General features: G+C 71.4%; 108 protein-coding genes and 2 tRNA genes (1 of these 110 only partly in view). 42 read left to right on the forward strand and 68 right to left on the reverse strand.

Going from position 1 to position 114,747, the window contains the following annotated elements:
• Positions 1–580 (reverse strand): cob(I)yrinic acid a,c-diamide adenosyltransferase (locus tag VFO26_RS08355; RefSeq protein WP_325114483.1); only part of this gene is annotated, 580 nt, incomplete at its 3' end.
• Between the two features lie 189 nt (positions 581–769).
• On the opposite strand from VFO26_RS08355, the gene VFO26_RS08360 reads away from it, so the two are divergent.
• Entirely contained in the window at positions 770–1,336 is a 567-nt protein-coding gene (locus VFO26_RS08360) for a hypothetical protein (RefSeq protein ID WP_325114484.1), read from the forward strand.
• A gap of 130 nt (positions 1,337–1,466) precedes the next feature.
• Here VFO26_RS08360 and VFO26_RS08365 read toward each other — a convergent pair whose 3' ends face one another.
• The 5 genes from VFO26_RS08365 to VFO26_RS08385 all read right to left on the reverse strand — a co-directional run bounded on the left by VFO26_RS08365 (position 1,467) and on the right by VFO26_RS08385 (position 6,173).
• A complete protein-coding gene (locus VFO26_RS08365; RefSeq protein ID WP_325114485.1) occupies positions 1,467–2,636 on the reverse strand; it encodes an acyl-CoA dehydrogenase family protein in 1,170 nt (389 codons plus the stop codon).
• An 80-nt stretch (positions 2,637–2,716) separates the two neighbouring features.
• Entirely contained in the window at positions 2,717–3,679 is a 963-nt protein-coding gene (locus VFO26_RS08370) for a class I SAM-dependent methyltransferase (protein ID WP_325114486.1), read from the reverse strand.
• Positions 3,679–4,512 carry a 3-hydroxyacyl-CoA dehydrogenase family protein gene (locus VFO26_RS08375; protein ID WP_325114487.1) on the reverse strand — a complete coding sequence of 278 codons (834 nt, stop codon included), beginning with the start codon at positions 4,510–4,512 and terminating at the stop codon, positions 3,679–3,681. The genes VFO26_RS08370 and VFO26_RS08375 overlap by 1 nt, the downstream gene beginning before the upstream one ends.
• Complete coding sequence (locus VFO26_RS08380; protein ID WP_325114488.1) at positions 4,509–4,988, reverse strand: hypothetical protein; 480 nt, start codon at positions 4,986–4,988, stop codon at positions 4,509–4,511. The genes VFO26_RS08375 and VFO26_RS08380 overlap by 4 nt, the downstream gene beginning before the upstream one ends.
• Positions 4,989–5,021: 33 nt before the next feature.
• Positions 5,022–6,173 carry an acetyl-CoA C-acetyltransferase gene (locus VFO26_RS08385; RefSeq protein ID WP_325114489.1) on the reverse strand — a complete coding sequence of 384 codons (1,152 nt, stop codon included), beginning with the start codon at positions 6,171–6,173 and terminating at the stop codon, positions 5,022–5,024.
• Positions 6,174–6,488: 315 nt separating this feature from the next.
• On the opposite strand from VFO26_RS08385, the gene VFO26_RS08390 reads away from it, so the two are divergent.
• From VFO26_RS08390 to trpA, 6 genes are read left to right on the forward strand one after another with little or no spacing between them, the layout of a single operon-like run.
• Positions 6,489–7,766 (forward strand): anthranilate synthase component I family protein, encoded by a 1,278-nt coding sequence (locus VFO26_RS08390; protein ID WP_325114491.1) that lies wholly within the window; start codon positions 6,489–6,491, stop codon positions 7,764–7,766.
• Between the two features lie 8 nt (positions 7,767–7,774).
• Positions 7,775–8,320: an aminodeoxychorismate/anthranilate synthase component II gene (locus VFO26_RS08395; RefSeq protein ID WP_349259064.1), complete on the forward strand. Its 546-nt coding sequence runs from the start codon at positions 7,775–7,777 to the stop codon at positions 8,318–8,320.
• A complete protein-coding gene (gene trpD, locus VFO26_RS08400) occupies positions 8,317–9,336 on the forward strand; it encodes an anthranilate phosphoribosyltransferase (RefSeq protein ID WP_325114494.1) in 1,020 nt (339 codons plus the stop codon). Before VFO26_RS08395 ends, trpD begins: the two co-directional genes overlap by 4 nt.
• The gene (locus VFO26_RS08405) at positions 9,333–10,496 is read left to right on the forward strand and encodes a hypothetical protein (protein ID WP_325114496.1); all 1,164 of its coding nucleotides are present in this window, start codon (positions 9,333–9,335) and stop codon (positions 10,494–10,496) included. Before trpD ends, VFO26_RS08405 begins: the two co-directional genes overlap by 4 nt.
• Complete coding sequence (gene trpB, locus VFO26_RS08410; RefSeq protein ID WP_325114497.1) at positions 10,493–11,629, forward strand: tryptophan synthase subunit beta; 1,137 nt, start codon at positions 10,493–10,495, stop codon at positions 11,627–11,629. Before VFO26_RS08405 ends, trpB begins: the two co-directional genes overlap by 4 nt.
• A gap of 5 nt (positions 11,630–11,634) precedes the next feature.
• Entirely contained in the window at positions 11,635–12,348 is a 714-nt protein-coding gene (trpA, locus tag VFO26_RS08415; RefSeq protein ID WP_325114498.1) for a tryptophan synthase subunit alpha, read from the forward strand.
• Positions 12,349–12,572: 224 nt separating this feature from the next.
• On the opposite strand, the gene VFO26_RS08420 is transcribed toward trpA, so the two are convergent.
• Positions 12,573–13,583 carry an NADP-dependent oxidoreductase gene (locus tag VFO26_RS08420; RefSeq protein WP_325114499.1) on the reverse strand — a complete coding sequence of 337 codons (1,011 nt, stop codon included), beginning with the start codon at positions 13,581–13,583 and terminating at the stop codon, positions 12,573–12,575.
• 338 nt (positions 13,584–13,921) lie between these two features.
• On the opposite strand from VFO26_RS08420, the gene VFO26_RS08425 reads away from it, so the two are divergent.
• The 7 genes from VFO26_RS08425 to mgrA all read left to right on the forward strand — a co-directional run bounded on the left by VFO26_RS08425 (position 13,922) and on the right by mgrA (position 20,689).
• A complete protein-coding gene (locus VFO26_RS08425; RefSeq protein ID WP_325114500.1) occupies positions 13,922–15,019 on the forward strand; it encodes an Ig domain-containing protein in 1,098 nt (365 codons plus the stop codon).
• A 52-nt stretch (positions 15,020–15,071) separates the two neighbouring features.
• Positions 15,072–15,617, forward strand: a complete 546-nt coding sequence (locus VFO26_RS08430; protein ID WP_325114501.1) for a YqgE/AlgH family protein — start codon at positions 15,072–15,074, stop codon at positions 15,615–15,617.
• A gap of 209 nt (positions 15,618–15,826) precedes the next feature.
• Positions 15,827–16,903 (forward strand): sigma-70 family RNA polymerase sigma factor, encoded by a 1,077-nt coding sequence (locus VFO26_RS08435; protein ID WP_325114502.1) that lies wholly within the window; start codon positions 15,827–15,829, stop codon positions 16,901–16,903.
• 260 nt (positions 16,904–17,163) lie between these two features.
• Positions 17,164–17,370, forward strand: coding sequence for a cold-shock protein (locus VFO26_RS08440; RefSeq protein WP_325114503.1), 207 nt, complete (start codon positions 17,164–17,166; stop codon positions 17,368–17,370).
• 57 nt (positions 17,371–17,427) lie between these two features.
• Positions 17,428–17,649: a translation initiation factor IF-1 gene (infA, locus tag VFO26_RS08445; protein ID WP_325114504.1), complete on the forward strand. Its 222-nt coding sequence runs from the start codon at positions 17,428–17,430 to the stop codon at positions 17,647–17,649.
• A gap of 32 nt (positions 17,650–17,681) precedes the next feature.
• Complete coding sequence (locus tag VFO26_RS08450) at positions 17,682–19,661, forward strand: acetoacetate--CoA ligase (RefSeq protein WP_325114505.1); 1,980 nt, start codon at positions 17,682–17,684, stop codon at positions 19,659–19,661.
• The gene (gene mgrA / locus VFO26_RS08455; protein WP_325114506.1) at positions 19,658–20,689 is read left to right on the forward strand and encodes an L-glyceraldehyde 3-phosphate reductase; all 1,032 of its coding nucleotides are present in this window, start codon (positions 19,658–19,660) and stop codon (positions 20,687–20,689) included. The genes VFO26_RS08450 and mgrA overlap by 4 nt, the downstream gene beginning before the upstream one ends.
• Before the next feature lie 54 nt (positions 20,690–20,743).
• Here the strand turns inward: mgrA and VFO26_RS08460 are convergent, their stop codons facing one another.
• Positions 20,744–21,592: a sulfotransferase gene (locus VFO26_RS08460; RefSeq protein WP_325114507.1), complete on the reverse strand. Its 849-nt coding sequence runs from the start codon at positions 21,590–21,592 to the stop codon at positions 20,744–20,746.
• A 243-nt stretch (positions 21,593–21,835) separates the two neighbouring features.
• On the opposite strand from VFO26_RS08460, the gene VFO26_RS08465 reads away from it, so the two are divergent.
• A complete protein-coding gene (locus VFO26_RS08465; RefSeq protein WP_325114508.1) occupies positions 21,836–23,122 on the forward strand; it encodes a citrate synthase in 1,287 nt (428 codons plus the stop codon).
• 45 nt (positions 23,123–23,167) lie between these two features.
• Here the strand turns inward: VFO26_RS08465 and VFO26_RS08470 are convergent, their stop codons facing one another.
• On the reverse strand, positions 23,168–23,518 hold the full coding sequence (locus VFO26_RS08470; RefSeq protein ID WP_325114509.1) for a YciI family protein: 351 nt from the start codon (positions 23,516–23,518) through the stop codon (positions 23,168–23,170).
• 106 nt (positions 23,519–23,624) lie between these two features.
• Between VFO26_RS08470 and VFO26_RS08475 the strand changes: the two genes are divergently transcribed.
• The 5 genes from VFO26_RS08475 (at position 23,625) to VFO26_RS08495 (ending at position 29,539) form a co-directional block, all read left to right on the forward strand.
• Positions 23,625–24,347: an ABC transporter ATP-binding protein gene (locus VFO26_RS08475; protein WP_325114510.1), complete on the forward strand. Its 723-nt coding sequence runs from the start codon at positions 23,625–23,627 to the stop codon at positions 24,345–24,347.
• Positions 24,322–24,636, forward strand: a complete 315-nt coding sequence (locus VFO26_RS08480) for a hypothetical protein (protein WP_325114511.1) — start codon at positions 24,322–24,324, stop codon at positions 24,634–24,636. Before VFO26_RS08475 ends, VFO26_RS08480 begins: the two co-directional genes overlap by 26 nt.
• Entirely contained in the window at positions 24,633–27,635 is a 3,003-nt protein-coding gene (locus VFO26_RS08485; protein ID WP_325114512.1) for an FtsX-like permease family protein, read from the forward strand. Before VFO26_RS08480 ends, VFO26_RS08485 begins: the two co-directional genes overlap by 4 nt.
• 228 nt (positions 27,636–27,863) lie before the next feature.
• Positions 27,864–28,262 (forward strand): RNA-binding S4 domain-containing protein, encoded by a 399-nt coding sequence (locus VFO26_RS08490; protein ID WP_349259063.1) that lies wholly within the window; start codon positions 27,864–27,866, stop codon positions 28,260–28,262.
• 83 nt (positions 28,263–28,345) lie between these two features.
• Positions 28,346–29,539 carry a sn-glycerol-3-phosphate ABC transporter ATP-binding protein UgpC gene (locus tag VFO26_RS08495; RefSeq protein ID WP_325114513.1) on the forward strand — a complete coding sequence of 398 codons (1,194 nt, stop codon included), beginning with the start codon at positions 28,346–28,348 and terminating at the stop codon, positions 29,537–29,539.
• A 2-nt stretch (positions 29,540–29,541) separates the two neighbouring features.
• Here VFO26_RS08495 and VFO26_RS08500 read toward each other — a convergent pair whose 3' ends face one another.
• The 4 genes from VFO26_RS08500 to VFO26_RS08515 all read right to left on the reverse strand — a co-directional run bounded on the left by VFO26_RS08500 (position 29,542) and on the right by VFO26_RS08515 (position 33,783).
• Positions 29,542–30,462 carry a carbohydrate ABC transporter permease gene (locus VFO26_RS08500; RefSeq protein WP_325114515.1) on the reverse strand — a complete coding sequence of 307 codons (921 nt, stop codon included), beginning with the start codon at positions 30,460–30,462 and terminating at the stop codon, positions 29,542–29,544.
• Entirely contained in the window at positions 30,459–31,298 is an 840-nt protein-coding gene (locus VFO26_RS08505; protein ID WP_349259065.1) for a sugar ABC transporter permease, read from the reverse strand. The genes VFO26_RS08500 and VFO26_RS08505 overlap by 4 nt, the downstream gene beginning before the upstream one ends.
• A 154-nt stretch (positions 31,299–31,452) precedes the next feature.
• On the reverse strand, positions 31,453–32,763 hold the full coding sequence (locus VFO26_RS08510) for an ABC transporter substrate-binding protein (protein WP_325114517.1): 1,311 nt from the start codon (positions 32,761–32,763) through the stop codon (positions 31,453–31,455).
• Between the two features lie 237 nt (positions 32,764–33,000).
• Positions 33,001–33,783: a nucleotidyltransferase domain-containing protein gene (locus VFO26_RS08515; protein WP_325114518.1), complete on the reverse strand. Its 783-nt coding sequence runs from the start codon at positions 33,781–33,783 to the stop codon at positions 33,001–33,003.
• A 110-nt stretch (positions 33,784–33,893) separates the two neighbouring features.
• Here VFO26_RS08515 and VFO26_RS08520 point away from each other — a divergent pair, with 110 nt between their 5' ends.
• The 5 genes from VFO26_RS08520 (at position 33,894) to arsB (ending at position 37,187) form a co-directional block, all read left to right on the forward strand.
• Positions 33,894–34,262: a VOC family protein gene (locus VFO26_RS08520; RefSeq protein WP_325114519.1), complete on the forward strand. Its 369-nt coding sequence runs from the start codon at positions 33,894–33,896 to the stop codon at positions 34,260–34,262.
• A 99-nt stretch (positions 34,263–34,361) separates the two neighbouring features.
• Positions 34,362–34,721 carry a metalloregulator ArsR/SmtB family transcription factor gene (locus tag VFO26_RS08525; protein ID WP_325114520.1) on the forward strand — a complete coding sequence of 120 codons (360 nt, stop codon included), beginning with the start codon at positions 34,362–34,364 and terminating at the stop codon, positions 34,719–34,721.
• Positions 34,721–35,545 (forward strand): arsenite methyltransferase, encoded by an 825-nt coding sequence (gene arsM, locus VFO26_RS08530; protein ID WP_325114521.1) that lies wholly within the window; start codon positions 34,721–34,723, stop codon positions 35,543–35,545. Before VFO26_RS08525 ends, arsM begins: the two co-directional genes overlap by 1 nt.
• 83 nt (positions 35,546–35,628) lie before the next feature.
• The gene (locus tag VFO26_RS08535) at positions 35,629–36,048 is read left to right on the forward strand and encodes an arsenate reductase ArsC (protein WP_349259066.1); all 420 of its coding nucleotides are present in this window, start codon (positions 35,629–35,631) and stop codon (positions 36,046–36,048) included.
• Complete coding sequence (gene arsB / locus VFO26_RS08540) at positions 36,048–37,187, forward strand: ACR3 family arsenite efflux transporter (RefSeq protein ID WP_325114523.1); 1,140 nt, start codon at positions 36,048–36,050, stop codon at positions 37,185–37,187. The genes VFO26_RS08535 and arsB overlap by 1 nt, the downstream gene beginning before the upstream one ends.
• Before the next feature lie 66 nt (positions 37,188–37,253).
• Here the strand turns inward: arsB and VFO26_RS08545 are convergent, their stop codons facing one another.
• Positions 37,254–39,551: a DUF6351 family protein gene (locus VFO26_RS08545; protein ID WP_325114524.1), complete on the reverse strand. Its 2,298-nt coding sequence runs from the start codon at positions 39,549–39,551 to the stop codon at positions 37,254–37,256.
• Between the two features lie 417 nt (positions 39,552–39,968).
• On the opposite strand from VFO26_RS08545, the gene VFO26_RS08550 reads away from it, so the two are divergent.
• A complete protein-coding gene (locus tag VFO26_RS08550; protein ID WP_325114525.1) occupies positions 39,969–42,059 on the forward strand; it encodes a multicopper oxidase in 2,091 nt (696 codons plus the stop codon).
• A gap of 62 nt (positions 42,060–42,121) precedes the next feature.
• On the opposite strand, the gene VFO26_RS08555 is transcribed toward VFO26_RS08550, so the two are convergent.
• A tRNA-Met gene (locus tag VFO26_RS08555) sits at positions 42,122–42,195 on the reverse strand.
• A 25-nt stretch (positions 42,196–42,220) separates the two neighbouring features.
• Here VFO26_RS08555 and VFO26_RS08560 point away from each other — a divergent pair.
• Positions 42,221–42,538, forward strand: a complete 318-nt coding sequence (locus VFO26_RS08560; RefSeq protein WP_325114526.1) for a hypothetical protein — start codon at positions 42,221–42,223, stop codon at positions 42,536–42,538.
• A 72-nt stretch (positions 42,539–42,610) separates the two neighbouring features.
• Positions 42,611–43,540, forward strand: coding sequence for a hypothetical protein (locus tag VFO26_RS08565; protein ID WP_325114527.1), 930 nt, complete (start codon positions 42,611–42,613; stop codon positions 43,538–43,540).
• Here the strand turns inward: VFO26_RS08565 and VFO26_RS08570 are convergent.
• The 3 genes from VFO26_RS08570 to VFO26_RS08580 form a co-directional block, all read right to left on the reverse strand.
• Entirely contained in the window at positions 43,527–44,513 is a 987-nt protein-coding gene (locus VFO26_RS08570) for a mannonate dehydratase (protein ID WP_325114528.1), read from the reverse strand. The two genes, VFO26_RS08565 and VFO26_RS08570, sit on opposite strands and share 14 nt — an antisense overlap.
• Positions 44,514–44,517: 4 nt before the next feature.
• Positions 44,518–45,294 carry an SDR family NAD(P)-dependent oxidoreductase gene (locus VFO26_RS08575; protein ID WP_325114529.1) on the reverse strand — a complete coding sequence of 259 codons (777 nt, stop codon included), beginning with the start codon at positions 45,292–45,294 and terminating at the stop codon, positions 44,518–44,520.
• Positions 45,295–45,437: 143 nt separating this feature from the next.
• Entirely contained in the window at positions 45,438–46,292 is an 855-nt protein-coding gene (locus VFO26_RS08580; protein ID WP_325114530.1) for a phosphatase PAP2 family protein, read from the reverse strand.
• 584 nt (positions 46,293–46,876) lie between these two features.
• Here VFO26_RS08580 and VFO26_RS08585 point away from each other — a divergent pair.
• The 3 genes from VFO26_RS08585 (at position 46,877) to VFO26_RS08595 (ending at position 50,808) form a co-directional block, all read left to right on the forward strand.
• On the forward strand, positions 46,877–47,167 hold the full coding sequence (locus VFO26_RS08585) for a hypothetical protein (RefSeq protein ID WP_325114531.1): 291 nt from the start codon (positions 46,877–46,879) through the stop codon (positions 47,165–47,167).
• 19 nt (positions 47,168–47,186) lie between these two features.
• Positions 47,187–49,418, forward strand: coding sequence for an MMPL family transporter (locus VFO26_RS08590; RefSeq protein WP_325114532.1), 2,232 nt, complete (start codon positions 47,187–47,189; stop codon positions 49,416–49,418).
• Between the two features lie 70 nt (positions 49,419–49,488).
• A complete protein-coding gene (locus VFO26_RS08595) occupies positions 49,489–50,808 on the forward strand; it encodes an alpha/beta hydrolase (protein WP_325114533.1) in 1,320 nt (439 codons plus the stop codon).
• A gap of 55 nt (positions 50,809–50,863) precedes the next feature.
• On the opposite strand, the gene narI is transcribed toward VFO26_RS08595, so the two are convergent.
• Genes narI through VFO26_RS08630 form a run of 7 tightly spaced genes read right to left on the reverse strand, consistent with a single transcriptional unit; the run spans position 50,864 to position 59,700 of the window.
• On the reverse strand, positions 50,864–51,565 hold the full coding sequence (narI, locus tag VFO26_RS08600) for a respiratory nitrate reductase subunit gamma (RefSeq protein WP_325114534.1): 702 nt from the start codon (positions 51,563–51,565) through the stop codon (positions 50,864–50,866).
• On the reverse strand, positions 51,562–52,161 hold the full coding sequence (gene narJ, locus VFO26_RS08605) for a nitrate reductase molybdenum cofactor assembly chaperone (RefSeq protein WP_325114535.1): 600 nt from the start codon (positions 52,159–52,161) through the stop codon (positions 51,562–51,564). The genes narI and narJ overlap by 4 nt, the downstream gene beginning before the upstream one ends.
• The gene (narH, locus tag VFO26_RS08610; protein ID WP_325114536.1) at positions 52,158–53,732 is read right to left on the reverse strand and encodes a nitrate reductase subunit beta; all 1,575 of its coding nucleotides are present in this window, start codon (positions 53,730–53,732) and stop codon (positions 52,158–52,160) included. Before narH ends, narJ begins: the two co-directional genes overlap by 4 nt.
• Entirely contained in the window at positions 53,732–57,367 is a 3,636-nt protein-coding gene (locus VFO26_RS08615; protein ID WP_325114537.1) for a nitrate reductase subunit alpha, read from the reverse strand. The genes narH and VFO26_RS08615 overlap by 1 nt, the downstream gene beginning before the upstream one ends.
• Entirely contained in the window at positions 57,364–58,539 is a 1,176-nt protein-coding gene (locus VFO26_RS08620) for an MFS transporter (protein ID WP_325114538.1), read from the reverse strand. The genes VFO26_RS08615 and VFO26_RS08620 overlap by 4 nt, the downstream gene beginning before the upstream one ends.
• Positions 58,540–58,552: 13 nt before the next feature.
• Complete coding sequence (gene ric / locus VFO26_RS08625; protein ID WP_325114539.1) at positions 58,553–59,254, reverse strand: iron-sulfur cluster repair di-iron protein; 702 nt, start codon at positions 59,252–59,254, stop codon at positions 58,553–58,555.
• Positions 59,251–59,700 (reverse strand): hypothetical protein, encoded by a 450-nt coding sequence (locus VFO26_RS08630; protein WP_325114540.1) that lies wholly within the window; start codon positions 59,698–59,700, stop codon positions 59,251–59,253. The genes ric and VFO26_RS08630 overlap by 4 nt, the downstream gene beginning before the upstream one ends.
• A gap of 70 nt (positions 59,701–59,770) precedes the next feature.
• Here VFO26_RS08630 and VFO26_RS08635 point away from each other — a divergent pair, with 70 nt between their 5' ends.
• Positions 59,771–60,193, forward strand: coding sequence for an Rrf2 family transcriptional regulator (locus VFO26_RS08635; protein WP_325114541.1), 423 nt, complete (start codon positions 59,771–59,773; stop codon positions 60,191–60,193).
• A 33-nt stretch (positions 60,194–60,226) separates the two neighbouring features.
• Here VFO26_RS08635 and VFO26_RS08640 read toward each other — a convergent pair whose 3' ends face one another.
• The 4 genes from VFO26_RS08640 to VFO26_RS08655 form a co-directional block, all read right to left on the reverse strand.
• Positions 60,227–60,652: a CBS domain-containing protein gene (locus VFO26_RS08640; protein ID WP_325114542.1), complete on the reverse strand. Its 426-nt coding sequence runs from the start codon at positions 60,650–60,652 to the stop codon at positions 60,227–60,229.
• A gap of 25 nt (positions 60,653–60,677) precedes the next feature.
• A complete protein-coding gene (locus tag VFO26_RS08645; protein ID WP_325114543.1) occupies positions 60,678–61,961 on the reverse strand; it encodes a Glu/Leu/Phe/Val dehydrogenase in 1,284 nt (427 codons plus the stop codon).
• 294 nt (positions 61,962–62,255) lie between these two features.
• Positions 62,256–62,342, reverse strand: a tRNA-Leu gene (locus VFO26_RS08650).
• Between the two features lie 129 nt (positions 62,343–62,471).
• Positions 62,472–63,128, reverse strand: a complete 657-nt coding sequence (locus VFO26_RS08655) for a DUF3105 domain-containing protein (RefSeq protein ID WP_325114544.1) — start codon at positions 63,126–63,128, stop codon at positions 62,472–62,474.
• 67 nt (positions 63,129–63,195) lie between these two features.
• Between VFO26_RS08655 and VFO26_RS08660 the strand changes: the two genes are divergently transcribed.
• The 3 genes from VFO26_RS08660 to VFO26_RS08670 all read left to right on the forward strand — a co-directional run bounded on the left by VFO26_RS08660 (position 63,196) and on the right by VFO26_RS08670 (position 66,890).
• Complete coding sequence (locus VFO26_RS08660; protein WP_325114545.1) at positions 63,196–64,407, forward strand: DNA recombination protein RmuC; 1,212 nt, start codon at positions 63,196–63,198, stop codon at positions 64,405–64,407.
• An 88-nt stretch (positions 64,408–64,495) separates the two neighbouring features.
• Entirely contained in the window at positions 64,496–65,461 is a 966-nt protein-coding gene (gene trxB / locus VFO26_RS08665; RefSeq protein ID WP_325114546.1) for a thioredoxin-disulfide reductase, read from the forward strand.
• A gap of 43 nt (positions 65,462–65,504) precedes the next feature.
• The gene (locus tag VFO26_RS08670) at positions 65,505–66,890 is read left to right on the forward strand and encodes an ArnT family glycosyltransferase (protein WP_325114547.1); all 1,386 of its coding nucleotides are present in this window, start codon (positions 65,505–65,507) and stop codon (positions 66,888–66,890) included.
• 12 nt (positions 66,891–66,902) lie between these two features.
• Here VFO26_RS08670 and nth read toward each other — a convergent pair whose 3' ends face one another.
• From nth to VFO26_RS08690, 4 genes are read right to left on the reverse strand one after another with little or no spacing between them, the layout of a single operon-like run.
• The gene (gene nth, locus VFO26_RS08675; protein WP_325114548.1) at positions 66,903–67,628 is read right to left on the reverse strand and encodes an endonuclease III; all 726 of its coding nucleotides are present in this window, start codon (positions 67,626–67,628) and stop codon (positions 66,903–66,905) included.
• On the reverse strand, positions 67,618–68,349 hold the full coding sequence (locus VFO26_RS08680; RefSeq protein ID WP_325114549.1) for a metallophosphoesterase family protein: 732 nt from the start codon (positions 68,347–68,349) through the stop codon (positions 67,618–67,620). The genes nth and VFO26_RS08680 overlap by 11 nt, the downstream gene beginning before the upstream one ends.
• A 10-nt stretch (positions 68,350–68,359) precedes the next feature.
• Positions 68,360–71,746, reverse strand: coding sequence for a UvrD-helicase domain-containing protein (locus VFO26_RS08685; RefSeq protein ID WP_325114550.1), 3,387 nt, complete (start codon positions 71,744–71,746; stop codon positions 68,360–68,362).
• Positions 71,743–74,628, reverse strand: coding sequence for a PD-(D/E)XK nuclease family protein (locus VFO26_RS08690; RefSeq protein WP_325114551.1), 2,886 nt, complete (start codon positions 74,626–74,628; stop codon positions 71,743–71,745). Before VFO26_RS08690 ends, VFO26_RS08685 begins: the two co-directional genes overlap by 4 nt.
• A gap of 507 nt (positions 74,629–75,135) precedes the next feature.
• On the opposite strand from VFO26_RS08690, the gene VFO26_RS08695 reads away from it, so the two are divergent.
• The gene (locus tag VFO26_RS08695) at positions 75,136–76,215 is read left to right on the forward strand and encodes an isocitrate/isopropylmalate family dehydrogenase (protein ID WP_325114552.1); all 1,080 of its coding nucleotides are present in this window, start codon (positions 75,136–75,138) and stop codon (positions 76,213–76,215) included.
• 8 nt (positions 76,216–76,223) lie between these two features.
• Here the strand turns inward: VFO26_RS08695 and VFO26_RS08700 are convergent, their stop codons facing one another.
• The gene (locus VFO26_RS08700) at positions 76,224–76,805 is read right to left on the reverse strand and encodes an HD-GYP domain-containing protein (protein ID WP_325114553.1); all 582 of its coding nucleotides are present in this window, start codon (positions 76,803–76,805) and stop codon (positions 76,224–76,226) included.
• A 54-nt stretch (positions 76,806–76,859) separates the two neighbouring features.
• Here VFO26_RS08700 and VFO26_RS08705 point away from each other — a divergent pair, with 54 nt between their 5' ends.
• From VFO26_RS08705 to VFO26_RS08725, 5 genes are all read left to right on the forward strand, one after another.
• Positions 76,860–77,984 (forward strand): Re/Si-specific NAD(P)(+) transhydrogenase subunit alpha, encoded by a 1,125-nt coding sequence (locus VFO26_RS08705; protein ID WP_325114554.1) that lies wholly within the window; start codon positions 76,860–76,862, stop codon positions 77,982–77,984.
• Positions 77,981–78,286 (forward strand): NAD(P) transhydrogenase subunit alpha, encoded by a 306-nt coding sequence (locus VFO26_RS08710; RefSeq protein WP_325114555.1) that lies wholly within the window; start codon positions 77,981–77,983, stop codon positions 78,284–78,286. Before VFO26_RS08705 ends, VFO26_RS08710 begins: the two co-directional genes overlap by 4 nt.
• 163 nt (positions 78,287–78,449) lie before the next feature.
• Positions 78,450–79,841 carry an NAD(P)(+) transhydrogenase (Re/Si-specific) subunit beta gene (locus tag VFO26_RS08715; protein ID WP_325114556.1) on the forward strand — a complete coding sequence of 464 codons (1,392 nt, stop codon included), beginning with the start codon at positions 78,450–78,452 and terminating at the stop codon, positions 79,839–79,841.
• A 168-nt stretch (positions 79,842–80,009) separates the two neighbouring features.
• Positions 80,010–80,627 (forward strand): pyridoxamine 5'-phosphate oxidase family protein, encoded by a 618-nt coding sequence (locus tag VFO26_RS08720; RefSeq protein WP_325114557.1) that lies wholly within the window; start codon positions 80,010–80,012, stop codon positions 80,625–80,627.
• Positions 80,627–81,562, forward strand: a complete 936-nt coding sequence (locus VFO26_RS08725; protein ID WP_325114558.1) for an ornithine cyclodeaminase family protein — start codon at positions 80,627–80,629, stop codon at positions 81,560–81,562. Before VFO26_RS08720 ends, VFO26_RS08725 begins: the two co-directional genes overlap by 1 nt.
• A 17-nt stretch (positions 81,563–81,579) precedes the next feature.
• On the opposite strand, the gene VFO26_RS08730 is transcribed toward VFO26_RS08725, so the two are convergent.
• From VFO26_RS08730 to VFO26_RS08870, 29 genes are all read right to left on the reverse strand, one after another.
• Positions 81,580–82,704 carry an FAD-dependent oxidoreductase gene (locus tag VFO26_RS08730; RefSeq protein WP_325114559.1) on the reverse strand — a complete coding sequence of 375 codons (1,125 nt, stop codon included), beginning with the start codon at positions 82,702–82,704 and terminating at the stop codon, positions 81,580–81,582.
• Positions 82,701–83,564, reverse strand: a complete 864-nt coding sequence (gene dprA / locus VFO26_RS08735; protein WP_325114560.1) for a DNA-processing protein DprA — start codon at positions 83,562–83,564, stop codon at positions 82,701–82,703. The genes VFO26_RS08730 and dprA overlap by 4 nt, the downstream gene beginning before the upstream one ends.
• Positions 83,561–85,024, reverse strand: coding sequence for a YifB family Mg chelatase-like AAA ATPase (locus VFO26_RS08740; protein WP_325114561.1), 1,464 nt, complete (start codon positions 85,022–85,024; stop codon positions 83,561–83,563). Before VFO26_RS08740 ends, dprA begins: the two co-directional genes overlap by 4 nt.
• A 116-nt stretch (positions 85,025–85,140) precedes the next feature.
• Complete coding sequence (locus VFO26_RS08745) at positions 85,141–85,752, reverse strand: hypothetical protein (protein WP_325114562.1); 612 nt, start codon at positions 85,750–85,752, stop codon at positions 85,141–85,143.
• A 74-nt stretch (positions 85,753–85,826) separates the two neighbouring features.
• On the reverse strand, positions 85,827–86,954 hold the full coding sequence (locus tag VFO26_RS08750; protein WP_325114563.1) for a DNA methyltransferase: 1,128 nt from the start codon (positions 86,952–86,954) through the stop codon (positions 85,827–85,829).
• Between the two features lie 57 nt (positions 86,955–87,011).
• Positions 87,012–87,851 carry a M48 family metalloprotease gene (locus VFO26_RS08755; protein ID WP_325114565.1) on the reverse strand — a complete coding sequence of 280 codons (840 nt, stop codon included), beginning with the start codon at positions 87,849–87,851 and terminating at the stop codon, positions 87,012–87,014.
• 205 nt (positions 87,852–88,056) lie between these two features.
• The gene (locus tag VFO26_RS08760; RefSeq protein WP_325114566.1) at positions 88,057–88,410 is read right to left on the reverse strand and encodes a YraN family protein; all 354 of its coding nucleotides are present in this window, start codon (positions 88,408–88,410) and stop codon (positions 88,057–88,059) included.
• Positions 88,407–89,051, reverse strand: a complete 645-nt coding sequence (locus VFO26_RS08765; protein WP_325114567.1) for a ribonuclease HII — start codon at positions 89,049–89,051, stop codon at positions 88,407–88,409. Before VFO26_RS08765 ends, VFO26_RS08760 begins: the two co-directional genes overlap by 4 nt.
• Positions 89,052–89,127: 76 nt before the next feature.
• Complete coding sequence (locus VFO26_RS08770) at positions 89,128–89,454, reverse strand: hypothetical protein (RefSeq protein WP_325114568.1); 327 nt, start codon at positions 89,452–89,454, stop codon at positions 89,128–89,130.
• 36 nt (positions 89,455–89,490) lie between these two features.
• Positions 89,491–89,838, reverse strand: coding sequence for a 50S ribosomal protein L19 (rplS, locus tag VFO26_RS08775; RefSeq protein WP_325114569.1), 348 nt, complete (start codon positions 89,836–89,838; stop codon positions 89,491–89,493).
• Positions 89,839–89,940: 102 nt separating this feature from the next.
• Positions 89,941–90,786 carry a signal peptidase I gene (gene lepB, locus VFO26_RS08780; RefSeq protein WP_325114570.1) on the reverse strand — a complete coding sequence of 282 codons (846 nt, stop codon included), beginning with the start codon at positions 90,784–90,786 and terminating at the stop codon, positions 89,941–89,943.
• Positions 90,783–91,439 (reverse strand): tRNA (guanosine(37)-N1)-methyltransferase TrmD, encoded by a 657-nt coding sequence (gene trmD / locus VFO26_RS08785; protein ID WP_325114571.1) that lies wholly within the window; start codon positions 91,437–91,439, stop codon positions 90,783–90,785. Before trmD ends, lepB begins: the two co-directional genes overlap by 4 nt.
• 66 nt (positions 91,440–91,505) lie before the next feature.
• Positions 91,506–91,982 carry a ribosome maturation factor RimM gene (gene rimM / locus VFO26_RS08790; RefSeq protein WP_325114572.1) on the reverse strand — a complete coding sequence of 159 codons (477 nt, stop codon included), beginning with the start codon at positions 91,980–91,982 and terminating at the stop codon, positions 91,506–91,508.
• 2 nt (positions 91,983–91,984) lie between these two features.
• Complete coding sequence (locus VFO26_RS08795) at positions 91,985–92,215, reverse strand: KH domain-containing protein (protein ID WP_325114573.1); 231 nt, start codon at positions 92,213–92,215, stop codon at positions 91,985–91,987.
• Between the two features lie 4 nt (positions 92,216–92,219).
• Positions 92,220–92,462, reverse strand: a complete 243-nt coding sequence (gene rpsP, locus VFO26_RS08800) for a 30S ribosomal protein S16 (protein ID WP_325114575.1) — start codon at positions 92,460–92,462, stop codon at positions 92,220–92,222.
• Positions 92,463–92,535: 73 nt separating this feature from the next.
• Complete coding sequence (gene ffh, locus VFO26_RS08805; RefSeq protein WP_325114576.1) at positions 92,536–93,885, reverse strand: signal recognition particle protein; 1,350 nt, start codon at positions 93,883–93,885, stop codon at positions 92,536–92,538.
• Between the two features lie 137 nt (positions 93,886–94,022).
• Entirely contained in the window at positions 94,023–96,620 is a 2,598-nt protein-coding gene (locus VFO26_RS08810; RefSeq protein ID WP_325114577.1) for an ATP-binding protein, read from the reverse strand.
• Between the two features lie 16 nt (positions 96,621–96,636).
• A complete protein-coding gene (locus tag VFO26_RS08815; protein WP_325114578.1) occupies positions 96,637–96,789 on the reverse strand; it encodes a hypothetical protein in 153 nt (50 codons plus the stop codon).
• A gap of 397 nt (positions 96,790–97,186) precedes the next feature.
• Entirely contained in the window at positions 97,187–97,531 is a 345-nt protein-coding gene (locus VFO26_RS08820) for a hypothetical protein (RefSeq protein WP_325114579.1), read from the reverse strand.
• A gap of 127 nt (positions 97,532–97,658) precedes the next feature.
• On the reverse strand, positions 97,659–98,609 hold the full coding sequence (gene ftsY, locus VFO26_RS08825; protein WP_325114580.1) for a signal recognition particle-docking protein FtsY: 951 nt from the start codon (positions 98,607–98,609) through the stop codon (positions 97,659–97,661).
• Positions 98,610–98,625: 16 nt separating this feature from the next.
• Positions 98,626–102,177: a chromosome segregation protein SMC gene (smc, locus tag VFO26_RS08830; protein ID WP_325114581.1), complete on the reverse strand. Its 3,552-nt coding sequence runs from the start codon at positions 102,175–102,177 to the stop codon at positions 98,626–98,628.
• A gap of 43 nt (positions 102,178–102,220) precedes the next feature.
• Positions 102,221–102,916: a ribonuclease III gene (gene rnc, locus VFO26_RS08835; RefSeq protein ID WP_325114582.1), complete on the reverse strand. Its 696-nt coding sequence runs from the start codon at positions 102,914–102,916 to the stop codon at positions 102,221–102,223.
• A 1-nt stretch (position 102,917) separates the two neighbouring features.
• A complete protein-coding gene (gene acpP / locus VFO26_RS08840; protein ID WP_325114584.1) occupies positions 102,918–103,142 on the reverse strand; it encodes an acyl carrier protein in 225 nt (74 codons plus the stop codon).
• Positions 103,143–103,407: 265 nt separating this feature from the next.
• Positions 103,408–104,424, reverse strand: a complete 1,017-nt coding sequence (gene plsX / locus VFO26_RS08845; protein WP_325114585.1) for a phosphate acyltransferase PlsX — start codon at positions 104,422–104,424, stop codon at positions 103,408–103,410.
• Positions 104,425–104,433: 9 nt separating this feature from the next.
• On the reverse strand, positions 104,434–104,622 hold the full coding sequence (gene rpmF / locus VFO26_RS08850) for a 50S ribosomal protein L32 (RefSeq protein ID WP_325114586.1): 189 nt from the start codon (positions 104,620–104,622) through the stop codon (positions 104,434–104,436).
• A gap of 137 nt (positions 104,623–104,759) precedes the next feature.
• The gene (locus VFO26_RS08855) at positions 104,760–106,367 is read right to left on the reverse strand and encodes an ABC-F family ATP-binding cassette domain-containing protein (protein WP_325114587.1); all 1,608 of its coding nucleotides are present in this window, start codon (positions 106,365–106,367) and stop codon (positions 104,760–104,762) included.
• Between the two features lie 125 nt (positions 106,368–106,492).
• Positions 106,493–107,458 (reverse strand): phosphotransferase, encoded by a 966-nt coding sequence (locus tag VFO26_RS08860; protein WP_325114588.1) that lies wholly within the window; start codon positions 107,456–107,458, stop codon positions 106,493–106,495.
• 67 nt (positions 107,459–107,525) lie between these two features.
• Positions 107,526–108,044 carry a DUF177 domain-containing protein gene (locus VFO26_RS08865; RefSeq protein ID WP_325114589.1) on the reverse strand — a complete coding sequence of 173 codons (519 nt, stop codon included), beginning with the start codon at positions 108,042–108,044 and terminating at the stop codon, positions 107,526–107,528.
• Between the two features lie 39 nt (positions 108,045–108,083).
• Entirely contained in the window at positions 108,084–109,157 is a 1,074-nt protein-coding gene (locus VFO26_RS08870) for a glycosyltransferase (protein WP_325114591.1), read from the reverse strand.
• 147 nt (positions 109,158–109,304) lie between these two features.
• Here VFO26_RS08870 and VFO26_RS08875 point away from each other — a divergent pair, with 147 nt between their 5' ends.
• Positions 109,305–110,429 (forward strand): hypothetical protein, encoded by a 1,125-nt coding sequence (locus VFO26_RS08875; protein ID WP_325114592.1) that lies wholly within the window; start codon positions 109,305–109,307, stop codon positions 110,427–110,429.
• Between the two features lie 76 nt (positions 110,430–110,505).
• Here VFO26_RS08875 and VFO26_RS08880 read toward each other — a convergent pair whose 3' ends face one another.
• The 5 genes from VFO26_RS08880 to VFO26_RS08900 all read right to left on the reverse strand — a co-directional run.
• Positions 110,506–111,024, reverse strand: a complete 519-nt coding sequence (locus tag VFO26_RS08880; RefSeq protein WP_325114593.1) for a hypothetical protein — start codon at positions 111,022–111,024, stop codon at positions 110,506–110,508.
• 206 nt (positions 111,025–111,230) lie between these two features.
• A complete protein-coding gene (coaD, locus tag VFO26_RS08885) occupies positions 111,231–111,761 on the reverse strand; it encodes a pantetheine-phosphate adenylyltransferase (protein WP_325114594.1) in 531 nt (176 codons plus the stop codon).
• Positions 111,762–111,768: 7 nt separating this feature from the next.
• Entirely contained in the window at positions 111,769–112,302 is a 534-nt protein-coding gene (rsmD, locus tag VFO26_RS08890; RefSeq protein WP_325114595.1) for a 16S rRNA (guanine(966)-N(2))-methyltransferase RsmD, read from the reverse strand.
• 20 nt (positions 112,303–112,322) lie between these two features.
• On the reverse strand, positions 112,323–114,425 hold the full coding sequence (gene recG / locus VFO26_RS08895) for an ATP-dependent DNA helicase RecG (protein ID WP_325114597.1): 2,103 nt from the start codon (positions 114,423–114,425) through the stop codon (positions 112,323–112,325).
• Positions 114,426–114,525: 100 nt separating this feature from the next.
• On the reverse strand, positions 114,526–114,747 hold the 3' end of the coding sequence (locus tag VFO26_RS08900) for a DegV family protein (RefSeq protein ID WP_325114598.1). Its footprint extends 645 nt past the window's final position; only the last 222 of its 867 coding nucleotides appear in the window; the start codon falls outside the window, past its right edge; it ends in the stop codon at positions 114,526–114,528.

Here is a 114,747-nt window from a genome sequence, read left to right on the forward strand (position 1 = left end):
CCCGTGTCGCGCCCGGCTTCCAGAGAGGCTCGTCGCGCCCGGCGAGCGCGTTGGCGGCGCGGGAGAGGATGAAGAGGAGATCCGAGAGCCGGTTGAGGTAGACGCCGACCAGCGACCCCAGCTCGTGCTGGTTCGCGGCCCGGAGCGCCTCCCGCTCGGCGCGACGGCAGATCGTCCGAGCCACGTGGAGCCGCGATGCCGCCTCGGTGCCTCCCGGAAGGACGAAGCTCCTGAGCTCCGTCAGGTCGGCGTTGAAGCGGTCGCAGTCCTCCTCCAGCCGGTCGACCATCGGCTGCGCGACGCGGAGCCGCCCCTCGACGTGCGCCGGGACCGACAGGTCCGCCCCGAGGTCGAAGAGCTCGTTCTGGACGCGCTCGAGGACCGGCCGGATCTCCGACGGGAGGTCGCCCGCGAGGACGACCCCCAGCGTGGCGTTGAGCTCGTCGACGGTGCCGAAGGCCTCGATCCGGGGGTCGAGCTTCGAGGTCCGCGACCCGTCGCCGAGCGACGTCTCCCCCGCGTCCCCGCCACGCGTGTAGATCCGCGTCAGGCGCACCGGCTCGTCCCTCGCGCGGGGCATGGCGTGAGCCTAACTGGCTCAGGGGACTGTCCGCCTGTCCCCACAGGGCCCTGTCCCCAGTGACGCGCCCGCCCAGACACAGCGTCGCCGGGGTCAGTCCCCTGCCGGGGACAGACCCCACGAGAACCCCACGGACATGGCTGAAAGAGCGACTAGCCGTGCCGCGCCACGATCTGCAGGCTTTCGCAGGTGCCGCGACAGCCGAGAATAGAGGGTGCGGGGCTGATCCACCACGTCACGGGCCACTCCATGACAGAGGTGGACGCGTTTCCCGACGACGCGGCCAAGCGCGGATTCCTGACACTTCTCGCAAGGGCAACTGCGACCCTCGACTGGAGGGTTTTCGCCTACTGTCTTCTCTCATCGCACTACCACCTGCTCGTGGAGACGGAGCGGCCGAATCTCGGCGAGGGGATGCGACGAATCCAGGGCAGTCATGCCGGACGGCTCAACGTTCGCCTGACCCGCTCAGGCCCGCTCTGGCGCGATCGATTCCACAGCAGGGTGGTCGAGACCAGCGCATACGTGCTTCAGGCAGCCGTCTACATCGACACCAACCCTGTCGCGGCTGGCCTCTGCAAGCGAGCCGAAGGCTGGCGTTGGAGCTCGTACAGGGCGAACGTCGGACTTGCCGAGCCGCCCTTCTGGCACCGTGTCGACCGGCTCCACGAGCACCTCGGCGCAGAGTCGGGCGAAGCTCCCGTCGTCTATCGCGAGCTCGTTGCAGCTGCGGTGGAGCTCGCGCTGGCGCGGTAACTGGGGACTGGCCCCGCTGGGGCCTGTCCCCGCGACCGACACGCACCACGGAACCGCTGGGGCCAGTCCCCCGGCGGGGACAGACCCACCACCGCCGCCTGGTCAATCCCGGCGTGGCACGGACCCGCCGTCAGCTCGCGGCCGGCTCCAGGTGGCGCGAGGCCGCCTGCAGGAGGTCGCGGGCGATCACGATCCGCTGGATCTCGCTCGTGCCCTCGTAGATCTCGGTGATCTTCGCGTCCCGGTAGTAGCGCTCCGCCGGGAACTCACGCGTGTAGCCGTAGCCGCCGAGCACCTGGATCGCCTCCTGGCTCGCCCGCACGGCGACCTTCGACGCGAAGAGCTTCGCCATCGCCCCCTCGACGCCGTGAGGGAAGCCGGCCTGCTTGAGCCACGCGGCGCGCAGCGTCAGCTGGCGGGCGGCGGCGATCTCGGTCGCCATGTCGGCCAGCTTGAAACGGATCGCCTGGAACTCTGCGATCTTCCGGCCGAATTGCTCGCGCTCGAGCGCGTACGCGCGCGCCGTGTCGAGCGCCGCCTGCGCGATCCCGACCGCCTGCGACGCGATCCCGATCCGGCCGCCGTCGAGGGTCGCCATCGCGACTGCGAACCCGTTCCGCTCCTCGTGCAGGAGGCGGTCGCCGTCGACACGAACACTGTCGAGACGCAGGTCGGCGGTCGACGAGGAGTGGAGCCCGAGCTTCTCCTCCTCCCGTGTCACCTCGACGTGCTCCGCGTCGAGGACGAAGGCAGAGACACCGCGGGCGCCCTCGGTGGCGGGGTCGGTCCGAGCGAAGAGGAGAAACGTCGAGGCGTGGCTTCCGTTCGTGCACCACTGCTTGGAGCCGCTGATCCGCCAGCCGTCACCGTCGGGCACCGCGGTCGTCCGCAGCGACCCCGCGTCGGAGCCGGAGCCGGGCTCGGTGAGCGCGAACGCCCCGATCGCCTCGCCACGCGCGAGCGGAGGCACGAAGCGGGCCCTCTGCTCCTCGGTGCCGAACGAGACGATCGGCAGGGTCGCTGCGCTCGTGTGAACCGCCACGGTGACCCCCACGCCTGCGTCGGCCCGCGAGAGCTCCTCGAGCACGAGCACGTAGGAGACGAAGTCGGCCCCGGCGCCGCCGAGCTCCTCGGGAACGCACACGCCCATCAGGCCCAGCTCGCCGAGCTTCGTGAAGACCTCACCCGGGAACCGGTGTTCGCGGTCCCACTCCGACGCGTTCGGGCCGATCTCCGTGTCGGCGACCTCCCGCGCGAGCGCCTGGATCTCGCGCTGCTCCTCGGTCAGGGCGAAGTCCACGGCCGAAGTCTAGGGACAGGCCTCCGGCCCGGCCCTCCGACGGATGGGCTGGCCTCAGCCGGACACCTTCGACGCAGGCGTCACGAGCGGTGCCGCAGCGGACGGGCGCGTCGCCGCACGGTGCGCGCGAGCCCGTCGGGCGTCGCCAGGCGCCGGAGCCGACCGGCCGAGAGCTCGGTGCAGAGAACCGCCGACGCCGCGGGGCCGCGGTCGCCGTAGCCGACCCCGTCCGCGCGGAATGCGGGCGCCGCGCGCCAGCCCTCCGGGAGCAACTCGTACGGCTCCTGCTCCTCGACGAACAGCCCGGCGGACGAGAAGAGCCTGTTCCATCCCGCCACGTCCTCCAGCCGGAACCATCCGTGGTCCCCGGGCTCTCCGAGCGGCACGGTCACGAGCAGCCGCCCGCCCGAGCGAAGCACCCGCCCGAGCTCGCGCAAGGCGTCGACCCTCGATGCGGGGTCGTTCTCGGAATCGAGGCCGTACCCGCTGTTGTCGGCGCCGACGTGCTCGAGCGTGGAGACGAGCAGCACCTGGTCGACGGTCCCGTCGGGCAGCGGCAGCGAGCGGACGTCCGCGACGATCCGCTCCATCCCGTCGACGTCGCGCTCCGCGAGGTCGACGCCGACGAGCTCGACTCCTGCCCGCAGGAGACCCGCGAGGTACGGAGCCTCGGCAAACGCATAACCGACCTCGAGCACGCGTCCCTCGCCGGCGAGCCGGGAGAGGACCCAGGGAAGCTCGATCACGCGCTCGTCCGTCCCTGCGGGACCCTGGAGCCACGAGAGCCGCTCGCCCCGTGCCCGCGCGGCGAGCCCGAGGGCGACGGCGTCGTCCCGCTCGCGCACGCGGACCGCCTCGGGAGCCGTGACGAGCTCGTACAGGAAGGTCGAGCGCGAGAGCGTCCCGTCCGAGAGCTTCACGAGCGCGCGCCCCCGCGCCTCCTCGTCGGGCGGGCGCCGGAGGATCTCCCGAAATGCGCGCTCGACGAACTCCTCGTCTGCGCCGTCCTGCGCGTCGAGCACGGCCTCGACAAGGGGATCCATCACCCGTACTCGTAGAAGCCGCGCCCGGACTTGCGTCCCAGGCGGCCGGCCGCCACGTACCGCCTAAGCAGCGGGCAGGGCGCGTACTTCGGGTTGCCGAGCCCGTCGTGCAGCACGTCCATGATCGCCACGCACGTGTCGAGGCCGATCAGGTCGGCCAGCGCCAGCGGGCCCATCGGATGCGCGAAGCCGAGCCTCGCGACGGTGTCGATCGCCTCCGGCTCCGCCACGCCCTCCATCAGCGCGTACGCGGCCTCGTTGATGAACGGCATCAGGATGCGGTTCGAGACGAAGCCGGGGAAGTCGTTCGCCTCGGCCGGGGTCTTGCCCAGATCGCGGGCGAGGGCGACGATCGCCTCGGCCGTCTCGTCGGAGGTCTGCTCGGCGCGGATCACCTCGACGAGGGCGAGCATCGGCACTGGATTGAAGAAATGCATGCCGATCACGCGCTCCGGGCGCGAGGTCGCGGCCGCGAGCTCGGTGATGGGGATCGAGGACGTGTTCGACGCGAGCACCGCCTCCGCCGGAAGGGCCTCGTCGGCCGAGCGGAAGAGCGCCTTCTTCGCCTCGGGGTCCTCGACGATCGCCTCGATCATCAGGTCGGCGCTCGTGAGGGCATCGACCGCGCTGATGCGCGGCAGCACGGTCTCGGGGTCCGGCCCGCCCTTCTCGTGGAGCTTGCCGAGGCTTCGCTCGATCGTCTCGAGGCCGCGCCCGACTGCACCGGGCAGCGCGTCGTGCAGCAGGACCTCGCGGCCGGAGGCGGCGACGACCTGGGCGATGCCGGCGCCCATCTGGCCTGCGCCCACGACGAGCACGCGGTCGAAGCTCACCGGCCGAGCCTACCCCGCCCGGAGAGCTCGGCTTGCCGGCTGCGGAGGCGGCGAAGCGAGTACGCGAGCACGAGCGCGAGGATCGCGAGACCGATCGCGATCTTGATCGCGTTCCCGCGCGGCTCGTCGCTGGCAGAGAGCAGGGCGCCGGGATCGGTGAGCAGGCACGACTCGGTCACGAGCTCCGCCCCGTCGAGGTTGGCAAGGACGCCGAGAGCCTCGTCGTGGACGATCGGCTCGTCGCGAGCGTCGACGAGCCGCTCCCCGGAACGGACCTCGACCTCCCGCCCCACCGGACCCTTCACGCGCTGGTCGACGACGAAGCGGTAGACCTGCCCTGTCCCCTTCGTGGCGGCACGCTCGTCCGTGACGCGCCCCACGAACGCGGCGTCGGCGGGGGCGAGCCGCTCCTCGAGCGGTGTGTTGGGGCATTCGAGCGCGAGCGCCGTCGGGGCGAGCACGAGCGCCGCCAGCACGGCTGCGAGAGACCGGAGCAGCGCTCTAGGCCCCTAGACCTCGAGCAGCACGGCGTCGCCCTGGCCGCCGCCGGAGCAGATCGCGGCAAGGCCGAGGCCGCCGCCGTTTCGTCGCAGCTCGTGCACGAGCGTGCCGACGATGCGGCCGCCCGAAGCGCCGATCGGGTGACCGAGCGCGACAGCGCCGCCGTTGACGTTGACCAGCTCCTCGTCGGCGCCGAGCATCCGCGTGGACTGCTTCGCCACCGAGGCGAACGCCTCGTTGATCTCGATCCGCGCGACGTCGTCCATCGTGCGGCCGGCCCCCGCAAGCGCCTTCTCGGCCGCGGCTGCGGGCGTACGCGCGATGTAGGCGAACTCCTCGGCGACGTATGCGTGCCCGAGGATCCGCGCCAGCGGCTCGATCCCGCGCTTCTCCGCCCACTCCTCCGAGCAGACGAGGACGCACGAGCCGCCGTCGGTGACGCCGGGCGCGTTGCCCGCGGTCGTCGTGCCCTCCGGGTCGAAGACGGGCTCGAGGGACGCGAGCTTCTCGATCGTCGTGTCGCGGCGGATGCTCTCGTCCGAGGTGACGTCACCGACGGGGACGATCTCGTCGTCGAAGCGGCCCGCATCCTGGGCTGCCGCGGCGCGCTCGTGCGAGCGGGCGGCCCACGCATCCTGGTCCTCGCGCGAGATCTGGAGGTCGCGGGAGACGGCGGAGGCCTGCTGGATCATGTGAAGGCCGTCGAAGGTCGAGGTGAGGCCGTCGAAGACCATGTGGTCGAGGATCTCGCCGTTCCCCATCCGGTAGCCGAAGCGTGCCTTGGGCAGCACGTAGGGCGCTCGCGACATGGACTCCATCCCGCCCGCGACCACGACGTCGTGTCGACCGGCCTCCACCATCAGCTCGGCGATCTCGAGCGCCCTGACCGAGGACGCGCACACCTTGTTGATCGTGTCGGCCGGCACTTCCTTCGGGATGCCCGCGCCGACCGCGGCCTGCCGTGCCGGGGCCTGTCCCGCCCCGGCCTGGAGCACCTGACCCATCACGACATAGCCGACCTCGTCCGGGGCGACACCTGCCCGCTCGAGCCCGGCGCGGATCGCGATCGCCCCGAGCTCCGTCGCCGGGACGTCCGCGAGCCCGCCGCCGAGGCGGCCGAAGGGCGTCCGCACGGCGGAGACGATCACGGCGCTGGCCATCTCGAGCAGCGTAGCCACACGTCGTCGCCGCAGCGGCCGTGTCCGGAACGGCCATCTTGACGGGAAACGGTGTCAGACACCGTTTCCTGTCAAGGGCAAAGCGTGGCGAATCCGTGCCGATCACTCCACAGCCGGCTCGAAGCCCGTGGATTGCGCATGGACTGACGGCTCGCTAGTCTCGGGCGCGATGGCTTCCGCTCGCACCCTGGTCTGGTGGTGGCGCCACGGGCGAGGCGGGAGCGTGCGCTAGCGAGGAGCACACCGACCCGTTCCGCCTCGAGACCTCCCACGGAGGTCTCTTTCGTTCCGAGAGCGATGACCGACACCGCGACGATCACGACCGACCTCCTCACGCCCCTCGGCGCGTACCTCCGTCTGCGCGGGATGGGGAGCGCCAGCTTCCTGCTGGAGTCGGTCGAGCGGGGACGCCTGGGCCGGAGCTCGTGGATGGGAGCCGGCTCGCAGCTGGTGACGTTCGAGGAGGCAGAGTCGCTCGGGCTGCCGGTCGTCGGCTACCTGGCCTACGACCACATCGCCGCCCTCGAGCCGACGGTCGAGCTCCCGGACGCCGGGCACGGGTTCCCCGAGAGCCGGCTCGTCGTCGCGGAGACCCTCGTGCGCTTCGACCACGGCGCCGGCACCGCCGACGTGCTCGCGGGCGACGCCGAGGAGATCGAGGGACGGCTCGAGGCCGGGATCCCGTGGCATCGAGAGACGCGCGGGGCCTCGGGCAGCCTCGTGCGCCATCCCGACCGCGAGCGGTACGAGCAGATGGTGCGTGAGGTCAAGCGTCACATCGTCGCCGGCGACGTGTTCCAGTGCGTGCCCTCGCAGCGGGCCGAGCGACCGACCGCCGCCTCCCCGCTCGACGTGTACCGCGCGCTCCGCCGCGTCAATCCCTCCCCGTACCTCTTCCTCCTGGAGCTCAGCGGCATCGCGCTCGTCGGCTCGTCGCCGGAGCGTTTGGTCGCATGCGAGGACGGGCGAGCGAGCCTCTGCCCGATCGCGGGAACGACCGAGCCGACTGAGGGTGACGTGGAACGTCTCCTCTCCTCGGAGAAGGACCGGGCAGAGCACGTGATGCTCGTCGACCTCGGGCGGAACGACCTCTCGCGCGTCTGCCGCGCGGGGACGGTGCACGTCGCCAGGAGCATGGAGGTGGAGCGGTTCTCGCACGTCTCTCACCTCGTCTCGGAGGTCGTGGGCGAGGTCCGAGACGGAGTGACGCCGTTCGAGGTGCTCCGCGCGTGCTTCCCCGCGGGCACGGTCAGCGGCGCGCCGAAGATCCGCGCGATGCAGCTCATCTCCGAGCTCGAGGGCTTCCGGCGGGGCCCGTACGGCGGTGCCGTGCTCTACTCGCTCCCGGACGGCACCATGGACGCGTGCATCGCGCTGCGGACGATCATCATGCGTGACGGCGTCGCCTACCTCCAGGCGGGAGCGGGCATCGTCGCCGACTCCGACCCGGCCTCGGAGCACGAGGAGTGCCTCCACAAGCTCGCCGCCTTGGAGGCGGCGATCGACCTCGCCGAGCAGAAGGCGACGGGGAGCCCGACTCTGCCGGCCGGGAGCGAGAGGCGGCCAGGGGCGTGAAAGTGCTCATGATCGACAACTACGACTCGTTCACCTACAACCTCGTGCACCTCTTCGAGGAGCTCGGGGCCGAGGTCATGACGGTCAGGAACGACGAGATCACCCCCGAGCAGGCCGGCTCGCTGGCGCCCGACCGGCTCGTGATCTCCCCCGGTCCCGGTCGGCCGGAGTCGGCGGGCGTCTCGGTCGACGTGATCCGACGGCTCGGCCCGACGACACGCACGCTCGGCGTCTGCCTGGGTCACCAGGCGATCGTCGAGGCGTTCGGAGGCGAGGTCGGCCAGGCGAGGGCGCTCCTGCACGGCAAGTCGAGCGTCGTCACGCACGACGGCCACGGCATCTACGAGGGGCTGCCCGCCGAGCTGGAGGTCGGGCGGTACCACTCGCTCGCCGCGACGACGGTCCCCGACGTGCTCGAGGTAACGTCGCGCACCGCGGACGGCGAGGTGATGGGCGTGCGTCACGCGACCCTTCCGATCGAAGGTGTCCAGTTCCATCCGGAGAGCGTCCTCACGCCGCTCGGCCCGAGGATGGCCAGGAACTTCCTGTCGTGATCATCCGCGCGATCGGGGCGATCTCCGACGGCCACAGCCTGACGCGCGAGGAGGCACGCGAGGTGATGTCGGGGATCATGGCCGGCGAGGCGACGCAGGCCCAGATCGCCGGCTTCCTCGTCGCGCTGCGTGCGAAGGGCGAGACCGCGGACGAGATCGCCGGCTGCGCGGAGGCGATGCGCGAGCACGTCCTGCCGGTACGGCCGAGTCGCGGCGACGTCGTCGACGTGGTCGGGACCGGAGGCGACGGTGGCCGGACGCTGAACATCTCCACCGCGGCGGCGATCGTCGCCGCGGCGGCCGGCGCGGCGGTCGCGAAGCACGGCAACCGCGCGGTGAGCTCGGCCTCGGGCTCGGCTGACGTTCTCGAGGCTCTCGGGTTCGTCCTCGAGCAGGAGCCAGAGCGGATCGCGAAGTCGATCGACACGCTCGGCTTCGGCTTCATGTTCGCCCCCTCGCACCATCCGGCGATGCGCCACGCCGCACCGGTGCGGCGGGAGCTCGGGACGCGCACGATCTTCAACGTCCTCGGACCCTTGACGAATCCCGCGGGCGCCCGCACGGGCGTGTTCGGCGTCTACTCCCCCGCGCTCGTCCGGACGATCGCCGACGCTCTGGCACAGCTTCAAACGCGTCGGGCGTTCGTGGTGCACGGCTTCGGCGGGATCGACGAGCTCTCGCCGTGCGGGCCGAACCAGGTCTCCGAGGTCGTCGACGCCGCGGTGAGGGACCGGGTGATCGACCCGGCCGAGCTGGGCATCGAGCCGTCCGACCCGAGGTCGCTCGCAGGCGGGAGCCCGGAGGAGAACGCGGCGCAGATCCGCTCGATCCTGTCCGGTGAGGAGCGAGGGCCGAAGCGTGACGCGATCCTTCTCAACGCGGCGGGCGGGATCGCCGCCGCGGGACACGCGGACGACCTCCGCGAGGGCCTCGAGGTCGCCCGGCGGACGCTCGACGCCGGGGACGCCGCGACCCGGCTGGACGAGCTCGTCGCCTTCTCCCGGGCGGGAGCATGATGGGCCGCTTCGCGGAGGCGCTCAGCGCTCCGGGTCTCGGCGCGATCGCCGAGATCAAGCGCCGTTCCCCCTCGGCGGGCGATCTCCGGCCCGGCGCCGATCCTGCGCGGATCGCTCCCGCCTACGCGACCGCCGGCGCCGCCGCGATCTCCGTCCTGGTGGACGAGCGCTTCGCGGGGTCCTGGGCCGACCTCCGCGCCGCCCGCGCCGCCACCGAGGCCCCACTCCTGGCCAAGGGCTTCTTCTCGACGGCCGACGACCTTCGCACTGCGAAGGAAGCCGGAGCCGACGCCGTGCTCCTCCTGCTGCGCGACCTCGACGACCCGCAAGCCGTCGCGCTGATGGCCGAGGCGGGGCGCCTGGGTCTCGACACGCTCGTCGAGGCGCACGACGCGGGCGAGCTCAGACGGGCGATCGCGCTCGACGCCCCCGTGATCGGGGTGAACGCCCGGGATCTCGACACCTTCGCAATCGACCGCCGCGCCCAGCTCCAGCTCGTGACCGAGGTTCCTCCCGACCGCCTCGTGATCGCCGAGTCCGGGATCGAGTCGCGCGCCCAGGGCGCGGCCGCGGAGCTCGCCGGCGCAGATGCGATCCTCGTCGGCTCGACGCTCATGCGCGCCTCGGATCCCGCGTCCAAGCTCGCCGGGCTCCTGTCCCGCCCGCTCGTCAAGGTCTGCGGCCTCACCCGCGAGGAGGACGTCGCCGTCGCCGCCGAGGCGGGCGCCGACCTGCTCGGGTTCGTCCTCGCGCCCGAGAGCCCGCGGGCGGCGAAACGCGTCCTGCCGGTGCCGGACGACACGCTCGCGGTCGCCGTGTGGGTCGGGGAGGCGTCTCCGAGCGAGGCGGATCTCGACCAGGTGCACACGGTCGAGGAGGGGAAGGTGCGGGGCCGCGAGGCGACGCTCTTCCGCGGCCGCGAGCCGGTCGCGCGGCTGCTCGACCTCCCCTGGGGAGAGGACGACCCGGGACACTGGGAGCGCGCGGCCGCTGCGGAGGGCAGGGTCGTCCTCGCCGGCGGGCTGGGGCCCGAGAACGTCGCCGCTGCCGTCGCAGCCGTGCGGCCGTGGGCGGTCGACGCCTCGTCCTCGCTGGAGACCTCTCCCGGCGTCAAGGATCACGGCCGCGTGCGGGCGTACGTCGAGGCGGCGCGCGCATGACGTCGCTCGAGGAGACCTTCGGCGCCTACGGAGGCCGCTACGTCCCCGAAACGCTGATCCCGGCCCTCGACGAGCTGACCGCCGCCTGGGACGAAGCGCGGCGAGACCCGGGATTCCAGGCGGAGCTGGACGAGCTCGGCCGGACGTACGTCGGCCGCCCCTCGCCGATCACCCTCGCCGCCCGGTTCGCGCCCGGCAAGCGCCTCTACCTCAAGCGTGAGGACCTGAACCACACCGGCGCGCACAAGATCAACAACGCGCTCGGCCAGGTCGTCCTCGCAGGGCGGCTCGGAAAGCGCCGGATCATCGCCGAGACGGGAGCCGGGCAGCACGGCGTCGCCACCGCGACCGCCTGCGCCCGCTTCGGGCTCGAGTGCGTCGTCTTCATGGGCTCCGAGGACATGCGCCGCCAGGCCCCCAACGTCGAGCGAATGCGCCTGCTGGGGGCGACCGTCGAGCCGGTCGAAACGGGGACGCGAACGCTGAAGGAGGCGACGAGCGCTGCCATCCGCGACTGGATCACCAACGTCGAGACGACGCACTACGTGATCGGCTCGTGCGTCGGCCCCGCCCCCTATCCCGAGCTCGTCCGCGAGCTCCAGTCGGTGATCGGGCGGGAGGCACGGGAGCAGCTGCTCGAGGCGGAGGGCGCTCTGCCGGAGGTGGTCGTCGCCTGCGTCGGCGGCGGCTCGAACGCGATCGGCATGTTCGCGGCGTTCCTCGAGGACGAGGACGTTGGGCTCGTAGGGGTCGAGGCAGCGGGCGCCGCCTCACTGGGCTCTGGCCGCACAGGCGTTCTGCACGGGTCGCGCTCGTCGATCCTCGCCGACGAAGACGGTCAGATCGCCGACGCCCACTCGATCTCCGCCGGGCTCGACTACCCCGGCGTCGGCCCGGAGCATGCGTGGCTCCGCGACAGCGGCCGCGCCACGTACCTGCCCTGCACCGACGAGGAGGCGCTGGCGGCCTTCGAGCGCCTGACGCGGAGCGAGGGGATCATCCCCGCGCTCGAGTCCGCGCATGCGCTCGCGGTCGTCGACCGCCTCCAGGCGGGGTACGTCGCCGTCTGCCTCTCGGGCAGGGGCGACAAGGACCTCGCCGAGGCGCTCGCCGCGCTCGACGGCCGGGGTTAGGCAGCTTGCCTCGGAAGGCTCTCGTGATCTACCTCGTCTCCGAGCCGGAGACGCCGGAGCTCGCTCGGGCGGCGGTCGAGGCAGGGGCGGACCTGATCGAGCTCGGCTTTCCGTTCTCCGACCCGCTGGCCGACGGCCCCGTCATCCAGCGCGCCTCGGAACGGGCGCTCGCACGTGGGATGCGCACGGCGCGGTGCCTCGACTGCCTCTCGGAGACCCGTGCCCTCGTCGGGGACACGCCGATCGTGCCGATGACGTACGCCGCCCTGCTCGAGGCGTACGGCTGGGAGCGCTTCGCGGCCGATGCGGCCGAGCACGGCGCGACGAGCCTCATCGTCTCCGACGTCCCCGCGGGGCAGCGGCCCGACCTCCGCCGCATTCACCTCGTCGCGCCTACCTCGACCGACGAGCGGATCGGGCTCGCCGCCTCGACGACCGACGGCTGGCTCTACCTCGTCACGCTGACGGGGACTACCGGCGCGCGCGCCGAGCTCTCCGGGGCGCTCGAGGGCTTGGTCGAACGGACACGGCCGTTGGCGGACGGCGTGCCCCTCTACGCCGGGTTCGGCATCTCGACGCCCGACCAGGCGGCGGCGGCCGCTCGGCTCGCCGACGGTGTGGCCGTCGGCTCGCGCGCCGTGCAGGTCGCAGACGAGGGCCCGGCGGCGCTGGGCGAGTACGTCGCCTCGCTTCGCGCCGCCCTGGACGCCATCGGATGATCGAGGCCAGGAACTCACGCGTCCGGCTGCCCGGTCTGGCGCGTCTGGGCCCCTCCCGGGGCGGCCGGCCCCACGCCCCGACACGGACGATCTCATGGCATGAACATCTCAGCGGTTGACTCGCACCCGCTTGCCGCAGCGCGAGCATCGTGCGCGACGCTGGGTGAGGAAGAAGCGCTTGCCCTCGGGCACCCTGTGACCGAAGACGCGGCACATCAGCCGCCTCACGGGCCGGGGCCGACGCGGACGAGCATCTTGCCCACGTTCGCGCCCTCGAGCATCCCGATGAAGGCTGTTGGTGCCTGCTCGATTCCGTCGACGACCGTCTCGCGATACCGGATCGTGCCGTCCGCCACCCGCGGTGCCACCTCGTCGAGGAACTGGGCGAAGCGGTCGTAGTGGTCGGTGACGATGAACCCCTGCATCCGCAGGCGCTTCGTCACCACCATGAACAGGTTGCGGGGCCCCGGAAGGGCCTCTGTCGCGTTGTAGCGCGAGACGGAGCCGCAGGCGACGATGCGCCCGCGGAGGCGCATGGCGCCGATCGCCGCCTCGAGCGTCTCGCCGCCGACGTTGTCGAAGTAGACGTCGATCCCGTCGGGCGCGAGCTCGCGCAGCGCTTCCCTCGTCGGCGTCTCCCTGTAGTCGAAGGCTCCGTCGAGCCCGAGCTCGTGGAGCCAGGCGACCTTCTCGGGGGTCCCCGCGCTGCCGATCACGCGGGCACCGCGCATCCGCGCCAGCTGGGCGGCGATGCTCCCGACCGCGCCGGCCGCTCCGGAGACGAAGACGGTCTCCCCTTCCTCGACGGCGCCGATGTCGGCGATGCCAACGTACGCGGTGATCCCCGTCATCCCGAGCACGCCGAGAGTTGTCGAGACCGGCGCGACGGACGGATCGACTTGGCGCATCCCGCGCCCGTCAAGGATCGCGGCCTCGCGCCAGCCGAGGTCGTGTTGGGCCCACGTGCCCTCGGGCCACGCGTCGTTGCGGGAGGCGACGACCTTCCCGACCGCACCGCCCCTGAGCGGCTCCCCGAGCGGAAACGGCGGGACATAGGACTTCACGTCGTTCATCCGGCCCCGCATGTACGGGTCGACCGAGACGTAGGCGTTGCGCACGAGCACCTCGCCCTCCGCCGGATCCGGGAGCTCGACCTCGGCGAGCTCGAAGTCCGACGGGACGGGAGTGCCGCGCGGCCGGGCAACGAGCCTGATCTCGCGGGACGGCGTCGGCACGGCCGGATCCTACGCCGTTTCGGACATGTCTTCGTGTCTGGCACGAGGACCTGTCCCAAACGGTCTGCGGACGCCGTAGAAGCACCCCGTCAGGCGCGTCTGCGACCCTTACGGAATCTTTCAACCACGTTGCTAGCGTGCCGCGCGGTTTTGTGGTCAACGAGGCCATGACGAGCGGCCCTCGAGCCCGATCTAGGCCGAGGAAGCTGGTCGTCGTCGCCGAAGGGAGCTCGATGCGTCGTTTCAAGATGATTCTCACTGCACTCGTGCTCGTCTCCGCAGCGAGCCTGATGCTTGTCTCAGCGGCCCCCGCGGGAGATTTCGCGGACGAGCCGTGCGTGAGTGTGGGCGGAGACAACTACCTGTGCCCGCCTGCGACCGCCGGTGCGTCGTACGAGCTGGACATCAAGCTCAAGGAGCCGTGGCCCGGATGCACGACCATGACGGTCAGCTCGGGGGCGTTCCCACCGGGACTCTCACTGGCGTCCGAGGGGCAGGTTCGGGGCACGCCGACCACGCCCGGCAGCTACACGTTCTACGTGACGGTGACGTGGAGCAGCACGCCCCCGTGCGTGAGCCAGTCGCCGTCTGACAGGCAGTTCACGATCAACGTCAACTCCCAGGTACAACGCCTGGTCGTCGCGACGACCGGCCTGCCCGACGCGAACATCGGTCAGGCGTACACAGCGCCGGCCCTGAGCGCGGTGAACGGCAACGTCAGCTCATGGAGCATCGCCGGCGGCGCACTCCCGGCAGGGCTGACGCTGGGCTCGAACGGCGTGATCTCGGGCACTCCGACGCAGAGCGGCCTCTTCTCGGTCGTCGTCCAGGCGAATGGCTCGCCGAACAACGACACGAAGCAGCTCTCGCTGTTCGTGCTCGCGCCCCTCGAGGTGCAGACGCTCACCGGCGCCAAGCCGCCGGCCCGCGGCTTGACGGCCAAGGCGGCCGTCAGCGCCCCGCTTGCCACCGGCGTGAAGGCGGTCGGCGGCAGGGGGCCGTACACCTTCGCGGCCGATGGCGCGCTCCCACCCGGGGTGAACCTCGATCCCGCGACGGGCGCGATCACGGGCGCGGGGACGACCGCGGGCCGGTACACGTCCTCGATCACCGTGACCGACCAGGCCGGTACCAAGGCATCGGTCTCGTGGGCATTCACGATCCTGCCCCTCCTCGACTTCAGAAAGGGCAAGGGGCTCCCGGTCGGTACACTCGACCGCCGCTACTCGGCGAGGATCCCGGTCAGCGGCAAGGACGCCCGCACGGCCCAGTTCGCCGTCTCGGGGCAGATCCCACCCGGCCTCGAGCTCGACGAGACGACTGGCCGCCTGACCGGCGTCCTGCTCAGGGCCGGTAACTACCGCCTGCGCGTGTTCGCGTTCCCGGAGACCGGCTCGCCGATCTCCAAGGTCTTCCGGATCAGGGTCCGCGGCTAGCGAGTGCACCTCGCCCGCCCGGGAAGGGTCCCGGGCGGGCGAGAATGCCGGGGTGAGCTCTCTCCGCGGCCACCTCCTCGTCGCCGGCCCGGCGCTCGACGACCCGAACTTCCGCCGCACCGTGGTGCTCGTCGGCGAGCATGGCGACGAGGGCGCCATGGGAGTGGTGCTCAATCGCGTCTCGGACGTGAGAGTCGAGGACGCCGTGCCCCCGATCGCGATCCTGACCGCCCCGGACGAGCTCGTCTACCTCGGCGGCCCCGTCCAACCGCAGGCCGTCGTCGTCCTGGCCGACTTCGCCGATCCCTCTCAGGCCGAGATGATGGTGGTGGACAATGTCGGCTTCCTGCCCGGTGAGGTGGACGCCGTCGACGAGCTGGGCGAGCTGCGGAGCGTCCGCGTCTTCGCCGGCTACGCGGGTTGGGGCCCGGGGCAGCTCGAGGGAGAGCTCGCGGAGGGGGCGTGGGTGATCCTCCCGGCCCGGGCGTCGGACGTCTTCACGAGCGACCCCGATCGACTGTGGAAGGACGTTCTGCGACGCGAGGGGGGCGCGTACCGCGCGCTCGCGATGCTGCCGGACGACCCACGCGTCAACTGAGACCGGCCTCGGGGCATGTAGCAGGCCAAACGTAAACAATTCGTACGGAATGGCCCGTGGGGAATGACAGGGGGCGCTCGACCGTTCACACTCTCAGAAGTCACGCGCGCCGCACAGGCGGAGCACTGCTGCGGCGGCGTCCTACCTACGACACACCCACATCGCACGGCCTGTCTGTGCCGTGCGCACGAAAACGAAAGAGGATCCACTTGGAGACCAGCATCATCGAGATTCCCGCACTGGACGCGTTCGCGGCCGAGGCCGAGGAGCGCGGAAAGGTCGAGACCGCCGAGCTCGATGCGCTCGTGCTCGAGCACGAGCTCGACGAGGAGGCTCTCACCGCCTTCAAGACGCTTCTGACCGAGCGTGGCGTCCAGCTGCCCGCGGCCGAGGAGGAAGAGGACTTCGAGCTCGACCTTTCGCCCGGCAGCGGCCCCGTGACGACGGACTCGCTCGGCATGTTCCTCTCGGAGATCGGCCGGTACCAGCTGCTCACCGCCGCCGACGAGATCGCGCTGGCGAAGCGCGTCGAGCGCGGCGACCTGGCCGCGAAGGAGCGGATGATCAACTCGAACCTGCGGCTCGTCGTGTCGATCGCGAAGCGCTACCGCGGCCACGGCGTGCCGTTCCTGGACCTGATCCAGGACGGCGTCATCGGCCTCAACCGGGCGGTCGAGAAGTTCGACTACCGCAAGGGGTTCAAGTTCTCGACCTACGCGACGTGGTGGATCCGCCAGGCCTGCCAGCGCTCGGTCGCGAACCAGTCGGCGACGATCCGCGTCCCGGTGCACGTGCAGGAGCGCCAGCAGAAGCTCAACCGCGCGCGCCAGCGCCTCGAGGTGAGCCTCGGTCGGCAGCCCACGACGGAGGAGCTCGCGAAGGCGACAGGGCTCAAGCTGCACCACGTGCAGGAGGCGCTCGACGCCGTCGAGGCCTCGGTGTCGCTGAACCAGGCCGTGGGCTCGGACGGCGACGGCGAGCTCGGCGATCTGTTCGCCGACCGCACCGCTGCCGATCCGGTCGAGGAGGCCGACGAGTCGTTCCAGCGCGAGCGCGTGCGCTCGGCGCTCTCGGGCCTGCCCGAGCGCGAGCGGCGGGTGCTCGAGCTGCGCTTCGGCTTCGACGGCCAGGAGAGCCTGACGCTCGAGGAGATCGGTCGGGTGCTCGAGCTGACCCGCGAGCGGGTGCGCCAGCTCGAGAAGTCGGCACTGACCCGGCTCCAGCACGCGCTCGACCACGACGCGCGGCCGCTGAGGAGCCGCCGGGACCTGGCCGAGTCGGCCTGAGCACGGCCCAGGTCGCGAGCCCGCGCAACAGCGCGCACCGAGGCTATGAGGCAGTTTGCGACCGCGCCGGCGGGCGCCTTCAGGGGTGTTCCCCGCCGCAGGCGGGGATCCCTGCGACGGGATTCCGCTTCTGCGGAATCCCGTCTTGCGGAGAGAATCGGTGCTACGGTGCCGAGCGTTCAATCAGAGCGTGGTCCGGTCGGGCTTTTCCTGCACCTTCCTGCCCGTTCGTGAGTCAAAGGCAAGGAGGTGTTTCATAAATGGCAACCGGAACCGTGAAGTGGTTCGACGACGCCAAGGGATACGGGTTCATCACCCCTGACGACGGCGGCAAGGACCTCTTCGTCCATTTCAGCGGCATCACGGGCGAGGGCTTCAAGTCCCTTCCCGAGGGCGCGAAGGTCGAGTTCGTGGCCGAGCAGGGCCAGAAGGGCCCGCAGGCGACGAACGTCGTTCTCGCCGGCTGATGCGCTGGGCACGGGCGCGCCCTCCACGGGGCGCGCCCGTTCCATCTCGGGAGACGCGTGGCGGACAACGAAGACAAAGTCGAGATGCAGGGCGAGGTCGTGGAGGCCTTCCGCGGCGGCATGTACCGCATCGCGCTCGACAACGACCACGAGACGCTCGGGTACGTGTCCGGGAAGATGAGGCGCTACCGGATCCGCATCAACCCGGGCGATCGCGTCACCGTCGAGCTCTCACCGTACGACCTCACGCGCGGCAGAATCACCTACCGCCAGCGCTGACTCGCCCGCCGCGGCGCGCGTACGCTCTCCGCGTGACTCCCCCGGTCCTCTGGACGCCCTCCGCGGAGCGGATCGAGCGTGCCGCGCTGACGACGTACACGCGGTGGCTGGCCGACGCCCACCGGGTCGAGACGAGCGGTTATCACGACCTCTGGCGATGGTCCGTGACGGAGCTCGAGGAATTCTGGGAGTCGATCTGGCAGCGCTTCGACGTGCGGGCCTCCGCGCCGTACGAGCGAGTCCTCGGGTCGCGCGCCATGCCGGGGGCGGAATGGTTCCCGGGAGCGAAACTCAACTACGCGGAGCACGTCTTCCGCGAGCGGGACCCGACGACGGTTGCGGTTCTCCACGCGTCCGAGCTCCGGCCCCTCGCCCAGACGAGCTGGGGCGAGCTCCACGAGGCGACCCGCCGTGTTGCAGCGGCGCTCCGTGCGGCAGGGATCGTGCACGGGGACCGAGTCGTCGCCTACATGCCCAACGTGGTCGAGGCCGTGGCGGCCTTCCATGCGTGCGCCAGCCTGGGAGCGACCTGGTCGAGCTGCTCGCCCGACTTCGGAGTGCGGAGCGTGGTCGATCGCTTCGCGCAGATCGAGCCGCGCGTGCTCCTGACCGTGGACGGCTACCGCTACGGAGGCCGCGACCACGACCGGCTCGACGTCGTGCGCTCGCTCCAGGACGCAATGCCCACGCTGGAGCGCACCGTCGTCCTGGGCTACCTCGACCCCGAGCCCGAGCTGGGGCGGCTCCGTGGCGCGAGCCGTTGGGAGGACTTTTTCAGCGAGGGCGACGGGGATCCGCTCTCGTTCGCCCAGGTCCCGTTCGACCACCCGCTCTGGGTGCTCTACAGCTCCGGCACGACCGGGCTGCCCAAGGCGATCGTGCACGGCCACGGCGGCGTCCTCCTCGAGCTCTCCAAGCTGCTCCACCTCCACGTCGACCTACAGCGCGACGATCGGCTGTTCTGGTTCACGACGACGGGCTGGATGATGTGGAACTTCTTGAACGGCGGCCTTCTCACCGACGCGTCGATCGTGCTGTACGACGGGAACCCCGGCTATCCCGGTCTCGGCGCCCTGTGGGACCTTGCCGAGCAGGCGGGGATCACCTGCTTCGGCACGTCGGCGAGCTACATCGCGGCCTGCATGAAGGATGGGATCGACCCCCGCGAGGGGAGAGATCTCTCGCGCCTGGGGGCGGTGGGATCCACCGGGTCGCCGCTCTCGCCCGAGGGCTTCGACTGGGTCTACGACCGGCTGGGCCGGGACGTGTGGCTCTTCTCGACCTCCGGCGGGACGGACGTCTGCACTGCGTTCGTGGGCGGCGTCCCGACCCTTCCGGTCCACCGCGGCGAGTTGCAGGCGCGTGCGCTGGGCGCGAAGGTCGAGGCGTGGAGGTCGGACGGCACGCCTGTCGTCGGAGAAGTGGGCGAGCTCGTGATCACCGAGCCGATGCCCTCGATGCCGATCCGACTGTGGGGGGACGAGGACGGCACGCGCTACCGGGCCAGCTACTTCGACACCTTCCCCGGGGTCTGGCGCCACGGCGACTGGATCGAGATCACCGAGCGCGGCACCGCGATCATCACGGGACGCTCCGACGCGACGATCAACCGCGGCGGGATCCGGATGGGGACCGCGGAGATCTATCGCGCGGTGCTGTCGCTCGACGAGGTCGTCGACGCGCTGGTCGTCGATCTTCCGCGCGAGGGGACACCAGGCTTCATGCCGCTGTTCGTGGTCCTCCGCGACGGGCTCGCTCTCGACGACGAGCTCGTCGGCCGGATCCGCGCCCGGATCCGCGAGGACTGCTCGCCCCGTCACGTCCCCGACGAGGTGCGGGCCGTGCCGGCCGTGCCGCGGACGCTCTCCGGAAAGGTGCTCGAGGTGCCCGTGAAGCGGATCCTCTCCGGCGAGCGCGCCGACCGCGCGCTCAGCCGCGACTCGCTCGCCGACCCCGACGCACTGCGACCCTTCGAAGAACTCGCCGCCTCGCCCGAATGGAGGAATGGATGACCTACGTCGCCGACGAAGACCGCTACGAGCGCATGCCCTATCGGCGGACGGGGAGCAGCGGGCTCCTGCTGCCTGCGATCTCGCTCGGCCTGTGGAACAACTTCGGCGCCGACCGGCCGCTCGAGACGAGCCGCGCGATCGTGGGGCGGGCGTTCGACCTCGGGATCACCCACTTCGACCTCGCCAACAACTACGGCCCGCCCTACGGGTCCGCCGAGGAGACCTTCGGACGGCTGCTCTCCGACGACCTCGCGCCGTACCGTGACGAGCTCGTGATCTCCACCAAGGCGGGCTACGACATGTGGCCCGGTCCGTACGGCGAGTGGGGCTCGAGGAAGTACCTCCTTTCGAGCCTCGACCAGAGCCTGCAGCGGATGGGGCTCGAGTACGTCGACATCTTCTACTCCCACCGCTTCGACCCCGAGACGCCGCTCGAGGAGACGATGGGAGCGCTCGAGACCGCCGTGCGGCAGGGAAAGGCCCTCTACGTCGGGATCTCCTCGTACTCGCCGGAGCACACCCGCGAGGCGGCCCGCATCCTGGACGCGATGGGCACGCCCCTGCTCATCCACCAGCCGTCGTACTCGCTGCTGAACCGCTGGATCGAGGAAGGGCTGCTCGACGTCCTCGGCGAGCTTGGGGTGGGCTGTATCGGCTTCTCGCCGCTCGCCCAGGGGTTGCTGACCGACCGCTACGCCCAGGGAATCCCGGACGACTCACGCATCGCCCGCAACCTGTCGCTCCCGGCCGACCAGCTGAACGAGCAGACCCGGGCCAAGGTCGCCGCGCTCCGCAGAATCGCCGAGGGGCGTGGGCAGACGCTCGCGGCGATGGCGCTCGCATGGACGCTTCGCGACCCGCGGATGACGTCCACTCTCGTCGGCGCCAGCAGCGTGGAGCAGCTCGAGGCGAACGTCGCGGCACTCCAGCGGCTCGATCTCACGGACGACGAGCTGGCCGAGATCGATCGCTACGCAACCGACAGCGACATCAACATCTGGGCCGCCTCGAGCGAAGCCAGGCCGTAGGCTCGCGTCGCCGGCCGGTCCGATCGAAGTCGCACGCCAGCGGATGCGCCCGCGTCAGCTCCAGCCGAGGTTTCGCCCGAGCAGCTGCTCGAGCCGGCGGTTCGGCTCGGCGAACGTCGCGGCGAGCGCAGCGCGGGTCTCCGGCCGCATCGGCTCGTACTCGCGCTCGAACACCCGCGGGTACTCCGGGAGCGAGTGCGGCTCGGCCCCGAGGAACGCGAGGACGGCCGCGTACGTCTCGGCAGGCCTCTCCCCCAGCTCCTCGCTCGGCACCACGAGCAGCTGCTCGCGGGGGAAGACCTCGAGCCAGCTCTCCAGCTGGTCGGCGTAGCGTCCGCGCGCGGCATACGTGTGGTCCCACCAGGCGTGGCTGAACGCGCGGGGGTCGGCGACGAGGCGCTCGACCTCCCCGCGCGTCCGCTCCGCTTCGGCCGCGAGCGCGTCCTCGAACGAGAGCGGCTCGCGTCCCAGCGCCACCTCGTGCTGGTAGTGGGAGTAGGCGCGGTCGACCGGGTCGCGCACGAGCGCCACGAGCTTCGCGTCGGGCACGAGCGACCGCGCCCGCCCGGGCGCGAGCGGGTGGAACAGGTAGCTGGGACTCGCCTCGCCGACCAGCCTCTGGCCCGACCGGAGCGGGAACTGCCCTCGGTACCACGCTTCTCCCCGCCACCAGTGGCGGTCGAAGAAGCTGACCTCCTTCCACGACGGGCCGGTGACGCCGGGATGCCAGCGTAGATAGGCGTAGAGCGCCGTCGTCCCCGCCTTCTGCGCGCCGATCACGACGAAGTCGGGGAGCGGTCGCCACCGCGCGGTTGCCCGCCCCGCCGCCCAGATGGCGTTCCGCGCGATCCGGCGGACGGGAACCGGGATGCGCGGGATGACCTCGGCCGGCAGGCGGCGCATCGACGCAACCTACTCCAGCGCCTGATCCCGCCGGGGCGCACAGCGTTGACCGGGACCGGCCCGGAGAGCCTGACCCGAGCGAACCGCTTCGAGGCGCGTGAGTCAGTCCCCTTGCGGGAACAGACCCCACGGCAGCGTCACCGCGGTCGATCCCCTGGTGGGACAGACCCCCGAGGCTCTGGCGGGGACAGAGGCCCTACCGATCTGAGACGATCCGGGGACAGGTCGAGGAAAGGGACGGGGTTGGCCGAGAACACGCTCACGATCACCGACAACCGCACCGGGCGGGAGTACACGCTGCCGATCACCGACGGGACGATCCACGCGACGGATCTCCGGCAGGTCAGCGCCGAGGAGGGCGACGGCGGGCTCATGTCGTACGACCCGGCGTACCTGAACACGGCTTCGTGCCGGAGCGCGATCACCTTCATCGACGGCGACCGGGGCATACTCCGCTACCGCGGCTACCCGATCGAGCAGCTCGCCGAGGAGGCGAGCTTCCTCGAGACCGCATACCTCCTGTTCGAGGGGGAGCTTCCCACCGCCGAGCAGCTCGGCCGGTTCGAGGACGACGTGCGCCGCCACACGTACGTGCACACGAACGTCCAGAAGTTCCTCGAGGGCTTCCGCTACGACGCGCACCCGATGGGGATGCTGCTCGGCGCGATCGGCGCGCTCTCCACCTTCTACCCGGATGCGAAGCACATCGCGGACGGGGAGAGCCGGTACCTCCAGCGGATCCGCCTGCTCGCGAAGATGCCGACGATCGCGGCGTTCGCGTTCCGGCACTCGCGTGGCCTGCCGTACGTCCTGCCGCGCAACGACCTCGACTACGTCGGCAACTTCGTCAACATGACCTTCGAGATCGGCGGCCGCTACGAGCCGAACGCCGTCCTCGAGCGAGCCCTCGAGATCCTCCTCGTCCTGCACGCCGACCACGAGCAGAACTGCTCGACGAGCGCGGTGCGCAGCGTGGGCTCGTCCCAGGTCGACCCGTTCTCGGCGGTCTCGGCGGGGATCGCGGCGCTGTACGGGCCGCTGCACGGAGGTGCCAACGAGGCCGTGCTACGGATGCTCGACGAGATCGGCGACACGAAGCGTGTCCCGGAGTTCATCGAGCAGGTCAAGGCCGGCAAGGGGCGGCTGATGGGCTTCGGTCACCGCGTCTACAAGAGCTACGACCCGCGCGCGAAGCTGATCAAGCGCGTCGCCGACGACGTCTTCGAGCAGACCGGGCTCAACCCAAAGCTCGAGATCGCCCTGGAGCTCGAGCGGATCGCGCTCGAGGACGAGTACTTCGTCTCCCGGAGGCTCTATCCGAACGTCGACTTCTACTCGGGGCTGATCTACCAGGCGATGGGCTACCCCACCGACTACTTCACCGTGCTCTTCGCTCTCGGCCGGCTGCCCGGCTGGATCGCGCAATGGGAGGAGCACCTCTCCGACCCGGAGCAGAAGATCTCGCGGCCACGCCAGATCTACACGGGGGCCGCAGAGCGGCCGTACGTGCCCATCGCGCAGCGCAGCTGAGCTCGGGGCCCGGCGAAGCCAGAGCCCGACCGCACGATCGCGGCCTCAGCCGGTGCTCTGCCCTTCTTCCAGGGGGCGGCCGGGAAGGATCATCGTCCCGGCGGGACACAACCACGTCATCACGTCGACCACGAGCCTCCCCGCGCGCACCGCCGGGTCGTCCTCGGCGAGCCGGCGGGCCTCCTCCAGCGTGCCCACGCGGAAGAGCGTGAGGCCGCGCACGGACTCGTCGTGATGGTCGAGCACCGGGCCGTTCGTGACGACGCGGCCGGCCTCGCGCAGCGAGTCGAGGTACCTCAGGTGCTCGGCCTGGATGCGGTCGAGTGTCGGCTCGTCGTACTCTGTCGCGTCGGCCGGCCGGCGCAGGACGACGAGCTCGAACGACTCGAGATCCACGTTCGGTAGTTCACCACACGCTGCGATCCGTGGGCCCGCCGATGGCTGAGCCATGCGCGCCCTGGATCCTGGGAAGGAGAAACGAGTGCTTCGGAAGGGAGCCGCCATGAGCCCGCCGATCGTCGAAGCCCGCTCGATCGTGAAGACCTACGACACGGGCGCGGTGCGGGTCGAGGCGCTGCGCGGCGTCGAGCTGACGCTCGAACGCGGAGAGATGGCCGCGATCATGGGGCCGAGCGGCTGCGGGAAGACGACCCTGCTCAACTGCCTCTCGGGCCTCGACGCCGTCGACGAAGGGGAGGTCGTGATCGACGGGACGTCGCTCTCCGAGATGTCGGACCGAGAGCGCACCGACTACCGGGCGCGACACATGGGGTTCGTCTTCCAGTTCTACAACCTGATGCCGGTGCTGTCGGCCGTCGAGAACGTGGAGCTTCCGCTTCTCATTGCCCGCGAGAGCGCCGGAGCCGCGAGGCGGCGTGCCCTCGAGGCGCTCGACCTCGTGGGGCTCGCCGACCGCGCCTCACACGTGCCCGACGAGCTGTCGGGCGGTGAGCGCCAGCGCGTCACGATCGCGCGCTCGCTCGTCAACGACCCCGCAATCGTCTGGGCCGACGAGCCCACGGGTGATCTCGACTCCGAGAATGCCCAGGACATCGTCGAGCTGATGCGCGAGCTGAATCTCTCGCGTGGCCTCAGCTTCCTGATCGTCACCCACGACATCGCGGTCGGCCGCCAGACCGACCGGATCGTCCGCATGCTCGACGGCACCGTCGTCGAGGAGCAACGACTGGAGGTGCCACATGTACTCGCGAGTCACGCTGCTTGAGATCGACACCCTCCGCGTCGACCTCGACGATGCCGTCGAGCAGTTCGAGACGCAGGTCCTGCCCCGCGTGCGCGAGCTGCCCGGCTTCGAAGGCGTCGTCGTGATGGTCACGCCCGAGGGCAAGGGAATGATCGTCAGCTTCTGGGACAGCGAGGAGGCGGTCGAGGCGACCGCCGGTTTCGCAGCCGGCGCGATCGAGGAGTTCGTGACGATCTACCGCGCGCCGCCCGGTCGCGAGCACTATCGCGTCGCGGTGGCAGAGCTGCCGGGAATCGCGATCGGGTCGTGAACGAGCTCTTCGGGATCCCGCTCGACACCCTCCTCGCGATCCTCGGGGTCGCCCTGGGCGTCGCGTTCGGGATCCTTGGCGTGCTCGTGCTTCGAAACCCCGTCCTCGTGCGGCTCGGGGTCCGCAACGTCGGCCGCCGGCGCGGGCGCACGGGCCTGATCGTGCTCGGGCTGATGCTCGGCACCACGATCGTCGCCGCGGCGCTCGTCACCGGCGACACGATGAGCCACACCATCCGCACGACGGCGGTCACCGCGCTCGGCGAGAGCGACGAGATCGTGTCCGCGAGGGGCGCGGTGGACGACATCCCCGGGGAGCTCGGGATGGCGAGCGGAATCGGCTGGCTCCCCGAGAGCGTCGTCGGCGAGGTCGAATCGGCCGTGGGGCCCGACCTGACCGACGGCGTCCTCGGCACGGTCGTCGACAACGTCGCGATCCAGGCGCCGCGGACCCGCCAGACGGAGCCCAGCGTCACGCTCTTCGCCGCCGAGCCCACACGGCTCGAGGGGTTCGCCCCGATCACGGGCCCGGACGGCGAAACGCTCTCGCTCGCCGCGCTGGAGCCCGGCGATGTCTACCTCAACGCCGACGCCGCCGACGAGCTCGGAGCGCGTGCGGGCGACGACGTCGTCGTCTACCCATCCGGCAAGCCGTTCCGTGCGACCGTCCGTGCGGTCGTCGACTTCGAGGGCGCCGGCACGGCTGATGCGGCGGTCCTCCTGCCGCTCGACGAGGCGCAGCGCCTCTACGGGCATCCGGGCGAGATCCTCGGTGTGATGGTCTCGAACGAGGGCACGGGCGACGCGGCCGTGGCGCTCTCCGACCGGGTGCTCGAGGAGCTCGGCCCCGTGCTCGGGGCACACGAGCTCGAGGCGAAGGCGCTCAAGCAGGATGCGATCGAAGCCGCCGACGAGGCCGGGAGCGCGTTCATGGCGTTCTTCACGACCTTCGGGTCGTTCTCGATCGCGGCCGGGATCCTCCTGATCTTCCTCATCTTCGTGATGCTCGCGGCGGAGCGCCGTGGAGAGCTCGGGATCGCGCGCGCGATCGGCACGCGCCGCGGCCACCTCGTCCAGATGTTCACGTTCGAGGGCGCGGCGTACGACCTCATCGCCGCCGCCGTCGGCGCGATCCTCGGCGCGATCGTCGCGTACGGAATGGTCATCCTGATGGCGCGGGCGTTCGGCGCCGAGGACGCGGACGCGGGTCTGCAGGTGCAGTACGCCTTCACGTGGCAGAGCCTCTTGATCGCGTTCGCGCTCGGAGTGCTCCTGACGCTGATCGTGGTCGCGTTCTCAGCCTGGCGTGTGAGCGTGATGACGATCGCCGCGGCGATCCGGAACGTGCCCGAGCCGCCCGTGGTGCGCAAGCGCCGCCGCGTCGTCCTGGGCGGTCTCGGCATCGTGCTCGGCGTGCTCCTCGCCCTCGGGGCCGGGAACGCCGCAACTCCGCTCTTCCTCGGCGTCTCGCTCGTGATCTTCGGCCTTGTGCCGTTCGCGCGTCTGGTCGGCGTTCCCGACCGGATCGCCTTCACCGTTGCCGGACTCGCAAACGTGGTCTTCTGGATGCTCCCCTGGAGCGTCACGCAGTGGATCTTCGGCCCGCTCAGCATGGACTTCTCGACCTGGATCGTCGCCGGCCTGATGGTCGTCATCGGAGCCGTGTGGGTGATCGTCTACAACGCCGACGTGCTCCTCGGCGCCGTGATGGCCGTCCTCGGTCGGATCAAGGCGCTCGCGCCGCTCCTGCGGATGTCGATGGCGTATCCGCTCCGGAGCCGGTTCCGGACGGGTACGACGCTGGCGATGTTCACGCTCGTCGTGTTCACGCTCGTGACGGGCTCGACCTCGACCGGCTCGTTCCAGGCCGCGCTCGACGACGTCGCGGTCTTCGGCGGCGGCTTCGACGTGCGCGCCGGGACCGGTGCGGTGGCGCCGCTCGGCGACCTGCGCTCGGCGCTCGACGAGCGGCTCGGAGCACGCTCACGCGACTTCCCGGTGGTGGGAAGCCAGTCCGTGCTCGCCGTCGACGCGCGCCAGCTCGGGACAGGGCGGCCGCTCGAGCAGTACCACGTGCGTGGGCTCGACTCGTCGTTCCTGCAGCACACGACCTTCGAGCTCGGGGTGATGGCTCACGGCTACACGAGCTCGCGCGAGGTGTGGGCCGCGCTCGACCGCGAGCCCGGCCTCGCCGTCGTCGACAGCCTTGTCGTGCCGCACCGCGACGAGTTCGGCTTCACGGTGCTGCCCTCCGACTTCGAGGTGACCGGCATGTACTCGGATGTCGACGAGCCGTTCGACCCGATCCCGCTCGAGGTCGTGGACTCGCAGACCGGGAAGCGGACGCGGCTGACGGTGATCGGCGTTCTGTCCGACTCGGCGCCGTTCGAGATGGCCGGCATCTCGACCTCACAGGCGACCCTCGCCGCGGCGTTCCCCGGCCGCGCCGAGCCGACGATCCACTATTTCTCGCTCGCGCCCGGCATCGACGCCGACCAGGCCGCCACACGGCTCGAGTCCGCGTTCCTCTCGAACGGGCTCGAGGCCGAGTCGATCCGCCAGGTCGTCGCGGACTACACGGCCGGCAGCAGGACGTTCAACCGCCTGATCCAGGGCTTCATGGCGCTGGGGCTCGTCGTCGGAGTGGCGGCGCTCGGCGTGATCAGCGCCCGCGCGGTGGTCGAGCGGCGCCAGCAGATCGGCGTGATGCGGGCGATCGGGTTCCGGCGCACGATGATCCAGGCGGTGTTCCTGCTCGAATCGTCGTTCGTCGCCCTCACGGCGATCGTCGTCGGTACCGCGCTCGGGCTGCTCCTCGGCTGGAACATCGTCCTCGACCAGCGCGAGACGCCGAGCTGGGAGAACGTCGCGTTCGTGGTGCCCTGGGTCGACCTCGCGCTCGTCTTCGGCGTGGTCTACGCGGTCGCGCTGCTCGCGACTCTCGCCCCGGCGCTCCGGGCCTCCCGGATCGCACCGGCCGAGGCGCTCCGTTACGAGTAGGGGGTCTAGCCCCCGGCTGCTACCGGCGCGGCGCCCCGCGCTGAAGATCCCGTGCTGGAGGGGGATCTTCTGTAGATCCCGAGCTCCATGCGGTTTGCTTGCATATGCAAGCAATCTGGCAGCTCTGTCGCGACTGGGATCGAACCTGTCCCGCTGGAGGTCGCCCGTGGTGACCACGACGTCGTCGAGCTCGGATCCCGATCCGCCGGATGCGATCATGGTCGCGCATTGGATCAGGTGAGGATCGACCGGTGGTTGTGGGCGGCGCGCTTCTTCAAGACCCGAGGCGCCGCGACGGAGGCGGTGGTCGGAGGTCGCGTGCACGTGAACGGGGCACGGGTGAAGCCGTCGAAGGACGTTCGCCCAGGCGACAGCCTCGAGGTGACCGTGGGGGACACCCGCCGCGCCGTGGTCGTGCGCGCGGTCGCGGAGAAGCGCGGACCGGCGGCGATCGCAGCAACGCTGTACGAGGAGACCCCCGAGTCGATCGCGCGACGCGAGCAACGCGCAGTGGAGCGGAGGCTCGCCCGGCCCCTCGGCGCAGAGCTCGGGGCACGGCCGACGAAGCGAGACCGGCGCAGGCTGGACGCGCTGCGGCGGGCGCAGCGCGGGCGCCGAGCCCCCTAGACCGCGCCTCCGGCGACGGGAGTGCCTGCCCGTGGCGTGCCCCGCACGAGGTCTCTAGACTCCGCGCTCGAGGAGGATCGCGGATGGCTCGCATCGCCTACGAGGGCGTCTCCAAGATCTACGACGACGGCACCTGGGCCGTCGAGGACTTCGATCTCGAGATCGACGACGGGGAGTTCATGGTTCTCGTCGGCCCGTCGGGCTGCGGCAAGACGACGGCCCTGCGGATGCTCGCGGGGCTCGAGGAGATCAGCGAGGGGGACATCCGGATCGGCGATCGCGTGGTCAACGACCTCTCCCCGAAGGAGCGCGACATCGCGATGGTGTTCCAGAACTACGCGCTCTATCCCCACATGACGGTGGAGGACAACCTCGCGTTCGGGCTGCGCTACCGGAAGCTCCCGAAGGCAGAGGTCACGAAGCGGGTTCGGGAGGCGGCGGAGACCCTCGAGATCGCCCAGTTCCTGAAGCGCAAGCCGCGAGCGCTGTCCGGCGGTCAGCGGCAGCGCGTGGCGATGGGCCGCGCGCTCGTACGCGAGCCGGAGGCGTTCCTGATGGACGAGCCGCTCTCGAACCTCGACGCGAAGCTCCGCGTCCAGATGCGGGGCGAGATCCACGACCTGCAACGCAGGCTCGGGGTGACGACGATCTACGTCACGCACGACCAGATCGAGGCGATGACGCTCGGCGACCGGGTGGCGGTGATGCTCGACGGCCGGCTCCAGCAGGTCGCGACCCCGGAGGGCCTCTACGAAAGGCCCGTCAACGATTTCGTGGCGAGCTTCATCGGCTCACCGTCGATCAACATGGTCGAAGCCGAGCTCGCCAACTCGAACGGCGGGCTCGCGGTCAGCTTCGGCGGCCACCGCCTCGCGGTCGACGAGACCGTTCAGCGTGGGCGCCCCGCGCTCGAGCAGTACGTCGGTCGCACCGTCCTGCTCGGCATCCGTCCCGAGGACTTCGAGGACGTCCGCGCTGCGCCCGATACGCCGCCCGACCGCCGGCTGAAGACGATCTGCGCGCTGAGCGAGTCGCTCGGCGCGGACGTGCTCGTCTACTTCGACGTCGAGGCCGCCGGCGTCATCCCCGTCGACCTCGACACGGACGACGGCAAGCCCGAGCCGGTCGAGCCGACCGCGCGGAAGACCGCGGGCACCTCCAGGCTCGTCGCCCGCGTGAGCCCGCGGACACCGACGGCCGACGGGAGCTCGGTCGAGCTGGCCGTCGACACGAGCCGCCTCTACTTCTTCGACCCGGAGACCGGCCTGGCGGTCTGAGGCTAGCCCTTTACTGCGCCCGCGGTCAGGCCCGCGAGGATGCGCTTCTGCAGGATCAGGGTGAGCGTGATCAGCGGGATCGTCACGATCACGGTCGCGGCCATGATCTGACCCCACGGTCGGTCGAAGGCGCTTCCCGACTCGCCCGTGAAGCTGACGATGGCGACCGGAACGGTCTGGCGCTCGGGCGTCTGCGTGAAGGAGAGCGCGAAGAGGAACTCGTTCCAGGCGGAGATGAAGGCGAGCAGCCCCGCGGTCACGAGGCCGGGAGCGACGAGGGGCAGCATCACCCGGTAGAACGTCTGCAGGGGCGATGCGCCGTCCACGTAGGCGGCCTCTTCGAGATCCTTCGGCAGGCCGCGCATGAAGGTCGTGAGGATCCAGACGGTGAGCGGCAGCACGAGCACCATGTAGGAGAAGACGAGCGCGCCGAGGCTGTCGTAGAGGCCGAACCGGTTGATCATCGTGTAGAGGGCGCCCAGGATCGCGATCTGCGGGAAGATCGTCATCGACAGCATCAGGTAGAGGGTCGCGGACCGGCCGCGGAACCGGAAGCGGCCGAGCGCGTACCCGGCGATCGACCCGACCGCCACGGCGACGAGCGTCACCGCCCCGGCGACGATCGTCGAGTTGAGCAGGGCGCGCTGGAACTGGCCGCTCTCGAACACGGCGCGGAAGTTGTCCAGCGTGGGATCCAGCGGGATGTACTGCACCGGCGTGGTGAACAGGTCGGCCTCGGCGGTGAAGGCGGACCTCAGCGCCCAGTAGAACGGGAACACGGCATAGAAGAAGATGATCGTGATGAGGATGTAGAAGGGGACGCGCCGAAGCGAGAAGCGAGGAGCGCGCCTGCGCGCGACCCGCTCTCGGCGCAGGCGGGACTGCGCCTCCGTCCTCGTCATGCGCTCGGCGACCGACGTCATTGCTCCTGCACCCGCACGAACGTCGTGTAGATGACCACGAACATCCCGATGATCAGGAAGATGGCGACGCTCACCGCGGCTCCGTAGCCCACGTCCCCCGTCGCGACGATCGTGTTCTGCGTGTAGATCGCCATCGTCTGCGTGTCGAGGCGCGAGCCGAAGAACACGTAGAAGACGTCGAAGACCCGGAGCGCGTCGAGCGTCCGGAAGATGAGCGTGACGAGGATCGCGGGCATCAGCAGGGGCAGGGTGATCTTCCAGAACTGCCGCCATTTGCTCGTGCCGTCGACGTCCGCCGCCTCGTAGAGCTCGTTCGGGATCACCTGGAGGCCGGCAAGGAGGAGCAGCGCCACGAAGGGTGTGGTCTTCCAGATGTCGACGGCGGCGACCGAGGCGAGGGCCGTGCTGCTCTGGGAGATCCACGCGACCGGCTCGTCCACCAGGTGCAGTCGGAGGAGCCCGTCGTTGATGACGCCGAAGACGTCGTCGTACATCCACTTCCACATCTGCGCAGCGACCACGGTGGGGATCGCCCAGGGCACGAGCATCATCGCCCGCATTACGCCCCGTCCCTTGAAGCCCGAGTTGACGGCCAGCGCGATGATCAGGCCCAGGACGAGCTCGAAGGCCACCGTGATCGCCGTGAACTTCACCGTGACGAAGACGGAGTCCCGGAAGATCGTGTCGTCGAGCAGGTCGCGGTAGTTCTGCAGCCCGACGAACTCGGTCGGCTCGATCCCTTCGAGGAACTGACGGTTCGTGAAGCTGTCGTAGATCGTCTGACCGAGCGGGTAGAGCGCAACCAGGGCGACGAGCACCAGGGCGGGCGACAGCATCAGCCAGGCGAGGCGCGTCTGCCTCCGCTGGAGACGGGTCGACCGCCGCTTCGGCGGCCTTGGGCGCCGCTCGGTCGTGGACTGAATCGCGCTCATCGCCTGGCGAACGGCGGGGCGGGGGCGCAACGCCCCCGCCCCGCCGCAGCGTGCCTCTCTATCTCGGCAACAGCCGGTTCAGCCGCTGCTCGATCCCGGGCAGGACGTTCTTCGCGTCCTGACCGTTCAAGATCTGGTTCAGGCCCTGGTAGATGATCTGCGAGCCCTGCGCGTACCTCGTGCCCAGGATCGTCGGGCGCGTCACACGCGTCACGTTCGCGATCTCCGGCTTGAGCCAGGGGTTCACCTTCCGCACCGCCGCGTCACGGGCGACGGCCGGGATCGTCGGGACGTTGCTGTTGTAGATGGCGTTGAACTTCTCGACCGGGGCGCTCGTCAGGTAGCGGACGAGCTCGATCGCCGCCTCCCTGTTCTTCGAGAACGTCGAGACGCCGAGCTGCCAGCCGCCGACGGTCCCCACCGACGGGTTGCTCCCCGTGCGAGGGAGGACGGTGACGTCGAACTTGCCCTTGACGGGCCCGGTCTGGCTCTTCGCGTAGGCGTACGGCCAATTCCGCATGAATGCGGCGTTGCCGGCGCCGAACGCCGAGTCGGCCTCACCTTCCTGGTACGTCGTCACCCCGCGGGGCGTGATCGTCCCGACCCAGCTGCGCTGGAGGTTCATCATCGCGATCGCTCTCGGGTTGTTGATCGACGCCTTGCCGTTGTCGACGAAGCGCCCGCCACCGCTCGACGCGAGCCATTCCAGCGCGTCGCAGGTCAGGCCCTCGTACGCGTTCCCCTGGTACACGAACCCGTAGAAGTTCGGGTTCGAGGCCTGCTCGCCGTCCTGGATCTTCTTCGCCATGGTGCCCAGCTGGGCCCAGGTCTTCGGCGGCGAGGAGTACCCGTACTTCCTCAGGAGATCGGTGCGGTAGTAGAGGATCCCGAAGTCGCCGAACCAGGGCATCGCGACCAGCTTCCCGCCGATCGTGTTGTTCCTGATGATCCCCTGGGAGTGCGCCCTGGCCTCTCTGGCCAGTGCGGGCTTGAGGTTGACGAGGTACTGGGCGAACGCACCGGGCCAGACCACGTCGAGCATCACCACGTCGAAAGCCGACGACTTGCCCGAGAAGGTCCGGGCGAGCTGCGAGTACGACGCCGACGAGTCGGCTGGGTGCGGTACGAGCTTGACCTTGATGCCCGTGTCCGCCGAGAACTTCGCCACGAGCAGCTTGTCGCGGGTGTGGCTCTTGCCCACCGGGCCGTCACCGAGGAAGGTCAGCGACGATCCCCCGTACTTGGCCTTGAGGGCTTTCGCGTTGGGGACGTTCGGCGGCTTGACGGCCGGCGCGGCCGCGGTCTCCGTGCTTGCGGTCCCCACCGCAGCTACGGCGAGCGACGCGACGAGGGCCAACGCCCCTGCCACGCTTCCTACGAAGCGCATTGAGAATTGCTTCACCTCTCCCACGTCCTTTCTCTCGACGGGACGGCACGTTGTCCTGCAAAGACATAGACGGCGTCGCCCGCGAACTGATAGAGCGGCTCGCGAGGAGATCCACGGCCCGTGGCCCTCGCGTGGAGCCCGCCACCCGTCGCAGGGCGACGTAACGGGTTGTCACAGCACATTCGGCACAGCCAACGTAGAGGCTTGCCGAAGGCGGTGTCAAGAATGTGACGAGCCGTCGTGGGCGGCCGCCGCCGCCTCGAGAGAACGCCGCGCTCGCTCCAGGAACGCGACGACCCGGCGGTGGTCGAGACGCCGTGCATCGGAACGCGCGGCCAGCGCCTCGGAGACGAGTGCCGCGTCGGCGACCTGCCCGCGGGCCCACACGCCGGCCTCCGCCTTCGACGACCAGGTCTCCTCTGCGGCGTAGCGCAACGCGCGACACCCGTTCAGGACGGCATCGTCCTCCCGCGCGACGCCGGCGCTCTCGTGCCAGCGAAGCGACTCGATCAGCAGGTCGAGCAGCAACCCCCTCGGCATCGACGCGAAGAGCCGATCCGGAGGCGGCCCGAACAGTGCTCGACCCCTGTCGCGGACGATCGCCCGGTCGATGCCGTACCAGTGCTCGGCCCCGCCGTCCCCCGGAGACAGCGAGAGGTGAAACGGCATCGAGCGCCCGGTGTTGAGGTTCAGCTCGTAGCCGGCGTCCCGCGTCGCCTCGCGTACGGTCGACTCCGGATAGACGACGAGCTCGAGCCCCCTGGCCGGGCAGGGCAGCGCCTCGTGACGTAGGGCGCGCACGATCTCGAGCTTCGTCTCGCCCGCCACCCGACCGCCGCAGACCACCGCGAGGTCGACGTCGCTGCGACCGGGGTCGTAGCCACCGAGCGCGAGCGAGCCGCCGGCGTAGGCCCCGACGAGCTCGTCGCCGAGGATCGCGCGCACGCGCAGGACCACCTCCTGCAGATAGCGCGTGGTCCCAGGATCGGCGAGGTCGTCCATGTGACGGGACAGTGCCTGCCGCGGGAGCGGCTGGAGAGGCTTGGACGACGGCGCGGTCGGCACGTAGGTTCCCCGGAAGCTCAGCGCACCACCGACGAGGAGGACGAACGATGGACTGGAAGCTCGAGCTCGTGGCGATCCCGGTGTCGGACGTCGACCGCGCGAAGGCGTTCTACATCGAGAAGGCGGGCTTCACCCCCGACCACGATCACACGGTCACGGACCAGCTGCGGTTCGTGCAGCTGACGCCGCCCGGATCGAACTGCTCGATCGCCCTCGGGACCGGGATCACCGAGTCGGCCCCGGGCTCCGCGCAGCTGCAGCTCGTGGTCTCGGACGTCCACGCCGCCCGCGCGCAGCTGACCGAGCGCGGAGTCGACGTGAGCGACGTCCAGGACTTCGCCTGGGGCTCGTTCGTCTTCTTCGACGATCCCGACGGGAACCGCTGGGCGGTACAGCAGCTGCCCCCACGGCCGTAGCTCACGGAAGCCCGCACGACGCAAACCGCCGCGGCCTACTTGACATGCATCGATGATCTTCGATATATTGACCATCATCGATATGAAGCCCGAACAGTCATGGAGGTCGTCGTCGTGAGCACCACGCTCGAGCCGGTTGCCTGTTGTGCCCCGCTTTCCACCGCGGCGATGAGCGACGCCGAGGCGAGCGCCACGGCCGAGCTGTTCCGCGCGCTCGGCGACCCCGCGCGCGTCCGCATCGTGAACCTCGTCGCGACGAGCGACGAGTCGGTGTGCGCGTGCGAGCTGTACGAGCCGCTGGGCCTCGCCCAGCCGACGGTCTCCCACCATCTGAAGAAGCTGGTCGACGCCGGTCTCCTGGAACGGGAGCAGCGCGGCAAGTGGGCCTACTTCACCTTGAAGCGCGACGCCGTCGAGAAGCTGGCGGCGGTCGCCGACCTGAAAGGGGTGTGCTGCTGATGACCACGACCACTGCCGAGGACCTGCGCGAGGAGGTCCGGCGACGCTATGCGGAGTCCGCCCGCGCCGTGACCGAAGGAGCGACGGGTAGCTGCGGGAGCGGCTCGTGCTGTGCGGACGGCGAGACGGACGCGTCGTCTTTCGGAGAAGCGCTCTACGAGGCGGAGCAGCGCAACGAGCTTCCCGGTACCGCCGTCCTCGCCTCCCTCGGCTGCGGGAACCCCACGGCCGTCGCCGAGCTCCGCGAAGGCGAGACGGTGCTCGATCTCGGGTCGGGCGGGGGCATCGACGTGATCCTCTCGGCAAAGCGGGTCGGTCCGACCGGGACTGCCTACGGGCTCGACATGACGGACGAGATGCTCGCGCTCGCTCAGCGGAACGTCGCCGAGTCGGGCGTGCGGAACGTCCACTTCCTGAAGGGCCTGATCGAGGCGATCCCGCTGCCCGCCGCCTCTGTCGACGTGGTGATCTCCAACTGCGTGATCAACCTCTCGACGGACAAGGCGACGGTGCTGACCGAGATCGCCCGGGTGCTCAAGCCCGGCGGCCGGATCGGGATCAGCGACGTCGTCGCGGAGGACAGGCTCTCGCCGGCCGAGCGGGCCGAGCGGGGGTCGTACGCGGGCTGCATCGCCGGGGCGCTGTCGGTCTCGGAGTACGTCGCGGGCCTCGAGGCGGCCGGGTTCGAGGAGATCTCCGTCTCCTTCACCCATCAGGTCGCGGACGGGATGCACGGCGCGATCGTCAAGGCGCGGAAGACCGAGAGCCCCGAGTCGAAGGGCCTTCCCGTGATCCAGCCGGCCCAGACGGCGGGGTGCTGCTAGATGCCCGCCCGCGACTCGCGATCCCCACCCTCGCCGTCGAGGGGCGGCTCGGCGCCCTGGACGGGACCGCGACGGGCGCACCGGTGAACGTGCTCTTCGTCTGCGTCCGGAACGCCGGGCGCTCGCAGGTCGCCGAGGCGCTCTTCGCGCGCGCCGCGAGCGGCCGTCACGCGGCCCGCTCGGCCGGATCGAGCCCCGCTGCTGCTGTCCATCCCGAGGTCGCCGAGGTCATGCGCGAGCTCGATCTCGAGATCGGCGGCCGGTCGCCACGCCGCCTGGAGAACGCGGACGCACAGTGGGCCGACGTGATCGTGACGATGGGCTGCGGAGACGCCTGCCCGTACATCCCCGGCAAGCGGTACCTCGACTGGGAGCTCGACGACCCCCACGGCCTGCCGCTCGAGCGCGTGCGCGAGATCCGTGACGAGATCGGCCGACGTGTTGAGCACCTCGTCGGAGAGCTCGACGACCAGGCACGCGGCGACGAGGAGAGTGTCGGCTGATGGCTGTCGCCGAGGCTCGCCGCACCGCTCCCGCGCCCGGACGGGACGACGCCGTCCTCCGGAAGCTGTCCACACTCGACCGCTTCCTCCCGCTCTGGATCGCGATCGCCATGGTCGTGGGGCTCGGTCTCGGCTCGCTCGTCCCCAGCCTGGACGCCGGCCTCGACCGGCTCCGCGTGGGCACCGTCAGCCTCCCCATCGCGCTCGGGCTGCTGCTGATGATGTACCCGGTGCTGGCGAAGGTGCGCTACGAGGAACTGGGGCACCGACGGGCCGACGGCGTCTCCGACCGTCTCTTCTTCGGGACGTCGCTGTTCCTCTCGTGGGTGATCGGCCCGCTGTTCATGTTCACGCTCGCATGGCTCTTCCTGGCGGATCAGCCCGAATACCGCACCGGGGTGATCATCGTGGGTCTCGCCCGCTGCATCGCCATGGTGCTGATCTGGAACGACCTTGCGAGGGGCGATCGCGACCGCGCGGCCATCCTCGTCGTCTTCAACGCCGTCTTCCAGGTCGCGGCGTACTCTCTCCTCGGCTACTTCTACCTCACCGTCCTGCCCGGCTGGCTCGGGCTGGACACCCAGGGCTTCGAGGTGGGGATCTGGGAGGTCGCGCGCACGGTGCTGATCTTCCTGGGCATCCCGCTCGCCGCCGGGTTCTTCACTCGCAGGATCGCCCTCCAGCGCAGAGGCCCCGAGTGGTACGAGACACGCTTCCTCCCCCGGATCGGCCCGATCACGCTGTACGGGCTCCTGTTCACGATCGTGCTCCTCTTCGCGATCCAGGGCGACACGATCACCTCCGAGCCGCTCGACGTGGCCCGCATCGCGCTGCCGCTCTTCGTCTACTTCGCAGGCATGTGGGTCGCGGGCTTCGTGATCGGCAAGCTGAGCGGCTTGCCCTATGCGCAGACCGCGAGCCTCGCGTTCACCGTCGCGTCCAACGACTTCGAGCTGGCGATCGCGGTCGCGGTGGGCGTCTTCGGGGTGACCTCGGGGCAGGCGCTCGCGGGCGTCGTAGGCCCGCTGATCGAGGTCCCGGTGCTCGTCGCCCTGGTGTACGTCGCCCTCTGGGCGCGCCGTTTCTGGCGAGACCGCGACGTGGCACGTCCATTGTCCGTCGACCACGCGGAGGCCTGAGGGTCCAGACGCCCGCCGACGTGGCAACGCACCGTGCACAGAGCCCTCGTCGGTTGTGCACCGCCCTCAGCGCCCCTTCGCGTTGAGCTCGGGCGGCAGCCCCGCATCCCCCTTCGTGTAGTCGCAGACGCCGTCGGGGAAGATCTGCTTCAGGCGGGCGATGTCGCTCGTCCCGGGCACCCAGGGCGCGTAGAGGCCCTGCGCCGCCGCCCGCTCGACCGGCTGCCGCTCGCACGCGAAGACCGCGCCGGTGATCGGGCCACCGGCCACCGTGCGCGACGTCCCGAACACCGGGAACGCCTGCGCGCATGCGCCCTGCGGGCGGTCGTCGAGGATCCCGGCCCAGACGCCGTCGCCGCTCGCCAGGGGCGAGCCGTTCGTCGTGAAGCACCGGTCGACCGCCCCCGACGGCTTGTTCGCGGCGACGCTCCGCTCGGGGTGAGCGGCGATGTTCGTCATCCACTCGTCGATCACGTCGAGCGCCATCGGCGTCTGGTCGGACTGCGGCCCCGCCGGGCGAGCGTCGGTGAACCAGATCACCTGGTTCGACGCATCGCCGTCGAAGTCGAGCATGCGCTGGCGCGCCGCGAAGGACTGGTGCGAGTTGTGCATGTCGAGCAGCGGCTCGAGGTAGTGGCGCCAGTCGATGAGCGGGATCTCGATCTTACCGCGGAAGACCATGCCTGAGCGATAGGCGGCGTACTGCGCCTGCCGGTTCCCCACCCTGCGGGCTGCCGGCGTGGCGCCGCCGTCGGCCGAGAGGTTCATGTTGCGTGCGCTCCAGACGTCGACGTTCGCCGGGTTGCCGCAGAGGGCGGCGATGTACGGGCAGCCCTCCTGCACCATGTCCTTCGACTCCTTCCACGACCCGACGCTCGCGTTCAGGTCGAGGAACTGCTCGGGCGTGATGCTCCCGGAGCGGAGTGCGGAGAGGCCGTACTGGACGCCACGGTTGTCCCACGGCGAGCGTGCGAAGCCGGTCTCGTCGCGGCCGTAGATGTTGACGAGGTCGGCCCAGTGGGTCCACTCGACCGCCGCCTGTTGCTCGGGCGTGACACCGGGGGCAGTGCCGAACAACGGGTTGAGGGCGAGCGGCGACAACCCGCGCCAGCCGTTGATGCACTCGGTCGAGCCGGGTGTCGGCATGTAGGGCATCACCGCGGCGTAGGGGTTGGGCACCACAGGAGAGCTGGACATTCCCTCGAGCAGCGTCCGGTTCGTCCAGCTCCGCCACATCGACGCGGGGCTCGCGAGCACCTGCCGGTCCATCCAATGCTCGAGGAGCTCGCAGTCGCCCACGTGGATCGTCTGGGTGACCATGTCGGGGTAGGAGTACTGCGGGATCCCGGCATCGATCAGCCCCGGGTGGTTCTGCCCGTACACGTACTGCTGGATCGCGCCACCCGAGGCGCCGACGCCGACCGTGTACTCGGGCTCGGCGTAGGCCGAGACGAACCGGTCCTTGACCATGATCGCAGCCTCGCCCCCGAGCTGGAGGTTGTAGTGCGTCGAGGTCCGGTTGCCCGTGGAGTAGGCGATCGCGTACCCCTTCGCGAGGCCCGGCTCGTACAGCATCTCGCCGCGCGAGGGGTTGCCCTGATAGTGGCCGATCCCGACGCCGCCCTGGAACTTGTAGATCAGGGCCCGGTTCCATCGCGTGAGGTCGAGGGGACCGCCGGCGGCCTGCGGTGCCGGGACGGGCACGGCGATCGAGTAGATGAACCGGTCGATCACGCCCCGTTCCCAGACGACGACGAACGGGCTGCCGTACGGCGGCACGGGCACGGCGTCCGCCGGGCTCGTCCCCGGCGTGTACGGCGACCAGCCGCCTGCCGAGCGGTAGAAGTAGCCGGTCAGCGTCGGCGTGGTGCAGGTCTCCGACGGCGGGATCGGGGGAAGGGCGGCGTTGGCGGCATTGCCCGCGGTTGCGCACAGGAACACCTCCTGGCGCGGCCCCGAGAACATCGGGCCGTCGAGCGAATGGTTGACGAGACGAAGCTCGACGCGGTTCGGTCGCGCGTTGCCGGGGCCGGGCACGGATGCCCGCAGCGCGCTCTCTCCGAGCGGCAGGCCGGTCACGACCCCCTCGAGCTGGTGCCCGCCCTCGGAGTCGGGCGCGAAGGCACCGCTCACGTCGTTCCCGTCCACCGTGATCTCCACGGCCGAGAAGGGAACGCTCGGCGGAACCGTCACCTCGACGCGGGCGTCCCCGCCGGAGACGAGCGCCGGCGGGCTGGACACGACCCGAACCTGGAGCTGACCCTGGTTCCCCGCCGGCGGGCCGGTCGCGGCCGTGGCCAGGCCCGTTGCGAGAAGCGCCGCGACGGCGGCAACTGCGATCGAGAGCGCGAGTCCTCGTCTCACTGGTCCCCTCCCTGCGTCTTGGTCCGATCGGCCGGGCGATCCTACTGCGGCGCCGACCCGGCTGCATCGCCGATGGGTCGCGCGCAGCGTGACGGTCTGGGCGAAGGGCACGCCCTGGGTCAGTCAGCCGGCGGAGAGTTCGGCGCAGGCGGTACCCGGAGAAACGGCCCGGAAACGCATCCCCGGGCCGTTTCCCCCTGCCGCCAGACCTCTGTCCTTCCCACAGTCCTCGCGGCGAAAACACGCGCGGAAAACCCACACCCGGGGTGAGTCGAAATCCCGGATGTGCCCGACTCGCACCCGGGTGATGATCCGCGTCATGAGACGCGCGGCCTGTTCGCGGCCAGGAGGGCGACATCTCCTTCCATGCCGGATGAAGGCAACGGCGTGCGTCGGGGACCAGGGGGAGGCTGACTGATGGAGACGATGCGGCGGTTCACGCGGCGGACGTTCGTCGCCTGGGTCGGCGGTGCGGGTGCCGGCTTCTATCTCTTCGGGCGGGTTCCCGGCGTGAGCGCTCCGGTTGCGCTGGCCCAGGTTCCGGGCGGCACGCTCGATCCGACCCTGGTTCCGAAGTTCCGGACACCGATGCTGATCCCTCCGGTGATGCCCCGTGCCGACACGATCGTCCAGCGCGGAGGCAAGAACGTCGACTACTACGAGATCTCGATGCGGCAATTCGCACAGCAGATCCTCCCGGCGAGCCTTCCCAAGACGACGGTGTGGGGCTACGGCGCGAAGACGGCGCAAAGCAACCGTGGGCTGCTGATCCACAACGCCCCCTCGCTCACGATCGAGGCGATGTGGAACAGGCCGGTGCGGGTCAAGTGGATCAACGAGCTGGTGGACGGGAACGGGACGTTCCTGCCGCATCTGCTGCCGGTCGATCCGACGCTGCACTGGGCGAACCCGCCAGGCGGCGCCGATCACCGTGACAGCCGGCCGACCTTCACGACGACGCCCGGCCCCTACACGGGCCCGGTGCCGATCGTCACGCACGTGCACGGCGCCGTGGGTGTGGCCGACGACAGCGACGGGTACGCGGAGGCGTGGTATCTGCCTGCCGCGAAGGACATCCCGGAGAGCTACGCAACGGAAGGCACCTGGTACGAGTTCTTCGCAGGCAAGGCGGCCGCGGCGTACGGCGTCGAGTGGGGGCCGGGCTTCGCCACGTTCCAGTACCCGAACGAGAACCGGGCTTCGACGATCTGGTATCACGATCACGCGCTCGGCATGACGCGACTCAATGTGTACGCGGGCCCCGCGGGCTTCTTCATCATCCGCGGTGGCCCCCACGGAGATGATGCGGTACGCGACCGCCGAACCGGAGGCAAGGCCTCGCTGCCCGGCCCGGCGCCACGCGAGAACGACAGGTTCCCGCCCGACAAGCGCTACCGGGAGATCCCGATTGCGATTCAGGATCGCTCGTTCAACGCTGACGGCTCGCTCTTCTATCCCGACACCCGGGAGTTCTTCGACGAGATCAGGGGGCCGTACATCCCGGACACCGACCTCTCGCCGATCTGGAATCCCGAGTTCTTCGGCAACATGATCATGGTCAACGGCAGCACGTGGCCGTTCCAGACCGTCGAGCGGCGTCGATATCGCTTCCGTTTCCTGAACGGCTGCCAGTCGCGTTTCCTCATGCTCGACTTCAGCGAGATCCCCGGTGTCGAGCTGTGGCAGATCGGGAACGAAGGCGGCTTCCTCGCCGCCCCGGTCAACCTCAGCGCCGTGAACGGGAACCACCTCCTCATGGGGCTCGCCGAGCGCGCGGACACGATCGTGGACTTCACGAACGTCCCCGTCGGCGAGTACGTGCTCCGGAACATCGGCCCGGACGAGCCGTTCGGCGGGGGCGTACCACCTGATGACTTCGACGTCGCCGACCCCGACACGACGGGTCAGATCATGCGGTTCGACGTCGTGCCCGCGGTCGATGCGGACGATTCGACGCCCCCGCAGTTCCTGGAGCTACCCGCGCTCGGGCCGCTGCCACCTGCGACCGCCACGCGGCGGTTGGCTCTGCTCGAGGAGATGTCGAAGATCTTCGAGGATGCGCCGGCCGAGGCCCTGCTCGGCACGGTGGCGGGAGACCCCAACGGCGGGCCGGGAGCGTGGGTAGCGAAGATGTGGGAGGACGAGGTGTCGGAGAACCCCCCGCTCGGCGCGACCGAGATCTGGGAGCTGTACAACGCCACCGCGGACGCCCACCCGATGCACATCCACGAGATCGCCTTCGAGGTGGTCGACCGCCAGGACATCCTCGTGGACGAGGAGAGCGGGGCGGTTCAGGTCGTGCCCGGATCCGTGCCGATCCCGCCGGAGCCATGGGAGACGGGGCTCAAGGACACGGTCATCGCCTACCCCGGACAGGTCACGAGGGTGAAAGGCCGGTTCGAGACGCCTGGCCAGTTCGTCTGGCACTGCCACATCGTCGAGCACGAAGACAACGAGATGATGCGCCCCTACCGCATCGGACCGCCGCAATCCGGTCAGCCCGCGTGAAGCCGGGGCCTCGCGCCGCCCCCCGTACACGACAAAACCCCCGATTTCCGGGGGTTTTGTTATAGCGGGGGCAGGATTTGAACCTGCGACCTCCGGGTTATGAGCCCGGCGAGCTACCTGACTGCTCCACCCCGCGTCGCGGCCACTATGGTAGCACCGTCGTGGCCTTCTGGATCGCCCTCGCAGTGCTGGTCGCCGGGATCGTCGGGGGGCTCGTCTACGCCGTCCTCCGCGGGCTCGCCCTCTGGCGGAAGATCAAGCGGACGGGGCGCAGCTTCTCCGCCGAGACGGCGCGCATCGCTGAGGCCTCGGCCGGGATCCAGACGCACCTCGACCGGGCGAGCGCCTCCGGGTCGCAGCTGAGCGAGGCGTCGGCGCGCCTCGCGGCCTCGCGCGCGAAGCTCGACGTCCAGCTCCAGGCGATCCGCGAAGCCCGCCACACGGTGCGTCGGCTGCTCTGGTTCCTCCCGGGCGTCTGACCTCGGTACGACAGCGATCCTGGGCGCCCGTTGCCGCGCCGACGACGCACGGCTTGTAGCGTCTCCCCCGGAATGCGCGTCGGGGCCGTCGACCTCGGAACGAACACCACCCGCCTGCTCGTCGCCGATGTCGACGACGGGCGGCTCGACGTGGTGGTGCGCCGCGAGGAGATCACGCGCCTCGGTGAGTCGGTCGACCGTCGGCGGATCCTCCTCCCCATCGCGATCGCTCGCGTGAGGAACGTCCTCGTCGACTACCGGCGCGAGGCCGAGAGCCTCGGGGCCGAGCGCGTGCTCGCGGTCGCGACGAGCGCGGTCCGGGACGCCGACAACGGGGAGGCGTTCCTGGGCGAGGTGGAGTGGAGCTACGGATTCACCACCCGTCTGCTGGACGGCGGCGAGGAGGCGGAGCTCATGTTGCGCGGGGTCGCGAACGACCGTCGGCTGGACACGGGGACGCTGGTGATCGACATCGGCGGCGGCTCCACCGAGCTCGTCACCCCTGGCTCCGACCGGATCTCCTGGGCAGTCAGCACGGAGGCGGGCAGCGTACGCCTGACGGAGCGCTTTCTTCTCTCGGACCCGCCCGCGCCCGAAGAGCTCGACGCATGCGCCGCCCACGTCCGCTCGCTCCTCCCGGACCTCGCCGTGAGCCAAGCGGTCGGCGTGGCGGGTACCGTCACCACCGCCGCGGCGATCGCGCTCCGGGGCCCTCAGACGGTTCACGGCAGGCAGATCACGCGCGACTCCGTCGCCGCGATCACGGAGCAACTGGCGTCGATGCCGCTCATCGAACGCGAGCGCGTGCGCGGCCTCGCTCCCGCGCGTGCGCCGGTGATCGTCGCCGGGCTGATAGCGCTGCGCGAGATCCTGGATCGCTACGGGCTCCACGCGATCGACGTGAGCGAGCGCGACCTCCTCGACGGCGCGGCCCTCGCCGCGGCCGAGCTTCCGGAGCCCGAGGAGGGCGCGGTCCCCCCGATGGCGTTCACTTGCTGTTGAGTGCGGCCAGCAGCCCCTGCACGTACCCCACGGCGTGCAGCCTGCCGAGCGTCGGATAGCCCGGGACGCTCCAGCTGTCGCCGGCCAGGGCGGGCGAGTGGTCGGTGCGCAGCGGCGCCTCCACCCCGCTCTCGAGATACGCGCGGACGCATGCCGCCATGTCGGTCGGCCCTTCGTCCACGAACGTCTCCACGAACCGCTCCGGCGTCCCGCGGACGTCTCGGAAGTGCACGAAATGGATCCTGCCCTGCGACCCGAAGCGGCGGATCGCGGCCGGGAGGTCGTCCGTCATCAGGCAGACGTTGCCCTGGCAGAGCGCCATGCCGTTCACCGGGCTCGGCTGAAGGGCGAAGACGCGGTCGTACGCGTCGAGCGAGCGGATGATGCGCCCGATCCCGCGCAGCGGCGAGAGCGGCGGGTCGTCCGGGTGCAGCGCGAGGCGGACTCCTGCCTCCTCTGCCACCGGGACGGCACGCTCGAGAAACCACGCGAGGCTCTCCCAGAGCGCGTCCTCCTCGACAGGCGCCTCGGGGGCATCGGGGCCGTCGGCCCAGGCCGCCAGGTCGAAGCCGCTGACCGACGCTCCGCCCCGTCCAGTGAGTGCGGTCGACGTGCGTGACCACGGGACGATCGCCATCCAGTTGTAACAGAGCACCTCGATCCCGAGCCTCCCCATGTTCCGCAGAAGCTCGAGCACGTGCTCCAGCTCCTCCTCGCGCCCCGGCGCGCCCAGTCGGAGGCGATCCATCGGCGGGTTGTCCTCGAGCACCGTGAGGCGCAGGCCGGCGTCCTCGACGGCTCGGCGGAGGAGCGCCAGTGGCCCGTACGCCCAGGGCGGCTCGGCCGCATGGCCGCGCCAGTCCGTCGCACCGCGGGGGAGGACGCCGACCGCCTCCTCGACCCCGATCTGGCGCAGCTGGGCCCACGTCGCATCGGGCCGCGGCTCGAGCAGGATCTCGGCGAGTCGCAGCATCGGCTCAGAACCGCTTCACGGCGAGGAAGCCGCCGTCGGCGACGATCGTCGTGCCCGTCACGTATCCGGCCTGGTCGGAGACGAGGAACACCACGACGTCGGCCACCTCTTCGACCGTCCCGATCCGGCCGAGCGCGTTGGCGGCGCGCACGCTGTCCAGGAAGCTCGTCGCATCCGCCGTGTTCATGCCGTCGAGGTCCCGCGCGAGCATCGGCGTGTCGATCGTGCCCGGCGCGATCGCGTTGACCCGGATCCCGTGCTCGCCGACCTCGACCGCCAGCGCGCGTGCCGCTGCGACCAGCCCGGCCTTGGCGGCGCCGTAGGCCACGCACCCGCGCAGCGTGGTGTACGCCTGGACTGAGGAAACGAAGACGATGCTCCCTCCGCCCCGGGCCCGGAGCGCGGGGATCGCCTCCCGCGCGCACAGGAGCGCGCCCTTGAGGTCGACATCGATGACGCGGTGCAGATCGTCCTCTGCCATCTCCTCGAGCTCGGCATACAGGCCGACGGCCGCGTTGGCGACCATGACGTCGAGACCGCCGAAGGCCGAGACCGCGTCGTCCATGATGCGCCGGACATCCGCGCTGCGCCGCACGTCGCCGACGCATGCCATCCCCTCCGACCCTGCCGCTCGCACGAGGTCGAGGGTCCCGTCGAGCCCTCCCGACTCGACGTCGTTGACCACCACCCGCGCTCCCGCAGCGGCGAGCGCGGCCGCGATCCCGCGCCCGATGCCCGAACCGGCGCCGGTGACGGCGGCGACCTTCCCCTCGATCGGCACGGCCGCATCATCCACCATCCGAGCGCCGCGGCCCGCGGACAGCTCGCAGTCCTGCTCGTGACCGACGACCGGCTCCGTGCTGCTCCACGGAGCCGGGGAGACGTATGTGGCAACGGCAAGAACGGAGCGGTGCTCCGGCGCCATCAGGTCTGCAGACGTCGTCCCCGGCTCGCGATGGTCGTTGCATCGGCGAGGACGCGGAGCATGGCGGCACGTCGAGGGGCGAGGAAGGGGCGGGGATGCGCGGCGAGCCGCGGGGCGAGGTGCATGACGCCGGCCACCGTCGCGGCGATTGCAGCGCCGGCGACGGCGTCGAGCACGAAGTGGTTTCCGGTGGCCATCACGGCGACCACCATCACGGCGGGATGCGCGGCGAACAGGAACCGCGGGAGCCGCCGCCTGGCGGCCCGGAAGCCAGCGAGCCCGACGAGGAGGCTCCAGCCGACATGCATGCTGGGCATCGCCGCATACGGGTTGAAGCGGACGCCCGCGAAGGAGCCGGTGTCGTGGCTCGAGAGGCCGACGGTGTCCGCGATGCCGAGGTCGGGGATCAGGCGCGGCGGCGCGGCCGGGAAGAGGACGAACACGACCGTGGCGATCGAGATCGAGACGAGCGGCGCGGTACGCAGCTCGCGGTAGCACTGCCGGTGGCGGAGCGCGAGCCACACGAGGGTGGCGGCGATCAGCGGCGCGAAACCGGCCATGTAGTAGGCGGAGAAGAACGACTCGAGGGTGGAGAGCGCGTCCTGCACCGTCGCCTCGTGGAAGATGCGAAGCGCGCTCTCGGCAGCGGCGATCTCGCGTCCGTTCCGCAGCGCCTCGTCGGGGCTGCCGATGGTCGCGCCCCGGACGGCGAGATACGCCGCGTACAACGCCGCCCAGACCGCGAGCTCGAACGCCGCGAACCGGAGCAGGCCGGTGCGGAGCAATTCGGCGCCTGCCGCGCGTGGCGGGCGTCCGCCGCGCTGCAGGAGTGCGAGTGAGGCCTGGTAGATCACTCCTGGAGCTTGGCCCTGCCCCGGCGCGGGGACATCGGTGCGCCACCCTGATCCCGCACCCTGATCCGCGGGCCCGGCTCGTCCCCGAGCCGTCGTACGGTGGAGCCTGGCCGTTCTCCGTCGCCGCGAGCACGCGGCGCCCCGTCACCGCGAGATGCCTCGCGCGAGGCCGCGATCTTCCCCATCACCCCGGAGGGTGAGGAGCTGCCTCCGGGCCCACCCGCGGGTGACGACGAGGACACCGCTCAGGCGCGACGCGGGCCGCAGTCGGCCTTCGTACGCTCGCTGCCATGGACGCGACCATCGAGACGCACGGGCCGGCGAAGCGCTACGGCGGGACGTTCGCCGTGGACGATCTCTCGATCGCGGTGCGGTCCGGCCGTGATGTGCGCGCCGCCCCGAAACCGTAGGCGCGTCCCCCGGCCCCCCGCATCGGAGGGCCGTGCCGAGAGATCAGGGTGCGGGATCAGGGTGGCGCCCCGATGTCAGGGGGCGCGCGGAAGCGCAGCCTCCAGCTCATGGATCAACGAGGGCGAGATCGCGTCACACGACCGAGACCGACGCCCCGTCAACGAGGAGGAGCCATGAGCTCGAGCGTCATCACCATCGAGGAAGCGCGGAGCAACCAGACCGGATGGACCGAGCTCGCGAGCCGCGGCAACGACGGCCTCGAGGTCTCCCTCCTCTGGAACCAGGCGACCGACCGCGTGAAGGTCACCGTCGCCGACTCGAAGCTCGACGACGCGTTCGAGCTCCACGTCCCGGGCGCCGAGGCGCTCGAGGCGTTCAACCACCCGTTCGCGTTCGCGGCGAACCGCGGCTTCGGCTTCGGCGGCGCGTTCAGCGAGTCCCACGACCTGCAGCTGCAGGACTGAACCCGAAAGGAGCACTGCCGTGTCACCTCTCAAGCAATCAAGGAGCTTCGCCGCCCGGATGGGCGGCTGGAGCGCGAGTCACTGGAAGACCGCCGTCTTCGGCTGGCTGGCGTTCGTCGTCGTGTCGGTCTTCGTCTCGATGCAGCTCGGGACGACGTTCATCGACCAGAACGAGGCGAACGTCGGCGAGTCCCGGAAGGCCGACCAGATCATCGATCGCGCCGGCTTCAACGTCGACGCGAACGGCGAGACGATCGAGGAGCAGGGCGAGATGGTGCTCCTGCAGTCGAAGACGCTCACCGTGCAGGATCCCGCCTTCCGGGCCGCGATCCAGGACGCCGTCAGGACGGTGCGCTCGTTCCCCGAGGCGCAGAAGCTGAAGTCGCCGCTCGCCGTGGCTCACCCGGACCTCGTGTCACAGGACGGGCGCTCGGCGATGGTGCAGTTCACGCCCGAGGGGACCTACGAGGAAGCGATCCTCTACATCGACGAGATCGTCGCGGCGGTCGACAAGGTCGAGGCCCGTCATCCGGGCTTCTCGATCGAGTCGCTCGGCGTCTCGAGCGAGAAGGCGATCGACGCGGAGATCCAGGGCGGCCTCGCCAAGGCCGGCCTCCTCTCGATCCCGCTGACCATCCTGATCCTGCTGGTCGTGCTGCGCTCGCTCGTCGCGGCGCTGATCCCGCTCCTGCTCGGCGTCACCGCCGTCATGGCGACCATGGGCCCGCTCGCCCTCTCCAGCAAGCTCATCCCGGCGAGCGAGAACATCATGGAGGTCGTCCTCCTGATCGGCCTCGCGGTCGGCGTGGACTACGCGTTGTTCTACATGCGCCGCGAACGGCAGGAACGGGCGGCGGGCCGCTCCGAGCGGGCCGCTCTCGAGGCAGCCGCCGCGACCTCCGGCCGTGCCGTGCTCGTGTCGGGCGTAACCGTCCTGATCGCGATGGCGGGCATGTTCCTGTCCGGCGACAAGACGTTCATGTCGTTCTCCGTCGGGACGATGGTCGTCGTCGCAGTGGCGATGATCGCCTCGCTCACCGTCCTGCCGGCGGTCATCGGGCGGCTCGGAGACAAGGTCGAGAAGGGCAAGGTCCCGTTCGTCGCCCGGCGACGCAGGAGCGAGAGCCGGCTCTGGGGCGCCGTCATCGACCGTGTCCTCCGGCGTCCGCTCGTCTCGGCCCTCGCCGCCGCCGCCGTGCTCGTGGCGCTGGCACTGCCGGCACTCCAGCTGCACACGTCACAGACGGGCATCGAGGGCTTCAGGAGCCCGGCCGTCGAGCCGTTCGAGCGGCTGACCGCGGCGTTCCCCGGCGCACCCGAGCCGGCGGTCCTCGCGATCGAGGCCGACGACGTCACGTCTCCGGCCGTCCGTGACGCAGTCGCGGACCTGGAGCGGAAGGCGCTCGCGACCGGCGAGATGAACCCGCCGATCGACGTCGAGACCAACCGCGACGGCACCGTCACCCGGGTCGAGATCCCGCTCGCCGGGAACGGCACGGACAACGAGTCCACGGCAGCGCTCGCCACCCTGCGTGACGACCTGCTGCCACAGACGCTCGGGCAGGTGGACGGCGTGGACTACGCCGTCACCGGCATGACCGCGAACTCCCGGGACTTCAACGAGTCCCAGACGAGCTCGGCACCGAAGGTGTTCGGCTTCGTGCTCCTGTTCGCGTTCGGCCTGCTGCTCGTCTCGTTCCGCTCGATCGTGATCGCGCTCAAGGCGATCGTCCTCAACCTGCTGTCCGTGGCGGCCGCCTACGGCGTCCTCGTCGCGATCTTCCAGTGGGGCTGGGGCGAGAACCTGCTCGACTTCGAGTCGAACGGCGGAATCGCGAACTGGCTGCCCATGTTCATGTTCGTGATCCTGTTCGGGCTCTCGATGGACTATCACGTGTTCATCCTGAGCCGGATCCGCGAGGCGTACGACCGCGGCCTCGAGACGGACGACGCGATCTCGTACGGGATCCGCTCGACGGCCGGTGTGGTGACGAGCGCGGCAGTCGTGATGGTGGCGGTGTTCGCCGTCTTCGTCACCCTCCCGCTCGTCGATCTCAAGGAGATGGGGCTCGGCCTGGCGGTCGCGGTCCTGATCGACGCGACGATCGTCCGAGCCGTGCTCCTGCCGGCGACGATGAAGCTGCTCGGCGACGCCAACTGGTACCTGCCCTCGTGGCTTCAGTGGCTGCCCCGGTTGGAGCACGAGCGTGCTCCGGCGCCTGAGCCCGAGCCCGCTCCCGCCGCCGCCTGACCCGAGCCACCACGCGCTCCGGCCTCCTTGGAGGCCGGGGCGCCTTCCCCGTGAACGAAAGGAGCCTCCGATGTCGATGTCCGCCGCCCAGACCCCTCCCGCACGACTTGCCACCGTCGCGTCGCACGCGCTGAGCGTGCTCCGCGACGAGACGAAGCTCGTCCGGCTCGCGATCGGGCTCGCCGCGATCCCGATCCTCGACGACAACTTCCTCCACCCGGCGCCCGGGACCGGGGCCGGGGACCACCTCCTGAGCGGCCTCGTCCCGCTCGCGGTCCTTGCAGCCGTCGCGGTCGTCTACCCTCGCCTTCGGGCCGGGCTCCGGGCCGCGACCGCGATGACACTCGGCGCGATCGTCGTCGTGATCGGAGCGCCCGGCGTCTACTACCTGCGGGACGGGAGCGCCGCCTTCGACCACTACACGGCGCTGCTCGGCTTCCCGGCCGGGCTGATCCTGCTCGCGTCCGGGCCAATGACCCTCTGGAAGGCCCGCCGGAGGGGCGGAAGCCGCCGGAGGCGGTACGCGCTGCGCGCGTCGAGCGTCGCGATCGCGGCCGTCTCCGCCCCGCTGCTCTTCGCCCTCGTCGTCTTCCCGATCGCCTTCCCGTACGGCTACTCGCACATCGGGAAGACGACCCCGATCCCGGCGCTCGGCCTCGGCGAGGAGCGGGTGACGGTGACGACGAGCGACTCCCTCGAGCTCGAGGCGGTCTACGTGCCGTCGCGGAACGGCGCGGCGATGGTCGTCTACCCGGGAGCGGGACGGACGGACGTCGGCCGGATGCTCGCCCGCCACGGCTACGGCGTGCTGCTCCTCGAGCCGCGCGGGCAGGGCGGCAGCGAGGGCGACGTCGTGCGCTGGGCCGGCGACACCGACATCATCGCCGGGGCCGAGTACCTCCGGAGCCGCCACGACGTCCAGGACGACCGGGTCGGCGCGATCGGCTTCTCGATCGGGGGCGAGCAGCTGCTCGAGGCCGCCGCCCGCTCGACGGCGATCAAGGCCGTCGTCTCGGAGGGCGCGGGCGGACGCGTGGGCGAGACCCGGTCATCGGGGATCCTCGAGCCCCTCGTCGACACCTCGATGCTCGTGATGACGACCGCGGCGAGCGTCTTCCAGAACCACGGCCCGCACCCGCGGATCGAGGAGCGCATCGGGCTGATCGCGCCCCGCCCCGTCTTCCTCATCTACGCCGTGCCGGGCATGGGCGAGGAGGACATCAGGCAGCCGGCGTTCTACGCAGCGGCGGGCGAGCCGAAGGCGATGTGGCGGGTGCCGGGCTCGAGCCACACCGGCGGCATCGAGGCGCGGCCGGCGGAGTACGAGCGACGCGTGGTCGCGTTCCTCGACCGGTCGCTGCTCGCGGAGGGAGCGCACCGCTCCGGTTGATCGCCGAGCTCTCCCCGGGCGGGTCGCCGAGACGCGACCGCCCGGGGCGGGCCGCTCAGCGCAGAGCAGTGCGGGTCGCGCCGCGCTTCGCGCGGTAGACGATCGGCGAGCGCGCGAGGTACCCGACCGGGACGCTCCAGACGTGCACGAGCCGGGTGTACGGCCAGACCGCGTAGAGGAGCCAGGCGACCGTGACGTGCGCCTGGTAGACGAACGGCGCCTCGACCATCAGCGACCCCTTCGGGTCGAGCGTGAAGACGCTGCGGAACCAGGGGGAGACGGTCTCGCGGTAGTGGTACTCGTCGAGCAGGCCGCCCACGAACGTGCACAGCATCCCGAGCACGATCGTGACGAGGAGCAGCGGGTACATCACCCAGTCGCTGCGAAGGGTCGTCGCGCGGACGCGGTCGATCCTGAGACGCCGGTAGACGAGCAAGAGCGCCCCGAGGCAGAGCAGGAGCCCGGCGGCGCCGCCGACGATCACGGCCATCCAGTGGTAGAAGCCGTCGGAGATGCCGACCGCCCTCGTCCACGAATCGGGCACGAGGATCCCGATCACGTGGCCGCCGATCACCCCGAGGATGCCGAAGTGGAAGGCGAGGCTGCCCACGAGCAGCAGGCGCCGCTCGAGAAGCTGTGTCGAACGCGCGGTCCAGGTGTAGCCGTCGCGGCGGTAGCGCCAGACGTGCCCGACGACGAAGCTCGTCAGCGCGATGTAGGGCAGCAGCACCCACAGAAGCGTGTCCCAGCGACTCACTGCCCGACCTCCGCGAGCTCCGGCGCGCCGAAGGGCTCGAGGCCGACGAGCTCTGCAGGTGGGCCCTCCTCGGCCAGCCTGCGCGCCTCCTCGAGCTGCCGGGCTGTGGGCTGGGGCAGCGCCTCGCAGAGCGCGTCGAGCACGCCCGCGTAGAGGCTTCCACGGTGGTGGAGCGCTGCCCGGACGAGCTCGAGCGGCGGCCGGAACGACGTGAGCAGCTCCCGTCCCTCCGCAGGCCGCTGCGAGGCGAACTCGAGGACGACCGGAAGGTAGTCCGGGAGCTCGGCGCTCTGGAACGGAAGCCCCGCCTCGGCGTAGCGGCGCTTGAGCCGTACGAGCTCGAGACCTCGCTGCCGCCGGTCGCCGTGGGTGTGGTAGGTGAGATGCAGCCCGCACCGGCGGTCGAAGTCGAAGGTCTCGACGTAGGAGCGGCGCAGCTCGGCAAGCGGGGTCGCGGCGAGCGCGTCGAGGGCGGGCTCGAGCGCACGGCGCTCGGCGCGCGGCAGCTCCGCAGCGGCCGCCCGCAGCTCGGGCAGCGCCTCGAGCAGCGCCTCGTCGGGGTACACGAGCAGGACGGCGAGGAGCTTCGCGTTCACGAGCTCCTCCGGAAGTCGAGGAACGCGACGTTCGAGCCGCCGGGGGACGTGGACGCCGGCGCCGCGAGCGGCTTCGCGCCGAACGGGTCCTTGCTCTGCCCGATCGCGCCGCAGCTCCCCGGGCCGCCCTCGAAGTCGAGACCGCACGCGCCCTGGCGCGAGTGCGGGTTGATCCCGATCTCGCCGTGGGTCTGCGGGATCACGTAGCGCTCGTCGTACTTCGCGATCGCGAGCAGCCGGAACATCGCGTCGATGGCGGCGGGCTCCATCCCGACGGAGGCGGCGAGGGCGACGTCGGGCTCGACGCCGAGGTTCCGCTCGCGCGTCCAGCTGCGCATCGCGGCGAGCCGCCGGAGCGCGACGCGGACCGGCTCGGGATCGCCCGCCGTGAGCATGTTGGCGAGGTACTCGATCGGGATGCGGAGCTCGTCGATCGCGGGGAAGACGTCGTCCGGGTCCGCCTCCGAGCCCGGTCCCTCGACGAGGCTCATCACCGGCGAGAGCGGCGGCACGTACCAGACCATCGGCAGCGTCCGGTACTCCGGGTGGAGCGGCAGCGCGACCCGATGCTCGACCGCGAGCGCGTACACGGGCGAGCGGCGGGCGGCGTCGAGCCAGTCCTCGGCGATCCCGTCGCGCCGCGCCTGCTCGCGAACCTCCGGGTCGCCGGGGTCGAGGAACAGCGAGAGCTGCGCCGGGAGCAGGTCCTTCTCGTCGGGAACCGACGCCGCCTCCTGCACGCGGTCGGCGTCGTAGAGCACGACGCCGAGGTAGCGGATCTTGCCGACGCAGGTCTCCGAGCAGATCGTCGGCTGGCCCGCCTCGATGCGCGGGTAGCAGAGCGTGCACTTCTCGGCCTTGCCGGTCGACCAGTTGAAGTAGACCTTCTTGTAGGGGCAGCCGCTCACGCACATCCGCCACGAGCGGCACTGCTCCTGGTCGACGAGCACGATCCCGTCCTCCTCGCGCTTGTACATCGCTCCGGACGGGCACGACGCGACGCACGAGGGATTCAGGCAGTGCTCGCAGATCCGCGGGAGGTAGAACATGAACGCCTTCTCGTACTCGAGACGCACGTGCTCCTCGACGCCGTCCTTGAGGTTCGGGTCGAGGCGCGCGAACTCGGGAGCACCGGCGAGGTCGTCCTCCCAGTTCGGGCCCCACTGCAGGTCGAGGGGACGGCCGGTGACCTGCGACTCCGGGCGCGCCACGGGCTGGTGCTTCGATGCGGGCGCGTTCGTGAGAGTCTCGTAGTCGTAGGTCCAGGGCTCGTAGTAGTCGTCGAGCGTCGGCAGCTCCGGGTTGAAGAACAGCGTCGCGAGCTTGCGGAGCCGGCCGCCCGCCTTGAGCCTGAGCTTCCCGCCCTTGAGCTCCCAGCCGCCCTTCCAGCGTTCCTGGTCCTCCCAGCGCTTCGGGTACCCGACGCCGGGCTTCGTCTCGACGTCGTTGAACCAGACGTACTCGGTGCCGCGGCGGTTCGTCCACACGTTTTTGCAGGTGACCGAGCAGGTGTGGCACCCGATGCACTTGTCGAGGTTCATCACCATCGCGATCTGGGCTCGGACCTGCACTAGTAGACGACCTCCCCGAGAAGCTTCCGCACGGCGACCATCTCGTCGCGCTGCGTGCCGGTCGGGCCGTAGTAGTTGAACCCGTACGAGAGCTGCGCGTAGCCGCCGATCAGGTGCGTCGGCTTCATCGAGATCCGGGTCACCGAGTTGTCCGTGCCCCCGCGCGTCCCGGACAGCTCGCTCCTCGGGACATTCACGTGCCGGTCCTGCGAGTGGTACATCAGCCCGACGCCCGGCGGGATCCGGTGCGAGACCACCGCCCGTGCGGTGACGACGCCGTTCCGGTTGAACACCTCGACCCAGTCGTTGTCGGCGACCTCGATCTCGTTCGCGTCGACGTCGGACATCCACACCACCGGCCCCCCGCGAAACAGCGTCAGCATATGGAGGTTGTCCTGGAACTCCGAGTGGATCGACCACTTCGAGTGCGGGCTCAGCCAGCGCAGGTGGAGCTCCTTCCGCGTGGGGTCGCCGGAGAGCTGCTCGCCCACCACGCCGAGGACGTTGAGCGGCGGGCGATACGTGGGGAGGCCCTCGCCGTACTCGAGCATCCACGCGTGCTCGACGTAGAGCTGCTGGCGCCCCGTGAGCGTCCTGAACGGGACGTCCCGCTCGACGTTGATCGTGAACGGGTTGTAGCGCCGGTCGCGCGACTCCATGCCCGACCACTCCGGCGAGGCGAGCACCTTGCGCGGCTGCACCTGCGTGTCGCCGAACGTGATCCGGACGTCGGCGTGCTCCTCTGCGATGTCCGCCAAATGCGTCCCCGTCCGCTGCTCGAGCCCCCTGAATCCCTCGACGGCCAACCGACCGTTCGACACGCCCGAGAGGGCGAGGATCGCCTCGCACATGTGCACGTCGCGGGTCAGCGCCGGCCGCCCGTCGACCTCGCCGTTCGCCGCGCGCAGCTCGTCGATCTCGACCGTCGGCTTGAGCGGGATCCCCTTCGCCGAGGAGCCGAGCTGCTCGGCCAGCGGCCCCAGGGCGCGCCACTTCCTGTACACCGCCGTGTAGTCCCGCTCGACCGGGAGGAGCTTCGGCATCGTCTTCCCGGGGACGGGCTCGCACTCGCCGCGCTTCCAGTCGCGCACCTCGCCGAGCGGCTGCGCCAGCTCGTCCGGCGTGTCGTGCAGGAGCGGTGCGGCGACGAGGTCGGTTCGCGTGCCGAGGTGCTTCTCGGCCAGCTCGGAGAACCGCTCGGCCACGCGGGCGAAGATGTCGAAGTCGGTGCGGGCCTCCCACGGGGGCGGGACGGCCTGGTTGAACGAGTGGACGAACGGGTGCAGGTCGGTGGACGAGAGGTCGTGCTTCTCGTACCACGTGGCGGCGGGCAGGACGACGTCGGAGTAGAGGGCCGAGCCGTTCATCCGGAAGTCGATGGTCGTGAACAGGTCGAACTTCCCGGTCGGCGCCTCCTCGCGCCAGACGACGTCGTCCGGGCGCTCCTCCGGAGTCGACTCGGTGTTCCGCACGGCGGCGTCCTCGACGCCGAGGACGTGCCGGAGGAAGTACTCGTGCCCCTTGCTCGACGAGCCGAGCAGGTTCGCCCGCCAGAGCGTCAGGACGCGCGGGAAGTTCTCGGGCGCGTCTGGGTCCTCGGCCGCGAACCGGAGCTCGCCCGCCTTCAGCCGCTCGACGACGTACGCGGGCGCCTCCATGCCCGCCTCCGCCGCCTCGCGCGTCAGCTCCAGCGGGTTGCGGTCGAACGTCGGGTACGACGGCATCCAGCCGAGACGGGCCGCGAGCGCGTTGCAGTCCGCCACGTGCATCCCGTCGAGCACGCCCGTGCCGAGCGGCGTCGCGTACGCGTCGGCGCGCGTGCGCTGGTAGCGGAACTGGTCGCTCGCCAGGAACCAGAACGGCGTCGTCGCCTGCTGGCGCGGGGGCCGGTTCCAGTCGAGCGCGAACGCCAGGGTCGACCAGCCGCTGATCGGCCGCACCTTCTCCTGGCCGACGTAGTGCGCCCAGCCGCCGCCGTTGACGCCCTGGCACCCGCACAGGGCGACCAGCTGGAGGATCGCACGGTAGACCTGATCGGAGTGGAACCAGTGGTTCGTGCCGGCACCGAGCACGATCATCGAGCGGCCGTTCGAGCGCTCCGCGTTGCGGGCGAACTCGCGCGCAACCCGTGTCACGCGCCCGGCGTCGACGCCGGTGATCGGCTCTTGCCAGGCGGGCGTGTACGGCTCCGACGGGTCGTCGTAGTCCGTCGGCCACGTCCCGGGGAGCCCCTCGCGGTGGACGCCGAGCTGGGCCGCCATGAGATCGAACACCGTGGTCACCAGACGGTCGCCGAGGCGCTTCGCCGGGACGCCGCGCCGTAGCACCTCGCCACCCGCGTCGCCGACGTCGAAGCGCGGCAGGTCGAGCCCGACGAGCTCGTCGTGACGCCCGAGCAGCGTCAGCGCCGGGTCGACGTCGCCGAGCTCGAGGTTCCACTTGCCCATCCCCTCGTCGCCCCAGCGGAAGCCGATCGAGCCGTGCGGGACCGCCGGCTCGCCGGTCCGTGCGTCGAGGAGCACGGTCTTCCACTCGGCGTTCTCGGCCGTGTCCCCGAGATCCGACGCACGCAGGAAGCGGTCGGCGACGTAGGCGCCGTCGCGCTCGCGCAGCGTGACGAGGAACGGCAGGTCTGTCGTGCGCTTCACGTACTCGTCGAACCACGGCACCGTCCGCTGGACGTGGAACTCCCGGAAGACGACGTGCGCCATCGCCATCGCGAGCGCGCCGTCCGTCCCGGCGGCGGCGGGAAGCCAGTGGTCCGCGAACTTCGTGTGACCGGCGAAATCGGGCGAGACCACGACGACCTTCTGGCCGCGGTAGCGCGCCTCGGTCATGAAGTGGGCGTCCGGTGTCCGCGTCTGCGGGATGTTCGAGCCCCAGAGGACGATGTAGCTCGCGTTCCACCAGTCCGCCGACTCGGGGACGTCCGTCTGGTCACCCCACATCTGGGGTGAGGCGGGCGGGAGGTCGGCGTACCAGTCGTAGAAGCTCAGGCAGATCCCGCCGATCAGCGACAGGAACCGCGTCCCGGCCGCGTACGAGACCATCGACATCGCCGGGATCGGCGTGAAGCCCGCGATGCGGTCGGGCCCGTAGCGCTGCACCGTGTAGACGTGCGCCGCCGAGACGATGTCGACGACGTCGTCCCAGGTCGCGCGTACGAAGCCCCCTTTCCCGCGTACGGACTTGTACGAGCGGGCCTTGTCGGGGTCCTCGACGATCGAGGCCCACGCCTCCACCGGGTCGCCGCCGTGCCGGTCGCGCGCCTCGCGGAAGAGATCGAGCAGCACTCCCCGGACGTACGGATAGCGCACCCGGATCGGCGAGTAGAGGTACCAGCTGAACGAGGCGCCGCGCGGGCAGCCCCGTGGCTCGTACTCCGGCACGTCGGGCCCGTTCGTCGGATAGTCGGTCTGCTGCGTCTCCCAGGCGACGATCCCGTCCTTGACGTGGATCTTCCAGGAGCACGAGCCGGTGCAGTTGACGCCGTGCGTGGAGCGGACGACCTTGTCGTGCTGCCAGCGCTCGCGATAGAAGCGCTCCCACTCGCGCCCGTCGCGCTGCGTTGTGCTCCAGCCGTCGGACGACCCCGGATCGGTGCCGAAGAAGAGCGGCCGGGCGAGCAGGCTCACGCGGTGACCTCGCGCGGTGCCCGCGTGGCGCGATGCATCGTCAGGGCGACCACGAGGCACACCACCGTGAATGCGAGCAGGCCGATGAAACCGAGCGCATACGTGTCGAAGTGATCCTTCACGATTCCCATGACGACGGGTGGGAAGAACCCGCCCAGCCCCCCTGCGGCGCCGACGATCCCCGTCGCTGCGCCGGTCGCCTGTGGAAAGTCGTGGGGAACGGCCTTGAACACGGCACCGTTGCCAAGACCGAGGAACGCTGCCAGCGTGAGACAGGCGATCGTCACCGGCACGATCGTCGGGTCGCCCGAGAGAAACGCGAGCCACGCCGCGTCGAGCCCGGCGCCGACGAACACGCCGATCAGGACCGTCGCCGCGCCGAGCCTGTCGGACAGGATCCCGCCGACGGGGCGGGCGAGCGTCGCGACGGCGGTGAAGCCCGCCGCACGCAGGCCGGCGTCGGTCAGCGAGAGATCGAACCAGTCTCGCAGGAGCTTGGGCAGGAACACCGCCATCGCGACGAACCCTCCGAACGTGACGAAGTAGAGGAGCGCCAGCCGCCACAGCTTCCAGCCCGAGCGGAGCACCGCGCCGTAGCGGACCGCGGTGCCTCGTGGGGGGTCCTCGGCCATCCGGTAGAAGACGGCCGCGGTCGCGAGCAGGAGCGCTGCGGCGAGGATCCCGAGCGCACCGCGCCCGAACCACTCGACGATCGCCGGGGCGCTGAACGCCGCGACGGCCGTCCCGATGTTCCCCATCCCGTACACGCCCAGCGCGAATCCCTGCCGCTCCTTCGGGTACCAGCCGGCGACGAACGGGACACCCACCGCGAACGACGAGCCGGCGATGCCGAGAAAGAACCCGACGACGATGAGGGCCGCGTATCCCTCGACGAAGCCGAAGATCGCCGCAGGGATCGCGGACACGGTGAGCACGACCGGGAACATCACGCGGCCGCCGAGTCTGTCCGTCAGCGCGCCGACCGGTATCCGCAGCACCGACCCGAGAATCACGGGAACCGCGGTCAGCGCGAGCGTGCGCGTGTTCGAAAGGTCGAGGTCGTCCTGGAAGCGCTTCGCGAGCGGGGCGATCAGGCTCCAGCCCACGAAGGCGACCGCGAACGCGAGCGTCGCCAGCGTGAGGTTCCTCGTCGCCGTGCGCCCCGCGTCCACGGTCCCGGTTCTCCTAGCTCCTCGATTCGAGCGCGAGCGCGCGGGGGAACAGCACGTTGTTCTCCTCGTGCACGTGCCGGTGCGTGTCGAGCTCGAGCGTCCTGAGCCGGTCGAGCATGGCCCGATAGGAGTTGCACGCGTCGACCGGCGGCTCGTAGCCGGACGTGAGCGCCCTCAGCCGCGCGAGGCCATCCGCGACCTCGTCGTGCTCGTGCAGCATGACCGCGATCGGGCTCTCCACCGAGCCTGACGCCGGCTCGGCGTCGCCCTCCTCCAGGGCCACGCACGCAGGGAACAGGACGTGCTCCTCCTTCAGCATGTGCTCGGAGAGCTCCACGGCGATGCCCGCGAACGTGGCTCGCACGTCGGCCAGCTCGGGGTGGGTGTCCCCGTGGGCCCGCGCGACCTTGTCGACCAGCAACTCGAGCCGCGGCAGCTCCTCCCGCAGGTAGCCGTGGTGGTGCTCGACGATGTGGTCGACGAGCGTGGAGACGGGGGCCACCGTCCAGTCCACGTCCTCCGCCTCGGGCGCCCGGGGTTCGCGCAGCGCCGCGATCACCGCGCCGACGTCGAGGCCCCGGTCGGCGCAGGCCGCCTCGAGCGGGGTCTTGCCCCCGCAGCAGTAGTCGATGCCGAATCGCTCGAAGACGCGGGCCCGGCTGGGCTCCTCGAGCACGAGCTCGGCGACCTGGGCGTCGGTCCTGATGGTGTTCAAGCGTACGTCCTTTCCTCGATCTCCGTGGCTTCCTCGGTATGACACTCCGCGTCGACGCAGACGCACAGGCGGTCACTCCGCAGGCAGACGAGCCCGCGGTAGGTGACGCCGTCGTCCTCGAGGACGACGAGTCGCGTCGCGCCCGTTCTGTCGAGCTCCGCGAGGGCCTGCCCCGACGGCGTCCCCGCGAGCGCGGTCTGCAGGGCGCGGGACGCGATCGCGGCGACGGCGGTCTCGGGCGCGAGGTCGTCGGCGAGAGAATCCCGCTCCACCGCGCCGACGTAGGCCTTCCCGTCGAGGACGGGCAGGACGCGTACGGAACCGTTGGCGAACAGCCCACGTGCCGTCGCGACCGTGTCGGTCGCGGCCAGCAGCTTGCCGCGTGTCGTGACCGCCGCAGAGACCGGCAGGCTCGCGAGCTCGCGCCTGGAGCGGACGGTCGTCATGCGCGTGCCTCGCTCACTTCCGCCGACGATAGTACAGTTCTTCACCAAACGTTGAGCGGAGTACCTACTGATGCGACTGCGGTTTTCCCGAACGGCTGACTACGGCCTGCGTGCCACGCTCGAAGTCGCCCGTGCGCAGGGCCGGCTCGTCCCACGCCGCGAGCTCTCGACGGTCACGGGCGCGCCTCTGTCCGTGCTCGCGCAGCCGCTCGCGGCGCTCGCGCGCGCCGACGTGCTCGCCGCTCAGGCCGGCCCTCGGGGCGGCTACCGCCTCGCCCGCCCCGCCCGGGACATCTCCGTCTACGACGTCGTCCTCGCGATCGACGGCGAGGGTCGTGTCGAGCGATGCGTGCTGCACGAGGGGGTGTGCAGCTGGGAGGGCGCGTGCCCGTTCCATGCCGTGCTCGCGAAGGCGCAGGAACGGTTCACGGACACCTTGCGCTCCACCAGCCTCGAGGATGTGCTCACGGAGACGCCGCTGCCGATTCGCTGAGCCGATCGGTCGTCGCGGCAGCCGCGTTCGCGGTCAGGGCTCCTGGTCGCCCTCGCCCGGATCCTCGTCCTCGGCGAGCCGGCGCTGGAGCACCGCCCGGGAGATGACACCCACCAGGCGCCCGTCGTCCACCACCGGCACGCGCTCGGCGTCCTCCTCCTCGATGAACCTGAAGGCCTCGTCGAGCGGGGTGTCGGCCTCGATCGTGTAGTAGGGCGGCTCGGCGATGTCCTCCACCCTCGTCGCCTCCGGATCGCGACCCTCCGCGACGACCTGCGCGACCAGGGTCTTGCGAGTCACGACTCCGAGGAGCTCGCCGGCCGGGCCGACGACGTAGACCGCGCGAACCTCGGGGGGCGTGAGCACCTCGCCCGCCTCCCGGGCCGTGGCCGTCGCGGGCAGCGCACGCGGCTCGGTGATCATCGCGTCGCGGACACGCGCGCTCGACTCCTCGGACATCAACGATCTCCCCTCTCGACCACCGCTACGGGTAGAGCCCGCGGGCCTCGAGAGCCGACGAGACGTCCCTGATCCCCGCCACGAGCGCGGCTGTCCTCATTGCGATGTCCCGCTCCTGGGCGATCTCCCACACCCGGTCGAAGGCGTCGTTGAGCTTCTCGGCCAGCTTCGCGCGGATCTCGTCGCGCCCCCAGAACAGCCGGCCGAGGTCCTGGACCCACTCGAAGTACGAGACGGTGACGCCGCCGGCGTTCGTGAGGATGTCGGGAAGGATCAGGATCCCCCGCTCGCGCAGGACGGCATCCCCCTCGAGCGACGTCGGGCCGTTCGCGCCCTCCGCGATCAGCCGGCAGCGCAGCCGATGCGCGTTGTCGCCGTGGATCTGATCCTCTCTCGCGGCGAGCACGAGGATGTCGCACTCGAGCTCGAGGAGCTCATCGTTCGTGATCCTCGCTCCCTGCCAGTCCTCGAGCGAGCCGTTGTCGCGCGCGTACGCGCTCATCGTCGGGATGTCGAGCCCTTCCGGGTCGTGCACGCCCCCGGAGACGTCGGACACCCCGATCACGGTCGCCCCACGGTCGACGAGCTCCTGGGCGGCGATCCCGCCGACGTTGCCGAAGCCCTGCACGACGCACCGCTGCTCCGAGAGCCTCCAGCCGAGGCGCTCGCACGCGCGGGCGATCACCATCACCACACCCGCTCCGGTCGCCTCGTGGCGGAAGACGGAGCCACCGATCGAGATCGGCTTGCCCGTGACGATCTCCGGCACGGCGTGGCCCCGCTGCATCGAGTAGGTGTCCATCATCCAGGCCATCGTCTGCTCGTTCGTCGCCATGTCGGGCGCGGGGATGTCCTCCTGGGGTCCGATGAAGGGCAGGAGCTCCGACGTGAACCGGCGCGTGAGGCGCTCGAGCTCGGAGCGCGACATCTCCCTCGGGTTGCACCGCACGCCGCCCTTGGCGCCTCCGTACGGCAGCCGCAGCAGCGCGCACTTCCACGTCATCCACACCGCCAGCGCGGCGCACTCTCCCAGCGAGACCTCGGGGTCGTAACGGACGCCGCCCTTCGTGGGCCCCAACACGCTCGAGTGCTGTACGCGGTATCCGGGGAAGACGACCCTCGCGCCGCTGTCGAGGCTCATCGGGCAGGAGACCATGATCGAGCGCTCGGGGTGGCGCAGCCGCTCGGCGACGCCCGGATCGACGTCCGCGTACGGCACCGCCTCGTCGAACTGCGCGATCGCGGTGCGGTAGAGCGGCGTGTCGAACTCGAGCTGGGCGAACGACGGGACGTGCTCGGTGCTCGCCATCGCGCGGTGAGTGTATCCGCGCGGCTGCGTGCGCCTCGGTCCCGCACCGATGCTTTCCTTCGACACGGTCTCAGGCAGCTCCCTTCGCGGGCGTAGCCCCAGAGGCGGATTGAGCATGCGCGGGCGAAGGGGGACGTCCGTGCGAACACTCACCAACGAAGCGGTCCACCCATGCGTCTCCCGTCGCAGCCGGAGGCCGGCTCTCGCCCGGCCGGGAGGCCAGACGCGGTTCGGCCATGCGCTGCCGGGAAGGAGGGGGTCCGTGGGGGAACCATGGGTTCCCCCACGTCGAGGTGCCGGGGCTGGGAGTCGAACCCAGATGTCCCGTACGGGACAGCCGGTTTTAAGCCGGCCGCGTCTGACCAGTTCCGCCACCCCGGCAGGGATTCACGCCGAGGCTAGATGATCGATGCCACGAGCTCGCGCGTTCGGCTGCGCGATCTGGCGCGTCCGGGCCGCTTCCAGAGCGGCCGGCCCACGCCCCGACACGGACGATCTCCTGGCATCGATCTAGCTACGGCCGGGCAGGAGCGCGTCCGGCGGGAAGCGCTCGGGGCCCTTGAACTGGTACGCGTCGAAGAAGGCGCTGAAGGCCGCCTCGTCGAAGGACGGGCATTTCGCGAGGTACGCCGTCCCTTCGGAAGGATCGTCGCCCGTGACCCACGCGCCGAGCGAGATCTGGTCTCCGAGGTCCGGATACGGCGCCAGGACCGTCCCGCGGGGATGGCCCTGTGCGAACTGCCGCAGCGCCGCGACCGTTTCCTGCGGCACGTCCTCGCCGTACTGCACCGCGATCGCCCCGTGCTCGAGGTTGTGGACGAGCTGCGCCTGGTTGACCGGCTCGTCGTACAGGCCGTAGACGACCGGGGTCGGGTAGTGCGGGCCGCTCGTGGGAGGAGTCGTGTCCCACGCCTTCGACGTGCCCGACGGGCTCGTGACGGAGTGGTTGCCCTCGAGGGCGGGAGTCGCCGTCAGAGCGCACCCGGCGTCCTCGAGGGCGGCCCGGGCGTCCCCCGAGTCCCCGCCGCCTCCGAGCGTGAAGGCAAGCGCCACGGCCACGAGGGCGATCGCGGCGGCCCCTCCGGCTCCGAGCAGAAGCAGGCGGCTGCGATCGTCTTTCTTGGCAGGGGGCCTGGGCTTCCCGTGCGGACGCGGCTTCGGCGGCATGGAGCGGAAGGATAGCGACGGGCCTTGGCGGATCCGTCCGGCCCGGGCGCTACGGTCCGGTGCCCTCGTGACGATCGTCGCTCTCCTCATCGGCCTCCTCGTCGGCGCCAGTGGCGTCCTGTTCCTCCTGCGCTCCGCGCTCGCCGAACGGCGTGCGCGTGGAGAGCGCGTGCTGGAGCTGGAGCGCGAGCTCGCGGGCGCCGGCGCGCGCCTCGAGGCAGCCGAGCGGTCTTTCGACGTGAGCCTCGCCGAGGCCGTGCGGGCGGCGTCGGCGGAGGCGTTCCGCGACAGCGGCACCCGGTACCTCGATGCGGCGCGCGGTCAGCTGGAGAGCACCGTCGCTCCTCTCAAGCAGTCGCTCCATGACGTGGGAATGCGCGTGCAGGAGCTCGACCGGGCGCGAGAGCAGGCGTACGGGGCCCTGCGCCAGCAGGTGTCCCTGCTCAGCGAGCGAACAGGCAACCTCGCGAACGCGCTCCGCTCTCCGTCCGTACGCGGCCGCTGGGGCGAGACGCAGCTCCGGAACGTCGTCGAGCTCGCCGGGATGCTCGAGCACTGCGATTTCGTCGCCCAGGCATCCACTCGGGACGCAGAGGGGGATCTCCTTCGTCCGGACCTCGTCGTCCGCATCCCCGGCGGCAAGCAGGTCGTCGTGGACGCGAAGGTGCCACTCGCCGCGTACCTCGAGGCGTTCGAGACGAGCGACGAGGACGAGCGGGCCGCGCGACTGGCCGCCCACGCCCGGCAGGTTCGCGATCACGCGACGAAGCTCGCGGCGAAGGCGTACTGGCGGCAGTTCGCGCCTGCGCCGGACTTCGTGGTCATGTTCGTCCCGGACGAGACGCTGCTCCGCGTCGCGCACGAGCACGATCGGCGACTGGGCGAGGATGCGTGGGCGCAGGGCGTCGTGCTGGCCTCGCCGAGCACGCTGATGACGCTGCTCCGCACCGTCGCCGCCGTCTGGCAGCAGGAGACGGTCGCTCGGAGCGCACAGGCGGTGCACGAGCTCGGCGCCGAGCTCCACAAGCGCCTCGGAACCTTCGCAGGCCACCTCGCGAAGGTGGGGCGCTCGCTCGACGGCGCGGTCGGCGCCTACAACGAGGCGGTCGGCTCGTTCGAGTCGCGCGTGCTCGTCCAGGCTCGCCGGCTGGAGGAGCACGGCGTCACCGGCGAGGTCGAGTCGCCGGCGCAGATCGAGCGGCAGGCGCGCTCTGTCGGCGCCGGAGAGCCGGACGAAGCAGCAGTCCTCGAGCTGCCGCGCGACGCGCACGCGGCATGACGACCACGGGCGGGGCTGGAACATGCGGGCGCTCCGCAGCGTTTCCTAGAGTGAGGGGTATCAACGACCTGGGGAGCACTGTCGGACCGTGAACGACGTCCGCAACGTGATCGTGATCGGCGGCGGGCCCGCCGGCTATACGGCCGCGCTCTACGCAGCGCGCGCGAACCTCGAGCCGCTCGTGATCGAGGGGTTCAACTGGGGTGGCCAGCTGATGATCACCTCGGATGTCGAGAACTACCCGGGCTACGCCGACGGCGTCCTCGGGCCGGCGATGATGCAGGACTTCCGACGGCAGGCAGAGCGGTTCGGCACGACGTTCGTCACGGACGACGTCACGCGCGTCGACTTCTCGCAGCGGCCCTTCCGCGTCTGGGTCGGCGACGACGAGTACCGTGCCGAGTCGGTGATCGTCGCGACCGGCGCGACCGCGCGCCAGCTCGGGATCGAGTCCGAGCGGCTGCTGCAGGGCCGCGGTGTCTCCTACTGCGCGACGTGCGACGCGGCGTTCTTCCGCGACAAGGTCGTAGTGGTCGTCGGCGGCGGCGACTCCGCGATGGAGGAGGCGCTGTTCATCTCCCGGTTCGCGAGCAGGGTCGTCGTCGTCCATCGGCGCGAGGAGTTCCGCGCCTCGCCGATCATGGTCGACCGCGCACGGTCGAACGAGAAGATCGAGTTCGTGCTGAACAAGGTGGTCGAGGAGGTGCTCGGCGACGACAAGGTCACCGGTGTGCGCGTCAAGGACACCGTGACGGGCGAGGAGAGCGAGATCGACGCCGACGGCGTGTTCGTCGCGATCGGCCACGACCCGAACACCGCGCTGTTCCTCGACCAGCTCGACCACGAGCCCGACACCGGCTACCTCCTGACCCGGGGGAAGTCGACCGAGACGAACATCCCGGGCGTGTTCGCTGCGGGCGACGTCCAGGATCACGTGTATCGCCAGGCGGTCACCGCCGCCGGTTCCGGGTGCGCGGCCGCGCTCGACGCCGAGCGCTGGCTCAGCGAGCAGCGGCACGCTGCGCTGCGCACGCCGGTCGCCGCGTCCTCGTAGGCACCGTTGGTACCGGCCGACTGCGCCGCTACCCTCGGCGTGGGTGAGCGCTCCGGCCCACACCCCGTCCCCCGCGGGTGAGCGGATCGCCGTGGAGGCACGTGCTCTCGCCGTGCTCGACCGTGCGCTGCCGTTCCTCGGCCCTGGCCTCGCGCTCCTGCTCGGGCTGGTCGCGCTCGGCCACCGGTCGCTCGACATCGACGAGGCCGCGGCTGTCGGCGCCGCAGAAGGCTCCTTCGCCGATGTGCTCGAGCGGGCGTTGTCCGACGATCCTGCACGGGCCGGGTACCTCGCGCTGCTCCAACCGGTCTCGGCGTGGAACGACGCCGAGATCTGGGTTCGGCTTCCGTCGGTCGTCGCCGCCGTGGTGGCGGCGATCGCCGCGTACCGCCTCGGACGGCGTCTTGCCGGCAGGCACGCCGGCGCAGCGGCGTCGCTGATCCTCGCCTCGAGCGTCGGCGTCGTCTCGCTGTCACGCTCGGTCGGCCCTCTCTCCCTCGCCCTGGCTGCGATGCTCGTCTCCAGCGCCCTGTTCGCGAGGGCCGTCGACCGGGGCAACACGCTCTGGTGGGTGGTCTATGCCCTGAGCGCCGTGGCGCTGCCACTGACCCATCCGATCGCCGCGAGCGCACTGGCGGCCCAGGTGGCGGCACTCGTCGTTGCGCGGCGCGAGGTCGACCTGCGGCTCGCAGTGCCCGCGATCGGCGTGGCGGTGCTCGAAAGCGCGTTCTTCCTCACCGCGGCCGTTCTCGACCGGGCCGATGCGGGCGACGGCGCCGGGCCGCTGGAGCTCACCGACGTGGCGTTCGGGGCCGGGCGCGCGCTCGGCTGGAGCCCGGTCGTCGCGGCACTCGCCGTGTGGGGCATGATCACGCTGCACCGGCAATCCACCGCGGGAGAAGGCCGCTGGAAGGCCGCGCTGGTCGCCGGTCTTGCCGCATTCCCCCTGCTCGCCGTCCTCGTCGCGGGGATTGCGCTGCCCGTCTTCCCCCGCACGGCCCTCACGGTCGCGGCGGGCGGAGTCGCGCTCGGCGCGGGCGTCGGGCTCGTCGCGATACCCGATCGCGGGCTCAGGCTCGCCAGCCTGGCCGCCGTCGCCGCCGTCGCCGTCGCTGCGCTCGCGACCGCCGCGACCGAGGACGCGGACCAGGACTGGCGCGCGGCCGCACGGCTCGTGCGCGAGCAGACGACGGCGCGCGACACCGTCGTCGTCCTGCCGCAGCGCGCGCGTCCGGCGTTCGAGTACTACGCATCGGGCATCCGGCCGAGCACGGTCGGGCGCGGCGAGGCGGTCACCGTCGTGATCGCCGGCGACCCCTCGCTCGCGGTCGCCACCGCGCGTCACGTCGTCGCTCCGCCCCGTTTCGCGCTCCTCTCCGAGGAGAGCGCAGGCACGAGGCTCGGGGTGCAGCGGTGGGTCCGTCCCTGACGGGTCCTCCCGTCAACGACGACCCGGCGTTCCCTGCGCCCCGCGAGCAAGCGGATCGAGACCGGCCGCCACGCGCGCAGAGGGGCACAGATCGACCAGCACGCACTCCTCGCAGCGCGGCCGTCTCGCGTCGCATACCCGCCGTCCATGCCAGATCAGCAGGTGCGGAAACCGAGCCCAGTCCGGGCGAGGGACGATGTGCTGCAGGTCGCGCTCGATCTTCACCGGATCCTCGTTGCGCGTCAGCCCCAGCCGCTGGGAGAGCCGGCGGACGTGGGTGTCGACGACGATCCCCTGCGCATGGCCCAGCTCGGCGGCGACCACGTTCGCGGTCTTGCGCGCGACTCCCGGAAGCCGCGTCAGATCCTCGAGGCGACGAGGCACCTCGCCGTCGAACTCCTCCAGGAGAACGCGCATCGCCCCCCGGATCGCCCTGGCCTTCTGCCGGTAGAACCCGGTCGCGTAGATGTCCCGCTCGAGCTCCTCGACGGGAACCGCGAGGTAGTCCTCGGGGCGCCGGTACTTTCGGAACAGGTGCTCCGTGACGCGGTTGACGTTCACGTCGGTGGTCTGGGCGGACAGCATCACCGAGACCAGGAGGTCGATGTCGCTCTCGAACCTGAGCGCGATCGTGGCGTCTGCGTGCTCGGCGGCGAGCCGCCCGACGATCGGGCGAATCCGTTCTCGTCGCGATCCGAGGCCGCGGCGCCGTGCCTCGCCGACGTAGCTACGCGCCACGGCGCCGGCCCTCGAAGATCGCCGTCGCCTCCTCGGCGGCGACCTCGCTCCGCACGACGCCGCCGTACCAGTCGTCGAGCGCGGGGAATCCCGTGCCCGCGAGCGCGGTGAGGGCAGCCTCCGCGTCGTAGTGCGTGGAGACGTGCGCCACGCCACCGTCTCCGAGAAGGGCCCATCGGGCGTCGGGCGAGCCCTCGTACGGCATCCCCACGCTGCCGGCGTTGACGAGCCGGATGCCTCCGACGCGTCTGTCGAACTGCACGTGTGTGTGACCGCAGACGACGACGTCGGCAGGTGTCCCGGCGAGCACGGCCGCCACATCCTGATCGGGCGTCGCCGCCGTGAGGATGTCGGTGTCGGACGACGGTGTTGCGTGGCAGAAGAGCACTCGGCCGAGGTCGAGCTCGAGCTCGACCGTCGCCGGCCACCGCGCCACCCGCTCGAGCCGCTCGGGGCCGAGGCGGGCGGCTGCCCAGAGGCCGATCTCGCGGAGGGGCCCCTCGTCCGGCGGAGAGACGGTCTCGCGGTCGCCGTTCCCGCTGAGGAAGCGCACGCGCTCGCCCTCCGCCTCGAGGCGCTCGAGGCACTCCGCGGGGAGCGGCCCGGCGACGAGGTCGCCGCCACAGACGATCAGGTCGGCGCTCGCACATCGCGGGTCGACCAGCACCGCCTCGAGCGCCGGCAGGATCCCGTGGACGTCGTAGAGCGCGGCGACCCGCATGGCCAGGACGCTATCCGGCGGCGGTCAGCTCCGGTGCGGCTGCGCCGTCGTGGGCGCCGCCGAGCGCAGGGCCGGCGCAGACGCGATCGAGCGCCGGGCAGCCGGAGCAGGCGAACGGGCTCGGCGTCGGCCGGAAGTCGCCCTCACGAATGCGACCGACGGCCTCTCCGAGCTCGCGCTCGAGGGCGTCGACGTCGGCGCGCGTGTAGGTCGACGAGACGACGGCTTCCGGAGACTCGAGGAACTGGTACACGACCTCGACCTCGTCGCAGCCCGCACGGAAGCATGCGAGCGCGTAGACGATCATCTGCGACCTGTACTCGGCGTCGACGATCTCGGCGGGCACGCGGCCCTCGAGGCCGTTCGTCTTGTAGTCGAGGACGAGTGCCTGCGCGCCCGAGCGCCAGAGCACGTCCAACCGGCCGTTCAACAGCACACCGTCGAGCTCGAAGGCGAAGGGCCTCTCGACCCGGACCCCGTCGAGCGCTGCGATCCGTCGCGCGAGCGTCGAGCCGCAGTACGCCTGCACGTGACGGGCGACGTGCTCGAGCTCCGCCGCGCTGATCGTCGGATACCACGCGCGGAGGAGATCCCCGAGGTCATCCGGCGGCCGCGGGTCGGCGAGGTCGACCCGCTCGAGCAGACGATGGACCGCGTCTCCGATCTCGGTCGGGTGCAGGGCAGCACCGTTGCCGCCGCCGTCGCCCCCCCAAGCGACCGGCCGCATGCCGGCCACCCGCTCGGCGTAGTAGCGGTACGAGCAGCGCTCGAAGAGGGAGAGCGCGCTGTACGACAGACGCGTCACGCGGTGCAGCGGCGGGTCCGGCACCACGGTCAGCTCCCGTAGCCGCGGAGCGCGGGGCGGCAATGCCTCGCCCGAGCCCTCGAACAGCGCAAGCTGACCCGTCTCCGTCGCCACCGGCTGCTCGGGACCGGAGTCGCCGACCGGGGTCGGATCGGGCTGCCCGCGGTCGACCCGCAGGACGACGGTCGCGGCGCCCCGCTCGACCTCCACGGGCCCGTTCGGCGACTCGTTCCGTGCCTCGTCCTCGAGGGCGAGCCGGTTCAGCACCCAGCCGATAGGCGTCTCCTCGCCCGCCTCGCCGGGGGCGCCGACCGAGCCCGACACGATCAGCCGCTCCATGGCACGCGTCATCGCGACGTAGTAGAGGCGCAAACGCTCCGCCTGCTCCGCGCGGTCGCGATGCTCCTTCACGTGCTGGTAGGACGCAGTGCTCACGCGGGTTCCGGTCGCCGGATGGGCCACCTTGAACCCGAACCGGCCGTCCGAGAGCGCGAGGATGTCGGAGACCGGCGGCCGGCTGCGCCCCGCGTCGGCGACGACCACCACCTTGAACTCGAGCCCCTTGGCCCCGTGGATCGTGAGCAGGCGGACCGCGTCCGAGCCCTCTTCCTCCGAGACGGCCTCGGACTCCTTCGCGCCGACGGCCTCCTGACCCTCGACGAAGCGCACGAAGCCCTCGAGGTCCGCGCCGCGCAGCTCCTCGTAGGAGCGCGCGAGGCGTGCGAGCTTGCGCAGGTTGGCGTAGCGGCGGCGGCCGTCGGGCCGGGCCAGGACCGCGAGGTCGTAGTCGTGCTCGGCGAGGATCCGCTCGCACAGCAGCTCGAGCGGCACGTGGGACGAGAGGTCGAGCAGACGCTCGTAGCGCTGCCTGAACGCCATCACCAGCCGGCGATCACCCTCCGGGAGATCGTCGGGCAGCGACCGTTCGAGGCCCCGGAAGATGGGCTGTCGCTGCGCCTCCGCCCGGATCAGCACGAGCGCGTCGTTCGAGACGCCGACGAACGGCGATGCGAGCACCGTGAGGAGCGCCTCGTCGTCGTAGCGGTTGTGGAGTAGCCGAAGGTACGCGAGGAGGTCGACCACCTGCTGCTGGCCGAAGTAGCTCCGACCGGCCGCGCGGTAGGTCGGCAGGCCGACGGCCCGCAGCTCGTCCTCGAACCACTCGGCGTCCGTCCCGGCGGCGAAGAGGACCACGACCTCACCCGGGGTCGCGTCACCGGCGTCGACCAGCTCCCGCACCCGTCGCGCGACATGCCGCGCCTCCGAGCGACGCCAGTGCACGCCGGCCGCGGACGCCGAGGCCTTGTCGGTGACGAGCAGCTCGAACGCGTTCCGCAACGACGCGGCACCCGCGCCGTCGGCGGGCTCGAGCCGCTGGAACTCGTCGCCGAACTCGGAGGCGAAGAGCTCGTTCACGGCTGCCAGGAGCTCGGGCCGCGATCGATGGTTCAGCGTCAGCGGCAACACGGTGGGGGCGGCCGCGCGCCGCTCGCGGAAGACCGCGACGTCGGCGTGCCGGAAGCCGTAGATCGACTGGAACTCGTCTCCGACCACGAAGAGGTCGGTCGACGTCCCGGAGCAGAGAAGGTCGAGCAGCTCGGTCTGGAGCCGGTTCGTGTCCTGGAACTCGTCCACCATGATCGAGCGGAACCTCTGCCGCTCGCGCTCGCGGACGGCCGGGTCGTCGCGCAGGAGGTCTCGCGCGCGCAGCTGGAGATCCTCGAAGTCGAGCGCGGACTCGCGGTCCTTGGCTTCGGCGTACACGGCTCCGAAAGTGGTCAGGAGCTCCTGGAGAAGGTCGCGGTCGCGGGCAGCGAGGTCCTCCAGCGACGCCGCGACCACCGCGTCCCGCGCCTCGGTGAAGGCGGCCGCGCGTGGGCCTCGCGCCTTCATCTCGGAGAGCGCGAGGAGCCGCTCCGGGAGAACCGATGCCTCGATCAGCTCGAGGGCGGCCGAGGCCGCTCCGCGCTGAGTCTCGGTCGCCTGCCGGTCGTCGAGCAGGCACACCGCCGCCTCGCGCAGCGCGTGGACGCGCGGCTCGAGCTGGGCACGTGCCCCGGGCTCGAGCACGAGCTCACGGCCCGCGGAACGGAGCGTGGCGTAGACGTCGACGAGCATTTGGCGGAGCCCGACCGCGCCGTAGGTGGCCAGGAGCTGCCAGCGGGCGGGCTCGTCGGCGGAGCAGAAGCGCTCGAGCGCGGCGGTGAAGGCCTCCGCCTGGAGCACGAGCGCCTGCGGCTCGTCGAGCACCCGGAACGCGGGATCGATCCGCGCGGCGAGCGGATAGGCGCCGAGCACCCGGCGGCAGAACCCGTGGATCGTCGAGACCCATGCACCGTCCAGCTCGAGGGCGAGGTCCGGGCGTCCCCGCTCGATCAGCTCGGAACGGATCCGCGCCCGAAGCTCTCCGGCCGCCCGCTCGGTGTACGTGATGACGAGCAGCGAGTCGACGTCGAGGCCGTCCTCGACCACCGCGCGCACGAATCGCTCGACCAGCACGGCCGTCTTGCCGGTCCCGGCACCCGCCGCCACGAACACGGTCCCGTGCGCGTCCACCGCCGCGCGCTGCTGGTCGTTCGGCACCGCCTTCACGGACGGTCCTTCCGGCACATCCGCCAGAGATCGCACCAGTGCGGGCATTCGCCCCCCTGCGGGTCGTGGCGGACGTCGCCCCCGCGGATGCGCTCGACGAGCCCGACAGCCGTCCCACGCGCGCTGTCGACCGCCTCGTCGAACTCGTCGGCCTCGAGGTAGTCGCGTGCGCTGAAGCCTGGCACCCCGTCGCCCCCGGCCCGCAGCATCCCGCGAGGCCGGCGACCACCGCCGACGGGCACGTAGACGCCGCCCACCGGCTCCAGCCCGAGCTGCTGGCGCAGCACGAGCATGTAGAGCGGCAGCTGGAGCAGGTCGCGGTCGCGGATGTCGGAGGCCGACGCCGCAGCCCCCGACTTGTAGTCGATCACGATCCCGCGCGCTCCCATCGGGTCGCCGTCGACCCGGTCGATCTTGCCGCTCACGACCACTCCGGGCTCGAGCGCGAAGGAGCGGAAGGAGACCTCGAGGTGGCGAGGCACGAAGGGTGACTTCGAGGCCGCCTCGTCGCGCACGAGCTGCTCGAGGTCGCGTTGGAGCCCCTGCTCGAGCTCGCGCCGGTCGAGGTCTCCGGCGTCGATGCGGAGGCCTGTCTCGACGGCGTCGGCGACGCACTCACGCATGAGGGTGACGGCCTGCTCGACATTCGCCTCGGTCACCCTGTCGGCGCCGGGGAGCGCGCTCGGAAGCTGCTGGTAGAACCGCTGCAGCGCCGCGTGGAGGATCGAGCCGCGCAGCATCCGGTCGATCTGCTTGTCGATGGTGGCCGGGCGGAGGTAGCGCTCCACGAACCAGGCCGACGAGCAGGAGGCCATGCGCTCGAGCTCCGACACGGAATACGCGTCCCTGCCTCCCATCAGCCGGAGAGCACGCTCGTGCGTCACGCGCGTCGGCCGATCGAACGCGCGGGACGCCCGGGACAACCTCCGGTCCCAGCCGTTCTCGCGGGCGAGCGCGGCCGCCTCCGCCGGGGTATCGGCAGCGATGCGCGCGAGCGCACGCAGCCGCTCGCGCTCGGTCGGAGCGGCCTCGAGCTCCGACGTCAGCGCCGACAGCGAACGGCGCGTCGTCTGGCGGCGGACATCGTCCTCGTCGAACAGCTCGCGCACGGCCTCCCAGAACGGGCTCGGCTCTCGCGGCGACCCCTCGTCGCCGACCGCCTGGCGGACGAGCACGAGCCTGCGGCGCGGCCGCGAGCACGCGGTGGCGAACAGGTAGCGGTCGCGACTCGCCGTCTCCGGCCGCACGAGCCGGGCGCCCCGTTGCTCGTCGAGCGCCCGCCGCGACTCCTCGTCGAGGAACGGCTCCACGCGCGGCCGGCGCGGTAGCGAGCCCTGCTCGAGCCCCAGCACGAAGACGGTGTCGAATCGCCGCGTCCGGGCTCGCATCAGGTCGAGGACCGCGACCCGGCCGGGCGCGCCCGCCGGCTCCCCGCGTACGCCGGCGCGCTCGAGCGTCGCGAGCACGTCGCCCCGCGAGATCTCGAAGTCCCCGGCCGACAGGGCGTCGAGTTCGTCCAGCACCCTCGCCACAGCGTCGTGCCCCTGCAGATCCGACCGGGCGCGGGGCCCGAGCGGCGGCGCCGTCGTGCCGTGGGCGTTCCGCAGCATCGCGGCCGCAAGCCTGCGAACCGCGGCCGTCGGGGGGCCTTCGGCGAGGGCGAGATCGAGCGGCGGGAGCGACCTTCCGTCGCGGAGCTGGACGGTTACCTCCATCGCCCGGTCGCCGCGGCGGATTCCTCTGCCCCGCAGGCGGCCCTCGATCCAGTCGACGTCCTTTCGCTGGAGCCCGGAGTACGGCGAGCGGAGGTGCGCGTAGAGCTCTTGCCGCTCGCCGTCCAGCCAGGCGAAGCGGAGCAGGGAGAGAAGCGCATGCCCGAACGGCGTCGTTCGAAGGTGCCCCCGGCCTTCGAAGGCCACGGGCACGCCGAGGGCCGCGAACGCAGCACCCAGCGCGAGCCGGACCGCGTCGACAGAAGGGCAGACGACCGCGATCTCCGCAGGCGGCGTGCCACCGCGGATGAGGTCGAGCGCCTCCTCCGCGACCAGCTCGAACGTGCCGCGCGCACCCGCCCCCTCCAGGAACCGGATCGAGCCGTCGAGCGGAGCGCGAACCGGGGCTTCGCCGAACAGTGCGCGCTCCACGTGAGCGAGCCCCGCAGGAAGGAACTCCCCGGAGCGAGGCGGTAGCTCCACGACCGCGTCACCCGCGAGCGCGGAAAGGTCGCCGACCGTCCTTCGAAGCGACGCGTAGACCGCGCGCCCGGGCTCGTACGGAAGAGACACGTGGACGTCGGCCCGCGCGGAGAGCGCCTCGAGCAGCCGCCACTCCGCGCCGGTCAGGTCCTCGAAGCCGTGGGCGAAGACCGGGCTCGCACCCCACGCACCGAGCTCGCCGGTGAGGCGCTCGATCGCGCGGCGCCGGATCGACCCGCGATCCCACGCGTCGAGCCCTGCGAGCCGGCCGCGATACCCCCGCGCGAGGGAGGCGAGCGGCTCCGCAAGGTCGTCGGGCTCGAGCAGGGCACCGTCGAGCTCGGCGAGGGCGCGGCCGGCCGCTTCGGCGAAGCCCGGGAAGCGTGCTCCTTCCCCGCGGGCGGCGTCGGCCAGCTCGCGGAGCAGGACCGTGCGCTCGGCATCGCCGAGGAGCCTCTTTCCCTCCCCGCCGCCGTGGGCGAGCGACTCGAACAGGGTGTCGAACGTGCCGACGGTCCCCGCCAGCAGCCCCCCGCAGCGCGCGATCAGCTCGCGCTCGAGCGGCTCGACGTCGGTGCGGTTCGGGACGATCAACCAGGGATCGCGCTCGATCGCCTCGACGAACCTGTCGAGCAGCAGCTCGACCTTCCCGGCGTGAGCCGGACCGACGACGAGGGAGAGTCCCACCGGCGCATGGTAGTCGGGCGGTTCTCGTGTTCCCGCTTACGCCGGCGGCGCCGGGCACGCGAAACCCGCTCGGAGCGGAGAGAAACGAACCGGGAGAGACCAGGGGCCCCGGCCGTCGCCGGAGCCCCTCGCAGGTACCGCTGCCGAAGCGCCTTCTCGACCGATCCAGGCGCTCCTCAGGCGAGCGACTTGGGCTTGCGTCCCCGTCGCGCCACGGCCGATCCGGGCATGCCTCCGGCGCACGAATCGCAGAGATCTGCGGCCTTCGCGCCGCGCCGCGCGTCGGTGAACGTGACTCGCATGACCGCGCCTTTTCCTTCCTCGACTTCGGCGCCGCACTTGTCGCAAACGAGCACTGTCTTTCGTGCCACGATTCCCTCCAATTGCGAAAAACGCGGACGCGGTTTCCGCGAGATAGACGATGAGAACTCGGCGGCCATTATACGCGCGGATTTCCGACATCTTCCAGCCCGGACTCGCAGGCCGACCGTCTACACTCCCGCCTCGATGGATGCGCGAACGATCGTCGTCCTCGAAGGCGACCAGACGGGCCAGGAACTGCTCGAGGCCGCGATCCGCGTTCTCCAACCCGAGGTCGTCGGGCTGGAGCTCGAGCTGCCTCGCTTCGATCTCTCGCTGGCGAAGCGGCGGGAGACCTCGAATGCCATCGTGCACGAGGCCGCCCGCGCGATTGCCGCCCACGGTCTCGGGCTCAAGGCGGCGACGATCACCCCGGAAGGCCGTGACGACGTCGGCTCGCCGAATCGCATCCTGCGGGAGGACATAGGCGGGAAGGTGATCGTGCGCACCGGACGGCGGATTCCGGGGGTGCTCCCGGTCGGGGGTGTCCACTCGCCGATCTCGGTCGTGCGGATGGCCGTCGGCGACGCGTACGGTGCGAAGGAATGGCGGGAAGGCTCCGGCGACGACGAGGTCGCTCTGCGCACGGAGAGGATCGAGCGCCGCGTCTGCCGTGCGGTCGCGGAATTTGCATTTTGCCAGGCCGAGCGCACGGGAGCGAAGGTGTTCGGGGGACCGAAGTACACGGTCAGCCCGATCTACGAGGGAATGTTGAAGGAGGAGATGGACGCCGCCGCAGAGCGTCACCCGGAGGTCCCGTACGAGCCGCAGCTGATCGACGCGACGTTCGCGCTCCTGATCTCGTCGAGCGGCGCGCCGATGGTGATTCCAGCGCTCAACCGCGACGGCGACATTCTCTCCGACCTCGTCCTGCCGCTGTTCGGGTCGATCGCGGGGTCGGAGTCGCTCCTCGTCGCCTTCGCCGACGAGGTGGTCGACCGCCCTTCGGCCCTGATGGCCGAGGCCGCCCACGGCACCGCGCCGGCGCTCGAGGGCAAGGACGTCGCGAACCCGATGGCGATGATCCTCGCCGCCGCCGCGCTTCTCGCGCACACGGACGACGAGGAGTGCCAGCAGGCTGGACGGGCGATCCGGGAGGCGACCCTCGAGGCGGTGGCGGAGGGTGTCCGCACCGCCGACCTGAGCGGGCACCACGGGACGACGGCGTTCACCGACGAGGTGATTCGCCGCACGCGGAGCAAGCTAGAGGTCTGGGCGACCCTGTAGCGCGGTTCTCAGGCGGCCGCTGCGGCCGAGCTCCAGACGATCTCGCCCGCGTCCAGGGCCGCGAGGAACGCGTCGGCGACGTCCGGGTCGAACTGGGTCCCGGAGCAGCGCTCGATCTCGCCCGCGGCTTCTGCTGGTGCGAGTGACGGACGGTAGGGCCGGCCGGCCGTCATCGCGTCGAACGCGTCGGCGACGGCGAGGATCCGCCCCTCGAGCGGGATCGCCGCGCCGGAGCGGCGGGTGGGGTAGCCGAGCCCGTCCCAGCGCTCGTGGTGGAAGAGCACGTACGGAAGCGCAGGCGCGAGTGTCGGCACGCCTGCGATCAGCCACATCCCTTCCACGGGGTGCGCCCGGATCTCGGCGAGCTCGTCCTCGTCGAGCCGCCCCGGCTTCCGCAACACCTCCGGCCGGAGGTTCACCTTGCCGACGTCGTGGAGAGCGGCGCCGAGCCGGAGCGCGTCGAGCCTCTCGCCCTCCCAGCCCATCCGGATGGCCACGACCTCCGCATTGGCGGCGACGCGCGCGGCGTGGGCCCCGAGGGCGGGATCGCAGACCTCCATCACGGTCGCGTAGGGGGCGAGTCGAGCCACGGGCTGTCTGGTTCCCGCCGCGGAGCCGGAACCCTTCCCGTAGATTCCGTGCACATGCGAGTGTGCGTGCCCCGGGAGTCGGCGCCCGGCGAGAACCGGGTTGCCCTCACCCCCGAGGCGGCCGGAAAGCTTCAGTCGTCGGGGTTCGATGTCGTGGTGGAGCGAGGGGCCGGGGTGCTCGCAGGCTTCCCCGACGAGCGCTACGCGGAGGGAGGGGCCCAGCTCGCGGATCACGCGCAGCTGACCGACGCGGCCGAGGCGGTCGTGCGCGTCGCGACGCCGACCGCAGAGGAGGTCGCTGCGCTGCGACCCGGGGTCGTCCTGGTGGGGTTCCTCGAGCCGCTCACGGATGCGGAGGGCATCGCGCGCCTCCAGGCGAGGGGTGTCGTCGCATTCGCAATGGAGTCGATTCCGCGGATCACGCGCGCCCAGTCGATGGACGCCCTCTCGTCCCAGGCGACGATCGCGGGCTACAAGGGCGTGATCCTCGCCGCCGACCGCAGCCCGAAGCTCTTCCCGATGTTGATGACGGCTGCCGGCACGGTCGCGCCCGCGCGCACGCTCGTGATCGGGGCGGGCGTCGCCGGCCTGCAGGCGATCGCCACCGCGCGGCGCCTCGGCGCAGTCGTGTCCGCGTTCGACGTGCGTCCCGCGGCCGCGGAGCAGGTCTCCTCCCTCGGCGCGACGTTCCTCGACCTCGGCGTGCGCGGCGAGGAGTCGGAGGGAGGCTACGCGAGGGAGCTGACCCCCGAGCAGCAAGCCCGGCAGCAGCAGGCGCTGGAGGAACGGCTCCCAGACTTCGACGTCGTGATCACGACGGCCGCCGTGCCGGGTCGGCCGGCGCCCAGGCTGATCCCCGGGCACGCGGTCGAGTCGATGAAGCCGGGCTCCGTGATCGTCGACCTCGCCTCGGAGAGCGGCGGGAACTGCGAGCTCACGGAGCCCGGGCGCGAGATCACACACATGGGCGTGACGATCGTCGGCCTCACGAACGTCGCGTCCCTGATGCCTGCCGACGCCAGCCGCCTCTACGCCCGCAACGTGACCGCGCTGCTCGAGCACCTTGCCCCGGGCGGGGTGCTCGACCTGGACTTCGAGGACGAGATCACGGCCGGCGCCTGCGTGGCCCGGCCCCCGGACGGCCCGACGGCGACCGGAACCGGCGAGGAGGACGCATGACAGACCTCGGGCTCGTCGTCGAGCTGACGATCCTCGTGCTCGCGATCTTCCTCGGGTTCGAAGTGATCTCGAAGGTGCCGACCATGCTGCACACACCGCTGATGTCGGGATCGAACTTCATCCACGGGATCGTGATCGTGGGGGCGATCGTGGTGCTCGGGCACGCCGACGACGGCTTCACCAAAGCGGTCGGATTCGTGGCGATGGTGCTCGCGACCGCCAACGTCGTGGGCGGCTGGTTCGTGACCGACCGCATGCTCGAGATGTTCAAGCGCCGGCCCGACGAGCGGCGGGAGCGTTAGTGCCCCTTCAGGTGGTGCCCTCCAGGTCCCCCGCGTGCGATAGGCGGCGCCATGCGTCGTCCTCGGTCGCCCCGATACCGTGGGGTATCGAGGCTCCCTGCGTCCTAGCCTGGCTTGCCTCTCGCACGCGAGGAACGAGGCAGCATCATCTGAAGGGGCACGCGTGATCTCCGACCCCGACGTCGTCGGCCTCCTCTACCTCGTCGCGATCGTCTGCTTCGTCGTCTCGCTGCGGTTCCTCTCCTCGCCGAAGCACGCGCGCAGGGGCAACTGGGTCGGCGGCCTGGGGATGGTGATCGCGATCGCGACCACGCTCGCGCTCGACGGCATCTCCAACTGGGGCCTGATCGCGGCGGGCGGCGTCATCGGCGCGATCGTGGGCGTCGTCGGCGCCCGCACCGTGAAGATGACCGCGATGCCGCAGATGGTCGCCCTGTTCAACGGGGTCGGCGGCGGAGCGGCGGCGCTGATCGCGCTCTCGGAGTTCCACGTCGCGGTGGAGGGCTCCCTTGCAGGCGACGAGATCGTCTCGATCGTGCTCTCGGCGCTGATCGGCTCGATCTCGTTCTCCGGCTCGCTCGTCGCCTTCGCGAAGTTGCAGGAGCTCATGTCCGGCCGGCCGATCGTGTTCTCCGGCCAGAACCTCTTCAACTCGGCGATCCTGCTCGGCGCCGCGGCCCTCGGCGTCGCCCTGGTCGCAGGGGTCGACACGGAATGGGCCCTGATCGCGCTGATCGCCCTGGCGCTGCTCTTCGGTGTGATGTTCGTGCTCCCGATCGGCGGCGCCGACATGCCGGTCGTGATCTCGCTCCTGAACGCCTTCACGGGGCTCGCCGCCTCGGCAACCGGCTTCGTCCTCGACTCGACCGTGTTGATCGTCGCCGGCGCACTCGTCGGCGCCGCGGGCACGCTGCTCACGCTGCTGATGGCGAAGGCGATGAACCGCTCCGTCGCGAACGTGGTCTTCGGCGCGTTCGGCCAGGTGCAGGCGGGAGCCGGTGCGGCGCGGGTCGACGACGGCCGCACCGTGCGGGCGACCACTCCGGAGGACGTCGCCGTGCAGCTCTCGTTCGCCCGCAAGGTGATCATCGTCCCGGGCTACGGCCTGGCCGTGGCACAGGCCCAGCACGACGTGCGCCAGCTGGCCGAGCTCCTCGAAGAGAAGGGCATCGACGTGGCCTACGCGATTCACCCCGTCGCAGGACGGATGCCCGGCCACATGAACGTCCTGCTCGCCGAGGCGAACGTCCCCTACGACCAGCTCAAGGAGATGGACGAGATCAACCCGGAGTTCCCGCAGACCGACGTCGCGCTCGTGATCGGAGCGAACGACGTCGTCAATCCCGCCGCCCGGAGCGACCCGGCGAGCCCGATCTACGGAATGCCGATCCTGGACGTCGACAAGTCCGCGAGCGTGATCGTGATGAAGCGCTCGATGGCTCCGGGATTTGCCGGCATCGACAACGAGCTGTTCCTCGACCCCACGACGACCATGCTGTTCGGCAACGCGAAGGACTCGATCGTGAAGCTCATTGCCGCGGTCAAGGCGACCTAGAGGCTCGATGTGGCTCGTGGGCACGCGCGGTTGGGGGCCTGCGCCCGGCGCAACGCGCCCGCCACGCACCCTGAACCCACATCGAGCCTCTGGCAGTGCCCCATTTCAGGTGATGGCGCTCGCGACCGGCGTCCGCGATGACATGAACGAGCGTCGCCGGAACCACCGATGAGGACGATCAGGGAAGAATCCGAGCTCCGTGACCTCCTGGGGGAGCCCACGGACATCGTGCGGGCGAAGATCGCCGACCGCCTCGACGACCTCACGCGCCAATTCGTCGATCGCGCCCCCTTCGTCCTGCTCGCGACCTCCTCGCCCGGCGGGACGTGCGACGTGAGCCCACGTGGAGATCCGGCCGGGTTCGTGCGCGTGCTCGACGAGCGCACGCTGCTGCTTCCCGAGCGCCCCGGCAACCGGCTCGCGGACTCGCTCCGCAACATCCTGCAGAACCCCCACGTGGGCCTGCTCTTCGTCGTCCCGGGGGTCGGCGACACGCTCCGGGTGAACGGCCGCGCGGAGATCGTCGCGGACGAGGAGCTCCTCGCGCAGTGCGCGGTCGAGGGCAGGGTCCCGAGGCTCGGGCTCCTTGTCGAGATCGAGGAGGTGTTCACCCACTGCTCGAAGGCGTTCCTGCGCGCGCAGCTGTGGGACCCGACGCGCTACGTCGACCGCAGCGAGCTCCCCTCGTCGGGCGAGATCCACCGGAGCCGCGACCCGTCCTTCGATGCGGATGCCTACGACGCCGAGCGGGCCGAGCGCTACTCCAGGCGGGAGGGGTTCTACTAGTGTCGGTTCCCGTGCTCTCGCGCGAGGCGGTGCTCGCCGCCGTCTCGCCGCAGGACGCGTACACCGCCGTCCGCAACGCCTTCGTCGCCCATCACCGGGGTGAGTGGGTGATGCAGCCGAAGGTGTACGTGACGAACTACCCCGCAGGCGACTTCCGCGCGATGCCCGCGCTCGGCGGTGGGCATGCCCTGCTGAAGTGGGTGACGTCCTTCCCCGGGAACCCGGCCCTGGGGCTACCGACCGTGACCGGCCTCGTCGTCCTGTCGAACGCCGAGACGGGGCAGCTCGAGGCGATCCTCGACGCCGCCTCGGTGACGGCGCTCCGCACGGCCGCGGCCGGGGTTCTCGCCGCCGACACGCTCGAACGGGAGGGCTCGTCGTCGGTCGCAGTCGTCGGCTGTGGGGTCAACGGCGCGGAGACGGTGCGCATGCTCGTGGCTCACGGGCGCACGCCGGTCGTGTGGGACGTGGACGCGCAGCGCCGCATCGCCGCGGCACAGCTGGGTGCCGAGGAGGCCGAGTCTCTCCGGCACGCGCTCGGGTGCGACGTGGTGATCACGGTGACCCCCGGAAGCACCGTCCTCTTTCCGGAGGGATCGCTGCGGCCCGGGCAGCACATCTCGCTGATGGGTGCGGACGGCCCCGGCAAGGCGGAGATCGCGACAGCGGAGCTCGGGCGCGCGCACCTCTTCTGCGACGACTGGGAGCAAGCGAGCCACGGAGGCGAGCTGGCCGCAGCCGTCGCCGCCGGGATCGTGGAGCGAAGCGACGTCACGCAGCTCGGGGGCGTGCTCGCGGGTGAGGCGCAGGGCCGCCGCAACGACGAGGACGTCACGCTCTTCGACTCGACGGGCCTTGCGATCCAGGACCTTGCGATCGCGCGGGCGGCGCTGTTCAGGTCGGTCGAGCTCGACCTGCCGCGCGTCGAGCTCTGAGCGCCCGGCCGCCCCGCTCAGCCCAGTAGACGCGACGGCTCGAACAGGTCGAGCAGAGGGTCGCGGTCACCCAGGATCGCCCGGGCAATCAGCCGGCCGCAGGCGAACCCGAGCACGTTCCCATGGCCCGAGTAGCCACCCGCCACCCATGTCCCCGGCAGTCCCGGAACCTCGCCGACGACCGGTAGGAAGTCGAGTACGAGGCCGAAGATCCCCGCCCAGCGGTAGTCGACCCGGAGCTCTCGCCCCGCGAGCTCGTTCACGAACGCCGAGAGCGCGTGCTGGACGTCGTCGGTCAACGCCTCCTCGGCGGTGAACTCGCGTCCCAGCGACACGTCGCGGAAGCCGCCGGCCACGATCCGCCCGTCCTCCGTCTGGTGCCAGTAGTCGAAGCCGTGACGCCCGTAGTGCGGGCTCTCGAAGAGGCGCTCCGCCAGCGGCTCCGTGGCGATCACCTGACCCCTGGTCGGGATGATCAGGCCCTCGAGCTCGCCGAGCAGGCCGCTCGGGTACCCGTCGGTCGCGACGACCACGGTCTCGGCCTCGAGCTCTGAGCGATCGCCCACCCACCGCCCCTCGACGATCTCGGTACCGGCCGCCGCTGCCCGTGTGGCGAGGCCCCGCACGAGCCGTGCAGGCTGGAGCGCGGCGTCGGTGGGGTGGCGGATCGCCGCCGTGAAGCGGCCGGAGAGGGGCCCGGTCGGCGCGTCGATCCAGTCGGCTTCCAGCCCGTCCGCCCAGAGCGCCTCGATCTCGTCGCGGAGGTCCTCCCGCTCCTCGCCGTCCGCTGCCAGCCTCAGGCTGCCGAGGCGGCGAAACGCGTCCCCGCCCACCTCCGCCAGCGCTCGGAGCTCCCCTTCGGTCCACTGCCAGAGGGCCAGGGCACGCTCCCGCCCCAGGGCGCCGACCACCTGGTCGTACGGCGCCGCGGTGCCCCGGAGGGCAAAGCCGCCGTTCCTCCCACTCGCACCCTCCGCGACACGCCGAGCGTCGACGACCCTGACTCGGAGCCCGGCGTCCGTCAACGCGAGCGCGCACGCGCACCCTGTGATCCCGGCGCCGACGATCGCCACGTCGACCGGCCCGCCTCTGTGGTCTGCCGCCAGCTCGGGGGCAGCCTCGTCGAGCCAGTACGGCTTCACCGGGCGATCGTACTTCGCACGACTCCCTCCTCGAGCGAGACGGCTCCCGAGAGCTCGAGCAGCGCGAGGGCGGAGGCGAGCTCGGCCGCGTCGAGGCCCGTGGCGCGCGTCAGCCCGTCGGGGGTCGCGGCGCCGCCGGCGATCGCCGCGAGGACGGCCGCCGCGGCCGGATCGTCGGGAATCTCTGGCTCGGCGCGGCGTGCTTCCAGCCCGAGCGCCTCCAGCACGTCGCCCGCACACGTCGCGGGTGTCGCTCCCTGACGGAGGAGCGCGTTCGATCCTGCGCTGAGCGCCGAGGTGATCTCACCCGGGACGGCGAGTACCTCACGGCCGTCCTCGAGGGCGAAGTCCGCGGTGATCAAGGCCCCTGATCGCTCACGCGCCTCGACGACGACCGTCGCGCGAGCGAGGCCCGCGATGATCCGGTTGCGGGCCGGAAACCTCCAGGGGGCAGGCTCGACGCCCGGCTCGTACTCGGAGACGACGAGGCCGCCGGACTCCACGATCGCACCGGCGAGCCGCGTGTGGGCGGCCGGGTAGTCGCGGTCGATTCCGCACCCGAGCACGGCCACGGTGGCCCCGCGCGCCGCGAGAGCGCCGCGGTGCGCCTCACCGTCGATCCCGCGTGCCATTCCGCTGACGACGACCGCACCCGCCGCGGTTGCCTCGGTCGAGAGGAGGCGCGCCGCGGCCCGGCCGTACCCTGAGCAGGCACGGGCGCCGACGATCGCCACGCAGGCTCGCTCGAGCAGGTCCGGCGCCGCGTCACCGCGCAGCCACAGGCGCGCAGGCGGATCCGGGATCTGCGCGAGGAGCCGCGGGTACCCCTCGTCGTGCCGCTGGAGGCAGCGGATCCTCATGGGCTCGTGAGGCCCGAGGGTGAACGGTACGAGAGTGCCTCGGCGACGTGCTCGGGGAGCACATCCACGGAGCCCGCGAGCGCCGCCGCCGTGCGGGCGACCCGGGCGACTCGCGCCCGTCCCCGCCCGGTGAGCGGCAGCCTGTCGACGGCGCGGTCGAGCAGCTCCGATGCCGCCGCTGTTCGCCGCGGCGTCGCCGAGTGGAGGCGGGCCACTCCGTCGACGACGCGCGCCCGCACTGCAGCCGACGGCTCCGACGGCCCGGCAGCGAGCTCTTCCGCCGGGGGCCTCGGCATGGCGACGACGAGGTCGAACCGGTCGAGCAGCGCTCTCGAGACCTTGTCCCGGTATGCGGCGATGCGAGCGGGCGGGCACACGCAGTCGAGCCGGGGGTCGCCCCGCCCGCCGCAAGGGCACAGGTTCATGGTCGCGACGAGCCGGAATCGAGCGGGGAAGAGCGCGCGTCCTCCGACCCGCGCGACCGAGACGACACCGTCCTCGAGCGGCTGACGAAGCGCCTCGAGGACCGAGCGTGGGAACTCCGGGAGCTCGTCGAGCAGCAGCACGCCGCGGTGCGCCAGGCTGACCTCTCCGGGCCTGGGCACGGCGCCGCCTCCGATCACCGCAGCGGGAGAGGCTCCGTGGTGCGGTGCCCGGAACGGAGGCACCGAGATGAGGCCGGACGCGGGTGCCAGCGTCCCCGCCACGGAATGGATACGGGTGACCTCGAGCGCCTCGCCCCGCCCGAGGGGCGGGAGGATCGACGGCAGCCGGCGCCCGAGCATCGTCTTCCCCGTGCCTGGAGGGCCCGCGAGCAGCAAGTTGTGGCCTCCGGCCGCCGCCAGCTCGAGCGCCCTGCGCCCACGCTCCTGCCCGCGCACGTCGGTGAGATCCGGCACCGGTGCCGACGGTCGGCCATCGTCCGTCGGCGGCGAGGGCGCGATCTCGTCCTGCCCGAGGAGATAGCCGACGGCCTCGGCCAGGTGGCGCACCCCGACGGCCTCGACTCCCGCGAGAGCGGCCTCACCCGATGAGTCGGCGGCACAGAGCACGCGCGGGAACCCCGCCCGCGCGGCGCCCTCCGCCGCGGCGATCGTCCCGGCGACCGGGCGCACTCGGCCGTCGAGCCCCAGCTCGCCGATGCACACGTGCTCCTCGAGCCGGCCGGAGGGAACCTGACCGGAGGCTGCGAGGATCGTCAGCCCGATCGCGAGGTCGAAGCCCGTGCCCTCCTTGCGCAGCGCAGCCGGGGCCAGGTTGACCGTGATCGCGTGGCGCGGCCATTCCAGGAGCGCCGAGTGCACGCCGCTCCGGACACGGTGCTTGGCCTCCTGACACGCGCGGTCGGCGAGGCCGACGATCGAGAAGGACGGCTGCTCACCCGAGCGCAGGTGCGCCTCGACCTCGACGCGGCGCGGCTCGAGGCCGACGAGCGCGAACGTGACCGCGCGGCCCAGCACCTCTCGACCGTACGGCCGCACCAGTGACGCGAGTGGGTCGGGTTCGTGCCGGAAGTGTGACGCGGGCAACGGGGGAGGGACGCGCCGGGCGTCCCTCCCCCGAGCCTGGAGCGGCGCTAGCCCGTGTAACAGAGGACGTAGAGCGTGAACGTGCTCGAATTGCCGCTGTCGTTCCCTCCCGTCGCCCGGAAGCCCGTGACGCTGTTGTTCGTGACGATCGGGGTCAGGCGCTGGGTCCACAGCTCGCGATTGGCCGCGTCGTCGCTCCAGCCCGTTCCCGCCGAGATCGCCTTCTCGTTGGCGTTACAGCTCACGGTCACCGACTGCGTGGCGTAATTCGAGTCGGGCGCGGCGCCTCCCGCGACCGTGACGCCGGCCTGACGCACGGTGATCGGCCCGATCGTGCCGGCGGGACCGGCGGGACCGGCAGGGCCGGCAGGGCCGGCAGGGCCGGCGGGCAGCGAGCGCGCGGCGAAGTCGGCGCGCGTGAGCGAGCCGTTCAGCACCAGGGATCCCGTGACCGCGTTCCTGGCGATCTTGGCGCCGGTCACGTTGCGGTTCTTGATCTTCGCCGCGGTCACCGCGTTCGCGCGGATCTGGGCGGTACCGACGGAGTTCGGCGCGAGCGCCGTGACCGCCGCGACGCTCGTCCCGGTCAGCGCGACGAGCAGCGCGAGGCAAGCGACGACCATCGCCGGGGAGGGCCGGTGCCTGATCAACCTGTGCATGTGACCTCCTGTTCGGGAGCGGATCGACGGCCAGCATGGAGAAGCGATGTGAGCATCCTGAAAGGAGCAGTTGCTCAGGCCGCGCGGCAGACGAGCACCGACTCGAAGTACTCCCCGGAGCGCCGGCCGGTGCGGCGGTTGACGTGGCGCTCGAGCCGCTCTTCGAGTCGCAGCTCCGCGCGGCGCAGGATCTCGGGGTAGAGGGCGCGCCTGTCGTTGACCACGATGCACACGGGCCCGCCCGGGACCAGCCGCCTCCGCGCATTGGCGAGAACCTCGACGACGCCGTCGACGTACGCGTGGATCGCAGCCCGGCCGACGCCGCGCGCGGGACGGCCGAGCTCCGCACCGCGGTGCTCGTCCAGCCCGAGCAGCTCGTAGGCGTAGCGATGCTGCTCGTGGTAGTCGATCAGCCCGGGATAGGGCGGGGAGGTGACGACCGCGTCGAACGGACCGCCCAGGTCCAGCTCGCGCGCATCCCCGTGCTGCACCGACGCGTGCACGTCGTCCGCCCGGACCGACGCGAAGCCCTCGATCCGCTCGAGCGTGTCGAGTGTGTAGCGCAGGAGAAAGCGCCGCGCCTCCTCGACCGGCCGACAGGTGCGGCGATGCTTGTGACACCAGTACGGCTCGACCTGCGGCTCACGCGGGAAGTCGAGGTCGAAATGGGTCGTGCGGCGGGCTGACCGCGCGGCGCGGGTGAGGACGACGCGCAGCACATCCGCCGACGCGACCTCCTCGACGAGCGAGCGGTAGTGGAGGAGCTCGGCCGCCGCGCGCGGCGCGTACCACGCGCGCACGTATGGCGACGCATTCGCGGGACCCGGCCCGTCGGACTCGAAGGCCTCGGCGCGCTCGTGCGCCCAGAGCAGGTCACGACGGACGGCGTCCAGATTGTGCCGACGCGTCTTCACGCGCATCAGCAGGCAGTTGAAGCCCGCCACGTCGATGCCCGTCGCGTCTCGGCCCGACTCGAGGGACTGCACGAGCGTCGTCCCGGAGCCCGCGAACGGGTCGAGGACGTGTCCGCCAGGCACGACGTAGCGCTCGAGCAACGCCTCCACGAGCTGGGGGACGAACTTGCCGAGGTAGGGGTGGAGCCGATGGACGTGCTTCGTGCGCTCGCGCTCGGGGAGCTCCGCCTCGGACCAGGAGAGCGCGAGGTCGAGCCGGCCGTAGAGGGCCTCCTGCGTGGCCGCCATGCCACCGTATTCGCCGGTCGGCGCGGCGGTCCTCGCAGGAGGCCCGTCTGGTGAGAGCTACAACCCTCGCGCTGCGTCGAACGCGCGCAGGCGCTCGATGCGAGCCGCCATCGGCGGGTGCGTCGAGAAGAGTGACGACATGCCGTGCCCCGAGAGCGGGTTCGCGATGTACAGCGACGCGGTGGCGGGGTTGACCGGCATCGGCAGTGCCTTCACACCGCGCTGCAGCGTGCCCAGCGCATCCGCGAGCGGCCGGCCCCCGCCGAGGAGCTCGGCGGCCGTGTGATCGGCCAGGAACTCGCGCTGCCGCGAGATCGCGAACTGGAGGAGCATCGCCGCGATCGGCGCGACGACGATCGCCGCGATCGTCCCGATCAGGCCGAGCGGGCTCTCGTCGTCGTCTCCTCCGAAGAGCCACTGGAACTGCAGGAAGTGCGCGATCGCCGAGATGGCCGCGCCGATCATCGCGGCGATCGTCGTCACGAGCACGTCCCGGTTCCGGATGTGTGCGAGCTCGTGTGCCAGCACGCCCCGTACCTGATCGCGGGGCATCAGGGCGACGAGTCCCTCGGTGACAGCGACGGCGGAGTGCTTGGGGTCGCGTCCGGTGGCGAAGGCGTTCGGCTGCTGCGACGGGATCAGATACAGCCGCGGGACGGGGATGCGGGCGCGGGCGGCGATGTCCTCCACGTCGGCGACGAGCTCGGGGGCCTCGCCCGGCGCGAGCGGGCGTGCCCGGCTCATCTTGAGGGCGATGCGGTCCGAGAACCAGAACATCGCGAGGTTGAACGCGACGGCGATCGCCAGGAACGCGACAATCCCGCCGGTGCCTCCGACGAGGCCGCCGACCGCGACGAAGAGCGCGGAGAGCCCGGCGAGCAGGATCCAGGTGCGCATGCGGGTGTTCATCAGGTGCTTTGGTTCCTTTCCGGCTGACGTGTGTCCGTGTCAGCCGGAGGTTTCTCCCGCCACGCTTCGCGTGGCCGACGCGCCCGGGAACGTCGGTGTCGCCACCGCACGGCCGTGTTGACGAGCGCGCCCGTTGGGGGATAGTGCCCCCCGGCTCTGTGTCGTGCTCACTCTAACGGAACGGACGTTCCCGTCATTCCCGGCGGGGGGCAGGCACCGGCCAGTCGGGAGCGAGGTCGAGCCGCTCGATGCGACCGTCGGTGATCGCCGCGACCTCGAAGCGGATCTCGAGCGCCGCGGCCTCCGGGTGTGCCCGGAGCCAGGAGCCGGCTGCGCGGCGCACGCGACGGCGCTTCTCGCGGTCGACGGCTCCGACCGGCCCGCCGTAGCCGCCCCTCGCGCGCTCCTTCACCTCCACGAACGCCAGCCGATTGCCGCGGCGCACGATCAGGTCGAGCTCGTAGCCTCCGACCCGGACGTTCGCGCCGACGATCCGGTAGCCCCGCAGCCGGTAGTGCCTGGCGGCGAGCCGCTCGCCGCGGTTCACGAGGCGAGGGTCTCGACGTACGCGCGGCTCTGGAAGGAGCGGCGATGCTGGGGGCACGGGCCGTGGGCGAGCACGGCTCGGGTGTGCTCCGGCGTGATGTAGCCGACGTGGGAGGAGAACCCGTAGCGCGGGTAGAGGGCGGCCATCCGGCGCATCAGGCGGTCGCGGGTCACCTTGGCCACGATCGATGCGGCCGCGATCGCAGCACTCTTCGTGTCGCCGTCCACCACCGCAGTGTGCGGCGGCGCGAGCGGCCCGAGCCTGAAGCCGTCCACGAGGCAGGCCTCCGCCGGCGGATGGAGCTCGGCGAGGACGGTCCGGAGGCCCTTGAGGTTCGACCGGTGGAGCCCGCGGGTGTCGATCTCGTTCGACGAGATGACACGCACCGCCACTCCGGTCGCGCAACCGAGCACCGCGTGGCAGAGGCGCTCGCGCTCGCCCGGCTCGACCTGCTTGGAGTCGTTCAGGAGCGCAAGCGGCCGGACGCGGTGACCCCGAAGCGCCTCGTAGTCGAGCAGCACGGCGGCGACGACGAGCGGTCCCGCGAGCGACCCGCGACCTGCCTCGTCCGCACCCGCCACGAACCGCGCCCCGAGGCGCCTGTCGTAGCGGAGCAGCCGTTGCCCGGTGGAGATCGCCACCGGCCGAGGATATCCCTCGCCCTCGGACGGGACCGTGCCGGCTTCGTGCCGCCTCTGTGCGGCCTGCAGGGCGGGCCTACGCCGGGAGCACGCACCCCGCGTTCGGAGACTCGAGACGGATCTGGGTCGCCACGCGGGAGGCGAGAGGGATGAGCTCGACCCGGAACCAGTCGCAGCCTCCTTCGACGCGACGCACGGCGCAGATCACGACGCGCGCCTGGCGCTCGACGAACCAGGGTCGCGGATTGCCGGTGCAGTGGACGCCTTCGGCGTCGTATGCCGACTCGTCGGCGACGTACGACTCGACGGCCTCGCGCGCGAAGCGCTGGGTGTCGTCCTCGGCGCCGCCGCAAGCGGCGCTGCCTAGGAGAACAACGACCGCAAGCACGAGGAGAGTGCGCACAACCCGAACTTCTAGTCGTAATCGCGCGAAGCGCGACTACGACTGACGAAGCTCGCGCACGCGCGACTTCTTGCCGACGCGGCCGCGCAGGTAGTAGAGCTTCGCGCGGTTCACGTCGCCGATCATCGCGACCTCCAGCTTCTCGATCTTCGGCGAGTGAAGCGGGAACGTCCGCTCGACGCCCACGCCGAACGAGCTCTTGCGCACCGTGAACGTCTCGCGCACGCCCGATCCCTGCCGCTTGATACAGATCCCCTCGAAGACCTGCACGCGCTGCCGGTTCCCCTCGATCACCTTGAAATGGACACGCACGGTGTCGCCCGCCTTGAAGTCCGGGACGTCACGCAGCTGCCGCTGCTCGAGGCTCTCGATGATCGTGCTCATGTGGAAAGGTCGGCCGAGACCGGTGGCGGATGATAGCGGACGCCGGCGCGCTCCTCAGAGGGTCGCGGGAAGCGAGCATGCAGCTTGCCGCGGCCAACCGATCTAACGGAGGCTGATCCTGTTGGGCGGCCAGTACGTGGCGAACACCTTGCCGATCAGGTTGTCGCGCGGCACGGAGCCCCACTCGCGTGAGTCGCACGACTGCGAGCGGTTGTCGCCCATCATGAAGTAGCCGTTCGCGGGCACCTTGACCGGGCCGAACTCCTCGGTGGAGCGGCGTCCCGGCTCGATATACGACTCGTCCAGCTCTCTGCCGTTGACGAACACGTAGCCCTCGCCACGTCGCAGCCGCACCTCGACCGTCTCGCCGGGCAGCCCGATCAGGCGCTTGACGAAGGTCCCACCCGCGCCGCACTTCACGCGCGCCGCGTCGGGGGTGTCGAAGACGACGATCTCGCCCCTGCGTGGATCGCGGAGGTGATAGATGAAACGGTTCGCGAGCACCCGGTCGGAGAACCGCGCCTCGCAGCCCGAGGCGGGCTGGGCGCAGTGGAGCGTGGGCTCCATGGAGGACGACGGGATCCGGTAGGGATTGACGACGTACGCCTTGACGAGCAGCACGATCGCGACGGCGCCGATGATCGTGACGGCCCAGTCGACGATCACCCGGAGAGGGTCCGGCAGGCGGCGTGTGAGGCGGTCGACCGGGTTGCGCGAGTGACGGTGGGCCTGAGGAGCGGGTCTGGGCGGCGGCTCGTCGGCTTGGGGCCCGAGCGGACCGTCGAGCGGGATCTCGGCCGGTGTCGTCGGCCAGCCTGAGTCGACCCGCCCACTGCCGTCCGTCGGCGCTTGCTCCGGCGCCGGAGGCAGCGGATTCCCCGTGAACGGCTCGCCTTCGAGGGGCCGCTCGGGATCGCGTGGTGTCTCGCGCTCGTCGACGCCGCTCACACGACGCTCCGGGCGCGGCTCTGCTCGCGCCGCCAGCGCTCGATCCGGGCGTGATCGCCGGAGAGGAGCACTTCGGGGACGTCCCAGCCGCGATACGCAGCCGGGCGAGTGTAGTGCGGGTACTCGAGCCCTCCGTCGAGCTCCGGCGAGAAGCTCTCGAGCTCTCCCGAGCCCTCCGCCAGCGCCCCGGGGAGCCGACGGGCAACGGCGTCGAGGAGCACCATCGCGGGCAGCTCGCCGCCGGACAGTACGTAGGGTCCGATGGACACGGCGTCGGTGCAGAGGTGGGAGACGATCCGGTCGTCGAAGCCCTCGAAGCGCGACGAGAGCAAGGCGATCTCGGGCTCGTGCGCGAGCTCCTCGACGAGCTGCTGATCGAGCTGTCGCCCCTGCGGGGTCAACGCGATGATGCGAGAGGGCCGGGCGGTTCCGTAGGCGGCTTCGAGCGCAGCGTCGACCACGTCGACCCGGAGCACCATGCCGGCGCCACCGCCGTACGGGTCGTCGTCCACCTGGCCCGACCGGAGGGGCGTCGTGTCGCGGTAGTTGAGGAGCCTCAGCTCGAGCTCCTCGCCCAGCACCGTCGCCAGCGGCCGCTGCTCGGTGAGCCAGCCGAAGGCGTGCGGTACCTGCGTGAAGACGTCGACGCGCACGGCGACCCAGGGTACCCCCTGAGCTGTGGATCCCGGTTGCGCGGCACTCACCGACGCGACGCGCGGTCAACCGCCGAGGAAGCCGGCGGCCACGACGACCCGCCCGGCCTCGACGTCGATCTCGCGGATCGCATCCTCGATCAACGGGACCAGCGTGCCGGCGTCGAGCTCCAGGTTGTCGTTGGCGAGCCCCGAGTGCACCGTGACGACGCGGCCGAGCTCTCGCCCACTCTCGTCGACCACCGTCAGGCCGACGAGCTCGAACGCGTAGTAGCTGTCCGGGCCCGGCTCCGGCAGGTCCGAGCGTGGGACGGCGAGCTCCGCGCCCCGCTCGACCGCGCGGTCGAGCCGGATCGCCCGGCGACCGCCGCCTGCCCGCCGCGAGAGGGTGATCACCGCCGGCTCGCCGTCGACGATCACCGTGGCGCCGACGACCCAGCGCTGCTCGTCCTCGCTCGCGCGCTCGACGAAGAACGCCCCGTCGAGGCCGTGCGGCCGTCCCACCCGGCCGATCGGCACGAGGCCGTCGTCGGGCTCGGGCACGGCTAATCGGCGATCTCGAGCACGTAGCGCCTGTCGGCGCGCGCACCCGCCGAGCGGACGACCGTGCGCAACGCGCGCGCGACCCGTCCCTGTCGGCCGATCACCTTCCCAACGTCGTCGTCCGCGACGTGGAGGCGGAGGACGACGACGTCGCCCTCGTCGACGCGCTCGACCCGGACGGCGTGAGGCTCGTCGACGAGCCCGCGCGCGATCCAGGCGAGGAGCTCCTCCACGCGCCTACTGGATGCCGGCGGCCTTGATCAGCCGTGCGACCGGGTCCGACGGCTGCGCGCCCTTGGCGAGCCAGTCCTTGACCTTGTCGGCGTCGAGCTCGATCGTCGAGGGGTCGGTCTGCGGGTTGTACCGCCCGACGATCTCGATGAAGCGGCCGTCGCGCGGCGAGCGCGAGTCGGCCACGACGACGCGATAGATCGGGTTCTTCTTCGACCCGACACGCGTCAATCTCATGCGTACTGCCATTCCTTCGAATCCCTTCGTCGTGTGTGCGACGGCCCATTGTGCCCGAATTCCCGGGAGCAGCCGCGCGAAATCGCTAGCGCCGTCCGCGCTTGCCGCGTCCGGCGGTGCCCATGAGCTCCGGCGGCAGCGCGGGCATCTTCCCCTTGCCCATCGACTTCATCACCTTCTCCATCTGCTTGCGTGCCTGCAACAGACGGTTCACGTCCTCGATCGTCGTCCCGCTGCCCGCGGCGATACGCCGCCGCCGAGGCCCGTTGATCACGTGCGGCACCCGCCGCTCCTGCGGGGTCATCGACAGCACGATCGCCTCGATGCGAGCCATCTGGCGCTCGTCGAAGTCGAGGCCCTCGAGCTGGCGGCTCATGCCCGGGACGAGCTTCATCACACCCTGGAGCGGGCCCATCTTCTTCAGCATCCGCGTCGACGCGAGGAAGTCGTCGAAGGTGAACTGGCCCTGGAGCAGCCGCCGTTCCATCTCCTCCTGCTCGTCCTGCTCGACCGCCTGCTCGGCCTTCTCGATCAGCGTGAGGACGTCGCCCATCCCGAGGATGCGCGACGCCATGCGGTCGGGGTGGAACACCTCGAGCTGGTCGAGCTTCTCACCGACAGAGGCGAACTTGACGGGACGGCCGGTGATCGCCTTGACCGAGAGCGCTGCGCCGCCGCGGGCGTCGCCGTCCAGCTTCGTCAGGACGACGCCGTCGAATGCGATCCGCTCCTGGAACGAGCGCGCGACGGCGACCGCGTCCTGGCCCGTCATGGCGTCGAGGACGAGGAGCACGTTCAGCGGCCTGACGGCGTCCCGCACCCGCGCGAGCTCGTCCATCAGGGCCTCGTCGATCTGCAGGCGACCGGCCGTGTCGACGATCACGACGTCGCAGCCCTCGGCGGTCGCCCGCCCGAGCCCCTCGCGCGCGGCGACGACCGCGTCGGCCGTGTCCGTCCGATAGACGGGCACCTGGAGCTGCCGGCCGAGCTGCTCCAGCTGGTCGATCGCCGCCGGCCGCTGCAGGTCGGCCGCGACGAGCCCGGCAGACTTGCGCTCGTGCTTGCGGAGGTGGAGCGCGAGCTTGGCAGCGGCGGTCGTCTTGCCCGAGCCCTGGAGGCCACAGAGGAGCACGACCGTCGGGGGGCGGCCGAACGCGAGCTTCGAGTCGGCCGAGCCCATCAGCTCGGTCAGCTCCTCGTGCACGATCTTGACGACCTGCTGGCCCGGCTCGAGCCCCTTCAGCACTTCCTGCCCGAGCGCGCGCTCGCGTACGGCGTTGACGAACTGCTTGACGACCTCGAAGTCCACGTCCGCCTCGAGCAGGGCGAGGCGGATCTCGCGGGTCGCGCGCGTGACCGTCTCCTCGTCGAGACGGGATCGGCGGCCGAGGTCGCCGAGGGCGTCCTGCAGGCGGTTGGCGAGGGCGTCGAACATGGCATCGCAAGCGTAGCCGGGCCTCCTCCGACCTCCCGGGCCGGCACTCCGAGCTCAGGCCACAGACTGGGCGTGTTCGTCTTCTGACCATGTGGCCAGGAGACCTGCCGCCGCACACGCGCTCCTTGCAGACAGGCTCAGGATGGCTCGGCGACGTGCGTCACGCCGTGATCGACGAGCTCCGACGCGAGGGCGACCATCTCGCTCGGCTCGGTCGCACCCCCTTCGGCGAGCGCGGCGCGCAGGTCCTCGGGGTCGAGTGCCCGCCGGAGCTCGCTCAAGGTCTCTTCGTGCAGCGCCTGCTCGAGCGGCGGTGCCGCCGCCCCGGTCCTGGCTCGCAACGCCTCGGCCGCGCCGGCGAGTAAGCCCGCCGTCCGTGGCTCGCCGCGACCGAGCATCACCGCTGCAACGACATCGAGACAGTACGAGACGCCGTCGTCCTCGCCGAGCCCGGCGTACGTCGCCAGGCTCCCGGAAATCGCACTGAGCGCAGCCGCGTCGTCTCCCTGGCGCAGGAGCCCGAGCGCAACGTTCTCCGCCGCACTCGCGCCTTCGTCACGCATTCCGAGCTCGTCGAAGCGCCGCGCAGCCTCGCGACACGTCTCGATTGCCCGGGTGAGGTCGCCCTGCATCAGCAGGAGGTAGCCGAGGTTGTTCATCGTGCTCGCGAGCGGCAGCCACGCCTGCGCTCGGGTGGCATGCTCGGCCGCCCGCTCGAGGAGCTCGGTCGCCTCCGCGTACTCGCCGCGGACGGCGGCCGCGTTTGCGAGGCCGCTCAGTGCGCTGGCGATCTCGGCGTCGTCCCCGAGCGCGCTGACGACCCGGAGCCGCTCGGCGGCCAGCGCGTGGCCCTCCTCGAGGTCGCCCTCCGCCACCGCGAGCGCGCCGCCCCCGAAGAGGGCGCGGCCGAGCGCGGGCGTCGGGTCGGGCGGGCTCGACTGCAGCGCCTCGCTGATCCAGCGGCGGCCCTCACGGACGTGGCCGCGGACGAACCAGAAGCGCCACAACGCGCCGGACATGCGGAGCAGCAGGTCCGTAGCTCCCGCGTCGCGTGCCCAGGCGAGCGCGGTGTCGAAGTTCGCGTGGTCGTCGGCCAGCCGTCCCAGCCAGAGCGCCTGCTCCGGACCGCGGAGCTGGTCGTAGGCCGTCTCGGCCACGTCGGCGAGATGCTCGGCGAGACGGCGCTGCGCCGCGTCATCCTCGCCATCGGCGCGGAGCCGCTCGAGAGCGTACTCGCGGATCGTGTCGAGCAGCGCGAAACGCGCCCCGCCATCGCCACCGCGGCGCGGCACGACAAGGCTCTTGTCGCGGAGCGACGACAGGAGGCGGAGCGCTGCCTCGTCATCACCGAGAAGGGCCGCCGCGGCCGGGAGCGAAAACCCGCCGGCGAAGACCCCGAGATACTTCAGCGCAGTCTGCTCGTCCGGCTCGAGCAGGTCGTAGCTCCAGTCGATCGTCGCCATCAGCGTCTGCTGCCGGGCCGGCAGGTCTCGCGGGCCGCCGGTCAGGAAGGCGAGCCGCCGCTCCAGCCGCATCAGGATCTCGGACAGCGGCAGCAGGCGGACGCGGGCGGCCGCGAGCTCGATCGCGAGCGGCAACCCGTCCAGGCGCCGACAGATCGCGCGAATCTCGTCCAGCTCCGCCGGGCCCGGCTCGGGCGCCCGCGCCGCCCGCGCGCGGGCAGCGCGGGTGAGGAAGAGCTCGGTGCCGTCGTCCTCGACGAGCGACGGGACGGCGTACTCGGTCTCTGCAGTCACGTGCAGCCGCTCGCGGCTCGTCGCCAGAACCCGCAGCCGAGGACACGCCGCGACGAGGTCGGCGACGAGCGGCGCCGCGGCGATCAGCCGCTCGAAGTTGTCGAGCACCAGAAGGAGCTCTCGGTCGCGGAGGCTACGGACGAGCGCGTCGGCGGCGGTCTCGCCCGGCTCCTCGGTGACGCCCAGCGTCCGGGCGATGACGGCCGGGACGGCGTCCGGATCGTCGACTCCTGCGAGACCGACGAAGAAGGCACCGTCGCCGTACGACTCCACGACCGTGCGTGCAATCTCGACCCCGAGCCGCGTCTTGCCGACCCCGCCCGGCCCCGTCAGCGTCAGCACCGGTGTTCCACCGAGCGCATCGAGGATCTGCTGAATCTCCTCGCGCCTGCCGACGAGCGGCGTGCGCGGCAGCGGCAGGTTCCCGAGCTGCTGAGCCTGCAGCGGCGGAAAGTCGAAGCCGAGCCCCGGCGCAACGAGCTGGAACAGCCGCTCGGGTCGAGGGACGCCCTTGAGGCGGTAGTCGCCGAGGTCGCGCACCTCGATGTCCTCGCCTACGAGGTCTCGTGTCGCCCGCGAGAGCACCACCTGGCCGCCGTGCGCGGCTGCGCAGATGCGTGCTCCGCGGGTGAGGTCGACGCCCACGTAGTACCCGCCGGGCGACAGCTCGGGCTCCCCGGTGTGGACGCCCATCCGCACCTGCACCGGCTCCCCCTGCGGCCACTCGTGCGCCGCAAGCGAGCGCTGAGCCGCTGCGGCCGCCCCCACCGCTTCCCGCGCGCGCTCGAAGGCGAAGAAGAACGCGTCGCCCTGCGTGTCGACCTCGACACCGCCGTGCGCGGCGAACGCCTCGCGCAGCAGGCCCCGGTGTGCGGCGAGCGACTCGTCGTAGCGGACGCCGAGAAGCCGGGCGAGCCGGGTCGACCCCTCGACGTCCGTGAAGAGGAGCGTGACGGTCCCGTGCGGCAGCTCCGGCACGTCGCGCCCCCAGGGTTCAGCCGCCCCGGCGGAGGGCGTCCATCTCTTCGGGCGAGAGCAGGTCGTGCACCTCCTCGGCCTCCAGGTCGAGGAGGATGGCGAGCCTGTTCTCCGGGCTCGTCCACTCGATGCGGACACGAGCCCACTTGCCGTTAGGCTCGAACTTCACGTCATCGATTCTGCCGCCGCGGTCTCCGACGACCGACTCGACACACGCAACGAACCTGCCGGCCGACGTGTCGTTGCCCATGCAGTCCCGCAGCTTGGGGCTCGTCCCTGTCTTGATGCGAACCCATGACCAAGCCATCTGTACCCCTTTTGTCGACGCCTGCGGTGCATCTTTGGGCACGGAAGAGGCAAATACAACTGGCGGCCGCGTCGTAGCCGCCGTCCGGTCGAGCAGACAGGAGCGTTCTTGGGCGGTTGGAGACCGGCGGGAAGGCGCTTCCGAGTTCGTCGGTCCCCCGGTGAGTGGTTCCTCGCGGCCACGCGACTGCGCGGCCGGCGGCGCCCGGCTGGAGGCGACGTCAGCGGACGACTACGTCGAGACGCCGGTGCGGCGCTCGCTAGAGCGCCGCACCCGAGTACGTCGCGGGCAGCGACACAGCGCCCATCCGCTCGACGGTGTCCATCTCGACCGCGAACAGGTTGTGCAGCGGGACGACCTCGAGGACCGGCGCCCCGAGGTAGCCGTGCATCTGCAGCGCCGGCAGGAGCCGGAAGTCGTGGAACGCCCGGAACGTCTGGTCGGTCCGCCAGATCTCCGAGACCACGAGCGCCTCGTCGCCCTCGCCGACCATGTGCAGGATCGCGCCGGCCGGCGGGTTGGCGTCCATGTCGAGCGAGGCGACGACCTCGTCGTACGTCTCCGGGCTCAAGCCGGGGTACCGTGCGAACACCGCTACAGCCATCCGCTCCTCCCTCCTTGTTCGATCCCCCTCGAACGAGTCACTGCTTCGAGGGTACCCCTTCCGGGGGATGGCGTGCAATCCCTCAAAGGCGTGTACCGAAAAACCGCCCAGATGCAGCAAGAACGCCTCATTCGGTGAGCAGAGCCCGGGCGTAGTCGCAGGCGTCGAACGGACGGAGATCATCGACTCCCTCCCCCACGCCCACGAGCTTCACCGGGATTCCGAGCTCGTGAGCGATCGCGACGGCGACGCCGCCCTTGGCCGAGCCGTCGAGCTTCGTCAGCGCCACACCGGTGACGTTCGCGGCCTCCGCGAAGAGCCGCGCCTGCTGCAGGCCGTTCTGGCCCGTCGTCGCGTCGACCACGAGGAGCGTCTCGTGCGGCGCCCCCTCGAGCCGCCCGGCGATCACCCGCCGGATCTTCGCGAGCTCGTCCATCAGGTTGCCCTGCGTGTGGAGCCGGCCCGCCGTGTCGACGATGACGACGTCCCGGCGCCGCGCGCGCCCCGCCTCGACCGCGTCGAACGCGACGGCCGCCGGGTCGGCTCCGCGCGAGCCGCCCACAAAATCCGCGCCCGCCCGCTCCGCCCAGATCTCGAGCTGCTCCTCGGCGGCCGCACGGAACGTGTCGGCGGCGCCGACGAGGACCGACCGGCCGTGCTCGTCGAGCTTGCGCGCGAGCTTGCCGATGGTGGTGGTCTTTCCCGTGCCGTTCACCCCGACGACCAGGACGACCGTCGGCGCCTCCTCCGCGGCAGCGAGCACCGGAGGATCCCCGAAGAGCTCCTCGACCTCCTCGGCGAGCGCGTCCACGAGGTCGGTCAGCTCGCCGCGGGCCTCGAGTCGCCTCACGAGCTCCGCGGTTGCGGGCACGCCGACATCGGCGCGGATCAAGGCGATCTCGAGCCGCTCCCAGGCGTCCTCCTGGGCGGGGTCGAACGACGCACCGAGCTCCGCGGCGAAAGCGCGCCGGCTCTTGCCCAGCGACTCGCGCAGCCGGGAGAAGAAGCCGGCTCGCTCCTCCTCTTCCCGCACACCGTCCTGTTCGTCTCCGAGCAGCTCCGCCCACGTCCGCGACATGGCGGAGAACGCTACTTCAGGCCGTGGCTGCGGTGCGCTCCTCGCGGGGCAGCCGGCGCGAGACGATCTGCGAGATCCCGTCGCCGCCCATCGTCACCCCGTAGAGCACGTCGGCGGCCTCCATCGTCCGCTTCTGGTGGGTGATCACGACGAACTGGGCCCGGTCCGCGTAGCGGCGGAGGAGCTCGACGAACCGCGCGATGTTGGTGTCGTCGAGAGCCGCCTCGACCTCGTCCAGGAGGTAGAACGGGCACGGCTTCGCGAGGAACAGCGCGAACAGGAACGAGATCGCCCCGAGGGCCTTCTCGCCGCCGGAGAGCAGGGTCAGACGGGTGATCTTCTTCCCGACCGGCCGCAGCTCGACCTCGACTCCAGCCTCGGCCACACCGCCCTCCTCCCCATCCGGCTCGACCAGCCGCAGGCGGCCCTCGCCGCCGGGGAAGAGCGTCGAGGCGACCTCTTCGAAGTTCGCGGCGACCGCGGCGAACGTCTCGTCGAAGCGACGGTTCACCGTCTCCGTCAACTCGTCTCGCAGCTCGGCCAGCTCGGCCAGCGAAGCCTCGAGGTCGGCGCGCTGTACCGACAGCCGCTCGAGCCGCTCCTTCTCCTCCTCGTACTCCTCCCTGGCAAGCGGGTTGACCTTGCCGAGCGCCTCGCGACGGGCCTCCAGCCGCGCAACGCGCGCTGCGAGCTCGTCCCGGCCGGTCTCCGGCCCTTCCTCGGGCGCGGGCTCGCCGGCCGCCCCGGCCGCCTCCGCCTCGTCGAGGCGCCGCCGGGCCTCGACCGACTCGCCGTCGAGCCGCGCGAGCTCGACCTCGACGGTCGTCACGCGCTCGGATGCCTCGTCGGCGGCCTGCCGCAGCTCGACCTCGGCCGCGCCGAGACGCCGCAGCTCCCCTCCGAGGCCCGAGGCCCGCGCGGAACCCGCATCGACCCGTGCACGGACTGGCGCCTCGAAGCGGCCGGCCAGCGCGGAGGCACGTCGGAGCGCGTCGCCGAGCGACGCTGACGTGCCGACCAGGCGCTCGAGGAGATCGACGTCGAGGCGGCTGCGTCGTGGAGATCGCTCCACGAGCGCGGCGTCCGCGGCGCGGGCCTCGTCGGCTGCGTGGCGCGCTCGGGCGGCGGCTTCCTCCGCTCTGGCCAGTGCCTCGGCTGCCTCCACAGCCAGGTCGTCCCGTCTCCGGTCGCCGGCGGCTGCGGCTCCGACGGCGGCTCCGCCGAGCCGGGCCAGGACGACCTCGGCGTCTGCCGCTCGGCGACCGGCCTCGGCGGCGTCGCGCCGCGCCTCGGCCTCGAGGCCGGCGAGCCGGCGGATCTCCTCGCCGAGCTCCTGCGACCGCCGGTCGGCCGCGCTCAGGCGCGCGGTGACGGGAGCCTCGAGCCGCGCGACGGCTCCTGCGGCACGCTCGGTCGAGTCGCGGAGCCCTTCGGCGACCGCCGAGAGACGCGAAAGCAACTCGACGTCGAGCGGCCGGCCCCGGAGGTGGGCCACTGCTCCGTACGCGGTCTCCGCAGCCTCCGCAGTGGCCGCCGTCTCGGCCGCTTCGCGCGCAGCCCCTTCCGCGCGGGCGGTCAGCTCGTCGGCCTCGTCGGCGAGTGCCCGGCGACGCGCGTCGAGCTCGAGCAGCACGGCCTCCGCGGCATCCCCGGAGAACCACAGCTCGCCGCGGTCGGCGTCGTAGCCATGGCCCTCGCGGGTGATCGCAATGCCGTGGCTCACCTCCCGGAGGCGTTCCGCGTCCACCAGCCAGATGCCGTCGAGGAGACGCAGCGCGTCGTCCGGGCCGGCGACGAGGCTTCCGAGCCGCTCGGCGCCCCGGAGCGGCGGCCGGTCGGAAGCAGTACCGGCCGAGGGGAGGACGACCGAGAGGCTGCCGAGCCCGCCGGTCCGCGCGCGTTCGAGCAGCGCGAGCCCGTGGTCGGGGTCGGTCGCCAGCAGGGCGGAGGCGCGCCAGGCGAGTGCCGCCGCGACGGCCTTCTCGAGGCCCGGCTCGACCTCGAGCGCCGCGACCGCGAGCCGCTCTCCCGCGGCCGCCAGCACGCGGGCGGCGGGGGCGATGCCTTCTCGTTCCGCGAGCGACCGCTCGAGCGCGGCGAGCCGCTCCCTCGCCGAGCGCGCGCGCTCGGCGAGGTCGTCGCGCTCGCTGGCGGACGCGCGGGCGACCGCGCGGGCATCGTTCGCGCGCTGCTCCAGCTCGACCGGGCTCGGCGCACCACTTCTGGCGCTCGCGCGGGCAGTGTCGTGCTCCTCGCGAAGCCGCCTCGCGAAAGACGTTGCGCTCTCGTGACGTCCGCGAAGTCGCTCGCGGGCCGCGCCGAGAGCGACGAGAGCCCGGTTCGCCTCGCCGTGGCCGCCGGCGAGCTCGCCGAGCCCCCGGTCGACCGCCTCCCGCTCGAGGCGCATCGCCTCCAGACGGCGCTCCGCCTCGTCCGCCGTGGCTCGCTCGGCCGCGGCGAGCAGGGCGTGCGCGTGGCGGGCGCGCTCGGCGGCCTGGCCGCTCTCGAGTGCAGCGTCGCGGGCCGCGGCGCCGGCAGCCCTGGCCGCCTGCTCGAGGGCTCGAAGCGCCTCGTCGCTTCGGGCTCCCTCGGCCCGCCTGGCCTCGTCCAGGTCTTCTCGCAGCCGAGCGGTGACCCCGCCGACCGACTCCTCGCGCACCGCGAGGCGCTCTCCGGCGCCCTGCAGTCGGTAGAGGGCAGCGACGGCCGACTCCCTGGCGCCCGCCGCGTCGGAGAGCTCGATCTCCGCGCTCTCGCGCTCCGAGAGGACGGAGGCGAGCCGCTCCTGTGCGGATCTCCGCGCGAGGGTCGCGGCGGCCCGGCGCTCCTCCGCCTCGGCCCGCCTGCTCTCGAGCACGGCCAGATCCAGCCGGGCGACGCGCGCCCGCAGGCTCGCGACCTCGTGGGCGAGCTTCTCGGCACGCTCGGCCGCCGTCGCCTGGAGCGCCAGCGGGCGCAGCCGCTTGCGCACCTCCTCCTCGACGTCCCTAGCGCGCTCGGCCTGCGCAGCGACACGGGCAAGCTTGAGCTCGGCGCGGTGACGCCGGCGCTTGAACTTGCCGAGGCCCGCCGCCTCCTCGACGAGGGCGCGCCGGTCCTCCGGCTTCGAGGCGAGCACCGCTTCGACCTTCCCCTGGCCGACGATCGAGTGCATGGAGCCGCCGAGGCCGACGTCCGCAAGCAGCTCGACCAGGTCGGTGCGTCGCACCGGCGTGCGGTTGACGAGGTACTGGCCCTCTCCCCCGCGCGCGAGGCGGCGCGCGATCGAGATCTCGCTGAAGTCGAGCTCCGCGCCGAAGCCGCCATCCTCGTTGTCGAACACGAGCTCGACCTCGCAGTGATCGGCCGCTGCGCGGGTCGCCGAGCCGCCGAAGAGGACGTCGTCCGGCTTCTCGGCGCGCATCTCGGAAGGTGTCAACGAGCCCGCCGCCCACACGATCGCGTCGGAGACGTTCGACTTCCCCGAGCCGTTCGGCCCGACGACGACCGCGACTCCGGGCTCGAGGCTCACCTCGACCGGATCGGGGAACGACTTGAAGCCGCGCAGCTTGATCGAGCGCAGGTGCACCGGCGGTGAAGTATCGCGGCGGCGACGGACGACCCGCCGGCGCTCAGACCGTGGGTCCGGAGATCCCGAGCGCAGCCAGTGCTTCCGCGGCCGCCTCCTGCTCGGCGGCCTTCTTGGTCGAGCCGCTGCCGGTGCCGAGCTGCTCGCCGTCGATCAGGGCCGCGCAGACGAAACGGCGCTCGTGCGGGGGCCCGTCGACGTCGAGCACCTCGTACTGCACGGAGCGCCCGCTTCGCGCCAGCGCCTCCTGGAGCTCGGTCTTCGAGTCCACGTGCCCGGTGCTCGCGTATTCGATCCGGTCGTCGAACGCCTCGACGATCGCCGGCGCGACGACGTCGAAGCCGGCGTCGAGGTAGACCGCCGCGATCGCGGCCTCGAGCAGCGCCGCCAGGACGTTCCTGCTCAGCGAGATACGGTCGAGCTCCGGGCCGGGGACGTCCTGCGCCCGGGCGACGAGCACCGAGCCGAGGTCGAGCGAGCGCGCCACCGCGGCGCAGCTCTGCCGCGAGACGACGTGGGCCCGGATCTTCGCGAGCCGTCCTTCCGACGCCTCGGGGAAGCGGTCGTAGAGCGCCCGGGCGATCGCCAGCTCGAGAACCGAGTCCCCGAGGAACTCGAGGCGCTCGTAGGAGGACGCGCGATCCGGCGCCCACGACGTGTGCGTGAAGACGTGCTCGCGGCGCTCGGGGGGAAGGGCGTCGATCAGGCGCGCGAGCGCCCCGCCCTCCCCCACGCGCACCTCACTGATGCTCGACGACGTAGTCGACCGCCTGACCGACCGTCGTCAGCTTCTGGGCGTCCTCGTCCGGGATCTTGAGCCCGAACTGGTCTTCCAGCTCCATGATCAGCTCGACGAGATCGAGCGAGTCGGCGTTGAGATCCTCCTGGAACGCCGCCTCCTCCGAGATCGCGCTCTCGTCGGTACCGAGCTTCTCGACGAGCGCGACCTTGACGCGCTCGTACACTTCATCGCGGGATAGAGCCACTGCGCAACCTCACTGTCGATGCGGGGTGGATTGAGTCGCAGGACTCTAACAGCCTTCCCGTGGAGGAACCCATGGTTCCCCACGAGCCCCCTCCTTCTCGACGTGGGGGAACCCATGGTTCCCCCACGAGCCCCCACCTCCGGGTTGCGCACAGATCAGCCCGGTCTGGCCTCCCGGCCGGCGAAGCCGGCCTCCCGCCGCGACGCGACGCGCACGGGATGAACCGATGTCCGCCTGAAGTCGCCTAGCGCTCGACCGTCGCGCCGCTCGAGCGCGCCCCGCTCGAGCGCGCCTCACCGCGCGCGGCGGGCAGCCGCTCGGCGAGCCGTTCCACGAGTCGGTGCTCGACCCCGCGGGCTGCCATCCTCGTCGCGTTCCCGACCGCCACCCGGGAGCTCGAGCCGTGCGCTATGACGACGAGGCCCTTGAGGCCGAGGAGGTACCCGCCGCCGGTCGTCTCGGGGTCGAGCCGAGCCCGGAGCCCCCGCGCCGCGGGACGGATGAGCAGGCCCCCGACGCGCCCGCGGACGGACGAGCGGATCTCCGAGCGAAGCGCCTCGAGGATGCTCCGGATCGTGCCCTCGAGGGTCTTCAGGGCGACGTTGCCCGTGAAGCCGTCGCACACGACCACGTCCGCCTCCCCCTCGAGCAGCCCGCGGCCCTCCGTGTTCCCGTCGAAGCGGAGATCGGCCTCGGCGAGGAGGGCGTGCGCCTCGAGCGTGAGCTGGTTTCCCTTTTCGGGCTCCTCGCCGATCGAGAGGAGCCGCACGGAGGGGTCTCGGACGTCGAGGACGTCCTCGGCGAAGACGACGCCCATGTGGGCGAACTGGACGAGGTGCTCCGGCCGCGCTTCCGCGTTCGCGCCCGCGTCGATCAGCACCGTCGGGCCGCGTCTGGACGGGATCACGATCGCGATCCCCGGCCGGAGGACGCCCGGCAGCCGCCGAACGTGCAGGAGCGACGCCGCCAGCACCGCGCCGGTGTTGCCTGCAGAGACGACAGCCGCGGCGTCGCCGTCGCCGACTGCCCTCACCGCCCGCACGAGCGACGAGTCGGGCTTGGCCCGCACGGCGTCCGCAGGCTTCTCGTGCATCGCGATCGCCTCCGTGCACTCGACGAGCTCGAGCCCCGACGTCTCGAGCGACGGGGTGCCGTAGAGGACGGGGACGATCGTGCCCGACGCAGCCTCGACGGCGCCGGCGACCACCTCGTCAGGGGCGCGGTCGCCCCCGAGCGCGTCGATCGCGACGCGGGTCGCCATCGGGGAGCGCTACGGGGCGGGCGCCCGCAGCGGCCTGACCTCGCGGCCGCGATACGTCTTGCAGGTCGGGCAGACGCGATGCGACTGCTTCGGCGAGCCGCAGTTCTCGCAGGTCGAGACGCGCGGCGCAGCGATGCTGTGCTGGGCCCGGCGCTTGTCGCGGCGGGACTTGGAGGTCTTGCGCTTCGGAACGGCCATGAGCGGCCGCGCAGTTTACCTACTCCCGGAGCCGAGATCCGGAAGAGCGGACACCCGCCGCCGATCTCCGCCTGCGGCGGGGCAGATCGGTGAAGGCGCCCGCTGTCGCGGTCGCAGCGGGCGCGGGCATGCCGGCGCTAGCCGAGCGCGAGCTCCCGTGTCGGAGCCACTGCCTCGAGGAAGCGGCGGTCGTGCGAGACGACGACGAGCGCACCGTCCCAGCCCGCGAGCGCCTGCTCGAGCTGCTCCACGGCCTCGAGATCGAGATGGTTGGTGGGCTCGTCGAGGACGAGGAAGTTGACCCCCGCGGCCTGGAGCTCCGCGAGGTGAGCCCTCGTCCGCTCCCCCGGGGAGAGCGTCTCGCACGGACGGCCGACGTGGTCGGCTCCCAGGCCGAACTTCGCGAGCAGTGTCCTGGCGTCGACCGGGATCAGCCCCGTGCGTCGCGCAAACGCATCGAGCAGGGTCTCCGCCGCGATGTACGCGACCCGCTCCTGCCCGATCACGCCGGCCACGACACCGCGGCCGAGCGTCCGCGTACCGGCGGAGAGCTCGATCTCGCCGAGCAGCGCGCGCAGGAGCGTCGTCTTCCCCGTCCCGTTCAAGCCCGTCACCGCCAGCCGCTCGCCGGGATGGAGCTCGAGGTCGAGCGGCCCGAGTCGGAACGTTCCCCGCTCGACGAGCGCGGCGGAGAGCCGGGCGACCGTGGAGGGGAGCCGGCCGGTGGAACGAAGCTCGAGCCGGAGCTCCCACGGCTCGAAGGGCTTCTCCGGGAGCGGGTTCCGCTCGAGCAGGCGTTCCGCCTGTCGCACCTTCGTCCGGAGCGCATTCGTGCCGCGGCGATCCGCGCCCCCCGTCTTCTCACCGAGGCCGGCGCCCTGACCTCGCGCCTCCGTGCGCCTCGTCGACAACAGGGTCGTGAGCTCGCGGCGCCGCTCCTGGACGTCGGCGAACCGTGCGTACGCGGCGCGTCGGGCCTCGTCGCGGCGTCGCGCGTAGTCCGACCAGCCGCCGCTCCACTCGACGATCCGATGCGCGCGCGGGTCGATCTCGGCGATGCGATGGACGGTCGTGTCGAGGAATGCCCGGTCGTGGGAGACCAGCACGATCGCGCCCCGGTAGGCGACGACGAACCCGGTCAGCCGCGCGAGGCCCTCGGCGTCCAGGTCGTTCGTCGGCTCGTCGAGCAGCAGGAGGTCCGCCTGGGCGAGAAGCACTGCGGCGAGCGACGCCCGCGCCGCCTCGCCGCCCGACAGCCCCGAGAACTGCCGGTCGAGCGCGGCTCCGAGGCCGAGCACCGCGCAGACCGACGTCGCGCGCGCCTCGAAGTCCGCTCCTCCAATCGCCATGAAGCGCGACAGCGCCAGGTCGTAGCGGTCGGACGACGCTCGTGCGGATCGGACACGAGCGTCGTCCACGGGAGACAGAGCAGCGGCCGAGGCCTGAAGCTCGCGCTCGGCCGCGGCGACTCCGGTTCGACGTGCGAGGCGCTCGTACAGCGTCTCCCCGGGGAGCGCCTCCGCCTCCTGCGGCAGATGGGCGACGGTGAGGGTCGGAGGATCGAGGGCCACGACGCCGCGGTCGGGCGCCTCCTCGCCTGCCAGCAGGCGCAGGACGGTCGACTTGCCGACGCCGTTCGGCCCCACGAGGCCGATGCGCGCACGCGGCCCCACCTCGAGCGAGGCGTCGTCGAGGACGACCTGTGCTCCGTGGGACTTCGTGACACCTGCGAGGCGTGCACGCATGACGGGGACCTCCTGCGGGACGAGGGCAGCTTCCTCACCAGAGGGCTGCGGGATGCGAGTGTCCGCGTTCAGTCCGTCATGGGCGTGCGCCGGAGCGCGGAGTCAAGCTAGCACGCCCGTCGAGCTCAGCCGGGGCTCCCGTCGAGGAACATCCGGAGGCGCGTTGCCGTGCGGGGGCCCCGCCACTCCTCCCTCGCCGGCGACTGGAGCGCCAGGGCGAGCGGTCGCATGTTCACCGCGCGGCAGATCCAACCGAGACGCAGCGCGGTCGCGTGCGCGGCCTCGAGCTCGTCGCGCGACCCGTACTCGGAGAACGAGGCGAGGTAGGCGTCGCGAAACGGGGTGAGGTCGACGGAGCCCTCCACGTCGTCGAGCCCCCACGAGAGAACGCCCTCGAGGGTGACCGACATGGTGAAGAACGGGTGCGAGACGCACGAGTCGCCCCAGTCGAAGAAGAGGTAGCCGCCGTCCCGCACGAAGACCTGCCCGTCGTGGAGGTCGTCGTGCTGGACGGTCTCGGGGATCCCGACCTCGGCGAGTCGGAGGCACATCTCCCCCACCTCCGGCACGAGTTCGGTCAGCCGGGCGAGCTCGTCGGACGTGAGGCCGTCGGTCTCGCCGATCAGTCGCTCGTACTCCGAGGCGAGTGTCGCCAGGCCTCGTTCGGGCGTTCCGAGCGCGACGAGCCGGTCGGCGTGCTCCGCCGTCGCGAGCTGGAGCTCGCCGTAGAGCGGGAGGACGTCGGTCCAGCGATCCAGCCTCCTTTCGCGCTCCACCACCTCGCGCAGCCGCTCGCCGCCGTCGGCCATCAGCATCCACCCGCGGGCGGGATCGGACGCGAGCAGCGCGGGGACGAGGTCCGGCCTCGTCGAGGCGAGCACGCCGACGACGCCCGCCTCGTGCGCCGCGGTCGGATGGTTTGCCTTGAACCAGCGCCCTCCGGCCGAGGTCGGCACGCGCAGCACGGTCGACCAGGCCTCGATGTGGGGCTGCTCGATCGGCCCGGTCACCTGCGCGCCCGCGTCCTCCACCCTGTCGTGGATCCACGCATGCGCGCCGGCCAGCCAGTCGGGGTCGGTCCAGGGGTGCACGCCTGAACCGTAGGCCGACCGTGCTGCCGTCGCCGTGGGGAGAACCGCACCTCGCAGGCGAGGAGCGTCAGCCGTCCGCGGGCTCCCCGCGGAGCGCCTCGAGCGCTGCCCAACGGGGATCCGCCGACGCCTCGGCGTGCGCGTGCGGCTCCACGTTCAGGTCCTTCCCGCACACGGGGCAGAGGCCCGCGCAGTCGGGTCTGCAGAGGATCTGGTTCGGGACCTCCAGCGCGATCTGGTCGCGTGCCCAGGCTGCGACGTCCAGCTCCCCGTCCCCCACGTACTCGGAGTGGAGCTCCTCGTCGCCGCCCGGGCTCGCCGCCTCGTACTCCTGGGCGTCGACCCGGATGGCGACACCGGCGGGCGAGAGGCAGCGCATGCAGGGCCCCTCGAGCCGTGTGGCGAGCGCGAGCCGGAACACGTCGCCACTCGACGCTCGCTGGACGACGAGCTCGGCGGGCACATCCCCAGGCGTCGGCGCGTACGCCTCGCCGCCGAAGACGAGTGGCTCGAGCTCGAGACGAAGGGTCTCGCGATGCTCCTCGCCGGGGCGGAGGCGAAGCGCGCGGATGGGAAAGCGGCTCATGTCGCGAGCGTAGCGCCGCGGAGCGATCCGGCCGCGCTCTCAGAGCACGTCGAGAAAGCCGTCGACGGGCGCCAGTCCGCGCATCTCGGCGGCGACGCCCTCCGCAGCGTCACGAAAGGCGGCGTCCTCGAGGACGTGCTCGACGCCGCGCCCGATCCCGTCCAGCGAGGAGACGATGCCCGCGCCCACGGCGGCGACCCGAACGGCGTTGTGGGGCTGGTCGGCGAACAGCGGGACGACCACGAGCGGGACCCCGGCCTCGAGCGACCCCAGCGTCGTCCCCGAGCCGCCGTGGCACACGACGGCGGCGGCGTGCTGGAGCACCGTCGCCTGCGGCACCCAGCGCTCCACGTGGACGTTCGGAGGCACGTCGGCGAGCTCGAGCTCACCGCCGGTCGTGAGCAGGACCCGACAGGGGAGGCGGGCGGCTGCCTCCAGCGCCTTCCCGTACGCGACCGCTGCGGGCGGGACCGCGGCGGCGACGCTGCCGAAGCTGACGTAGACCAGCGGGCGCGTGTCTCGCGGCCACCAGTCGGGGAGCGACCCGGCGCTGCGAGCAGTCGTGTCGCTGAACCGGGCAACCGGGAAGGAGGCGCGATCGAGCGACTCCGGCCAGCACGTCAGGTACGGCGAGCGTGCGATTGCGACGGTGATACCCGGCCGCTCGTCCTCGAGCGGCAGGGTCGCGATCGCGAGCGCGCCCTCGTCGACCAGCGCAAGACCGATCGCGACGCGCGCATGCGGGACGCCCGCCTCCTCGGCGGCGATCGCCGACGCATACTCGTTCGGCTCGCGCAGGACGAGATCCGGCCGCCACTCGTCGATCGCAGCCCGGAGGGTCGGGAGCATCGCCCGGACGTTGAGCCGGGCGAAGATGTGGCCGACGACCACGACGTCGCCCTGGCCCGGCGGCTGGGCCGGCATCCCGGCCCACACCGGCCCGAGCTCCTCGTCGGGGGGCGTCGCGCCCGGTCGGAAGGGATACCCGCCCGGATCGAGGGTCGGAGGACCGACCACGAGGACCTCGTGCCCGCCGCGGACGCACGCCTCCAGGAACGGCACGAGCGGCCCGAAGTGACCCGCCCCCTGCGTCGACGCGAAGAGCACCCTCACGCAGCGACTCTAGATGGCCTCGGGGGGCCCGAAGGGCCGTGATTCATGAGGTTTCCGTAAGGCGGGTGAATCTTCCGTAAGCAGGTCGTTCGGTGCCCGAGATCCGGGTTAGACCTGAGTCGTCACATCGACGAAAGGACCCACGCGATGCGCACGACAGGAAGGATCAACCTCGTCTGGACGCTCGCCGCCGCGGCGCTCGCGTCCCTGGCGACGATTCTCGCGTTGCCGGGCGGCGGCGGGGCCGTCACCCAGGCGGTACCCGGCAACACGGTCGAGCCCAGGATCACCGGCTCCGCCACGGTGGGCTCCACGCTGACCGCGAGCCAGGGCACCTGGACCGGCGCTCCCACGAGCTTCGCGTACCAGTGGGTGCGCTGCCCCAGGGGCGGCGGCCTGCCCACCGGCGCCGACTGCGCGGCGATCAGCGGCGCGACCACCACGCAGTACGTCGTCGGCACCGCCGACGTCGACCGCCGTCTGCGCGTGCGCGTCACGGCGGCGAACGCCGAGGGCTCGCGGACCGCGGCATCGAATGCGACCGCGATCGTGCGGGCGCCCGACGCTGGTCGCCCCACGAACGTCCAGCCGCCGACCCTGAGCGGCACGGCGACCCAGGGCCAGACGCTGCGCGTCACCCCGGGCACGTGGAACGGCCTGCAGCCGATCACGTTCACGTTCACGTGGCTCCGCTGCGACACCAACGGGAACAACTGCGTCCTGCAGCCCGGATTCAACGACGACTCCTACGTCGTCCGCGAGGGCGACGTCGGGAAGACGTTGCGCGCGAGGGTCATCGCCCGGAACAACCGCGGCGAGTCGAGCAGGCTGACCGCGCAGAGCCCGGTCGTCCGAGGGCCCGAGGGCCCCGCCGGCATGATCACCCTGCCGAACGGCGAGCGGTCGATCCCGGTGACGAGCGTCCCGCCGAACGAGAGCCTCGTCGTCGACCAGACCGTGTTCGGCACGAACCCGATCCGCTCGCGGACGTCGCCGTTCCAGGTCCGGATCAAGGTGAAGGACTCGCGCGGGTTCGTCGTGCGGGACGCCCTCGTCTTCTTCCGCTCGACGCCGCTCGTGACGCAGAACGCCCAGGATCAGCGCACCGGCCAGGACGGCTGGCTGACCCTCACGGTCACGCCGGAGCGGGACTTCCCGGCGCTCCGGAACGACTACAACCTGCAGTTCTACGTCAAGGCGCACCGTCAGGGCGACCCGGTGCTCGCCGGCGTCGCCGGCACGCGGCTCGTCCAGGTGCCGCTGGCCGGGTAGGCGACCGTGGGCGGGGATCCGACTGCGGATCCCCGCCCACGGCTGGGTGCGGCGCGAGGCAGGGCCTCGCGGCCGCTCACTGGTAGCTGTCGACCTCCGCCGCGCTGCCGTCGCGCTCGATCGGGCCGATCCCGGCGACGACCGTCTCCTGGGAGCGCTCGTGCAGCCGCTCCCGCCCGCGACGGACTGCGCCGAGGAACTTGTCCAGGTTGACCTCGAGGGTCGAGAGGATCCCGTCTGCCCAGTCCTCCATCTCGAGTCGCGTCTCGCGTGCGTCGCGGCGCGCCTCCTCGACGATGTCCTGGGACTGGCGCTCGGCGAGCTTCACGATCTCGGTCTGCGATGCCTCCCGCAGCGCCTGCTCGCGTGCCTCTCCGATGAGCCGATCGCACTCGCGCTTCGCCTCCGCGAGCATCTCCTGACGTTCCTTCACGATCCAGCGGGCCTGCTTGATCTCCTCGGGGATCGTCGCGCGCATCTGGTCGAGGATGTCGTAGATCTCCTCGCGGTCGATGCGGACCTGGTCGGTCAGGGGCACCGCCTTGGCGTTGTGCACGAGATCGTCGAGCTTGTCGATGAGTACGAGGACGTCCATGCCACGGATGGTACTCGCGACCCCGGAGGGCGTGTTGTGGCGTGGGGGAACCCATGGCTCCCCCACGACCCCCCTCCTCCGGGTGCGGACACCACAGACCGGCGTTGGCCTCCCAGCCGGCAAAGTCGGCCTTCGGCCGCTACGGCTCGTGTTCCCAGACCGGAGACACCCGAGGGCGAGACCGGCCCGGGTCTGACACGAGCGGGTCAGTCCTGTGGGCTCAGCGGCGCGCCCGGCCTGCCGTCCGGGTACAGCTCACGGAAGCGGCGGGCGACGCCTTCCGTCACCAGCTCCTCGACGTTCCCGCCGAACGAGGCGATCTCCTTGACCCCGCTCGAGGAGACGAACGCGTACTCGGGGCTCGACATCACGTACATCGTCTCGACCTCCGGGGCGAGGAGGTGGTTGAGCCGGTTCATCTGGAACTCCCACTCGAAGTCGGCGATCACGCGCAGCCCTTTCACCATCGTGCGTGCGCCGTGCTTGCGGGCGAAGTCGACCACGAGCTCGCTGAACACGTCCACGACGACGTTGGGGAGGCCCACGAGCGCCTCCTCGAGAAAGGCCACCCGCTCCTCGACGCTGAAGAGCGTCTGCTTGTGGTGCGGATCGCGGACGACCCCGACGACCACGCGGTCGAAGATCGCCGCGGCGCGGCGGATCACGTCGACGTGCCCGAGCGTCACCGGGTCGAAGGTGCCCGGGTTGATGGCGACGATGGGTGCGCGGTCGTTCATGTCGGGTTCAGGACGTGAAGACGGTGAGCCGCGCGGAACCGTACCGCCGCGATGTCCGGAGGTCGAGAGGGAGCGTCGGCTCGATCCGGGCGTCGGTCTCGACGACGACCATCCCCGGGCTCGCGACGACGGCCGGCACGAGCTCGGCCAGCTTCTGCTCGAGGCTCTCCCACTGCTCGTACGGCGGGTCGAGCAGCACGAGCTCGTGGCGGCGCCCGGCGGAGCGCTCGTCGCGAAGGACCGTGAGCGCGTCCCTCCGGTCGACGATCGCGCCGGTGAGCCCGAGCGCCTCGAGATTCTCGCCGATCACCCTGGCCGCCGACGCATCCGTCTCGACGAAGAGGCACCTCCGGGCGCCGCGGGACAGAGCCTCGATCCCGAGCGCGCCGGACCCCGCGTAGAGATCGAGCACGGACGCGCCGCCGAGGGGGCCGACGAGGTTGAAGAGCGCCTCGCGCACCCGGTCGCCCGTCGGCCGGGTGTGCGCCCCCTTCGGCGCCGCGATCCGACGGCCCCTGTGCGTTCCACCGATGACCCTCAAACCGCGTGGAGGCTACAGCCTCAGGACTCGCCGACGTGCTCGGCCTCGCCCAGCAGGCGCTCGACCTCGTCGTGGAGGAACGGCTCGCCCTCGAGCGCGGCGGCGAGCTCCTTCGCCCGCTCCAGCAGGTCGCGATCCGCCCGCAGGCGTGTGAACCGCAGGTCGGTCAGCCCCGACTGGCGGGCGCCGACGAGCTGACCCTCGCCGCGGATCTCGAGGTCGCGCTCCGCGAGCTCGAAGCCGTCGGTCGTCGAGGTCATCGCCTCGAGCCGCTCGATCGCCGACTCCGAGAGCTCGTCGCGGTGACGCGAGACGAGAAGGCAGAAGGACTGCTCGGCTCCCCGACCGACACGGCCTCTCAGCTGATGGAGCTGCGCCAGGCCGAAGCGGTCGGCCTCCTGGACGATCATGATCGTCGCGTTCGGGACGTCGATGCCCACCTCGATCACGGTCGTCGCGACGAGCACCTCGAGCTCCCCGCGGGAGAACGCCCCCATCGTCGCGCGGCGCTCGGCCGTCTTCAGGCGCCCGTGGACGCAGCCCACGCGATACCCGGCCAGCTCGTGCTCGCGGAGTCGCGCCGCCTCGTCCTCGGCCGCACGGGCGAGGGTCGTCTCCGACCCCTCGACGAGCGGGCAGACGACGTACGCCTGGCGGCCGTCGTCGAGGTGGCGACGGAGGCGGGTGTACGCCTCGGCACTCCGCTCCTCCGTGACCCAGGCCGTCTTGATGGGCTTGCGGTCGGCCGGCGGCGCGGAGATCTCGGAGACCGCGAGGTCGCCGTACACGGTCAAGGCGAGCGTCCGGGGGATCGGGGTCGCGGTCATGTGGAGCACGTGCGGGCTTCTCCCCTCCGCGAGCGCGGCGCGCTGCTCGACGCCGAAGCGGTGCTGCTCGTCGACGACGGCGACGGCCAGGTCGGCGAACTCGACCTCTCGCTGGATCAGCGCGTGCGTGCCGACCGCGATGCCCACGTCGCCGGATGCGACCAGTTGATGCGCGGCGCGGCGCTCGCGTGCGGTGAGGCTCGAGGTGAGGAGCGCGACACGGACGCCGAGCTCCGCGCACAGCCCCTCGATCGTGAAGAAATGCTGCTCGGCGAGCGTCTCCGTCGGCGCCATCAGGGCGCCCTGGCGTCCTGCCTCGACCGCGCGCAGCAGTGTGTAGAGGGCGACGGCGGTCTTGCCGGAGCCGACGTCCCCCTGCAGCAGGCGCTGCATCGGCGTCGTCCGGGCCAGATCGGCGTCGATCTCGGCGATGGCGCGGTCCTGCGCCGCCGTGAGCGTGAACGGAAGCACGTCGCGGTACGTGGCGACGAGCTCCGCCGGGGGTGGCAGCGCCTCGGCCACGAGCACCTCCCGCTCCGCGGTACGTCGTCTGAGGGCGAGCTGGAGCGTGAGCAGCTCGTCGAGCGCGAGGCGCCGGCGGGCCCGCTCGGCCTCGGCGTCCGAGCGCGGCCGATGGAGCCGGACGAGCGCGTCGGCGCGCAGCGGCAGTTGGTCGCTCGCGCGCACGACCGCAGGAAGCGGCTCGCCCCCGTCCCGTGCGAACCCGAGCGCGGCCTCGGTGACGGTGCGCAGCGTCTTCTGTGCGAGGTCGGCGGTCGACGGATAGACCGGCGCGAAGTCCGCGGTCTCCGCCGCATCGCCGATGTCGTAGGAGGAGACCTGGAAACCGAAGCGGTTGGGCTTGCCCCGAAGCCGCAGCCGCGTGCCCGCTGCGAGCTTTCCCTCGAGCCACGGCTGGTTGAACCATGTCGCGCGGATCTCACCCGTCGCATCGGTGACGTGGGCGGTGAGGATGTGGAGCCTTCCCCGCCGACGGGCAGAGGCCCGGCGCACGACGACGTCGAGCACCGCCTCCTCGTCCCCGAAGAGCTCCGCGATCGTCCGCTCCTCGGCGGGCGACTCGTAGCGCCGTGGGCGGTGCGCGAGCACGTCGCCGACCGTCGCGATCCCCAGGCGCCCGAGCTTGCGACGGACGGCCGGGCCGACACCGGGGAGCGTCTCGACTGGCTGCTCGAGCGCACCCGCTCGTGGGATCGTCCGCGTCGGCGGCCAGCGCCCAGGCGGGTCCACGCCGGTGAAGCCGGCGAGCTGCCGGGTCGTCGGTGTCGCGGGCACCGATCCCGAGTCTACGGAGCGCCCCGGAGGGCGGCCCGGGCGGTGTGGGGCACCGGCGGAGGGCGGCTCCGCCGCCTCGCGCCGGCTTGGCCTGGTCGCGTCAGGAGTCCTGGAACCAGAAGAAGCCGACGGCGCCCGGTCCGGCATGCGTGCCGACGACTGCGCCGAGCAGCTCGACGAGCTCGAGCGTCGCCTTCGGCCGCACCTTGCGGGCCATGTCGGTCAGCACGTCGATCCACTCGGGGGCGTTCGCGTGCGCGATCGCGATGCGGAGGCCGTCGCGGTCCTCGGTCTCGGCTACGAAGACCTTCGCGAACTCCTC

Origin of the sequence: Gaiella sp., from assembly GCF_035710885.1 — a bacterium.
GTDB lineage: Bacteria > Actinomycetota > Thermoleophilia > Gaiellales > Gaiellaceae > Gaiella.

Excerpts from the sequence above, each read along its gene's own strand:
- VFO26_RS08370 (WP_325114486.1), bottom strand. The coding sequence starts at position 3,679 with ATGGATCCCCTTGTCGAGGCCGTGCTCGACGCGCAGGACGGCGCAGAC.
- VFO26_RS08385 (WP_325114489.1), bottom strand. The coding sequence starts at position 6,173 with ATGGCCAGCGCCGTGATCGTCTCCGCCGTGCGGACGCCCTTCGGCCGC.
- VFO26_RS08390 (WP_325114491.1), top strand. The coding sequence starts at position 6,489 with ATGACCGACACCGCGACGATCACGACCGACCTCCTCACGCCCCTCGGC.
- VFO26_RS08395 (WP_349259064.1), top strand. The coding sequence starts at position 7,775 with ATGATCGACAACTACGACTCGTTCACCTACAACCTCGTGCACCTCTTC.
- VFO26_RS08405 (WP_325114496.1), top strand. The coding sequence starts at position 9,333 with ATGATGGGCCGCTTCGCGGAGGCGCTCAGCGCTCCGGGTCTCGGCGCG.
- trpB (WP_325114497.1), top strand. The coding sequence starts at position 10,493 with ATGACGTCGCTCGAGGAGACCTTCGGCGCCTACGGAGGCCGCTACGTC.
- VFO26_RS08440 (WP_325114503.1), top strand. The coding sequence starts at position 17,164 with ATGGCAACCGGAACCGTGAAGTGGTTCGACGACGCCAAGGGATACGGG.
- mgrA (WP_325114506.1), top strand. The coding sequence starts at position 19,658 with ATGACCTACGTCGCCGACGAAGACCGCTACGAGCGCATGCCCTATCGG.
- VFO26_RS08460 (WP_325114507.1), bottom strand. The coding sequence starts at position 21,592 with ATGCGCCGCCTGCCGGCCGAGGTCATCCCGCGCATCCCGGTTCCCGTC.
- VFO26_RS08475 (WP_325114510.1), top strand. The coding sequence starts at position 23,625 with ATGAGCCCGCCGATCGTCGAAGCCCGCTCGATCGTGAAGACCTACGAC.
- VFO26_RS08480 (WP_325114511.1), top strand. The coding sequence starts at position 24,322 with ATGTACTCGCGAGTCACGCTGCTTGAGATCGACACCCTCCGCGTCGAC.
- VFO26_RS08495 (WP_325114513.1), top strand. The coding sequence starts at position 28,346 with ATGGCTCGCATCGCCTACGAGGGCGTCTCCAAGATCTACGACGACGGC.
- VFO26_RS08500 (WP_325114515.1), bottom strand. The coding sequence starts at position 30,462 with ATGACGTCGGTCGCCGAGCGCATGACGAGGACGGAGGCGCAGTCCCGC.
- VFO26_RS08505 (WP_349259065.1), bottom strand. The coding sequence starts at position 31,298 with ATGCTGTCGCCCGCCCTGGTGCTCGTCGCCCTGGTTGCGCTCTACCCG.
- VFO26_RS08515 (WP_325114518.1), bottom strand. The coding sequence starts at position 33,783 with ATGGACGACCTCGCCGATCCTGGGACCACGCGCTATCTGCAGGAGGTG.
- VFO26_RS08520 (WP_325114519.1), top strand. The coding sequence starts at position 33,894 with ATGGACTGGAAGCTCGAGCTCGTGGCGATCCCGGTGTCGGACGTCGAC.
- VFO26_RS08525 (WP_325114520.1), top strand. The coding sequence starts at position 34,362 with ATGGAGGTCGTCGTCGTGAGCACCACGCTCGAGCCGGTTGCCTGTTGT.
- arsM (WP_325114521.1), top strand. The coding sequence starts at position 34,721 with ATGACCACGACCACTGCCGAGGACCTGCGCGAGGAGGTCCGGCGACGC.
- arsB (WP_325114523.1), top strand. The coding sequence starts at position 36,048 with ATGGCTGTCGCCGAGGCTCGCCGCACCGCTCCCGCGCCCGGACGGGAC.
- VFO26_RS08550 (WP_325114525.1), top strand. The coding sequence starts at position 39,969 with ATGGAGACGATGCGGCGGTTCACGCGGCGGACGTTCGTCGCCTGGGTC.
- VFO26_RS08565 (WP_325114527.1), top strand. The coding sequence starts at position 42,611 with ATGCGCGTCGGGGCCGTCGACCTCGGAACGAACACCACCCGCCTGCTC.
- VFO26_RS08570 (WP_325114528.1), bottom strand. The coding sequence starts at position 44,513 with ATGCTGCGACTCGCCGAGATCCTGCTCGAGCCGCGGCCCGATGCGACG.
- VFO26_RS08585 (WP_325114531.1), top strand. The coding sequence starts at position 46,877 with ATGAGCTCGAGCGTCATCACCATCGAGGAAGCGCGGAGCAACCAGACC.
- VFO26_RS08595 (WP_325114533.1), top strand. The coding sequence starts at position 49,489 with ATGTCGATGTCCGCCGCCCAGACCCCTCCCGCACGACTTGCCACCGTC.
- VFO26_RS08630 (WP_325114540.1), bottom strand. The coding sequence starts at position 59,700 with ATGACGACCGTCCGCTCCAGGCGCGAGCTCGCGAGCCTGCCGGTCTCT.
- VFO26_RS08635 (WP_325114541.1), top strand. The coding sequence starts at position 59,771 with ATGCGACTGCGGTTTTCCCGAACGGCTGACTACGGCCTGCGTGCCACG.
- VFO26_RS08640 (WP_325114542.1), bottom strand. The coding sequence starts at position 60,652 with ATGTCCGAGGAGTCGAGCGCGCGTGTCCGCGACGCGATGATCACCGAG.
- VFO26_RS08645 (WP_325114543.1), bottom strand. The coding sequence starts at position 61,961 with ATGGCGAGCACCGAGCACGTCCCGTCGTTCGCCCAGCTCGAGTTCGAC.
- VFO26_RS08655 (WP_325114544.1), bottom strand. The coding sequence starts at position 63,128 with ATGCCGCCGAAGCCGCGTCCGCACGGGAAGCCCAGGCCCCCTGCCAAG.
- VFO26_RS08680 (WP_325114549.1), bottom strand. The coding sequence starts at position 68,349 with ATGCGGGTCGCCGCGCTCTACGACGTCCACGGGATCCTGCCGGCGCTC.
- VFO26_RS08695 (WP_325114552.1), top strand. The coding sequence starts at position 75,136 with ATGGATGCGCGAACGATCGTCGTCCTCGAAGGCGACCAGACGGGCCAG.
- VFO26_RS08705 (WP_325114554.1), top strand. The coding sequence starts at position 76,860 with ATGCGAGTGTGCGTGCCCCGGGAGTCGGCGCCCGGCGAGAACCGGGTT.
- VFO26_RS08710 (WP_325114555.1), top strand. The coding sequence starts at position 77,981 with ATGACAGACCTCGGGCTCGTCGTCGAGCTGACGATCCTCGTGCTCGCG.
- VFO26_RS08720 (WP_325114557.1), top strand. The coding sequence starts at position 80,010 with ATGAGGACGATCAGGGAAGAATCCGAGCTCCGTGACCTCCTGGGGGAG.
- dprA (WP_325114560.1), bottom strand. The coding sequence starts at position 83,564 with ATGAGGATCCGCTGCCTCCAGCGGCACGACGAGGGGTACCCGCGGCTC.
- VFO26_RS08745 (WP_325114562.1), bottom strand. The coding sequence starts at position 85,752 with ATGCACAGGTTGATCAGGCACCGGCCCTCCCCGGCGATGGTCGTCGCT.
- VFO26_RS08750 (WP_325114563.1), bottom strand. The coding sequence starts at position 86,954 with ATGGCGGCCACGCAGGAGGCCCTCTACGGCCGGCTCGACCTCGCGCTC.
- VFO26_RS08755 (WP_325114565.1), bottom strand. The coding sequence starts at position 87,851 with ATGCGCACCTGGATCCTGCTCGCCGGGCTCTCCGCGCTCTTCGTCGCG.
- rplS (WP_325114569.1), bottom strand. The coding sequence starts at position 89,838 with ATGAGCACGATCATCGAGAGCCTCGAGCAGCGGCAGCTGCGTGACGTC.
- rpsP (WP_325114575.1), bottom strand. The coding sequence starts at position 92,462 with ATGGCAGTACGCATGAGATTGACGCGTGTCGGGTCGAAGAAGAACCCG.
- ffh (WP_325114576.1), bottom strand. The coding sequence starts at position 93,885 with ATGTTCGACGCCCTCGCCAACCGCCTGCAGGACGCCCTCGGCGACCTC.
- VFO26_RS08820 (WP_325114579.1), bottom strand. The coding sequence starts at position 97,531 with ATGGCTGTAGCGGTGTTCGCACGGTACCCCGGCTTGAGCCCGGAGACG.
- ftsY (WP_325114580.1), bottom strand. The coding sequence starts at position 98,609 with ATGTCGCGGACGTGGGCGGAGCTGCTCGGAGACGAACAGGACGGTGTG.
- plsX (WP_325114585.1), bottom strand. The coding sequence starts at position 104,424 with ATGGCGACCCGCGTCGCGATCGACGCGCTCGGGGGCGACCGCGCCCCT.
- rpmF (WP_325114586.1), bottom strand. The coding sequence starts at position 104,622 with ATGGCCGTTCCGAAGCGCAAGACCTCCAAGTCCCGCCGCGACAAGCGC.
- VFO26_RS08855 (WP_325114587.1), bottom strand. The coding sequence starts at position 106,367 with ATGCGTGCACGCCTCGCAGGTGTCACGAAGTCCCACGGAGCACAGGTC.
- VFO26_RS08865 (WP_325114589.1), bottom strand. The coding sequence starts at position 108,044 with ATGAGCCGCTTTCCCATCCGCGCGCTTCGCCTCCGCCCCGGCGAGGAG.
- VFO26_RS08875 (WP_325114592.1), top strand. The coding sequence starts at position 109,305 with ATGCGCACGACAGGAAGGATCAACCTCGTCTGGACGCTCGCCGCCGCG.
- VFO26_RS08880 (WP_325114593.1), bottom strand. The coding sequence starts at position 111,024 with ATGGACGTCCTCGTACTCATCGACAAGCTCGACGATCTCGTGCACAAC.
- coaD (WP_325114594.1), bottom strand. The coding sequence starts at position 111,761 with ATGAACGACCGCGCACCCATCGTCGCCATCAACCCGGGCACCTTCGAC.